General features: G+C 44.0%; 99 protein-coding genes and 5 pseudogenes (1 of these 104 running past the window's edge). 15 read left to right on the top strand and 89 right to left on the bottom strand.

Annotated elements, in window-relative coordinates; genetic code table 11:
* From ilvB to tgt, 8 genes are all read right to left on the bottom strand, one after another.
* Positions 1–1087, bottom strand: partial view of a biosynthetic-type acetolactate synthase large subunit gene (ilvB, locus tag HFM85_RS05790; protein ID WP_173737503.1) — the 5' portion only. 596 nt of this gene lie to the left of the window's left edge; the window shows 1087 of its 1683 coding nt (coding positions 1–1087); it begins with the start codon at positions 1085–1087; the stop codon falls past the left edge of the window.
* Between the two features lie 15 nt (positions 1088–1102).
* Positions 1103–2776: a dihydroxy-acid dehydratase gene (ilvD, locus tag HFM85_RS05785; RefSeq protein ID WP_173737502.1), complete on the bottom strand. Its 1674-nt coding sequence runs from the start codon at positions 2774–2776 to the stop codon at positions 1103–1105.
* A 67-nt stretch (positions 2777–2843) separates the two neighbouring features.
* Complete coding sequence (leuB, locus tag HFM85_RS05780; protein ID WP_173737501.1) at positions 2844–3929, bottom strand: 3-isopropylmalate dehydrogenase; 1086 nt, start codon at positions 3927–3929, stop codon at positions 2844–2846.
* A gap of 218 nt (positions 3930–4147) precedes the next feature.
* Positions 4148–4948, bottom strand: coding sequence for a TPM domain-containing protein (locus tag HFM85_RS05775; protein WP_173737500.1), 801 nt, complete (start codon positions 4946–4948; stop codon positions 4148–4150).
* 13 nt (positions 4949–4961) lie between these two features.
* Positions 4962–6047 carry a hypothetical protein gene (locus HFM85_RS05770; RefSeq protein WP_173737499.1) on the bottom strand — a complete coding sequence of 362 codons (1086 nt, stop codon included), beginning with the start codon at positions 6045–6047 and terminating at the stop codon, positions 4962–4964.
* 15 nt (positions 6048–6062) lie between these two features.
* A complete protein-coding gene (locus HFM85_RS05765; protein ID WP_173737498.1) occupies positions 6063–7403 on the bottom strand; it encodes an SPFH domain-containing protein in 1341 nt (446 codons plus the stop codon).
* A gap of 257 nt (positions 7404–7660) precedes the next feature.
* Positions 7661–7975: a preprotein translocase subunit YajC gene (gene yajC / locus HFM85_RS05760; protein ID WP_119239089.1), complete on the bottom strand. Its 315-nt coding sequence runs from the start codon at positions 7973–7975 to the stop codon at positions 7661–7663.
* 171 nt (positions 7976–8146) lie between these two features.
* Positions 8147–9298, bottom strand: coding sequence for a tRNA guanosine(34) transglycosylase Tgt (gene tgt / locus HFM85_RS05755; RefSeq protein WP_173737497.1), 1152 nt, complete (start codon positions 9296–9298; stop codon positions 8147–8149).
* A 337-nt stretch (positions 9299–9635) separates the two neighbouring features.
* Here tgt and HFM85_RS05750 point away from each other — a divergent pair, with 337 nt between their 5' ends.
* Positions 9636–13877, top strand: a complete 4242-nt coding sequence (locus HFM85_RS05750) for a 2-hydroxyacyl-CoA dehydratase (protein ID WP_173737496.1) — start codon at positions 9636–9638, stop codon at positions 13875–13877.
* A 97-nt stretch (positions 13878–13974) separates the two neighbouring features.
* Here the strand turns inward: HFM85_RS05750 and HFM85_RS05745 are convergent, their stop codons facing one another.
* Genes HFM85_RS05745 through HFM85_RS05735 form a run of 3 tightly spaced genes read right to left on the bottom strand, consistent with a single transcriptional unit; the run spans position 13975 to position 15110 of the window.
* Positions 13975–14598, bottom strand: a complete 624-nt coding sequence (locus HFM85_RS05745) for a manganese catalase family protein (protein WP_119239088.1) — start codon at positions 14596–14598, stop codon at positions 13975–13977.
* Between the two features lie 3 nt (positions 14599–14601).
* Entirely contained in the window at positions 14602–14886 is a 285-nt protein-coding gene (locus HFM85_RS05740) for a spore coat protein CotJB (protein WP_173737495.1), read from the bottom strand.
* Positions 14886–15110, bottom strand: a complete 225-nt coding sequence (locus tag HFM85_RS05735) for a spore coat associated protein CotJA (RefSeq protein WP_243097162.1) — start codon at positions 15108–15110, stop codon at positions 14886–14888. Before HFM85_RS05735 ends, HFM85_RS05740 begins: the two co-directional genes overlap by 1 nt.
* Before the next feature lie 396 nt (positions 15111–15506).
* Here HFM85_RS05735 and trkA point away from each other — a divergent pair, with 396 nt between their 5' ends.
* The gene (gene trkA / locus HFM85_RS05730; RefSeq protein WP_173737494.1) at positions 15507–16862 is read left to right on the top strand and encodes a Trk system potassium transporter TrkA; all 1356 of its coding nucleotides are present in this window, start codon (positions 15507–15509) and stop codon (positions 16860–16862) included.
* Positions 16863–16877: 15 nt separating this feature from the next.
* A complete protein-coding gene (locus HFM85_RS05725; protein ID WP_173737493.1) occupies positions 16878–18317 on the top strand; it encodes a TrkH family potassium uptake protein in 1440 nt (479 codons plus the stop codon).
* 238 nt (positions 18318–18555) lie between these two features.
* Here HFM85_RS05725 and HFM85_RS05720 read toward each other — a convergent pair whose 3' ends face one another.
* Positions 18556–19386 (bottom strand): radical SAM protein, encoded by an 831-nt coding sequence (locus HFM85_RS05720; RefSeq protein ID WP_330594748.1) that lies wholly within the window; start codon positions 19384–19386, stop codon positions 18556–18558.
* Positions 19387–19853: 467 nt separating this feature from the next.
* Here HFM85_RS05720 and HFM85_RS05715 point away from each other — a divergent pair, with 467 nt between their 5' ends.
* On the top strand, positions 19854–20555 hold the full coding sequence (locus HFM85_RS05715; protein WP_173737492.1) for a response regulator: 702 nt from the start codon (positions 19854–19856) through the stop codon (positions 20553–20555).
* Between the two features lie 43 nt (positions 20556–20598).
* Positions 20599–23292, top strand: a complete 2694-nt coding sequence (locus HFM85_RS05710; RefSeq protein WP_173737491.1) for a sensor histidine kinase — start codon at positions 20599–20601, stop codon at positions 23290–23292.
* Between the two features lie 176 nt (positions 23293–23468).
* On the opposite strand, the gene HFM85_RS05705 is transcribed toward HFM85_RS05710, so the two are convergent.
* The 10 genes from HFM85_RS05705 to HFM85_RS05655 form a co-directional block, all read right to left on the bottom strand.
* The gene (locus tag HFM85_RS05705; protein ID WP_173737490.1) at positions 23469–23963 is read right to left on the bottom strand and encodes a deoxycytidylate deaminase; all 495 of its coding nucleotides are present in this window, start codon (positions 23961–23963) and stop codon (positions 23469–23471) included.
* Positions 23964–23981: 18 nt separating this feature from the next.
* Complete coding sequence (gene rpiB / locus HFM85_RS05700) at positions 23982–24410, bottom strand: ribose 5-phosphate isomerase B (protein WP_119239081.1); 429 nt, start codon at positions 24408–24410, stop codon at positions 23982–23984.
* Positions 24391–25473, bottom strand: coding sequence for an L-threonylcarbamoyladenylate synthase (locus tag HFM85_RS05695; protein WP_173737489.1), 1083 nt, complete (start codon positions 25471–25473; stop codon positions 24391–24393). Before HFM85_RS05695 ends, rpiB begins: the two co-directional genes overlap by 20 nt.
* An 11-nt stretch (positions 25474–25484) precedes the next feature.
* Positions 25485–26066 carry an HD domain-containing protein gene (locus HFM85_RS05690; protein ID WP_173737488.1) on the bottom strand — a complete coding sequence of 194 codons (582 nt, stop codon included), beginning with the start codon at positions 26064–26066 and terminating at the stop codon, positions 25485–25487.
* A gap of 155 nt (positions 26067–26221) precedes the next feature.
* Positions 26222–28474: a DUF2298 domain-containing protein gene (locus HFM85_RS05685; RefSeq protein ID WP_173737487.1), complete on the bottom strand. Its 2253-nt coding sequence runs from the start codon at positions 28472–28474 to the stop codon at positions 26222–26224.
* 19 nt (positions 28475–28493) lie between these two features.
* Positions 28494–29204 carry a glycosyltransferase family 2 protein gene (locus HFM85_RS05680; protein WP_173737486.1) on the bottom strand — a complete coding sequence of 237 codons (711 nt, stop codon included), beginning with the start codon at positions 29202–29204 and terminating at the stop codon, positions 28494–28496.
* The gene (locus HFM85_RS05675; RefSeq protein WP_173737485.1) at positions 29191–31182 is read right to left on the bottom strand and encodes a hypothetical protein; all 1992 of its coding nucleotides are present in this window, start codon (positions 31180–31182) and stop codon (positions 29191–29193) included. Before HFM85_RS05675 ends, HFM85_RS05680 begins: the two co-directional genes overlap by 14 nt.
* A gap of 69 nt (positions 31183–31251) precedes the next feature.
* Positions 31252–31968 (bottom strand): N-acetylmuramoyl-L-alanine amidase, encoded by a 717-nt coding sequence (locus tag HFM85_RS05670; RefSeq protein ID WP_330594747.1) that lies wholly within the window; start codon positions 31966–31968, stop codon positions 31252–31254.
* A gap of 103 nt (positions 31969–32071) precedes the next feature.
* Positions 32072–33721 carry a glycosyl hydrolase family 18 protein gene (locus HFM85_RS05665; protein WP_173737483.1) on the bottom strand — a complete coding sequence of 550 codons (1650 nt, stop codon included), beginning with the start codon at positions 33719–33721 and terminating at the stop codon, positions 32072–32074.
* 211 nt (positions 33722–33932) lie between these two features.
* The gene (locus HFM85_RS05655; protein WP_179976559.1) at positions 33933–34208 is read right to left on the bottom strand and encodes a hypothetical protein; all 276 of its coding nucleotides are present in this window, start codon (positions 34206–34208) and stop codon (positions 33933–33935) included.
* 335 nt (positions 34209–34543) lie between these two features.
* On the opposite strand from HFM85_RS05655, the gene HFM85_RS05650 reads away from it, so the two are divergent.
* Positions 34544–35308, top strand: coding sequence for an adaptor protein MecA (locus HFM85_RS05650; protein WP_173737481.1), 765 nt, complete (start codon positions 34544–34546; stop codon positions 35306–35308).
* A 91-nt stretch (positions 35309–35399) separates the two neighbouring features.
* Here HFM85_RS05650 and HFM85_RS05645 read toward each other — a convergent pair whose 3' ends face one another.
* Entirely contained in the window at positions 35400–35600 is a 201-nt protein-coding gene (locus HFM85_RS05645; protein WP_015527179.1) for a DUF1858 domain-containing protein, read from the bottom strand.
* Between the two features lie 303 nt (positions 35601–35903).
* Here HFM85_RS05645 and HFM85_RS05640 point away from each other — a divergent pair, with 303 nt between their 5' ends.
* Entirely contained in the window at positions 35904–36074 is a 171-nt protein-coding gene (locus HFM85_RS05640) for a DUF362 domain-containing protein (RefSeq protein WP_015527180.1), read from the top strand.
* A 44-nt stretch (positions 36075–36118) separates the two neighbouring features.
* Here the strand turns inward: HFM85_RS05640 and HFM85_RS05635 are convergent, their stop codons facing one another.
* The 17 genes from HFM85_RS05635 to HFM85_RS05555 form a co-directional block, all read right to left on the bottom strand.
* Entirely contained in the window at positions 36119–36643 is a 525-nt protein-coding gene (locus tag HFM85_RS05635; protein ID WP_173737480.1) for a MerR family transcriptional regulator, read from the bottom strand.
* A 259-nt stretch (positions 36644–36902) separates the two neighbouring features.
* On the bottom strand, positions 36903–38231 hold the full coding sequence (gene dnaB, locus HFM85_RS05630) for a replicative DNA helicase (RefSeq protein ID WP_173737479.1): 1329 nt from the start codon (positions 38229–38231) through the stop codon (positions 36903–36905).
* A gap of 3 nt (positions 38232–38234) precedes the next feature.
* The gene (gene rplI / locus HFM85_RS05625) at positions 38235–38681 is read right to left on the bottom strand and encodes a 50S ribosomal protein L9 (protein WP_173737478.1); all 447 of its coding nucleotides are present in this window, start codon (positions 38679–38681) and stop codon (positions 38235–38237) included.
* Positions 38678–40732 (bottom strand): DHH family phosphoesterase, encoded by a 2055-nt coding sequence (locus HFM85_RS05620; protein WP_173737477.1) that lies wholly within the window; start codon positions 40730–40732, stop codon positions 38678–38680. The genes rplI and HFM85_RS05620 overlap by 4 nt, the downstream gene beginning before the upstream one ends.
* A gap of 206 nt (positions 40733–40938) precedes the next feature.
* Positions 40939–41202: a 30S ribosomal protein S18 gene (rpsR, locus tag HFM85_RS05615; RefSeq protein ID WP_021651398.1), complete on the bottom strand. Its 264-nt coding sequence runs from the start codon at positions 41200–41202 to the stop codon at positions 40939–40941.
* Positions 41203–41248: 46 nt separating this feature from the next.
* Positions 41249–41707, bottom strand: a complete 459-nt coding sequence (locus HFM85_RS05610; protein WP_119239069.1) for a single-stranded DNA-binding protein — start codon at positions 41705–41707, stop codon at positions 41249–41251.
* 73 nt (positions 41708–41780) lie between these two features.
* On the bottom strand, positions 41781–42068 hold the full coding sequence (gene rpsF / locus HFM85_RS05605; RefSeq protein WP_021977097.1) for a 30S ribosomal protein S6: 288 nt from the start codon (positions 42066–42068) through the stop codon (positions 41781–41783).
* A gap of 115 nt (positions 42069–42183) precedes the next feature.
* Complete coding sequence (locus HFM85_RS05600) at positions 42184–42378, bottom strand: DUF951 domain-containing protein (protein ID WP_173737476.1); 195 nt, start codon at positions 42376–42378, stop codon at positions 42184–42186.
* A 104-nt stretch (positions 42379–42482) separates the two neighbouring features.
* Complete coding sequence (locus HFM85_RS05595; RefSeq protein WP_173737532.1) at positions 42483–43205, bottom strand: NAD-dependent protein deacylase; 723 nt, start codon at positions 43203–43205, stop codon at positions 42483–42485.
* Positions 43206–43284: 79 nt separating this feature from the next.
* Positions 43285–44193 carry a class B sortase gene (gene srtB / locus HFM85_RS05590; protein ID WP_330594744.1) on the bottom strand — a complete coding sequence of 303 codons (909 nt, stop codon included), beginning with the start codon at positions 44191–44193 and terminating at the stop codon, positions 43285–43287.
* A gap of 86 nt (positions 44194–44279) precedes the next feature.
* Positions 44280–45152, bottom strand: coding sequence for a phosphoribosylaminoimidazolesuccinocarboxamide synthase (locus tag HFM85_RS05585; RefSeq protein ID WP_173737475.1), 873 nt, complete (start codon positions 45150–45152; stop codon positions 44280–44282).
* A gap of 125 nt (positions 45153–45277) precedes the next feature.
* A complete protein-coding gene (locus HFM85_RS05580; RefSeq protein ID WP_173737474.1) occupies positions 45278–46798 on the bottom strand; it encodes an ATP-binding protein in 1521 nt (506 codons plus the stop codon).
* The gene (locus HFM85_RS05575; protein ID WP_173737473.1) at positions 46795–48075 is read right to left on the bottom strand and encodes a vWA domain-containing protein; all 1281 of its coding nucleotides are present in this window, start codon (positions 48073–48075) and stop codon (positions 46795–46797) included. The genes HFM85_RS05580 and HFM85_RS05575 overlap by 4 nt, the downstream gene beginning before the upstream one ends.
* An 87-nt stretch (positions 48076–48162) precedes the next feature.
* Complete coding sequence (locus HFM85_RS05570; protein ID WP_173737472.1) at positions 48163–48594, bottom strand: hypothetical protein; 432 nt, start codon at positions 48592–48594, stop codon at positions 48163–48165.
* A gap of 99 nt (positions 48595–48693) precedes the next feature.
* Positions 48694–49353, bottom strand: a complete 660-nt coding sequence (locus tag HFM85_RS05565) for an SdpI family protein (RefSeq protein WP_330594743.1) — start codon at positions 49351–49353, stop codon at positions 48694–48696.
* Positions 49340–49618, bottom strand: coding sequence for an autorepressor SdpR family transcription factor (locus HFM85_RS05560; protein WP_173737471.1), 279 nt, complete (start codon positions 49616–49618; stop codon positions 49340–49342). The genes HFM85_RS05565 and HFM85_RS05560 overlap by 14 nt, the downstream gene beginning before the upstream one ends.
* A gap of 228 nt (positions 49619–49846) precedes the next feature.
* A complete protein-coding gene (locus HFM85_RS05555; protein ID WP_173737470.1) occupies positions 49847–50077 on the bottom strand; it encodes a hypothetical protein in 231 nt (76 codons plus the stop codon).
* A 156-nt stretch (positions 50078–50233) separates the two neighbouring features.
* Between HFM85_RS05555 and HFM85_RS05550 the strand changes: the two genes are divergently transcribed.
* Entirely contained in the window at positions 50234–51460 is a 1227-nt protein-coding gene (locus tag HFM85_RS05550) for a 6-phosphofructokinase (protein WP_173737469.1), read from the top strand.
* Between the two features lie 152 nt (positions 51461–51612).
* Here the strand turns inward: HFM85_RS05550 and HFM85_RS05545 are convergent, their stop codons facing one another.
* The 10 genes from HFM85_RS05545 to HFM85_RS05500 form a co-directional block, all read right to left on the bottom strand.
* Positions 51613–52701, bottom strand: coding sequence for a class II aldolase/adducin family protein (locus HFM85_RS05545; protein ID WP_173737468.1), 1089 nt, complete (start codon positions 52699–52701; stop codon positions 51613–51615).
* Between the two features lie 125 nt (positions 52702–52826).
* Entirely contained in the window at positions 52827–54578 is a 1752-nt protein-coding gene (locus tag HFM85_RS05540) for a S8 family peptidase (protein ID WP_173737467.1), read from the bottom strand.
* A 112-nt stretch (positions 54579–54690) separates the two neighbouring features.
* Positions 54691–55464: a prolipoprotein diacylglyceryl transferase gene (locus HFM85_RS05535; RefSeq protein WP_173737466.1), complete on the bottom strand. Its 774-nt coding sequence runs from the start codon at positions 55462–55464 to the stop codon at positions 54691–54693.
* The gene (locus HFM85_RS05530; RefSeq protein WP_173737465.1) at positions 55461–56381 is read right to left on the bottom strand and encodes an arginase family protein; all 921 of its coding nucleotides are present in this window, start codon (positions 56379–56381) and stop codon (positions 55461–55463) included. Before HFM85_RS05530 ends, HFM85_RS05535 begins: the two co-directional genes overlap by 4 nt.
* Positions 56382–56424: 43 nt before the next feature.
* Complete coding sequence (locus tag HFM85_RS05525) at positions 56425–57492, bottom strand: HdeD family acid-resistance protein (protein ID WP_173737464.1); 1068 nt, start codon at positions 57490–57492, stop codon at positions 56425–56427.
* Positions 57493–57694: 202 nt separating this feature from the next.
* Positions 57695–57883, bottom strand: coding sequence for a small, acid-soluble spore protein, alpha/beta type (locus HFM85_RS05520; protein ID WP_119239056.1), 189 nt, complete (start codon positions 57881–57883; stop codon positions 57695–57697).
* 77 nt (positions 57884–57960) lie between these two features.
* Positions 57961–58149 (bottom strand): PspC domain-containing protein, encoded by a 189-nt coding sequence (locus HFM85_RS05515; RefSeq protein ID WP_119239055.1) that lies wholly within the window; start codon positions 58147–58149, stop codon positions 57961–57963.
* 87 nt (positions 58150–58236) lie between these two features.
* Positions 58237–59139: a DUF4097 family beta strand repeat-containing protein gene (locus tag HFM85_RS05510; protein ID WP_173737463.1), complete on the bottom strand. Its 903-nt coding sequence runs from the start codon at positions 59137–59139 to the stop codon at positions 58237–58239.
* Positions 59136–59912, bottom strand: a complete 777-nt coding sequence (locus HFM85_RS05505; RefSeq protein ID WP_173737462.1) for a DUF1700 domain-containing protein — start codon at positions 59910–59912, stop codon at positions 59136–59138. Before HFM85_RS05505 ends, HFM85_RS05510 begins: the two co-directional genes overlap by 4 nt.
* Positions 59913–59914: 2 nt before the next feature.
* Entirely contained in the window at positions 59915–60232 is a 318-nt protein-coding gene (locus tag HFM85_RS05500) for a PadR family transcriptional regulator (RefSeq protein ID WP_119239052.1), read from the bottom strand.
* Between the two features lie 488 nt (positions 60233–60720).
* Between HFM85_RS05500 and HFM85_RS05495 the strand changes: the two genes are divergently transcribed.
* Positions 60721–62157, top strand: coding sequence for an RsmF rRNA methyltransferase first C-terminal domain-containing protein (locus HFM85_RS05495; protein ID WP_173737461.1), 1437 nt, complete (start codon positions 60721–60723; stop codon positions 62155–62157).
* A gap of 144 nt (positions 62158–62301) precedes the next feature.
* Here HFM85_RS05495 and addA read toward each other — a convergent pair whose 3' ends face one another.
* Positions 62302–66018 carry a helicase-exonuclease AddAB subunit AddA gene (gene addA / locus HFM85_RS05490; RefSeq protein WP_173737460.1) on the bottom strand — a complete coding sequence of 1239 codons (3717 nt, stop codon included), beginning with the start codon at positions 66016–66018 and terminating at the stop codon, positions 62302–62304.
* Complete coding sequence (gene addB / locus HFM85_RS05485) at positions 66019–69348, bottom strand: helicase-exonuclease AddAB subunit AddB (protein WP_173737459.1); 3330 nt, start codon at positions 69346–69348, stop codon at positions 66019–66021. It lies immediately after the preceding gene.
* A gap of 220 nt (positions 69349–69568) precedes the next feature.
* Here addB and HFM85_RS05480 point away from each other — a divergent pair, with 220 nt between their 5' ends.
* The gene (locus HFM85_RS05480) at positions 69569–70006 is read left to right on the top strand and encodes an FMN-binding protein (RefSeq protein WP_173737458.1); all 438 of its coding nucleotides are present in this window, start codon (positions 69569–69571) and stop codon (positions 70004–70006) included.
* Between the two features lie 83 nt (positions 70007–70089).
* Here the strand turns inward: HFM85_RS05480 and HFM85_RS05475 are convergent, their stop codons facing one another.
* The 4 genes from HFM85_RS05475 to HFM85_RS05460 form a co-directional block, all read right to left on the bottom strand.
* Positions 70090–72039 carry an NAD(+) synthase gene (locus HFM85_RS05475; RefSeq protein ID WP_173737457.1) on the bottom strand — a complete coding sequence of 650 codons (1950 nt, stop codon included), beginning with the start codon at positions 72037–72039 and terminating at the stop codon, positions 70090–70092.
* Between the two features lie 19 nt (positions 72040–72058).
* Positions 72059–72940, bottom strand: coding sequence for an Hsp33 family molecular chaperone HslO (gene hslO / locus HFM85_RS05470; protein WP_173737456.1), 882 nt, complete (start codon positions 72938–72940; stop codon positions 72059–72061).
* Positions 72941–72954: 14 nt separating this feature from the next.
* Entirely contained in the window at positions 72955–73728 is a 774-nt protein-coding gene (locus tag HFM85_RS05465; RefSeq protein ID WP_173737455.1) for a class I SAM-dependent DNA methyltransferase, read from the bottom strand.
* 154 nt (positions 73729–73882) lie between these two features.
* The gene (locus HFM85_RS05460; protein WP_173737454.1) at positions 73883–75007 is read right to left on the bottom strand and encodes a hypothetical protein; all 1125 of its coding nucleotides are present in this window, start codon (positions 75005–75007) and stop codon (positions 73883–73885) included.
* A gap of 388 nt (positions 75008–75395) precedes the next feature.
* Here HFM85_RS05460 and HFM85_RS05455 point away from each other — a divergent pair, with 388 nt between their 5' ends.
* Complete coding sequence (locus HFM85_RS05455; RefSeq protein WP_173737453.1) at positions 75396–75953, top strand: ECF transporter S component; 558 nt, start codon at positions 75396–75398, stop codon at positions 75951–75953.
* Positions 75954–75989: 36 nt separating this feature from the next.
* Complete coding sequence (locus HFM85_RS05450) at positions 75990–77120, top strand: pyridoxal-phosphate-dependent aminotransferase family protein (protein ID WP_173737452.1); 1131 nt, start codon at positions 75990–75992, stop codon at positions 77118–77120.
* 91 nt (positions 77121–77211) lie between these two features.
* Here HFM85_RS05450 and HFM85_RS05445 read toward each other — a convergent pair whose 3' ends face one another.
* The 3 genes from HFM85_RS05445 to HFM85_RS05435 all read right to left on the bottom strand — a co-directional run bounded on the left by HFM85_RS05445 (position 77212) and on the right by HFM85_RS05435 (position 80325).
* A complete protein-coding gene (locus tag HFM85_RS05445; RefSeq protein ID WP_092068387.1) occupies positions 77212–78033 on the bottom strand; it encodes a carbohydrate ABC transporter permease in 822 nt (273 codons plus the stop codon).
* Positions 78033–78914 (bottom strand): carbohydrate ABC transporter permease, encoded by an 882-nt coding sequence (locus HFM85_RS05440; RefSeq protein WP_226843038.1) that lies wholly within the window; start codon positions 78912–78914, stop codon positions 78033–78035. The genes HFM85_RS05445 and HFM85_RS05440 overlap by 1 nt, the downstream gene beginning before the upstream one ends.
* Positions 78915–78999: 85 nt before the next feature.
* Entirely contained in the window at positions 79000–80325 is a 1326-nt protein-coding gene (locus HFM85_RS05435; RefSeq protein ID WP_173737451.1) for an ABC transporter substrate-binding protein, read from the bottom strand.
* Between the two features lie 285 nt (positions 80326–80610).
* On the opposite strand from HFM85_RS05435, the gene HFM85_RS05430 reads away from it, so the two are divergent.
* Together HFM85_RS05430 and HFM85_RS05425 are read left to right on the top strand one after the other, a co-directional pair.
* Positions 80611–82413 carry a sensor histidine kinase gene (locus HFM85_RS05430; RefSeq protein WP_173737450.1) on the top strand — a complete coding sequence of 601 codons (1803 nt, stop codon included), beginning with the start codon at positions 80611–80613 and terminating at the stop codon, positions 82411–82413.
* Between the two features lie 4 nt (positions 82414–82417).
* Positions 82418–83185 (top strand): response regulator transcription factor, encoded by a 768-nt coding sequence (locus tag HFM85_RS05425; protein ID WP_173737449.1) that lies wholly within the window; start codon positions 82418–82420, stop codon positions 83183–83185.
* Between the two features lie 98 nt (positions 83186–83283).
* On the opposite strand, the gene HFM85_RS05420 is transcribed toward HFM85_RS05425, so the two are convergent.
* The 15 genes and pseudogenes from HFM85_RS05420 to HFM85_RS05355 form a co-directional block, all read right to left on the bottom strand.
* Positions 83284–85386, bottom strand: a complete 2103-nt coding sequence (locus tag HFM85_RS05420) for a HelD family protein (protein ID WP_173737448.1) — start codon at positions 85384–85386, stop codon at positions 83284–83286.
* 5 nt (positions 85387–85391) lie between these two features.
* Positions 85392–85712 (bottom strand): putative heavy metal-binding protein, encoded by a 321-nt coding sequence (locus HFM85_RS05415; protein ID WP_173737447.1) that lies wholly within the window; start codon positions 85710–85712, stop codon positions 85392–85394.
* 155 nt (positions 85713–85867) lie between these two features.
* Positions 85868–88237, bottom strand: a complete 2370-nt coding sequence (locus HFM85_RS05410; protein WP_173737446.1) for a glycoside hydrolase family 31 protein — start codon at positions 88235–88237, stop codon at positions 85868–85870.
* Positions 88238–88409: 172 nt separating this feature from the next.
* Positions 88410–89279 (bottom strand): AraC family transcriptional regulator, encoded by an 870-nt coding sequence (locus HFM85_RS05405; protein WP_173737445.1) that lies wholly within the window; start codon positions 89277–89279, stop codon positions 88410–88412.
* 104 nt (positions 89280–89383) lie between these two features.
* Positions 89384–89677 (bottom strand): hypothetical protein, encoded by a 294-nt coding sequence (locus HFM85_RS05400; RefSeq protein WP_173737444.1) that lies wholly within the window; start codon positions 89675–89677, stop codon positions 89384–89386.
* Between the two features lie 111 nt (positions 89678–89788).
* Positions 89789–90940 (bottom strand): aminotransferase class V-fold PLP-dependent enzyme, encoded by a 1152-nt coding sequence (locus HFM85_RS05395; protein ID WP_173737443.1) that lies wholly within the window; start codon positions 90938–90940, stop codon positions 89789–89791.
* 4 nt (positions 90941–90944) lie between these two features.
* Entirely contained in the window at positions 90945–92312 is a 1368-nt protein-coding gene (locus tag HFM85_RS05390; RefSeq protein WP_119239106.1) for a hypothetical protein, read from the bottom strand.
* A gap of 405 nt (positions 92313–92717) precedes the next feature.
* Complete coding sequence (locus HFM85_RS05385; RefSeq protein ID WP_173737442.1) at positions 92718–94550, bottom strand: ABC transporter ATP-binding protein; 1833 nt, start codon at positions 94548–94550, stop codon at positions 92718–92720.
* Positions 94547–96709, bottom strand: coding sequence for an ABC transporter ATP-binding protein (locus HFM85_RS05380; protein WP_173737441.1), 2163 nt, complete (start codon positions 96707–96709; stop codon positions 94547–94549). The genes HFM85_RS05385 and HFM85_RS05380 overlap by 4 nt, the downstream gene beginning before the upstream one ends.
* Positions 96702–97220, bottom strand: a complete 519-nt coding sequence (locus tag HFM85_RS05375) for a MarR family winged helix-turn-helix transcriptional regulator (RefSeq protein WP_330594739.1) — start codon at positions 97218–97220, stop codon at positions 96702–96704. The genes HFM85_RS05380 and HFM85_RS05375 overlap by 8 nt, the downstream gene beginning before the upstream one ends.
* A gap of 307 nt (positions 97221–97527) precedes the next feature.
* Entirely contained in the window at positions 97528–97701 is a 174-nt protein-coding gene (locus HFM85_RS05370; RefSeq protein ID WP_119239034.1) for a DUF4250 domain-containing protein, read from the bottom strand.
* A gap of 259 nt (positions 97702–97960) precedes the next feature.
* Positions 97961–100543, bottom strand: coding sequence for an ATP-dependent chaperone ClpB (gene clpB, locus HFM85_RS05365; protein ID WP_173737440.1), 2583 nt, complete (start codon positions 100541–100543; stop codon positions 97961–97963).
* Between the two features lie 268 nt (positions 100544–100811).
* Positions 100812–101153 (bottom strand): hypothetical protein, encoded by a 342-nt coding sequence (locus tag HFM85_RS05360; RefSeq protein WP_173737439.1) that lies wholly within the window; start codon positions 101151–101153, stop codon positions 100812–100814.
* 5 nt (positions 101154–101158) lie between these two features.
* Positions 101159–101281, bottom strand: a complete 123-nt coding sequence (locus tag HFM85_RS16415) for a hypothetical protein (RefSeq protein WP_274602631.1) — start codon at positions 101279–101281, stop codon at positions 101159–101161.
* A 409-nt stretch (positions 101282–101690) separates the two neighbouring features.
* Positions 101691–102062: pseudogene (locus HFM85_RS05355) on the bottom strand (tyrosine-type recombinase/integrase); the annotation flags it as partial.
* Between HFM85_RS05355 and HFM85_RS05350 the strand changes: the two are divergent.
* Positions 101994–102476, top strand: a complete 483-nt coding sequence (locus tag HFM85_RS05350; protein WP_173737438.1) for an MATE family efflux transporter — start codon at positions 101994–101996, stop codon at positions 102474–102476. The pseudogene HFM85_RS05355 and the gene HFM85_RS05350 overlap by 69 nt on opposite strands.
* A gap of 360 nt (positions 102477–102836) precedes the next feature.
* Here HFM85_RS05350 and HFM85_RS05345 read toward each other — a convergent pair whose 3' ends face one another.
* The 15 genes and pseudogenes from HFM85_RS05345 to HFM85_RS05275 all read right to left on the bottom strand — a co-directional run.
* Complete coding sequence (locus HFM85_RS05345) at positions 102837–103745, bottom strand: Abi family protein (RefSeq protein ID WP_173737437.1); 909 nt, start codon at positions 103743–103745, stop codon at positions 102837–102839.
* Positions 103746–104301: 556 nt separating this feature from the next.
* Entirely contained in the window at positions 104302–105333 is a 1032-nt protein-coding gene (locus HFM85_RS05340) for a helix-turn-helix domain-containing protein (protein WP_173737436.1), read from the bottom strand.
* A 9-nt stretch (positions 105334–105342) separates the two neighbouring features.
* Positions 105343–106143: an SDR family NAD(P)-dependent oxidoreductase gene (locus HFM85_RS05335; protein WP_173737435.1), complete on the bottom strand. Its 801-nt coding sequence runs from the start codon at positions 106141–106143 to the stop codon at positions 105343–105345.
* A gap of 161 nt (positions 106144–106304) precedes the next feature.
* The gene (locus HFM85_RS05330; RefSeq protein WP_173737434.1) at positions 106305–106481 is read right to left on the bottom strand and encodes a YccF domain-containing protein; all 177 of its coding nucleotides are present in this window, start codon (positions 106479–106481) and stop codon (positions 106305–106307) included.
* Positions 106482–106507: 26 nt separating this feature from the next.
* Complete coding sequence (locus HFM85_RS05325; RefSeq protein ID WP_173737433.1) at positions 106508–106726, bottom strand: aspartate dehydrogenase; 219 nt, start codon at positions 106724–106726, stop codon at positions 106508–106510.
* Positions 106727–106771: 45 nt separating this feature from the next.
* The gene (locus tag HFM85_RS05320; RefSeq protein ID WP_173737432.1) at positions 106772–107242 is read right to left on the bottom strand and encodes an LURP-one-related/scramblase family protein; all 471 of its coding nucleotides are present in this window, start codon (positions 107240–107242) and stop codon (positions 106772–106774) included.
* A 436-nt stretch (positions 107243–107678) separates the two neighbouring features.
* A complete protein-coding gene (locus tag HFM85_RS05315; protein ID WP_173737431.1) occupies positions 107679–108599 on the bottom strand; it encodes an AraC family transcriptional regulator in 921 nt (306 codons plus the stop codon).
* Between the two features lie 44 nt (positions 108600–108643).
* Positions 108644–109009 (bottom strand): annotated as a pseudogene (locus HFM85_RS05310) (transposase); the annotation flags it as partial.
* Between the two features lie 527 nt (positions 109010–109536).
* Positions 109537–110246, bottom strand: a pseudogene (locus HFM85_RS05305) (IS5 family transposase).
* Between the two features lie 138 nt (positions 110247–110384).
* Positions 110385–112073: a glycogen synthase gene (locus HFM85_RS05300; RefSeq protein ID WP_173737429.1), complete on the bottom strand. Its 1689-nt coding sequence runs from the start codon at positions 112071–112073 to the stop codon at positions 110385–110387.
* A gap of 265 nt (positions 112074–112338) precedes the next feature.
* Positions 112339–112995, bottom strand: a pseudogene (locus HFM85_RS05295) (alpha-amylase family glycosyl hydrolase); the annotation flags it as partial.
* On the bottom strand, positions 112947–113117 hold the full coding sequence (locus HFM85_RS05290) for a hypothetical protein (RefSeq protein WP_173737428.1): 171 nt from the start codon (positions 113115–113117) through the stop codon (positions 112947–112949). The pseudogene HFM85_RS05295 and the gene HFM85_RS05290, both read right to left, overlap by 49 nt.
* Positions 113118–113178: 61 nt before the next feature.
* Positions 113179–114630: a sensor domain-containing diguanylate cyclase gene (locus HFM85_RS05285; RefSeq protein ID WP_173737427.1), complete on the bottom strand. Its 1452-nt coding sequence runs from the start codon at positions 114628–114630 to the stop codon at positions 113179–113181.
* Between the two features lie 25 nt (positions 114631–114655).
* A complete protein-coding gene (locus HFM85_RS05280; RefSeq protein WP_173737426.1) occupies positions 114656–114940 on the bottom strand; it encodes a response regulator in 285 nt (94 codons plus the stop codon).
* A gap of 167 nt (positions 114941–115107) precedes the next feature.
* Positions 115108–115343: pseudogene (locus tag HFM85_RS05275) on the bottom strand (hypothetical protein); the annotation flags it as partial.

Genomic DNA, 115343 nt, shown 5'->3' with positions numbered 1-115343 from the left:
ATGGTCCAGTAAGCTGTGTGTGATCATAATTCAGCGGATATTTTGCTTTCAGGTTCTGGATATGAGCAACCCAATCCGGATGTTCTTTCTCCTGAATTTCCTCAAGAAGACGTTTCAGAACTTCTTTCACATCTCCGATCACGCTTGCATCCACTGTGATATTTTTGTTGATCTCAGCTGCATCCACATCAATCTGAAGGATCTTTGCATTATGTGCAAAAGTCTTCGTATTTCCTGTTACACGGTCACTGAATCGTGCTCCGAGAACGATCAGAAGGTCACATTCTGTTACACCAAGGTCGGAAGCTTTTGTTCCGTGCATTCCTACCATACCTGTGTAGAGAGGATCTTCTCCCGGGAAAGTTCCCTTGCCCATCAAAGTATCACAAACCGGAGCCTGGATCCTATGTGCAAGTTCACGTACTTCTTTATCTGCGCCTGCGATCACACAGCCACCGCCTACGAAAATAAACGGTTTCTCTGCTTCTCTGATCATTTCCAGTGCCTGGTCCATATCTTCTTTACGGATATTCCTGACCTCACGGTTGACTGTTGCAGGACGAACTGGCTCGTATTCATATTTCATTCCTGTGATATCCTTCGGAACATCCACAAGAACAGGACCAGGTCTTCCGCTTTTTGCAATATAGAATGCTCTTCTCAACGTGTCTGCAAGATCTTCAATATTTTTTACAATGAAGCTGTATTTTGTCACAGGCATTACGATCCCTGCGATATCAACCTCCTGGAAAGAATCTCTTCCCAGGAGTGGCCTTCCTACATTTGCAGTAATGGCTACCATGGGTACGGAGTCCATGTATGCAGTAGCAATTCCTGTTACCAGGTTGGTGGCTCCGGGACCGGATGTTGCCAGGCAGACACCTACCTTTCCGGTAGCTCTCGCATAGCCGTCAGCAGCATGAGATGCCCCCTGCTCATGGGAAGTCAGTACATGCGTGATCTCATCTTTGTATTCATATAAGGCATCGTAAACATTCAGTATCGCGCCGCCCGGATATCCAAATACGGTGTCAACGCCCTGTTCTTTCAGACATTCTACGATGATCTCTGCACCTGTAAGCTGCATGTCTTTCGTTCCTCCTTATTTTGCTTTCGGTACTTCCAGGATTGCACCGCGGTTTCCGGATGTTACCATGGAAGCATATCTTGCCAGATAACCTGTTGTTACCTTCGGCTCTCTTGGCTGCCATTTCTCTCTTCTTGCCTGCATCTCCTCGTCAGAAACCTTAATCTCCAGTTTCAGCTCCGGAATGTTGATGCTGATGATATCGCCTTCCTCAACCAGTGCGATCGGGCCGCCTACTGCTGCCTCAGGTGATACGTGTCCGATAGCGGCTCCTCTGGATGCGCCGCTGAAACGTCCGTCTGTGATCAGGGCTACGGAAGAACCAAGTCCCATTCCTACGATGGCGGATGTCGGGTTCAGCATCTCTCTCATTCCAGGACCGCCTTTTGGTCCCTCATAACGGATAACGACTACATCACCCTCTACGATCTTGCCGCTCTTGATGGCCACAATTGCATCATCCTCGCTGTCAAATACTCGTGCAGGGCCTTCATGTACCAGCATCTCCGGTACAACTGCGGAACGTTTTACAACGCCGCCGTCCGGTGCAAGATTTCCCTTCAGTACTGCAAGTCCACCTGTCTTTGTATACGGATTGTCGATCGGGCGGATAACCTTCGGATTCAGGTTTACACAATTCTTAATGTTCTCTCCGACTGTCTTTCCTGTTACTGTCATACACTCTGTATGGAGAAGTCCGATCTTGTTCAGCTCGTTCATAACTGCATAGACACCTCCGGCCTCGTTAAGATCTTCCATGTAAGTCGGGCCTGCCGGTGCAAGATGGCAGAGATTCGGAGTCTTCTCACTGATCTCATTTGCAAAACTGATATCAAAATCCATTCCGATCTCGTGTGCAATAGCAGGAAGATGAAGCATGCTGTTTGTGGAACAGCCAAGTGCCATATCTACAGTGAGGGCATTCAAAACTGCCTCTTTTGTCATGATATCTCTTGGGCGGATGTTCCTTCTGTACATTTCCATTACCTGCATTCCTGCATGTTTTGCAAGACGGATACGCTCGGAATATACGGCCGGGATGGTACCGTTTCCTTTCAGGCCCATTCCAAGAACCTCTGTCAGGCAGTTCATGCTGTTTGCAGTGTACATACCGGAACATGATCCGCAGGTCGGACAGGTTTTGTTCTCGAATTCTGCCAGATCATCAGCTGTGATGGTTCCTGCTGCATAGGAGCCTACTGCCTCAAACATGCTGGAAAGACTTGTCTTATGTCCTTTTACATGGCCTGCAAGCATCGGGCCGCCGCTTACGAATACAGTCGGAACATTGATTCTTGCTGCTGCCATCAGAAGTCCAGGTACGTTTTTATCACAGTTTGGTACCATAACAAGGGCATCAAACTGATGAGCCAGTGCCATAGCCTCTGTGGAATCTGCGATCAGGTCACGTGTTACAAGTGAATATTTCATTCCAACATGTCCCATTGCAATTCCGTCACATACTGCGATAGCCGGGAATACTACCGGTGTACCGCCAGCCATTGCAACACCAAGTTTTACAGCGTTTACGATCTTGTCAAGGTTCATATGTCCCGGTACGATCTCGTTGTAAGAGCTTACGATTCCTACCAGCGGTTTATCCATTTCTTCGTTTGTCATTCCAAGGGCATTAAACAGGGAACGGTGAGGTGCCTGCTGTGTGCCTTTTCTTACGGTATCACTTCTCATTTATCAGGATTCTCCTTTTTTTATTCTTTACGATATGTTTCTGTATCGCTTATCTGTTCCGGTTTATTTATGCGATAGCATCTGCAATCAGGTCTCCCATCTCTTTTGTTCCGACAAGCTTGCATCCGTCTGACATGATATCGCCTGTTCTGAATCCGTCTGTCAGAACCTTCTGTACTGCTGCTTCTACTGCATCTGCTTCTTTGTCAAGATCCAGAGAATATCTCAGCATCATAGCTGCAGAAAGGATAGTTGCGATCGGATTTGCCTTGTTCTGGCCTGCGATATCCGGTGCGGAACCGTGGCTTGGCTCATAAAGACCAAGTTTTGTCTCATTTAAGCTTGCGGAAGAAAGCATTCCGATAGATCCTGTCACCATGCTTGCCTCATCAGAGAGAATATCTCCAAACATGTTCTCTGTAAGGATAACATCGAACTGTTTCGGGTCACGTACCAGCTGCATTGCACAGTTATCTACAAGCATATGCTCCAGTGTTACATCCGGATAATCTTTTGCAACATCTTCCACAACGCTTCTCCAGAGTCTGGAGGAATCAAGAACGTTTGCCTTATCTACGCTTGTTACTTTATTTCTTCTCTTACGTGCGATCTCAAATGCCTTGATAGCAATACGGCGGATTTCATTCTCATTATAAGAAAGAGTATCCACTGCTGTGCGGACTCCGTTCTCTTCGGTAGTCTTTCTTGCTCCGAAATAAAGTCCTCCTGTAAGCTCTCTTACGATGATCATGTCAAAACCATCTCCGATGATCTCATCACGAAGCGGGCATGCATCGCGAAGCTCATTGTAAAGATATGCAGGACGAAGATTTGCAAAAAGGTTCAGTGCTTTACGGATAGCAAGAAGTCCTGCCTCCGGACGTCTGGACGGCTCCAGTTTATACCATGGGGATGTCTTGGCATCTCCTCCAATGGAACCCATCAGTACTGCATCAGAAGCTTTTGCCTGGGCAATGGCTTCCTCTGTAAGAGGTACTCCGTGAGCATCAATGGATGCACCTCCTAAAAGAACCTCTGTGTATGAAAATTTATGACTGTATTTCTCGCATACTTTGTCTAAAACTTTTCTGGCCTCGGCTACAATTTCCGGGCCGATTCCATCTCCTGGAATCAGGGCAATTTTGTACTCCATTTTTTATTCACTCCTCCGATTTCCCCTGTGCTGTAAAATTTTAACGCACTGGTGTGGATAATTGTTATTATCATAACGCACTTTTCGACGGATTTCAACCTATTAAATAGATAAAGTTTTGTCATCCCCTCAAAAAAGGGCCGCCATACCTTTTTTCGGTATGGCAGCCCTGGCTGTTTTTCTTCTGTTTGTCTTCGATTTATGCCTGTCAAAACTTCTCAGAACTTTCCGCTGGAACCCCCGAAGGTATCTCCTGATGAAGAAGTATGAGTGGTGGAACCGCCGCTGTGTTCCTCTTCTTTCGGCTTGGCAGTTCTTGACACTGTCCTGTAGAGATAAAAATCGTTGCTCTTTGTTACATCCATGCTGCCTTTCCGCACATAGGAAGCTGCCTGCTCCTGCTTCTGCACAGTTTTCAGCTTTCTTCTCATATTTCCGGTTACGAGAAGACCTGCCACAATACCGACTCCTATTGCGATCAGAAGATTCGCACCTACATCAAACGGCTCTTTGGGCAGATTATCTACATCATACGGTTTTCCTGATTCTGCCTGCATGATAAAATCGTCGCACTGCAGGGCAAAAGTCTGAAATGCTTCACTGTAATCCCCGTCACTTAAATACGGCTTCACCTGATCCATTATGTAGGACTGACCTGCATCCGTAAACGCATCGATGGCATATCCATGTGTGGCAATGGCCCAGTTTCGGTCTCCCATATCTACCAGAAACAGGATTCCATCTCTGTCCTCACCCTGACCATAACCATAGTCAGTAAAATAATCGTCCGCATATTCCTGGGCTGTTTTTCCCCCGAGGCTGTCTGTGGTAACGATTACAACGTCTACTTCTCCCCGTTCACTGATGTCATCCAGCGAAGCACTTAAAGCATCCTGCTCATCTGCACTTAAAAGCACGGCCTGGTCTGCCAGACGGTTTTCTGTCCCTGCCCATACAGGAAAAGCGCATGCCAGACATAAAAGGATTGCTGTGAGAAATAGGGATATTCTTTTTTTCATAGCACTTACCTCCTTACAATGCCCAGATAAGATACAGGATGATGTATGCAATCACAGTTACGATTCCCGTAGTTCCTGCAAACCATCTGGCAAAAGCACTTTTGTCAGTAGGCAGATTGCCGACAAATTTACCTGTCTGTCCGTTCATGGCAAATATGTAGTTCTCACCCTTCCACCTGGTCTGAAGGACCCAGACAGGATACAGGGCATATTTCGTAGTTGCGTTCTTCAGCCGAATATTGGTATTCTCGGGGACCACACTTGAGTATCCTTTTACGGTATCCCTGAAAGCATCCTCTGTGCTGCGCCGGATACGCTCATTGGCGCGCTCTATACACTCTTCTGCCGTTACATCGTACTTATCTGCAAAATATCCGGCCAGATAAGCTGTCTGAAAATCCACCGCCTCCCTGAAATCAAAGGGCTCTATGGATTCCATCAGATCATTCTCCATGCTTTTGGAACCATCCACAGGCACATGGTCGAAACCGATCGAACCTTTTCTGTGTATAGAATAATAGCTGGTTTCTGTATAATCATAGTCCTTATCGCTCCAGAAGCGGGTCTTTGTTCCCTTATAGCGGATATCTGCATTGGCATCTGTATCATAAAGCCAGAAAGGAACGTAGATTCCCTTTACTTCACTGATATGATTCTCACTCTTAAAAGCCTTGGGCAGAAGCCGCTTTCCTGTAAAATGCTGCTTCAGCTTCTCTTTGGCTGCCTTTTTATCCAATTTAAACGGAATCACATAATCCGGTTTCAGTGCCCCGGACAGATTGCCCGTCATAACTACAGGACTTCCACAGAACGGACAGGCAGTAGCTGCAGTGTTGGCATCACTCACGATCTCACCGCCGCATGACTCGCACACATAGGTACGTAAACCTTCGCTTTCTCCTTCCTGCCATTCGCCACCAGCCTCATCCGACCAGCTCATATTCTCCGGCTCTTCCTCTTCCACAGACTGTGCATATTCTGACAATGTCTTAACATCAAATTCCGTGTCGCAATATGGGCACTTCATCTTCTGCACGGAACTGTCAAATTCTATGGAACCGCCACAGCACGGACACTTAAATTCCTGCATTTTCGCCATATTTCCACCTCCTGCTTACACAGCATCCTCCGTTCCAAAAGGATCCCCGCACTCCGGGCAGAATTTCGGCGGATTCTCCGGGTCAGCCGGTTCCCATCCGCACTTGCTGCAACGATATCTCATCTTCTTCTCCGGTTTCCTGGTTCCGCAGTTCATACAGAATTTACCTTTGTTCACAGTACCACAGGAACAGGTCCAGCTCTCATCTGCAGGTCTTGGTGCGCCACATTCCGGACAGAACTTGCCTGTGGAAACTGCACCGCAGCTACATGTCCAGGAATCTCCGTCTGCTGCTGGCTGGATCTTTTGCTGAGGCTGTGTGTTCTGTGCTGCCGCCTGTGCCTGCTGCTTCTGTCCCATCTCAAAAAGCTGCTGCGCATTCAGTCCGCCTGCATTGGATGCCATTCCCATTCCCATAAAGCCGGTCATGGCACCTGCTGAATTAGACGCTGCTGCTTTCATGGCATCTGCCTGCGCACCGGTCAGTGTGGCTGCTGCCATGGAAGGATCACGCATCATTGCAGTGCGCTGTGCCTGTTTGATCATCTCTGCATCCTCATCCGGAAGTGTGACAGACCCAAGTGCAACGCTTACAACCTTCAGACCGCGAAGCTGCTCCCATTTGGCAGAAAGAACCTCATTCATTGCATTCTCAAGCTCTGTATTATGGGTTACGATCTGATTGGGACGGAGCTCCAGCTCGGAAAGCCGTCCAAAAGCCGGCTGCAGTGCGCTGACAAACTCTGTTTTCAGCTGACTGTCAAGTTCCTCTCTTGTGTACTCCTGCTCTACATTTCCACACACATTTGTATAAAAAAGAAGAGGATCTGCAATCCTGTAGGAATATACGCCATGACAACGCACAGACACATCAATATCCAGTCCGATCCTGGAATCCACAACACGGAACGGGATCGGTGTCGGAGTTCCAAATTTATTATCTACCAGCTCCTTGGTATTAAAATAATAAACCCTCTGATCCTTACCTGTATCTCCACCGTATGCAAAACGCTTGCCGATGGTCTGGAAGGTACTGCGGATACCTTCCCCAAGGCTTCCTGCAAAAATACTTGGTTCTGTGGATGCGTCGTAAGTATACTCTCCCGGATCTGCGCAGATATCCACAACCTTCCCCTGCTCTACGATCATCATGCACTGACCGTCTGCTACTGCGATCCCGCTTCCGCTGGTAATGATATTGTCACTGCCTCTCTTATTGGAAGATCTGGATGATGTACGCTTCGTTCCTTTTACTACCATCACTTCTTTATCCATTGCCTCACAGTAAAAAAATTCTTTCCACTGATCTGCCATTGTACTTCCTGCTGCACCTGCCGCTGCTCTTATAAGCCCCATAAAACCGACCCCTTTCTGAATTCTTGTTTCTGTTTATTATTTTATTATATTATAAAAAGAAACGCACTCTCATTTCTGATAGTAATATCATTATTACATGATTTTCTTAAAAAATCCACTCTTTTCCATGCAATATTTCACATATCCTGTTATTTCGGCATATATCGTCAAAAATAAAATTTCCCGTCCTCAGTAGCCAAAAAAAGACACCGCGCATCAAACGCAGTGCCTCTCTTCACTCTCATATTCCAGGTGCATTAAGCAGATGCCTGATCTGCCTTTTCAACCTCGGCGATTGCCTGTTTTCTCATTGGGATACGGCAGTTCTTGTTGTTACCAAACTCAACGATAACATCTTCCTCTGTCATATCAATAACAACTCCGTAAAAACCGCTGGTAGTAACAACACTGTCACCAACCTCCATGCTGTTTAACATTGTCTGGGTTCTCTTCTGCTCCTTCTTCTGCGGACGGATCATCATGAAATACATAATTGCAAAAAGCACTATGATCCAGACGATACCAAGACCTGCGCTAAGTCCGCCAGCTGCTGCTGTAGATGATGCGATCATTCCAATTCCTCCTGATAAAATCAATTCTTATGCGGTTTCCCGCCGTTTCTGACCTATAGCGGTAAATTGCTATAAAAAGTGTCACTTCGTACTATCATACACAAAAATCCCTGATTCTTCAAGGTTTTTCTTGTAATTTCCAACAGTTATTTCTCTTACGGAATACCTTTATTACCGGTTGCCGTTGATCTTGCCTTCCTCAAATCCTTCCAGACGCATCTTCTTATATGCTGCAAAATTGCCGGCATCCAGTGCGTCACGGATTTCTTCCATCATATGATTATAGAAATACAGGTTATGAAGCACGCAAAGTCTCATTCCCAGCATCTCCTTTGCTTTAAGAAGATGGCGGATATATGCCCTGCTGTAGTGACGGCAGGCCGGGCACTTGCATTCCTCGTCGATCGGCCTGGAATCCAGCTCATACTTGGCATTGAAAAGATTCATTTTTCCATGGTTGGTGTACACGTGACCATGACGGCCGTTACGACTTGGATATACACAGTCAAAGAAATCAATACCACGTTCAACACCTTCCAGAATGTTAGCCGGAGTACCAACGCCCATAAGATAAGTAGGTTTATTCTGCGGAAGATGCGGTACTACCTCATCCAGAATACGGTACATCTCCTCATGGCTCTCGCCAACAGCAAGTCCGCCTACTGCGTATCCGTCCAGATCCAGCTCTGCGATTGCCTGTGCATGCTCAATACGGATATCTTCATAAACAGCGCCCTGGTTGATACCAAAAAGAAGCTGATTCTTATTAATGGTATCCGGCAGGCTGTTCAGACGTGCCATCTCATCCTTGCATCGCTTCAGCCAGCGTGTGGTACGTGCCACGGACTTCTGTACATAGTCCCTGTCTGCTACACTGCTCGGACACTCATCAAAAGCCATTGCAATAGTAGAACCCAGATTGGACTGAATCTGCATACTTTCCTCAGGGCCCATAAATATCTTATGACCATCAATATGAGAGTTGAAATAAACACCCTCTTCCTTAATCTTGCGGAGTTTCGCAAGAGAGAACACCTGGAATCCGCCGGAATCGGTAAGGATCGGTCTGTCCCAGTTCATAAAACGGTGAAGTCCTCCAAGCTGTTTCACGATCTTGTCGCCAGGACGCACATGAAGATGATACGTGTTGGACAGCTGTACCTGCGTACCGATCTCATGAAGATCTACCGTGGACACAGCTCCCTTAATTGCAGCAATTGTTCCTACATTCATGAAAACAGGAGTCTGAATCGTTCCATGAACAGTCTTAAATTCTCCTCTTTTCGCTCTTCCTTCTGTTGTAATCAGTTTATATTCTGCCATTTCATTTCCCTTCTGAAAATCAGTCTGGCGGATATTTCCGATCCGCACTGCTGTTTCTTCATTCTCTCACTCACAGTCCGCTTTACAGGACTATGCCCTGATACGAGTCTGCTCCGTCAATATTTTGCCAGAGCTTTTGGACAATATCATAACACATTTTTCTCTTTCCTGCTACTGATTGTTAAACTTTTACATTGCCATTTTTTAAACGATATCGTATAATATAGAGTATTCGCTTAAAAATCCTTTTTAATAAGAAGAAATAACTCCCGCCCGGCAAATATGTCAGAAGCGGGCAACCCCTTTATAGATACAGCAAGGAGGAAATCAATTTTTTATGAAGAAACACACACTTGGAATTGACATTGGTTCCACCACTGTCAAGATTGCCATCTTAGACGAAAATGATAACCTTGTTTTCTCTGATTATAAGAGACATTTTGCAAATATCCAGGAAACACTTGCAGATCTTCTTCAAAAAGCCGAGAACCAGCTTGGCGAGCTTACGCTCTGCCCGGTGATCACAGGTTCCGGTGGACTGACACTTGCCAACCATCTGGAAATTCCTTTTGTCCAGGAGGTTATTGCTGTTTCCACTTCCCTTCAGAAGCTTGCACCTAAAACCGATGTAGCCATCGAGCTGGGCGGCGAGGATGCCAAGATCATCTATTTTGAAAACGGAAACGTTGAGCAGCGTATGAACGGTATCTGCGCCGGAGGTACAGGCTCCTTCATCGACCAGATGGCTTCCCTTCTCCAGACAGATGCACCAGGACTTAATGAGTATGCCAAGCATTACAAGGCGCTCTATCCGATTGCAGCCCGTTGCGGTGTTTTTGCCAAGACAGATATCCAGCCTCTTATCAATGACGGTGCTACCAAGGAAGACCTTTCCGCTTCTATTTTCCAGGCAGTTGTCAACCAGACCATTTCAGGTCTTGCCTGCGGTAAACCAATCCGCGGACATGTAGCATTCCTGGGCGGACCGCTTCACTTCCTCTCAGAGCTTAAGGCTGCTTTTATCCGTACTCTGAAGCTGGATGACGAACACATTATTGCACCGGATAACTCTCATCTGTTCGCAGCTATCGGTTCTGCACTGAATGCAAAACAGGATGTGAATGTATCCCTGATCGAGCTGAAAGAACGCATGCGTACTACTATCAAGCTTGACTTCGAAGTAGAACGTATGGAGCCGCTTTTTGCAACAGAAGAAGATTATCAGGCTTTCCATGACCGCCAGAGTGCCTACAAGGTAAAAACCGGCGACCTTTCTACATATAAGGGCAAATGCTTCCTGGGAATCGATGCAGGTTCCACAACTACCAAAACTGCACTGGTCGGTGAGGACGGAACCCTTCTCTATTCTTTTTACAGCAACAATAACGGTAATCCACTGAAAACCACTATCAGCTCCATTCAGGAAATCTACGAGCTGCTTCCTGATGATGCAGAAATTGCTTTTTCCTGCTCTACCGGATACGGAGAGGCACTGATCAAGGCCGCTCTTCTTCTTGATGAGGGCGAGGTTGAAACTGTTTCCCATTATTATGCAGCCGCTTTCTTTGACCCGGAAGTTGACTGTATCCTTGACATCGGCGGTCAGGATATGAAGTGCATCAAGATCCGCAACCAGACTGTTGACAGCGTACAGCTGAATGAGGCATGTTCCTCAGGCTGCGGTTCCTTTATCGAAACTTTCGCCAAATCCCTGAACTATACAGTACAGGACTTCGCGAAAGCTGCACTTTTTGCAAAGCATCCGATTGATCTCGGAACACGTTGTACTGTATTTATGAATTCCAAAGTTAAACAGGCACAGAAAGAAGGCGCAGAGGTTTCTGATATCTCAGCTGGTCTTGCCTACTCCGTTATCAAGAATGCCCTTTACAAAGTTATCAAGGTTTCCGATGCTTCCGAACTTGGCAAGCACATTGTTGTACAGGGTGGTACTTTCTACAATGATGCGGTTCTTCGAAGCTTCGAGAAAATCGCCAACTGCCAGGCTATCCGCCCGGATATCGCAGGAATCATGGGAGCCTTCGGTGCAGCTCTGATCGCAAGAGAGCGTTATCAGGAAGGAGAAAAAACTTCCATGCTTTCCATCGATCAGATCAACAGCCTGCAGTATACCACTTCCATGGCTAACTGCCGCGGATGTACCAACAACTGCCGTCTGACCATCAACAAATTCTCCGGCGGACGTAAATACATCAGCGGAAACCGCTGCGAGCGCGGCCTTGGAAAAGAGAAAAACAAGGATCATATCCCGAACCTTTTTGACTATAAATATAAGAGGATCTTTTCCTATGAACCGCTTTCTACAGATAAGGCAACCCGCGGACAGGTTGGTATCCCACGTGTGCTGAACATGTTTGAGAACTATCCGTTCTGGTATACATTCTTTACTGAACTGAAATATCAGGTGGTTCTCTCTCCGACTTCCACACGTAAGATCTATGAGCTGGGTATTGAGTCCATCCCAAGTGAGTCCGAGTGCTACCCTGCAAAACTTGCTCACGGACATGTGACATGGCTGATCCGCAATGGCGTGAAATTTATCTTCTACCCATGTATCCCGTATGAGCGAAATGAGTTCCCGGATGCAGTCAACCACTACAATTGCCCGATCGTTACTTCCTATGCGGAAAATATCAAGAATAACGTGGACGAGCTTAACGATCCATCCATCACTTTCCGCAATCCGTTCATGGCCTTTACCTCCGAGGAAATCCTGACCAACCGGCTTGTGGAAGAATTCCCTGACATTCCTGCCGCCGAGGTAAAAGCAGCTGCACATAAAGCATGGGATGAGCTGTCCGCTGTACACCGCGATGTGCAGAAAAAAGGCGAGGAAACTCTCCGGTACCTGAAAGAAACAGGACGCCGCGGAATCGTTCTTGCAGGCCGTCCGTATCATATCGATCCTGAGATCCACCATGGAATCCCGGATATGATCAACAGCTACGGAATCGCTGTATTTACTGAAGATTCTGTTGCTCACCTTGGCCATGTGGAGCGTCCAATCCGTGTTAATGACCAGTGGATGTACCATTCCCGTCTCTACTCTGCTGCAAACTTTGTAAAGACAAGAGATGATCTGGATCTGATCCAGCTGAACTCTTTCGGCTGCGGACTTGATGCAGTTACTACAGATGAGGTTTATGAAATCCTGGACGGAAGTGACAAGATCTACACCTGCCTGAAGATCGATGAGGTCAACAACCTCGGTGCTGCAAGGATCCGTATCCGTTCCCTGATTGCTGCCATCCGCGCAAAACAGGCGCAGAATAAAAAGAGAAACATCAAGCCGGCTTCCATTGAGAAAGTATCCTTTACCAAGCAGATGCGTAAGGAATACACCATCCTCTGCCCGCAGATGTCTCCTTTCCACTTCGGAATCTTTGAGGCTGCCTTTAACGCATCCGGCTATAACCTGGAAGTCCTCCCAAATGACAACAAGCACGCTGTTGATGTGGGCCTTAAATATGTAAACAATGATGCCTGCTATCCGTCCCTGATGGTGGTAGGACAGATCATGGATGCCCTTCTTTCCGGCAAATATGACCTGAACAAAACAGCAGTTATCATGTCCCAGACAGGTGGTGGCTGCCGCGCCTCCAACTACATTGCATTTATCCGCCGTGCCCTGAAAAAAGCCGGCATGGAACAGGTTCCGGTTATCTCCCTGAACTTAAGCGGCCTTGAGAGCAACCCTGGATTCAAACTGACACTGCCTCTGATCAAGCGTATTGTTTACGGTGCCGTATTCGGTGATATCCTGATGAAATGTGTATACCGCATGCGGCCATATGAGCTTGAGGAAGGTATCGTAAACCGCAAGCACAAGATCTGGGAGCAGCGCGTCATTGCCTTCGTAACAGGCAGCAGCGTAAGCCATGGTACCTTTAAGAAAATGTGCCGTGAAATGGTTCATGATTTTGATACGATCCCGATTTCCGATGATAAAAAACCTCGTGTTGGTATTGTAGGTGAGATCCTTGTCAAGTTCCTTCCGGCAGCAAACAACCACCTTGCAGACCTGCTGGAGGCAGAGGGTGCAGAACCGGTTGTTCCGGATCTGATCGACTTTATCTGCTACTGCTTCTACAACCAGAACTTCAAGGTTGAGAAGCTTGGCTTCAAAAAATCCAAGGCTACCATTGCCAACTTAGGTCTTAAGGCTATTGACTGGCTGCGCAAAACTGCTAACGAAGCTCTTGAGCAGAGTCGTCACTTTACACCTGCAGCTGATATCCGTGACCTTGCAAAAATGGCTTCTCCGATCGTTTCTGCCGGAAACCAGACAGGTGAGGGCTGGTTCCTGACAGGTGAGATGATGGAGCTGATCCACGGCGGTGTTCCAAACATCGTCTGCATCCAGCCATTTGGCTGCCTGCCAAATCACATCGTAGGTAAAGGTGTTATCAAGGAAGTTCGTCGCGAGCATCCGGAAGCAAACATCGTTGCCATTGATTATGATCCGGGTGCAAGTGAAGTAAACCAGCTGAACCGAATCAAGCTGATGCTCTCCACTGCACAGAAAAATCTGCATAAGGATGATAAAAAGAAATCGTAATAATACGCAGCAGACATAAACTGTAAATTTTAAATATTTAAGCTGCACGGCTGTTTTCAGGCATAACAGAAACAGCTGTGCAGCTTTTCTTATTTCATCAATCTTCGCAGGACGCTTTACACGGATTATCAAAGCTAGGATTAAAAGCATAGAAATTTTTTGCATCCAGCTGTTCCTGAACAGAACGAAGTGCCTCACCAAAACGCTGGAAATGCACAACTTCTCTTGCCCGAAGGAAACGGATCGGGTCAGCAACCTCCGGAATATTTCTTACCACACGGAGGATATTATCATAAGTGGAGCGTGCTTTCTGCTCTGCAGCCAGGTCTTCAAACAGATCCGTGATCGGATCACCCTTGCTCTGGAATTCGCAGGCATTAAACGGCACTCCTCCTGCCGCCTGCGGCCATACTCCCACTGTATGGTCAATATAATACGGTCCAAGTCCGCTGTTCTCGATCTCTTCCATGGAAAGATTCCTGGTCAGCTGATGGACAATGGTGGATACCATTTCCAGATGTGCCAGTTCTTCTGTCGCAACATCATTAAGAACTGCTGCTGCCATCCGGTTCGGCGCAGTAAAACGCTGGGAAAGATAGCGCATGGAAGCTCCGATTTCGCCATCCGGCCCACCGTACTGGCTCATGATAAACTGGGCCAGCTTTGCGTTCGGAGTTTTAATGTTTACAGGATACTGAAGTCTTTTTTCATAATTCCACATAACTTATCTGCATCCTCCTTCCTGTTCCCAGGGAAACGGCTGTTCCATCCACTGCCAGAATCTGAGGCAGCTGTCGTTTGCTGTATCAACAGTCAGCGGCCCGTGGAGTTCTGCGTATTTTTTCAGAAGCTCATTTCTTCTGGCACTGAGTTCACTGAAATATTCCAGTGCCCGCTTTTCATGCGGATGAGTATCCAGGAAAAGAAGAAGGTCATTAATAGCAAAGCTTACCTGATTGATGGACTGCAGAAGTTCTTTTTTTGAAGCACAATTCCCATTTCCAGTCATTATCTACGTCCTCCTCTCCTGCCACAAAACGGCTTGCAAAGTTCCGGAAAGATCGTTCCGACCTGAAGAGCCTTTTGAAGTTCAAAGGTAGGTGCAAACTCCTGGCATGGTACATAAGCCATGGCCGGAACCAGATGCTTCAGATGAGAATACATTTCCTGAGACGGCTTGATTCCCGGCATTTTGCAGCTGCAGCCTTCTTTCTGATCTTTCTGATTATTCATGCAGCTGCTGTTCTGTCTGCTGCAGTTTTGCATATCTGAAGATGAACGATCATTGCGGGGAAAAGACGTATTATTCATTCCACATGTATAATTATACGGTCTGCACCCCGAACGATTCATCTGAAATCGATCCATAAGCGAATTCCTTTCATTCATGATCACGATATATTTTATGATATTTTTTCCAATATGTGAAAATCCCCTTCCTCTTCTTTTTCAAAAAACATTCTTTCCTTCATAAATCTCTATGTTTCTATCATTTTTTTCAATAAATAGAAGAAAATATTACTGTTTAAAAATCCTGGTTACAGTGCTATAATATCCTTGCCTATTTTTACACTGATAGGCATTTTTACTTATGATTGTAGCCCTAGCCGGCTATTGAAGGAGGAAATTATGCAGGTAATTATTGTAGGCTGCGGCAAAGTTGGCAGAAACCTTGCAGAGCAGCTTCAGGCAGAGGATATTGATATTACTCTGGTCGACATTGTCGCCGATAAGATCAATGATCTCTGTGAAAATATCGACGCTATGGGAATCGTCGGTAATGGTGCCAGCATCAATACTTTAATGGAGGCAGGCGTTGACACTGCGGATATCCTGATCGCAGTAACTGCATCTGACGAACTGAACCTTCTCTGCTGCCTGATCGCACAGAAGGCCAACCACTGTCAGACTATCGCCCGTGTCCGAAACCCAATTTATGGAAAAGAAATCGGCTTCATCAAAGAACGTCTTGGTGTTACCATGATCATTAACCCGGAGCTTGCCGCTGCACAGGAAATCTCACGACTTCTCCGTTTTCCATCAGCAATCAAGATCGACACCTTTGCACGTGGCCGTGTAGAGCTTCTTAAATTCAAGGTTCTTCCGGAATTTAAGCTTGACGGAATGAGTGTATCTCAGGTTTCCGACACTTTCCGCAGCGATATCCTTGTCTGCGCTATCGAGAGTCCTGACAATGTATCCATTCCCGGCGGTGATCACATCATCCACAACGGTGATATGGTTTCCATCCTGGCTTCCCCGCTGAATGCAGCAAGCTTTTTCCGCAAGATCGGCCTCAAGACCAATCAGGTCAAGAACTGCATCATCGTAGGTGGTGGAACCATTTCCTATTATCTTACCCTTGCACTTCTTGATATGAAAATCGATGTCAAGATCATCGAGCAGAACAAAGAACGCTGTGAGCATTTAAGCGAGCTGCTTCCTGAAGCAACCATTATCAACGGTGACGGAACAAACCGTTCTCTCCTTCTTGAAGAAGGACTTACAGAATCCGAATCCTTTGTCACCCTTACCAATCTGGATGAGGAGAATGTTTTCCTTGCCCTTTTTGCCAAAAGTATCTCCGATGCCAAGCTGATTGCCAAGGTCAACCGTCTGGAATTCGATGATGTCATTGATACGCTTGATATCGGAAGCATTATTTATCCCAAGAACATCACTGCTGATTATATCCTGCAGTATGTTCGTGCCACACAAAATAGTATCGGAAGCAATGTGGAAACTCTTTATCATATACTGGACGGCAACGCAGAAGCCCTGGAATTCGCCATTCGTGAAGAATCCCAGGTGACAGATATTCCTCTTGCAGACCTGAATCTCCGCAAAAATCTTCTGGTCGGCTGTCTTAACCGTAACGGTCGTATCCGCATCCCCCGTGGTCAGGATACCATTCAGGTCGGTGACACTGTTATCATTGTTACTACACACAAAGGCCTCCGTGACATCACAGATATTCTTGCGTAGAAAAGGTACCGAAAAATGAATTATTCGATTATTGTTTATATACTGGGATGGATCATGAACGTAGAAGCTGTATGTATGCTGGTTCCCGGAATCACAGCTCTGATCTACCGCGAAAAAGCCGGCATCGCTTTTCTGATCACAATACTGGCATGCCTGGCTGTCGGCGTTCCGCTGGTCAGCCGCAAACCCACAAAAAAAGCTTTTTATGCACGTGAGGGTCTTGTGACAACAGCACTCAGCTGGATCGTCCTCAGTATTGTAGGTGCTGTGCCCTTTGTGCTCAGCAAAGCTATACCCAACCCTATTGATGCTTTTTTTGAGATTGTTTCCGGATTTACCACGACCGGTTCCAGTATTCTCTCCGATCCTTCACAGATGCCTTACTGTATTAATATCTGGAGGTGTTTTTCCCACTGGATCGGTGGTATGGGAGTTCTTGTATTTATCCTGACACTACTGCCGCTGGCAGGCGGTTATCACATGAACCTTATGAAAGCAGAGAGCCCTGGTCCTTCTGTAGGCAAATTGCTGCCGAAAGTTCAGGCAACTGCAAAAATTCTCTATAAGATTTACATTGCCCTGACTGTTGTTCTGATCATACTTCTGCTTCTTGGTGGCATGCCTCTTTATGACAGTCTCTGTGCAGCCTTTGGTACTGCCGGAACCGGCGGCTTTGGCATCAAGGCAGACAGTATGGGAAGCTACAGCTTATATATACAGATTGTGATCACAGTATTTATGATCCTGTTCGGTGTCAACTTCAATGTCTACTTTCTGCTCCTTACAAAAAAGTTTTCACAGGCACTGAAGTCCGAAGAGGTTCGCTGTTATTTTATTGTTATCATTGCTTCCGCACTGATGATCACCTTCAATGTGCGTCATCTGTTCAACAATGTATGGGAAGCACTTCAACAGAGCTTTTTCCAGGTGGGTTCCATTATCACAACTACCGGTTATGCTACCACGGATTATAACCAGTGGCCCGCGGTATCCAGGACGATTCTGGTGCTGCTCACATTCTGCGGAGCATGTGCAGGCAGTACAGGCGGAGGAATCAAAATCTCCCGTCTTCTGCTCCTTGCAAAATCTGTTCGTAAAGAACTGCATCTTTATCTGCACCCCAATGCAGTAAAGAAGATTAAAATGGATGGAAAAGCAGTATCCCATGAGGTCATGCGTGCCACAAACATCTATATGATCGTGTATCTGATGCTTATGGCTGCATCCATTTTTATCATCAGTTTCGATGAATTTGACCTTGTGACAAACTTTACAGCAGTTGCCACTACTTTAAATAATGTAGGTCCTGGTCTTTCTCTGATTGGTCCTACGGGAAATTTCGGAATCTTTTCTCCGTTATCCAAGCTTGTACTTTCTTTTGATATGCTTGCAGGACGACTGGAGCTGTTCCCCATTTTAATCCTTTTCCTTCGGGAGACATGGAAGAAATTCTGATGTTGAAAAGCCATGTAAAGCAGTGTTTAAATTCTCTGTTTTACATGGCTTTTATCTTTCAGCGTCATATTCTGCTTGTTTTGCGTCACAAATCACATTTTTTCACATTTTTTTCAAATGGTATTCACATTTTTTTCACATTTATCCTGTATATTATTACCCATAGAAGGCGATGAGCTTTCTATAAATATTTTTCTTTTTCATACGCGCCGGTACGAAAGTACCGGCCTCCTTCCATTTATGGGATATTTTTTTCTACTCCCTCGTAATCGAAATCAGGAATAAAGCTTTCTGAGGCTGTTTCCCCTTCCTGTATGAATCCGTTTTTTATTCCCATATCTACTGCAGCATCCAGAACTTTTTCGTATTCTCTTTTTGTTATTTTTCTGTTTAATTCCTTACAGGAATCGAATGTACGGACTGGTGTGTACTGGTTCATGATGCTGATATAAATATTGTCACCATAAGTTTCGTGAAGATATTTCAGTACTTTTACGGAATTTCTTGTATGTCCCGGCAGAATCAGATGGCGGACTATGGTTCCCTTTCGGATATAGCCATCCTCACCGAATTCACATTTACCAGTCTGACGCACCATTTCTCCAATAGCTGCTTTCGCTGTTTCCGGGTAATCGGCCGCATGGGAGAACTTTTGTGCAAGCTCTGATTCCATATATTTCATGTCCGGAAGATATACATCCACATACCCTTCCAGAAATTTTAATGTCTCAAGCTTTTCATATCCGCTGGAATTATATACTACCGGCAGATCCATTCCTTTCTCTCCGGCCATGTCAAGAGCCTGCACGATCTGCGGTACGTAGTGGGCTCCTGTTACAAGATTGATATTGGCAGCACCTTTTTCCTGCAGCTCCAGAAATATCTCACTGAGGCGTTCCACTGTTATCGGAAGCCCTCTGCTTCCAATGGCAATATCATGATTCTGGCAGAAGCAGCACCGAAGCCCACATCCTGAGAAGAAAACCGCACCGGAACCTTTTTTTCCTGAAATGCAGGGTTCTTCCCACATATGAAGGGCTGCTCTTGCAAGATAGATTGTACTGTCCACACCACAGAAACCTGTTTTCCTGCTGTTTCTGTCTGCTTTACAGTTTCTTGGACAAAGGGTGCAGGAAGACAAGCTCGCTGCTGAAGTTTTTATGGACGTTGTTTTTATTTTATTTGTTAATTCTTTTGTTATTATTCTGTTATCCAAAGTCAATTTAATATCTCCTGTTTACTATATCAACACAATTTTTTTTATAGTTTATCACACTGCTTCCGGTATTCTCAAGTGATCAAAATCCATTTCATTACTGTTCCCCACATGGTCAACAGCATACCTCACGATCATCTCCAAAATGCCCCGCAAAATATGGTCAGTGAACAGTATCCCCTTATTTACACTCCATCCCCATTATAGTACAATAACAGTATTCACGGAAATTATCGGAATTTCATGAAATCTTAAGATTTTTACCCCTTTCGTCTTAATTTGGCGCTGCTATTCTAACATCATCAGGGAGGTACAAAAAAGTGGCTAATATACTTGTTTGCGATGACGATAAAGCCATCGTGGAAGCAATCGAAATCTATCTCACACAGGAAGGCTATCATATTCTGAAAGCCTATGACGGGCAGGAAGCACTGGATATCCTGAATACCCAGGCCATTGATCTTCTTATTATCGACATCATGATGCCCCGGCTTGACGGCATCCGGGCAACTGTAAAAATCCGTGAGAGCAATCCGCTTCCGATCATCATCCTGTCTGCCAAATCCGAAGATACCGACAAAATCCTCGGACTAAACATCGGTGCAGACGACTATATCACAAAACCATTCAATCCTCTGGAGCTCATCGCCAGAGTGAAATCCCAGCTGCGGCGCTACACACAGCTTGGTGCTGCAGCACCGACTCCATCGGAGCACATCTACACAACAGGAGGTCTCACAGTAAACGACGACAAAAAAGAGATCCTGGTAGACGGCGAACCGGTACGCCTGACACCTATTGAATACAACATTCTCCTTCTCCTCATGAAAAACCAGGGACGCGTTTTTTCCACCACTCAGATCTATGAGAGCATCTGGAATGAAGACGCCCTGGCTGCAGACAACACCGTTGCCGTCCATGTCCGACACATTCGTGAAAAGATCGAGATCAATCCCAGGGAACCACGTTATCTGAAAGTTGTCTGGGGCTTAGGCTACAAAATTGAAAAACTTAGCCGGTAGGTTCGCCGGCACATGAAGGCTTTATACTTCAGAAAGGGGTATTATGAACACACCTGAACATACAAAGCACAGCAGCTCTTTTTCGCGCGTTCTCGCTCTTATTCTTGGACTTTTCCTACCACTGGTCATAGTCTTTTCAGGTATACTGGCGATTCAGGCAGGAATCCACATGGGCTCCCTCAATGATCTGAAAACAAAGGATTATTTCCAGTCTTCAACGTTTTATGATGATTTTTATTCAAAAGTTTCCAATATTTTATGTGGTATCTCTGCACAGGAAATCCTGAACACTACAAATGAAAACGCCTGTATCGACCTCGGCGAACTTTATAACGGAGATACGCTCACCTTTAAAAACACCTCCGGTCTTGCCTATTCTTTCAAAGAGCTCAGGGAGTGGAGCTTACAGGATATTCATTACAGTGATGACTGGATCGTTCTGAGTCTTACCACACCGGAAAAAGAGACCAAATATATGTACTACTCCGATTTTGTAAAAGCCCTGAATACCGGCTCTCTGCAATTAAATGCCGCTTCCGGGGCTCTGAAAGCTGAGGAAATCTCCCAGGACGAGTGGACAGACCGAATTCTTTCCTCCCTGAAATCAGAATACGCTGATTACGGCATTGCATCACAGGAGCCTCTGAAAAATATCACAGATAAAAACGGAAATATAGTCTACACAGATGTTGCAAATGCACTTACTCCGGTTTTTGAGATTCACTGTGCCCCTGAAGGCTATGACAGCCTCCTTGACTATATGAATTCAACCTCAGCAAAAACCCGGAATTTTAAAGGTACTCTCACCGATGCTTTGGAACAGCTGGATAATGTGCGGGAGCTTTTTTCCGACTGGACATCATCTTCCCAGACATTAGATTCGTACAGCAGCAATAAATCCAACATTCGTTATGCCTATACCAATAACACCACCAAAGAAATTTATACAAATACAGATGCAGCATATTCGTCCGACCTGACCGGAATTTCCGGTTTTTCCAACAAGAAACCATATGTTCAGCTCAATGTCAATGACACTGCTGCAAACGAAAAAGATGCACAGAACGGTCTTACAAATCTGAATATTTCCGATAATGCAAGTCATTCTGTTGCCGAATGGATAAGCCTTCTCAGAACCTCCACATATGATGATAATTGCAGTTTTCTGGCCTGGATCGACGATACCAGCCTTCCTGTAGATGATTCCATCCGGACTGCACAGCAAAATTTCCGGTATTGCCGGACAGCTTTTATCCCGGCAGCTGTAGTTTGTATATTTAGTGTCCTGCTCTTTCTCATAGATTTCATCTGGCTTACTGTCCATACCGGCAGAAAAGGTTCTGCTGACGGCAGTTCAGAAACACACCTGAACGCTTTTGACAAAATCTATACGGAAATAGCAGCAGGACTTGTATGTATTCCGGCTCTTGGTGTATTCATCACAGGAATGAATCTCCTGTACAGCACATATAACGAAATTGTCTCCGCCATCATTGCAGGCCTGATTGTTTTCCTGATCTCCTGCCTGTTCTGGATCGGTTACTTAAGTCTGGTACGGCGTATCAAGGCCCGCACTCTCTGGAAAAACAGTCTCTTACGAAAATGCCTGCATTTTCTTGGACTGGGCTTTCATAAAACCGGTGATCTGATCCTGTTTTTTTCCAGAAATACGATCAGCAGGATCCGCATGGTACTGGGGCTTGGAGTATTTCTTTTTCTTGAATTTTTCCTCAGTGTCATGATTCCTGCATCTGATGGATGGTTTCTGATATTTTTTCTGCTTTTCGCACTGGATCTGGGAGCTTTCTTCTGGATGTACAAAGTTGCACTTGGACGGGAACTTCTCCTTGACGGACTGAAACGGATCACGGACGGCGAACTTTCCTACAAGATTCCGGAAGAAAATCTTCGCGGTGATCAGAAAGAAATGGCCCGATATATCAATCGTATCGGCAAAGGTCTCGATGCAGCCGTGGAAAAAAGCCTCAAAGATGAGCGTATGAAAACAGAGCTGATCACCAATGTTTCCCACGACCTGAAAACACCGCTGACTTCCATCATCAATTATGTGGATCTTCTGAAAAGAAAAAATTTCACTGATCCGGAAGTTCTCAATTATCTTGAAATTCTGGATTCCAAGGCACATCGCCTGAAAAGTCTGACTGAGGATGTTGTAGAAGCTTCCAAAGCAAGCACCGGCAACCTTTCCCTGGAAATGGCTGATCTGGATTTTATAGAAATGCTTTATCAGGTAATGGGCGAATTCGAAGAACGTTTTTCAGAACATCATCTGATGCTGATGACCCATTTCCCGGACTCTCCTGCCATAATTTATGCAGACGGACGGAGAATGTGGCGCATCCTTGAAAATCTTTTTGGTAATATTCTGAAATATGCCATGGAAAACACCCGTGTCTATGCGGAGGTACTTCTTCAAAACAATATGGTTATCTTCACGCTGAAAAATATTTCTGCACAGCCATTAAACATTCCTGCTGAAGAACTGACCGAACGTTTCATCCGCGGCGATGTTGCCAGAAATACCGAAGGAAGCGGACTCGGCCTTTCCATTGCCCAGAGCCTTACTGAGCTTCAGGGAGGAAAATTTGAGCTTTATCTGGACGGAGACCTTTTTAAAGTATGCCTGAAATTCCCCATGAAAAAGAAATCAGAGCCAACATCATCTGATATGCTTATCAAATCAGAACAGCCTGAAAAACAGGACCTGAACATATGACGGAAATTCCTGTACAGCACTCTGCGAATCCAGATAAAAATAATTTGAACTCAAATATCTGAAAATTGCAAAACAGCAGCTGGGGATCATATCCCAGCTGCTATCTTTATACTTCGCTGCTGATCCCTCGGGTCAGCAACCATGTCTCCTGCTTATATTCTTATCTCATGATGTTTTCAAACCTTGATCATGATCTCTCTGTCTGTACTGTTATACTTATAATATCGCACTCCTGCTGCATCCAACATCTTCTTGGAGGCGATCACAGACGGAGTATCTGCATATTTATCACAGTCATACACGATCGTCTTGATCCCTGCCTGAATAATCGCCTTGGCACATTCATTGCAGGGGAACAATGATACATAAAGCTTGGCACCTTCCAGGCTTCCGCCCCTGTAATTCAGGATAGCATTCAGCTCACTATGTGTCACATAGAGATATTTGGTATCCAACGGATCTCCCTCTCTTCCCCAGGGAAACTCATCATCTGAACATCCCTTGGGAAATCCATTGTACCCCATAGACAAAATTTTGTTATCCTCACTTACGATACAGGCACCAACCTGCGAATGCGGATCCTTGGAACGCATACCGGAAAGCATGGCAACTCCCATAAAATACTCATCCCAGGAAAGATACCCCTGCCGCTTCTGTCCCTTTTTCTCCATACGGCAATCCTCTTTTCTTTAATCCTCGATCATATTAATTCTTCTGATATGACGCTCATCATTGGAAAATGGCGTATCCAGGAAAGTATCTACAATCTTCAGTGCAAGTCCAGGACCTACCACGCGTCCCCCCATAGCCAGAATATTGGCATTATTATGAAGTCTTGTAGCCTCTGCTGTAAAGCAGTCTGTGCAAAGTGCTGCGCGGATTCCTTTGAATTTATTGGCTGTGATGGAAATTCCGATTCCTGTTCCGCAGATCAGGATTCCATTCTCGCATTCTCCGCTCTGAACAGCCTGTGCAACTTTTTTTCCGTATACCGGATAATCTACGGATTCCGGTCCGTTGCATCCGAAATCCCTGTACTCAAGGCCTCTCTCTTCCAGATGTTTCTTAACCTCCTGCATCAGCTCATATCCGCCGTGATCACATCCCAGTGCTATCATTCTCTTTTTCCTCCTGTACATTAATAATTTTATGACCAGCCGCTTTCAGTAAGCGGTTCATGATCGCCTGTCCCATTCTTGGTGTAAAAAATGCCTCTGAGTAAATGGCACTTACATTACAGCTGTCAAAATCACGCAGCACCTCATAGAGATGGTGCGCAATGGTTTCCTCCTGTTCGCGGCTTCCGATGCTCTTGATAATACCGTGGGAATATCTGCCTTTCGTCTCATCCGTTGCAATGATTCCCACTTTCTGTCCCTTCTCCTCCGCTTCTTTCGCCCTCTTTTCTATCTCAGAGATTACCTGCTCTGTCGAACCTTCTACAATGGCAAGGTCTGCTTTTGGAGCATAATGACGGTACTTCATTCCCGGTGCCTTGGGATGAACCTTGCTGTCCGGTTTGATCAGCCCCTTATCCATCCGTACATCACCCAATGTTTCCTGCAGCATTTCCAGGGAAATATAACCAGGTCTCAGAACAACCGGAATATCCTCTGTGAAATCCACGATCGTAGATTCCAGTCCGATATTTACCTGTCCGCCGTCAATGATCATATCAATGGCCTCTCCCAGATCTTCTGCAACATGCTGTGCAGTGGTAGGACTTGGTCTACCGGACGTATTGGCACTTGGTGCTGCCACATAGCCCCCTGCCGATCGGATCAGCTCCTGGGCGATCCGGTCGCTTGGGAAGCGTACAGCAACGCTGTCAAGCCCGCCCGTTGTCTCCTTCGGCACAATATCCGACTTCGGAAGAATCATAGTCAGCGGACCCGGCCAGTATTTATCAGCTAATATTCTTGCCTTCTCAGGCACTTCCGTAACGATCCTGTCAAGATCACGGATATCTGCAATATGTACGATCAACGGATTATCAGAAGGTCTTCCCTTGGCTGCATAGATCTTCATAGAAGCCTTCGGATCAAGCGCATTGCCGCCAAGACCATATACCGTCTCTGTGGGAAATGCTACCAGACCGCCATTTTTCAGGATTTCACCGCCTCTTCTGATCGCATCTTCATCTATATTTTCCGCTGTCATTACTGCTATTTCTGCTTTCATCTTACGCTCCATTACTGTCTGATGTAAATACCCTGCTCTTCAATAAAATCCTCCAGATCCTGCAGCGCATCCTGCGCCCATGTCTCCGACTTCTGAAAAGTCTCCGGGAAAAACATCTCTTTTACAATCTTTTTACCTGTTTCTGTCTTAAAAATCTTTTCTGCACTTTTCCTGATATATTCCTTATCAAGATCATCCTCAAAATAATTTACAAGAAAATCAGCCTCAACCAGAACCTGATAGTCCGGACCGTCAATATCCTTGTATGTATGATGATGTCCAACAAGATACTCCACTCTGCTTATCACATTCTCACGGAAGCCAAGTCTGGTCATCATCTCACGCGCAGCTGCCGGTCCTTCCTGTTCCTGAATCTTACCATCAGACCGGCCGTATTTCTCCATTCCGATCTTGATTCCAATATCATGGACAAGAGCTGCCGCCTCGAGTATATACATCTGTTCTTCATCCAGTCCCTCCGCCTGACCTATCAGTCTGGAAAAACTGTGCACTTTCACAAAATGCTGAATATGCCTGGGATCCCCCTGATAAAACCGGATCATTTCCATGTAGAGTCTGTCAATTCTGTTCATAATATATTCCTCCTCTCAGCAGCCATGTCGTAGCCTTTACTGTACAGCACATGCTGTATTTCTGTAATAGCTCTATTATAGCGTTGTTACGGAAAAATTGTCAATCCTGCTCCACTTTGTATAATTCATATGATATTGCCAGCACTCACAATACCTCAGTTTACTTTTACAATATAAGTTCCTGTCATATCATCTGCGTAAACAATGCTTCCAAGACTCTGAAGCAAACTGTCATTAAGTGCCGTACCGTATTTCTCCTGTTCCTGTCCGCCTACAAATATATAGGAAATGTCATATCTCCTGATCAGTTCTTTCACTGTTTCTTCATCTGCGGAAGTGTAAATCGTCTCTATATCCGCACTCTTCTCATTCAGATCCGGCACATCATTTCTCCACAGCCACTCATGCACATACCAGCCCAGAACAGTCGGAAGTCCTGTTGATGCGGAAACTCTCTCATAACCAGTGTAACTGTCCCCATTAGCCTCCAGAACAACCGGGGCTCCTTCAATATTTTCTTTCAGCCAGCGGATAGCTGCTGCATCCTGCGGAAAATCACTCTCAAGGAAAGTCGTTGCATCCAGACCCTGGTACTGAGACGGATTCCACACTTCTCCGAACCAGGAATGAACTGCATTTCCGAAATATCCCACTGTCCAGATCAGTACCACAAGGCCTGCTCCTGAAAGGATCCTGAAGATTTTCTGCTTTGATACTGCTATCAGTCTGTAGATTCCATATCCCATTGTCATTCCAAATAGAATATACGCCTGATATGTAAGTTTGAACATGGTGTTTGCCCTGGCATTTCCATTTTCATAAATATCTCTTACATACACAAGCTCCGGAATCACGATCAATCCAATTGCACACAGCCCCATGATAATCGCAAACAGATCAGGAATGGAAACAGCCTCCATCAATCTGTACAGGCTCTTTTTCTTCATTCCTTTCAGCTTCTCCATAAGAATGGATATGATCAGCAGCACAGTAAGGATCACCGGAAGTCCCCAGAGGATCACAAGCTGATACCACAGAGAATGGTGCTGTGCAAGTGCCACACCCTGTACCATAGTGTCAAATTTCAGAGTAAACGGCAGTATCACAAGATAAGAAACTGCAATGATCTCCACTGCCTGCACAGCTGTCACTGCCAGGATGCGGACCGTTTTTCCTTCAAAACGGATGATATTTACAAACAACAACACACCGCCTGTCACCACAAAATAGATCACAAAATCCCAGTAGTTAGTCCACTGGAACATTCCCAGAAGTACAGCGGCCAGAATAATATGGGGCATCAGAAGCTGTCTGAGCCAGAAATCTCTCGGATCCTGTTTTTCCGGCTCCGGCCCTCTCTTTCGGATCATCTTCATCCAGGCGTAGAGAAGTCCCACCAGAAAGGTCACAAACATCACATTAACCACATGTGCATGAAGATCTCCAAGTACAAAGGAATAACACGGAAATTCATGGATTGTCTTATCACTGTCATTTACCGGGTTGTATCCAATATAACGGGTAGCATCCGGGAACCAGTAACTTTCTGTCTCTTCTGCTCCTTTCAGTTTCTGAATCAGAGGAATCACGCAACGATATACGATATAATGCACATTTCCTGCAATAGAAACCGCAGCACCTGCTGTTACACCTGCCACAGACGGAAGATATTTCTTTCTTCCTTCCATATGTCCGTACAGTCTGTCCTTCATCATCTGACGAACCAGAGAAAACGGAAACACAAAGGCAAATGCTGCCACAAAAGTACGCATCAGATTATAGGTAACTTCCACTCTGCTGCCTGTAAGTTTCGTAAGAAATACTGCAAAATACTGTCCACCGTAATAATAGTTGATCGTTCCTTCAGAATACCAGAGATCACGGGCAGGAAGTGTTGTGCTGCGCATCATGGCTTCCATAAATCCGTAATCCATAAACTTCTCCGTTCCATATGCCTGCGGACGAAATCCTGCCAGATATGTCCACATAAGAAAGATCCCGAAAAACAGCAGTTCTTCACGGATAATAAGTTTTGTTTTCCCCGTCGGATAACACTCGATATCTTTTTTTAACTGGATATGGAAAATTACCGCACAGAACACCGCGCATACAACAGAAACGCCGATGCACACAGCTGATGTAAAAGGAAGAATCTCTACAGCAACCAGAAACCATGTGAGAAATCCGGTCACAGCAATAGCCAGCACTTTTGAAAAAAGCCAGCCTTTATCTTCAAATCCTTCAAATAATCTTCCAGTCAAAGGCATGGCCACCATCCCCATAAATAATGCCAGAAGCCACCATGTCCAGAATGTCCACACATCTCCCTGCAGAAGATATGCAGAAAGCACAGCCAGAATTACCGCCGCTACACTCTCCGGAAGTATTTCCCTGATTTTTGTTTTCATCGGTTCATTCCTCCCTGTATCAGATCCTGTGGCGCAGACGGATAAAATCTCCAAATGCCTGTCTGCCTATGACTGCGATCCGCTTCATATTAATAGAATTCTTTCCTGCCTGACGAGGACGGAAAGTAATCGGAATATACTCTACATGCAGATGATGTTTCTCATAGATCACTGTCATCAGCACATTGGAGAGAAAGAATCCGTCAGGGATCCTTTTGAGAACTTTCTCCAGCTGTTTTCCACGCATCAGACGATATGGAGTATTAGCATCTTTTACCCATGTTCCAAAGATCAGAAACAGTACAAGACGCAGAACTTTCGTCACAAAAAGTCTGGATAGACCATCTTCTCGTTTTTTACGGTAGCCAATCAGAAGCCCGCATTTTTTTCGTTTTTCCCAGAACTGCCAGAACTCCTCGGGCAAAGTCTGTCCGTCTGAATCCGTCTGGAATATATAATCTGCACCTGCATCAACAGCGTAATGATAACCTTTCAGAATTGTTCCGCCGTGTCCCTCGTTTGGCTTGTCAATCCCTGTCAGTCGATCATATTTCTCCTGATACTTCTGAATTTTCTTGTAAGTTCCGTCTTTACTTCCATCATTAAGAATCACCAGCCGACTGTCTCCGCCGATCTTCTCCACTACCGGATACCACTGCTCGATCACAGAGCCGATATTTTTTTCTTCGTTGTATGCTGGCATAATAATATATAAACTATCTTGTTTCATAGATTCTGATTCTCCCATCCTCCGAGGTATAAACTAACGGATACGTCTCTCTGATAATGTCTTCACGACACTCCTGGCTTTCAAATGACATTCCATCTTCAAACAGAATATAGGTGATCTTCTCCTGCTCCACTGTCTCTCTTAAAATATCCTGATCATCTGTTGTATAAACAGTCACAGCCTGGTCTGCCCGGTAATAAGTATCATACCCTGCTGACCACGCATAATAAGGCCATCCGCAATAAAGCATCACACCAGACATAGTTACTTCATTCATGGTATACTCCGGCGTCAGGAGCAGATCATCTTTATGAAGATTCTCAGAAAGCCAGTCTGTGAGGTCACTGTTCATGTTTACAGTCATCCTGTGTCCGGAATCATTATCTCTCAGAATGATCACATAATCATAAATTCCTGTCAAAGTAAGACAGAGACAAAGAATCGCGCAGACACTTCTGCCTGCCCATTTCTTCCAGCCTGTTTTTCCCATAAGAAAACTCTCTCTCATAAACCAACCCCAGAAAATGGCTGTAAACGCATAGGAGATCATCACATACTTATGGTTTACATTGATGTCCGGTGTCAGTGATACCAGAAATGCAAATGCCAGCGGAAGCAGAAATCCAAACAGAATAGCCCTCTCTTTTCTTTTCAGGAATACAACTGTTACGGCCAGTCCCACAAAGAAAAATCCGCTGATTTCAGCCAGATATCCTATCACACCGATAAGACTTTTATTCCCGGCCAGAAATCCCCAGTAAAAAGAAGGACTCATCACACTTCCGGATACAAAGATCTTTGACTGAAGCTCTGAGAAAAATACTGCCAGTGCCGCACAGATGGCATAATCCAGCTTGCCATCTGAAAACACTGCCATTCCCGCCAGGATCAGAAGTCCTCCGATCAGGGCCGCACCATTCCAGAATGCAGTCAGCCCCAGAAATACTCCAAGTAAAACCGCAGCCTCAACATTCCTGCAAACCCACGCCTCTTTAGAAAAGATCCTTTTTCCAATCCACTCTATGCCTTTTTCACTGTGCCTGCATCCTGCTTCCAGCCATTCCATAAAAATCCACACAGCTGCCGCAACTATCAAAAGCCCGAATGCCAGATGTCTCTGATTCAGATACACGTTAAAATTCCAGAGTCCCCAGTTTTCATTGGTTGTATAGCCGATAAAAGAGGTATTCTCTCTCAACGTCTCCGCCAGATTTCCTGCACGGAAATGTTCCCACAGATACTGCCAGAACGCAGTACCGCTGCGGAAAAAGAAAAACACGATTGCCGCGGCTCCTGCCCAGAAGCTTCGGAACATCCGGTAACTGATCGCATAAAGGATCATAAGAAATCCCACCAGCGAGAAAATACTTACCAGATTATATCCAATATCAATTCTCATTCCCAGATATTCCAGATTTCCCACAAGAAACTGGAACATAAAATGATATTTCACGTCCTGCCCGCCATAATGCGGATACTGGGTAGGAAAATTATTCTCCCTGGAAAAAGATCTCATCATTGCTGTATGCGGTGCATAATCCCCAAATACAGAAAAACCGGAATACAAAATTCCATCTTTCATATGAAAAACATAAAACATCATCCATGTAACAAATACAGTTACCATTGTAAACAGAATGATCTCTTTTCTGAGAATCCACTTTCTGGTGAGCATTCCCTCTGCCACCGAAAAAATAATCTTCTTTTTTTTCTTAAAAAGAACTGCCAGTACCAGTGTTGCCACAGTCATAACGATCAGATTTCCATAAAAAAGAGGATGTTCTGCCCCCGCACATACACTAAACATCCAGGAAATGATATAAACGGCCCATGTAAACATCAGAACTCCGGTTCCAAAAGCTGCGGGCAGTATTACCCATATCCGATTTCCATTTTCAGCTATCCTGTGCGGAAACAGACACCCCACTGCTTCCATTCCTGTTAATATACATAATATAAGATAAATGATTCCAAACATAGGATTCTCCTTAATTCACGTAAAGTATAGCAGAATAACCATCCTATGAAAAGGCTATTCACATTTTTTTCAATTTTTTTCGTTCTTCTCTGATGCCAGATATTCATCGATCCCGTCAGCTATGGCTAAAGCCACTTTCTGCTGGTAATCATCTTTCTGCAGAAGTCCGGCTTCATCCGGATTTGTAAGAAAGCCGCATTCTACAATATTGATCACACCCTCGCTTCTCTTCAACAGATAGTACGTCCTGTTCCCTTTTGCTGCTCGGGGACGCTGGATTTCCAGCTGCTGGTTCATTTTTTCCTGGATAACAAGCGCTAGTCTCTTCCCCTTCTCAGAATCTTCGTAAAAAAAGACCTGGGGACCTTTTACAGCCGGATCACTGTAACTGTTCTGATGGATGCTGACAGCAAGCAGCGGCTTGTATTCTTTTATCATAGCAATACGGTTCTGAAGATCCTGGGCTTTCATATTCTTTGTATTTTCCTCATAAAGTCCTTTATCTTCTTCTCTTGTCATAAGGATTGTGTATCCTCTTTTTTCCAGTACTTTTTTCAATTTGACAGATATCTCAAGATTGATGCCTTTTTCCTTCAGGCCATCCACACCTATCATTCCGGAATCTGCACCACCGTGACCGGCATCCACCAGGATCACTTTTTCCTCCTTGATATTTCCGGACACATTTACAAGTTTTCCTGCTGTCTCAGCCGCCTCTCTTGACAATATGTAAAAGCAAAGCAGCATAAGAACTGCCATTCCCGTTTCAATCAGATGTTTTTTCACGCAAAACACCCCCGGCATATTTAGTTAAATATATGCTGTCGGGAGTGTTTTTATCATTGCCCTGCTGCAATGTTTCATCTTTGGTTTAAGTAATTTATAACTGTCAGGAAAGATTCTCTGTGATGGTCTGCCATATCCCACTGTTTTCAAATCCCAGTTTCCACTCAGCCACACCTGCAAGTTTATATTTTGAGATCAGCTTAACTTTCTCTGCAATGGACTTGGAATCCTCCAGCCAGATCTGGTATGTAGCTCCATCCCCTTCATAGGTTCCGTAATTCTGGCTTGTTGTCTTATCCCAGTAAGTCTCTGCTCCATTGTCTGCAATCACCTTCTGTGCCTGATCCATTCCGATTGCTTCACTTGTCAGGGCCCCTCCATCTGTTGTCTTCCAGAGCCTGGTATAAAACGGAACTGCAAGTATCGTCCTCTCTGCCGGAACCTCTGTAAGTGTATCTTTCACACCCTGCTCTACCCACGGAAGCGATGCCACGGAACCTGCCTCAGATCCCACATAATGTTCATCATACCCCATAATGATCACATAATCGGTAACTTTTCCCTGCTCAGCTCTGTCATAATGACTGGTAAAGTTCTCCGGAACCGGGTTATCCACAGAAAGTACCAGATTGTTCTCATGACACTGAATGGAAAGTTCCCGAAGGAACTGCAGGAAATGGATTCCAACATCCTCGCTTAATGACTCAAAATCTATATTGATTCCGTCAAGTCCCACCTTCAATGCACTTGTGATCAGCTGATTCTCCAGATTCTGTCTCGCGCCGGTGCTTGAAAGAACTGTCATCGTGCTGATATTCTCACTGAAATTATCTACAAGCCCCCACACCTTCAATCCTTTCGCATGAGCCTGCATCACATAATCCCCAGATGCAATATTGGTTATATTTCCGGAATTATCCGCAACAGAAAACCAGGTAGGTGAGATCACATTCACACCAGTCATGTTCTGTGCTGCATCTGCGAAATAACTGTTGGCCTCCGTGCTTGTTGTCTGATGCCATACCAGATTCACCGGTTCATCCATAGTCAGATAGGTATATGTCTCTGACTGGAAATCCCTCTCATAAGTGGTCGTATCTGCCGCACTTACTCTCTTCTTCTGTATGTAGCCAATATATCCATCCTCCGTAGCAACCTGATTCCAGTCCTCTCCTTCATTGATCAGACGCAGAACTGTATTCTTCGGTATTTCTGTCAGAATTTCAGATTTAATTCCTCCCCGATATCGTATCACTGTATCCTTTTTCGTTGTAACAGTCTGCACATTCTTAAATTTATTCTGTATCGCGATTCTGTCAGGATCTTTATATATATATGCATCGATATCTGTATACTTTTTGACATAATCAAGCTTAAGATAAACACTATCATCTTTCAGCCATACCATTCCGCCTGCACTGTCTGAAGCTGCTTCTTCAGTAAGACTGGACGGAGTCGCATACAGGATCTTCTTATCTTCACTATCCCAATAATATCTCTGATTAAGATATCCATCTACCACATCAATAGGAAGATACACATCATCACCGGAAATCAGTGCTTTCTGCTCAAGCTTCTCAGTTCCCAGTATCAGAGCTGCCTCTCCCTCTTCATTCTGTCCATAATAATCAGACAGATTCATCTGTTTCCTGGTCGGAATAAGTTTATTGATTCCATAAGCAGCTCCTCCTATAAGAGCTACCAGAACGATCAACAGACCTACCACCAGGACAGGCATGTGTTTTTTTGTCATTTCTTCTTCCTTTCGGTATTAAATACTATAACAGCTTCTTCATTATATCATACTTTATCTGTGTTTCGTTACAAAAATCGACATTTTATATTTTGTTTAGATTTCCATTGATGCAGGCTGCAGACATTTTCTCACTGTGTAATGTATGAGCTCAGGGGAAACTTATCAGATTTACTTATAATAACAAAAATATCCACAGCCTGACTTTCATTTACGTGTTTCGTATAAAATCAAAGCTTACACAGGCGATATGGCCTTCCTCATCTTCTGTATAATCCCGCATATACACCCCATCTTCCGCAATCTGACAGGCTTTTGCGATTTTCTTCGGAGTACTGGGTGCTCCGTTCAGATAAAGTTCTATTCCTTTATCCCGGTAGCTTTCCAGTTCCCTTCGGAGAGGCTTTACGGATTTCTTTTTTACCTGTGATATATTTGACGTATCCTGACCTCCTTTCCTGGTTAGATTTTCAGAAAACACCAACATAGGTTCTCAGAAAAGCTGCACTGGCCCTGTTTATATTACTTAAAAAGGGGGAATTTTACTGATCTGTGCCCGGCAGAAACACCGATGATCTCAGCACAGAATTCTTGTCTTTAGAAAAAGCTTGAATTTAAGTTATCTTTACTGTCGTCCTGTTTGTTTAGGTCTGGCAGCTTTCCTGTTTTTCATTATACATTTTTTCTGATGAGATGCAAGCCTTTTATCTTATTTAAAAAAATTTCTTTTTTCCGGTGATTCAACATCTTTACATCTTGTATGCAGCTGTTATATAATACATTATGTAAAAGATTAATTTATCAACCATAGGATGTGATTATATGAAAATAGAAAAAATCAACGACAATCAGATCCGCTGTACATTGACGAAAGAGGATCTGGACAGTCATCAGATTCGTATCAGCGAGCTTGCATACGGTACTGAGAAGGCCAAACGTCTCTTCCGTGATATGATGCAGCAGGCTCAGATACAGTTCGGTTTTGAGGCAGATAACATTCCGCTGATGATCGAAGCAATCCCCATAAATGCAGAGAGCATCATTCTCATCATCACCAAGGTAGAAGATCCGGAGGAACTGGACACCCGTTTTTCCAAATTTGCTCCATTTAAAGGCGGCAAGCCTTCAGATACCGTAGAGATCGATGGTGCAGATAATATCATTGATATTTTTCAGAAACTCTGCGAATCCAAGCTGAAGAATCTTCCACAGAAACCCGAAGAAAAGGAAACGTCCGCAGCTAATGCACAGCCTGCAGAAAATCAGGATAATTCCCATATTTCCGAGAATTCAGTAAGACTTATCCGTCTGTATACATTCCCCGGACTGGATGATGTGATCGCTGCTGCTCATGGTATGAACGGGTTCTTTGACGGTGATAACATTCTCTACCGTGAGGGAGAAGATGACGTTTATCAGCTGGTTCTTCATCAGTCCGACTGCACACCGGAAGAATTCAACAAGGTCTGCAATATTCTTTCTGAATATGGAGTTGGCCGTGCATTCACTCCAGCAGGTGAGGCCTATCTCCGGGAACACGGAACTCTGATCGCACAGAATGCCCTTCAGAAACTCCTTGCACTCTAATACATGTATAATAAAACCGCTGCCGGAACTGCGATCTTTCTGATCTGCATTTTCCAACAGCGGCTTTTTTGTTTCAGCAAAAAATTTCTGCTTACTCACCAAGAAAATCATTGATCTGTGCTACGAGAACGTCCGCATCCAGTCCATGAACCATAGCTGCCTCTTCCAGTGATTCCATCTGGGAAGACGGGCATCCAAGACAATGCATTCCTGCTCTCATAAGAATCGGTGCAATGTTCGGATCTACAGTGAGAAGTTCGCCGATCAGCATGCTCTTTGTAACCTTTGCCATGATTGTATTCTCCTTTGCTCATTTATCGAAATATTTTCATTTCGTGTCTGCTATTATAATACGAAATCTCCATATAATCAACGGGTTGCTGCGCATTCCGCAGTATGTCTCGGGTTTTCTGTAACCTTCGCTCACAAAAAACACCTCTCGGGATATTATCAGTAACAGTAACACAGACCGCTCTCTTTTTTAGGTCTTGTTTCTAAATTTATACTTGTATTCTTGGTACAGATATATTAGAATGGGAATAGAATCCCCGGTGGGGATACATACAACATATCATTGTAAAGGAGGATATCAATTATGGCATATGTAATTTCTGACGAGTGCGTTAGCTGTGGAACATGCGAGGGTGAGTGCCCGAACGAGGCTATTTCTCAGGGAGATGAGCATTATGTAATCGACGCAGATGCTTGCGTTGACTGCGGAACATGCGCTGAGGCCTGTCCAGTTGGTGCTATCTCTGCTGAGTAATGCACCATCAGCTATAAGCTGCTATAATAAAAGAGGCTGTCGGTTTACCGGCAGCCTTTTTTGTTTCTTTTGTTCTTTTTTCCTTCTGTGGCAGCTGCTGCCTCTCTTCTGGCCTGCTGCTGTCTCCGTATAGCCTCGTCCAGCGAACGACACCTGTATTCGCCTTCTTTTTTCCGCTGCATTTCTTCTTGGATCAGTCGTTCCAGGATTTCCTGAAATTCCACAATTTTATCATTATCTACAGATTCCTGCGACTTCATTTCTGCTTCAGGCAAAATATCTTCGATCTCCACTGCCTCTCCATCCTGTACACTGACAATCGCTTTATCGGAATCAGGTACATTTCGCGCCATCTGTGGAATAAGAGCCCGTATGGCCTTCAGCTGAAGCCCCCTGCTTTTCAATTCATTTATCTTAAGAAAAAGCTGGATATCATAGGGTGTATAATAGCGATGTCCCAGTTCATTTCGCCCGATATGAAGGTCAAGCTCCTCCTCCCAGTAGCGCATAACATAGGATTTCACGCCAGTCATCGTCACGGCCTGTCTTACTGTATATCTTTTTTCCATCGTGACAGCCCCCTTATGGTTGGATAGATGAATAAATGTGTAGCTGTATCGTATGTTCCAGATAATGGAAACATAGTTATAGTATATCGCATCGGAAGTAAAATTGGCAAGGAATTTCGGTTGACATAAATCGACCATATTAAAAAATAACACAAATACTGTCACACTACTGCTTCATCCTATAGACGAAGAACAAACGGGCTTCAGGATAAATACGAATGTTTATCCCAAAACCCGTTTATTTTCCGTCTGCACGGCTCTACTTTTTCATATTTACAAACTGTGTATATCTTGGAAGCCATACCAGCTCCACAGTTCCGATAGGGCCGTTTCTCTGCTTGGCTATGATAATCTCCGCAATATCCTTTTTCTCAGTATCCTTATGATAATAATCATCACGATATATGAACATTACCACATCAGCATCCTGCTCAATGGCTCCGGATTCTCGGAGGTCTGAAAGCATTGGTCTGTGGTCTGGTCTCTGCTCTACAGCTCGGCTGAGCTGTGAAAGAGCGATCACCGGCACATCGATTTCTCTTGCAAGCGCCTTGAGGGATCTTGATATATCAGAGATCTCCTGCTGACGGGAATCGGATTTACCGCTTCCGCTCATCAGCTGCAGGTAGTCGATCATAATGATTCCAAGATTATGTTCCAGTTTATACTTTCGGCATTTGGACCGGAGTTCCGCAATGGAAATTCCCGGTGTATCATCGATGATCAAATTAGAACCACCGATAATATCTGCTCCTTCTACCAGTTTCGTCCAGTCCTCATCCTTCAGATTTCCGGTACGCAGATTCTGGGAATCTACATGGGATTCCATGGCAAGAAGTCGGTTTACCAGCTGTTCTTTTGACATCTCCAGACTGAAGATGGCTACTGTTACATCTTTACGAAACGCCATGTACTGGGCAATATTCAGTACAAAAGCCGTTTTTCCCATAGAAGGACGCGCTGCTATCAGCACAAGATCGGAAGGATGCATACCCGATGTCTTATAATCCAGATCAACAAATCCGGTAGGAATTCCAGTAACAGAACCTTTCAGCTTAGAAGCCTTCTCAATATTGCTAACTGCATTTAAGACAACCTGCTGGATTGGAACATAATCGCTTCCATTGGTTCGCTGAAGAATGTTGAATAATTTTTTTTCTGATTCTTCAAGAATGGTCTCTGTGCTGTCCTTCTCCAGATAACAGGCATTGGCAACTTCCTCCGTGGTCCGTATCAGACGACGGAGAACAGCCTTCTCACTTACAATATTTGCATAATATTTCACATTGGCAGAAGTAGGAACTGCTGCAATAAGATCACGGACATATTCCATGCTGCTGATATCCGGTGGCAGCTCTTTCTCCTTCAGACGATTCTGCAGGGTGATCATATCTACCGGTTTTCCCTCATTGCAAAGTTCCACCATGGCATCAAAAATAATGCCATACTGTTTCTGATAAAAATCATCACTGGTCAGAATCTCGGAAGCTACCAGAATCGCATCACGATCCAGGATCATTGAACCGATCACTGACTGCTCTGCTTCAATACTATGAGGTAGAATCCTCTTGATCAATGCCTCTTCCATTTATTATGCCTCTTTTACCCAGACCTTAAGGCTTCCGGTTACTTTCGGATGAAGACGTACCGGAACATTGGTAACTCCAAGATTACGAATCGGGCTCTCCAGCTGAAGCTTCTTTTTGTCAATATCAAGGTTCAGCTGTTTCTTCGCCGCCTCAGAAATTTCCTTGGAGGACACGGAACCAAATGTTCTTCCACCCTCTCCTACTTTCAGAGTGAGGATGACTTCTTTTGTGGAAAGTTCCTCTGCAAAAGCCCTGGCTGCATCAAGATTCTCCTGTGCAACCTTCTCCTCATTCGCCTTACGGAGCTTAAGGTCATTGAGGTTCCTGGAAGTAGCCTCAACACCAAGTTTCTTAGGCAGGATCATATTTCTTGCATATCCATCACTTACATTTACAATCTGTCCCTTTTTTCCCAGGGATTTAACATCTTCCAGAAGAATTACTTTCATTTCTCCCGTTCTCCTTCCTGATATAATTGGTCTATGATTTCTTTCAGCATTCTCTCGGTCTCATCCATTGTGTCTTTTACCTGGGCACCGGCGATATTTAAATGTCCGCCTCCTCCCATTCGCTCCATCATGACCTGTACATTGACTTCATCGATGGCTCTGGCACTGATATAAACCTCGTTATTATAGCTGGTAAGAACAAAAGATGCTTTGACTCCTGCAATATTCAAAAGCTCATTGGCAGCCTGCGCGCCTACAACAGTAGGACTCTCCAGGCCTTCACTTGGGCATCTGGCAATGGCAAAATAATCTCTGTAGATCTCCGCTGTACGGACAGCCTCAGCTCTTGCCTTATAGGAGTCAATATTATCACGGAGCATCTTGCGTACACGTGTCACGTCTGCTCCGCATCTGCGCAGGAATGCAGCGGCCTCAAAGGTCCTCACACCTGCCCTTGTTGTAAAGTTATTAGTATCGATCATAATACCTGCATAAATACAGTCTGCCTCGATACTCCGAAGCTTCAGTCCGTCTGCAAAATACTGCAGGATCTCAGCGATCATCTCACAGCTTGAAGAAGCATACGGTTCCACATAGGAGAGCACTGCGTTCTGGATCACCTCACTGCCCCGGCGGTGATGATCCAGCACCACGATAGTCTTGGTCATATAAAGAAGATCCTGACACTCTGTATAGCTTGGCTTATTGGTATCAACTACGATCACTACCGTATTATTATCCACCAGTTCTTTTGCCTGATTGCTGTCCACAAACATAGATGGCTCATAATCCGGATTTTCCATAAATCCGCTCATCAGCGGACGGATGGATGTAGTCGGATCATTGATCACAATGTGTACCGGCTTACCAAGAGTCTTACCTGCCCGGTAAATACCGATTCCGGCTCCCAGTGCATCTACATCTGTGATCTTATGCCCCATAACGACCACACGATCTTTTGTGCTCATAAACTCTTTAAGGGCCTGAGCCTTAACACGTGCTTTAACGCGGGTAGACTTTTCCATCTGCTGAGCCTTGCCGCCAATATAGGTAATATTATTACCATTCTTGATCACGACCTGATCACCGCCGCGTCCCAGTGCCATCTCAATGGCAATCCGGGAATACTCATAATTCTGGATATAAGTTGATGCATTTAAACCCACACCAATACTTAAAGTCACAGCCATCTCATTACCGATATTAACAGTCTTGACTTCATCCAGAATATGGAATCTCTGCTCCTTCAGTGTCTCAAGAGAGCTCTGACGCATGATCAGAAGATATTTATCCTTCTCAAGTTTCTTTACAAGGCCATCGAAATTGGAAAAATATTTCGTGATCTTTCGATCGATCAGAGCAATCAGCAGAGATCTTCGCACATCTTCCACACTCTCAAGTGCTTCCTCATAATTATCCAGATAGGCCAGAGCCACAACCAGCTTGTTGTCCTCATTCTTCTGAATGTATTCCTTAAGCTCTGTCTCATCATAGAGATACATGGCGATCAGACTGACATTCTGAGACATGTTCTCAAGAATATCCGCATGGCTCACTACCTCGCCCATTGTGACTCTCTGCATGGAAACCCGGTAGATACGTTCTCCGAAATGAGTGCTCATCTCGGAAATTTCCTGTTCCTCTGCCACCGGAAGCTTATCCGGCGTGATATCCGGAAAAACTGTGCTGATATTTTTTTTATAAAACTGATCCCTTCCCGTGATCTCCGAAAAAATACGGTTGGACCAGATCATGCGGCCTTCCATATCCATAATGGCATATGGCAGTGCCAGTTCCTCCAGCATCCTCTTCTCCACCACATCATACTGATTGGCAAACGCGATCATATCATTGATGATCAGCGGTTTGTGATATCGAAAAAGCTTTACTGCAATAAAAATATAGATCACAGTACCTACAGACACCAGAATTCCGGCCTTCACACTTACAATAAACACCAGCAGATCCAGCAGCATCACCAGAGCTGAAAGATACAGTGGCCAGCGCATAAAGTGTTTCATAGGCCCTTTAAATTTGACATTGTTGTTCATCGCTTTTTCCTGTTCTCAACATAATTTAAACCATAAGTTATCTGTTATTATACCAGATTTCTTATTACAATTCCATAGTTATGATGAAATCTGTTGTATCTGACAAACCTTCAATCCTCTTATGATATTACAGAAAACAAAAGCAGGGCCGCTGCTGCCCAGATGACTGCTCACCTGTTTCACAACGACCCTGCGGATGATCTGAATTAGTCCTGAACGTATGGCATCAGGGACATATGACGTGCTCTCTTAACAGCAACTGTCAGTGCTCTCTGATGTTTCGCGCAGTTACCTGTAATTCTTCTCGGGAGAATTTTACCTCTCTCGGAAACATACTTTCTTAACTTTGCTACATCCTTGTAATCGATCTCGTTATTCTCTTTACCGCAGAATACACAAACTTTTTTTCTTCTGCGTCCGCCTCTTCTCTTCATCGGAGAATCTGGTCTCTCGCCTCTATTGTAAGCCATGATTGTTTCCTCCTATCTTATTCATACCATCTGTGTTTCAGATGTTCTAGTTGAACGGCAGCTCCTCGTCAATTCCGTCCGGAATGTTCATGAAGCCGTCGGCGCTTGCTGCGCTCGGACTTGGCATAGACGGTGCAGATGCTGCACTGGTCTGAGGATGGCTTGCTGCATAACTGTCACTGGATGACTTGCTCTCAGCAAATTCCTGTTCCTCGACAACAACCTCTGTCGTATAAACCTTCTGTCCCTCGCGGTTCGTATAGCTTCCTGTTTGGATACGTCCCGTAACTGCAATTTTCAGTCCCTGTCTGAAATACTTCTCCGCAAACTCTGCTGTACGTCCGAAAGAAACACAGCTGATAAAATCAGCACTTGCCTCTCCGTCACGGCGGAACCTGCGGTCAACTGCCAGCGTATATCTGGCGATTGCCAGGGCATTTTCTCCTGCGGAATATCTTACCTCAGGATCTCTTGTCAAGCGTCCCATTAATATTACTTTGTTCATCGTTCTACCTCTCTTATGATTTCACTTAACTGAACAGGTTCTTAATGGTGTTTTCGAAAATCCGCTGCAAAAATTATGCCTCTTTCTTGACAACCAGGTATCTTAATACATTGTCCATGATGCGGACATGTCTCTCGATCTCTGCCGGGCACTGAGAATCTGCTTCAAACTGAATAAAATAGTAGAAGCCTTCATGCATTTTCTGAATTTCGTAAGCTAATTTCTTCTTACCCCATTCTTCAACTTCTGTGATCACGCCGTTGTAACGTGTAATATAGCTTTTAGCTTTCTCAACTACAGCGTCACGTGCTTCGTCCTCAAGCTTAGCGCTCACAACTAATGCTAACTCGTACTTGTTCATGCTTGTCTTAACCTCCTTATGGTCTTTTGGCCCTTTGCCTGTCAAAGAGCAAGGATATGAAATATATCACGATTGTTGATTCTAGCATAACTTTCCCGGGATGTAAAGCATAAATTTAATTTTTTTCGAATTTTTTCAAGTTTCTTGTATTTTTCTCCACAAGCTTACGTGCCACCATGATCTGATGACCGCAGCCCGCACATTTCAGGCGGAAATCCGCACCTACCCGCAGGATCTCCCACTCCTTGCTGCCACAGGGATGTGCTTTCTTCAGTGTCACCACATCTCCCACTTCATAATTTAATCCCATAATATTACTCCTCGATGATAGATTTATACTTTCCGCACAGCCCACGGCTGCCCTGTCAGCTTTCGTCCTGGCAGATATCCCGGCTTCCTGTGCAATGTAAGATTCTACACATGTATCCGGCTGAATACCATTCCGATCGGCTCTTTAATAAGAAGATCCGCATACTTATCCCTTGGTGTCGGTGCCTTGTTGATCACAACCAGATGATCTCCTCTGAAATAGTCGATCAGTCCTGCTGCCGGATACACAGCCAGAGATGTACCGCCGATGATCAGCACCTGTGCCTCTGAGATAGCCCTCACGGATTCCTGGATTGTATAATCATCAAGACCTTCCTCATAGAGAACCACATCCGGCTTGATAATACCGCCACAGGTACATTTCGGAACGCCCTTCGCAGCTTTCATATACCTGAAGTCATATGATTTTCCGCATTTCATACAGTAATTCCGGTAAACACTTCCATGAAGTTCAAGAACATTTTTACTCCCTGCCATCTGATGCAGGTTGTCAATATTCTGGGTGATCACTGCCTTAAGCTTTCCGGCTGCTTCCATCTGTGCAAGCTTCAGATGCGCTGCATTTGGCTTTGCTGTATCACAGAGCATCTTATCCTGATAAAACTTAAAAAACTCCTCAGGCCTGCGCATAAAGAATGTATGGCTTAAAATCGTCTCCGGCGGATAATCATACTTCTGATTATAGAGTCCGTCCTGGCTTCGGAAATCCGGGATTCCACTCTCTGTGGAAACTCCTGCGCCTCCGAAAAATACAATATTGTCACTCTCGTCTATGATCCTCTGTAATTTTTCAATCTCATTTTCCATATCTTTTCTTCCTCCCATTGTTCCGCCAGGCCCTGCCGGCTTCTCCATCCACACCGGATTTTCCTGCACAGCATCAGCCTTACTGCGGATCCACTGCATTCACCTGTTTTCCCTGCACTACAAAACGGGTTGCCTGATTTCCTGTACAGGTAGACAAGGTAACGATCTTGTCTTTCTTGTCAGCATCTTCCTCAGCAGCATCTGTCTTGATCTCGGAATTTTTGAACATTTTTTTCTCATATTCCAGAAATTCCTTTCCTGGACCTTTAAACAACGTATAGGTATCGCTGTCCACTGAGGTTGTGTACGCTGAAATAATCTCATAACGGTAATCTTTCTCCGGTGTAAGGATCCAGAAATACTTGCTGGTATTATAAAGTGTTTCATCTTCTCTGTATTTCTTCAGCATTCCAAACATGGAACCGTTCTTCATATTGTGCCCGTACACAAGCGTATTACAGTCGCTGAAATCTCTTTTGTTCTCATAATCAATAAAGATCGTTCCTGCGAAATTGTAGTTTTTCTCATATGTCTGGTGGAGATAAGTGCTGTTATCTTTTCCCTGTACTACCGGATAGCTAATCTGCGGCAAAGCTTCCATATAGATCCAGCCAATCACATCGTCATTGATACTCTTCAGTGAAGAAAAATCAATACTTATCGGTGCTGTCGGCTGCTCATCCGGCTGTCCCAGCTCCTCCACCTCATCGGGATCGCGTTCTGTCACTGCCATTTCTGAAATACTGTTATACTCATCCGTTCCCTTCTTATATTCCGTATAAATATGATATAGATTAAACGCTGCATAACAGAATACGCAGATCGCCGCGATCAGTACCAGAGTCAGGATGTAATCTCCTGCTGTTTTTTTCTTTTTTGTATTGTCTTTCCTGCTCATAACCACGCTCCTTTGATCTGTCAGGATTTTCCGGTTTCTGTATTCATTATAAATATCCCTCTGTTTTCTTGCAACTGTTTTGTTTTTCACTATCTTTACATCCAAAAGAAACAGCCCCGGAATAGGCGTCCGGAGCTGTCTGTCAGGTATGTTTATTTTTTAGAGCTATGCTCTTCTCAGGCCAGTTCTTTGCCTGTGAGCATCTTATATGCCTGGAGATATTTCTCAATGGTCTTGTCAACAATCTCCTGCGGCAGTGTCCAGTCATTATCCGGGTTGGCTTTCAGCCAGTCACGAGCAAACTGTTTGTCAAAAGATGGCTGGCCATGTCCTGGTTCATAGCCTTCTGCCGGCCAGAAGCGGGAGCTGTCCGGTGTCAGCATCTCATCACCGATCACCATGTTGCCGTCCTCATCAAGGCCAAACTCAAATTTCGTATCTGCAATGATGATACCCTTGCTAAGTGCATACTCTGCACATTTTTTATAAAGAGCGATGGTGTTGTCACGAAGCTTCTCTGCATACTCGCGGCCCTTTCCAGGGAAGTATTTCTCAAGATGATCAATGCTCTGTTCAAAAGAGATGTTCTCATCATGATCACCGATCTCAGCTTTGGTAGATGGTGTGTAGATCGGCTCAGGCAGCTTGTCGGATTCCCTGAGGCCTTCCGGAAGCTTGATGCCGCATACAGTACCATTCTCTTTATAGCTTGCCCAGCCACTTCCTGTGATGTATCCACGAACGATACACTCGATTGGCAGCATGTTCAGCTTACGGCACATCATGGATTTTCCCTCGAATTTCTCCTGCTGGAAAAACTCCGGCATATCCTTTGTATCTACAGAAATCATGTGGTTAGGAAGGATGTCCTCTGTCATGTCAAACCAGAATTTAGACATCTGGGTCAGTACTGCACCTTTCTTTGTGACTTCGTTATTTAAGATCACGTCAAAGCAGCTGATACGGTCTGTTGCAACCATGATCAGGCTGTCGCCGTTATCATAGATCTCACGTACTTTACCTTCTTTGATTGGTTTTAATTCCTGCATTTTTTTACACCTCATCATTCGGTTTTTTGGTTTATTGCTTTCAGCACAATTACCGTATCATTTTGGAAGCCCTTCTGTCAAGACGCCAGGCCCTTTTCAGTCATAAGTATTCGTTAATGGATCATTCATTTTTTTAATAGTGCCTCACATTCTTCCTGAAGCTTCTTCTCCTGTTTCCTGTAAAGAAGCTTCTCACTGCAGACAAAATAAGGATTGCAGCCATATTCCCTGATAAAAGCTGCCGCATGACTGTTCCTGGTCAGCCCTGTAACAAAAAGAATCATCTCCTGTCCATCCCCGAAGCAATCCGTCATAAACGAAAAAGCCCGTTCCAGTTCCTGGCTGATCCGTCCTGCACAGTCTTTACGCTTCTCTGCCATTTCTGCAAACAGCTCTTTGATCCGGTCAAAACCAGCCTCCACATCTGTCATATGTTCTTTTCGCAAAATAAGGCTGAATTTTTCCAGTGTACGGATCACAAACGCTTCCTGGCTTTCCTGTTCTTCTGAAAGAAGTTCCGCCTCCAGACGTACTGCAAGGCTTTTTTTCTTCACATCTATGAATTCATCTAATGCAGATATATCCCTACTGTCACTGAGAAATGTTTTCAGATGCAGAAGCTCCTGATACACCATCTCAGTCTCTCTGTCAGTTTTTTCATAGATAAGAAGATTTCCGTTCAGCCCGTCAAGAAGAAGTCCTGTTACAAGAAAACGCTCCTCAAAGGAAGCTTCCTGAGCCATTTTTTCCCGCTGTATCCTCTCATCCTCCTGCATTGTCCCGGAAAGCATCCGATCCAGTCCATAGTCCGTTCCGTACTTACGATACAGCTGATAACCGGCAAAAAAGCTCCTCGCAATCTCATCTCTGCAAAGATATTCACTGATCAGATTCTCCGTGATCTCAACGCCCAGTTCCTCATAAGCTTTCAAAATCTCCGAAAGATCCTCCCAGCCTCGTGCTGTCACAAAAAACTTCCCGTCTGCTGTATTCTCCACTGAATAAAAATGCTCTTTTTTCATGCTGAGATAAGAAAGGATCGCACCATGTATCCCTTTTTTCCAGGCATATTCCATCCACACATCAAGATCAGCCTCTATATCCATCCTGCGAACACGGTCCAGTGTCACAATATCAAATTCCCGGACTGATTTATTATATTCCGGCGGATTTCCGGCTGCTGCGATCAGCCATCCTTCCGGTACGCTGTGACTTCCAAATGTCTTATTCTGAAGAAACTGCAGCATCGTAGGTGCAAGAGTCTCTGATACACAGTTGATCTCATCAATAAACAGAATTCCTTCTTTTTTTCCTGTGCGCTCCATACAGTCGTATACAGAAGCAATGATCTCACTCAAAGTATATTCCGTAATCCCTGTTTCTTTTCCGTTATAGCAGCGGGTCACGATTCTTGGAAGTCCTACTGCACTCTGCCTTGTATGGTGGGTGATAGTGTAAGCCACAAGACCCACATTACATTCCTCTGCCACCTGCTCCATAATTGCTGTTTTTCCGATTCCAGGAGGCCCCATAAGCAGAACAGGACGCTGTCTCAGTTTTGGAAATGTATAATGTCCGCGGGAATCTTTTTTGTTGTATGCAAGTAAGGTGTGTTTGATCTCTTCTTTTGCTTCTTTTATATTCATGGTCTGTGGCGCACTCCTTCCTGCTCTGCCACAAGGCGGATCGCCCATGGCGGAACAAGTTCCATTTTTTCTGTTTTATGCAAAAATACAAAAGCAGTCTCATAATCGGGCTTGCTGCCCGGATAGATTCCATCTCCGTCAGTGAAATAAATCAGTGCCTTGAGACGCCGGATTTCTTTTTTCTCCTGCTGCTCCTTCACATATCTAAACACAGGCCGAAAATCAGTTCCTCCACGCCCCTGGATCGTGATATCCCGGCTGTATTCCTTCCATTCATCCTCAGAGTGGATGACTTTTACGTCCTGGATGCAGCAGTCGCACTGAATGAGATACACTTTCATCTTATGGAAAAAATTCTCTTTTTCACTGAGGATGGAATAGGTTTCTCCAAGGAATCTCCGCACGGTTTCCCCGTCACAGGAACCAGATGTATCAATGGCGATCACCAGCTCCTCAAGCCGGTTCACTTCCTTATATTCCAGTGGTTCGATCAGGGGAAGGTTCCCATAATGTTCCATTCCGTAATTGTAAAAAATATAATCAAAGCTCTCTGTGTCCAGTTCCACTTCCTCCCGCAGTACGGAAAACTGCCGGAGAAATTTTTTATAATCATATTTTCCTGCTTTTACAGAGCCTGCCGCCTCCTGCCGGTTCCCCTGCCGGGTTCCTCTTCGTTTCCTGTGATCCTGCCTGTTTGCAGCCGTGTAAGAAAGCAGCCTGTTCCATTTCTCTCTGGTCTTTTTCCCCTGTTCTCCTGTACAATGGTCCCATAGAGTATGATCGTCAAAATGAAAGGCTTCTTCCATTTCTTCTAACCGGAATGAAAAAGCTTCTTCTTTCAGTTTCCTGCAGATCTTCTCTGCTGAATCTGCCTGTCCGCCCAGTCTCTGAAGAACCTTTCTCCTCACTTCATTCTCCGGAATTTTTAATGAATGGATCTTCTCCCTGGTGATAATCTGCTCTACTGCGATATCACAGGCCAGATTCCACATCCTTTTATCCTCCTGGTTTTCCCTGAAAATATGAAGATACAGACAGTGGAGCAGCATATGCAGGTATCCTCTTCGCACTGCTTCCGGATTTTTCACATAAAGCTCCAGAAGATATTCCGGCGAAAAAAGAAAGTCTTCTCCATTTGTACCGATAGTTCTCGTCTGGTCAGAAGCTTTCCCCGAAATGCAGGCAAAAGCCCCATCCAGATACGGAAAATGGTAGTACAGTTCGTTCCTGGTATTTTCCAGGATATGTATTCCTAATTCTTCCTGCTTCCGCTCCAAAGACGCCCCTTCCTTTCATTCCGATATCCGCATTTGCTAAGTAGTAACTCCACGCCGGATAACAGTTTCGCAGTTTACTTTTTTCTCTTACAATTCAAATTTCTTCTCTTTAAATCCGTATTTTTCTTTCTTCAAATGCAGCAATCCCATCAACGCTGCAGGTCGCCGCCATTCCTCCGCCAGTTGCAGAAACACTTCCAGTTCCCGTTCTCCGAACCATTCATTCTCATAAAGCTTCTCTATCTTTTCCCAGTCATCTTCCAGGATCAGGCGTTCCACAGCCGGACGTATCCGTTTCTTCAGATAGGCACCATATTCTTCACGTTCCTCATCTGTTACTTCTTCTGCCAAAAAATATCCCCGTAAAGCAACTGCCAGCCGTAGCGGCTCCTGTTTGGTGCTTCCGAACTTCCGGTAAAGATGAAATGCCTCTGTGACGGCATCCTCATTCTCTGCCCGCATCTCAAGAGCATTCGCAGCGACTTCCACATCTTTCTGAAAACGGCTGAGTTCTGTCATAGTAATCCCTCCTGTCCGATGTCTGTTTATACCATTCCGAAAAATATTTTTGTATGACATTATCATATCACGGACAGACTTGTTTGAAAATTATTTTTTTCAGATTCCCTTCTTATAAAGAATAAATGAATAGATCATCGGCATAAAAACTGCCATCAGGACCACCACCAGGACAACTTCTGTTTTCAGGAGCATCGAATTGATAAGAAAAAGTACGCCCGACACGATCAGTACCCATCCTGCCATGCGGTGGGTGCGGTTCCAGTTTTCCTCACTGTGTAAAGTCCAGGGAAGCTTTATTCCCACTGTATAATTCTGCTTTACCTTATGAGTATAATTTCCAAGTACGATAAACATAATGCCTACCATAATGTTCACGACCATCCCTATGTCAATATCCATTCCCAGAGCCAGTGCATAGATCGACATGCAGGTGATCACGGAAACCATCGGGACCAGCCACAGGATCATGTTGAAAATACGTCTGTTGATATTTTTTCTCTTGGGATCATTTGCTGTAGCAATCACACAAAGCAGATGCACCAGCAAAAGCAGAAACGGAATTCCAAAGACCGCCTCCGGCTTGCTGCTCCAGCCGTTTGCCAGGTTATGCTGGTCAAAATGCGTCGCGATCTTCTCAGGCAGCTGGTTCCACAGAACGATTCCGGCCAGAGACGGCGATATTGTGAGGATACTGCCTGCGATCAGAGACATTTTATACTCTTTCATAAATTCTCTTTTTTCTTCACCCTTCATCATTATTTTCTCCTTTCAGATCACTGAGCCACAGAAGCAGTTCCTCCACAACTGTAGTATTCAGTTCATAATACACAAAATTCTTCACCTTCGTCTCCCATACCAGATCAGCCTTCTTCAATATCTTTAAATGATAAGATATTGTCGCTCCTGTCATATCAAAATACCCGCCGATCTCCCCGGCCGACATTTTCCCCTTCTTCAAAAGCTGCAGGATCTCTCTCCGTACAGGGTCAGAAAGTGCCTTGAAGGTATCAGCAAACGCCATATGCTTTCCTCCTTCTTTATTGATATTTAGAAATATTTCTAAATAGAATATAGCATTCTTATATTTTATCGTCAATAGTTATTTAGATTTTTTTCTAAATAGTTGTATTTGTCATAACACTGAATTTCCCCTGCCGAAAAAAATGAGGATACCGACCATCGCCCCTGCGACTTTACGATATCCTCATTCATGATTGAGCAACCATATTCTGTTTTCCCCTCTGTAAAACTACCTCATACAAAAATCAAGACTGGATGTGATCTCCGGTGCAAGCTCCGGCACATGTGCACAGAAGTCCATTTCTCTTCCAAGGCCAATAGATGCAACTCCAAGAATCGATTTTCCGTTTACTGTTCTGTATCCTCTTTTCAGATCCACTGCAAACGGAAAATGCTCCGTCACATCGAGAAAACGGTTCACTTCATCCATGGTCTCAAACTGTACTTTTCTTACTGTCATTGGTTTTTCACCCCTTTTCTCTATCTTTACTACTATTTTACTATGAAATCTCCGCTTGTATAGAGTAAATTTTTAAGAAAAAAGGTGTAAATTTTAGATGTTATCTTCTCCCATTTCTGTTACAATATAAAAAAACAACACCCAGGAGGTATCAAAATGTCAAAAAAGAACCTTATCGCAGGACAATCCGGCGGACCAACCGCAGCGATCAACAGCAGTCTTTACGGTGTGGTATCTGAAGCACTTAAACATACAGAAGAAATCGACCACGTTTACGGCATGGTCAACGGCATCGAGGGATTTTTAAACGGTACTGTCCTTGATTTCCAGGAAGCACTTCCAGGAGAAAAGCTTCAGGCACTTACCTGGACACCAGGTGCATACCTTGGTTCCTGCCGCTACAAACTTCCGGAATCTCTGGAGGATCCGGTTTATCCTGAACTCTTCCGTAAATTCGAGGAGATGAATATTGGCTGGTTCTTTTATATCGGAGGCAATGATTCCATGGATACTGTCAGCAAGCTTTCCCGCTATGCCCAAAAGATCGGCAGCGACATCCGTATCCTTGGTGAGCCTAAGACCATTGACAATGACCTTGTAAACACAGATCACACCCCAGGTTTTGGAAGTGCTGCCCGCTACGTAGCCTCCACAGTAAGAGAAATCACCCTGGATGCCTGTGTCTATGAGAAAAAATCTGTCACCATCATCGAAATTATGGGACGTCACGCTGGCTGGCTCACCGGTGCAGCAGCTCTGGCCCGGAAATATACAGGCGACAACCCTCTCCTTATTTACCTTCCGGAAACTGATTTCGATGTAGAAGAATTTCTCCGGAAAGTCATTGCTTCTTTCGAAAAAAACTGCAATGTTGTTGTCTGTGTATCCGAGGGAATCCACGATAAAGACGGTACTTTCATCTGCGAATACGACAATGCGGCAGGTACTGATGCTTTCGGCCACAAAATGCTTGCAGGCTGCGGCAAATACCTGGAGAATCTTGTCCGCAGCCGTCTTGGCGTCAAAGCCCGCTCTGTAGAGCTTAATGTAAGCCAGCGCTGCTCCGCATCCATGCTCTCCGAAACCGACCAGCAGGAAGCGATCCTCGCCGGTGAATTCGGCGTACAGGCCGCACTTAACGGCGAAACAGGCAAAATGATCGCCTTCAAACGCCAGAGCAACGTGCCGTACTCCATGAAATGTACCCTTGAAGATGTAAATGCCATCTGCAACGAAGAAAAAACAGTCCCTGTAGAATGGATCACAGCCGATGGCTCCGATGTCACAGAAGATTTCATCCGTTATGCCCGTCCGCTGCTCCGGGGAACTGTGGAAATACCGGTTGGTGAAGATGGACTGCCGGCGTTTGTGTACCGGAAATAATTTTTACAGTTTTCTCAATTATACATTAAAAATACATCGGGAATCTCTCAGTAATTCCCGATGTATTTTCTTAATTGCCATATATTTTAATTGTACTTCTCAGCTATATACAAATTCTATTGCTGTTTTCTCAGTGACCAGGTTCTTTCTTTTTATTTTTTACTGCGGTATGCTTCTGCTTCCCAGTGTGTGATAAAATATGTGATCTCATCTGTCATCTGCAGCGGGCCGCCAAAACTTTCCGCATATACAGCAAGCTTAATCGCATCTTTTACCAGAAGTTGAGCTTTCTCTGCCTTTCCCTTATCATCTTCCATGATAAATGCGCCAACACCCTGTACCAGGATCAGTCTTGGCTCTTTATCATTCTCTGCCATAAATGCATCCAGAGCATTTTTTGCCTCATCAATATTTTCCACAAATAACGGATACGGTCCGCAATATACGATATGATCCGGTGTGAATGGTTTCAGAAGCGGTGCTGCCGCTGTTTTATCTTTTACAAAATTGTCAGCTTCTGCTGCCGGTACAACTTCTACAGTATGTCCAAGCAGCCGGGAAAGCTTCTGTGCTGCCTGCTCTTTCTCAGATGTAACCGCATCACTTACATCCGCAGTTCTCTTTACCTGCTTTTCCAGCTTACTGATAACATCGTTAAATAACACACCGATTTCTTCTACTGTATTCGCAGCAACAAAAATTCCGTGATTCTGGAGCAGGAGAACCTGAACATCTTTTCCAGATTCTTCTTTATAAGCATTCATTTTTTCAAAACAGATCCGGGCAAGTGTATATCCAGGCTTGCAGATATCGATCCAGAGCACCTCTTTTCCAAGAAGCTCTTGGCAAAGTGCCTGCGCTCCCTTTCCGCATGTCAGTCCGTTAATAAGTGTCGGATGAACATGCAGTACATAAGTATATGCAAATAAATTGTGCAGCAGAGCTTCCACGCTGGGACGTTTTGTTTTATCATCATCTGTCACTGCTGCCATTACATCTGCGAGATACAAAGATTCACGCTCCACATCATTGTCCGGATATTCTGTCTTCATGATCTCATTCAGACGTGCTCTGTCCATCTTAACAAATTCTTCTGCCCTGATGGTTGCGAGCTGTGTACCGGAACCTTTTACATACAGTGTGGTATCATCTTTTACAGAAGTATTTCCTCCGCCCGCCAGCACATACGCTGGATTACTTCCATAAGTATTTGACATTTTTACCAAAGTTGAAAGATCCATAAGTAAAATTCCTCCCTGTTGTATGATCATATAGTTTTTCTATATGTTTATAGTACACGATAAAAGGTAATTTATCTATATGAATATTTTTTCCAAAATTAGTACATTAGTATCCTTTTGTTATCTCATGTCAGCAGTTCAAACGTATGATACAGATCCACCCTTCCATACCCCCACTCCGGGTTTGGATACTGCATGTTTTCCTCTCTTCTTGCCCCTCTCTGCAGATAATATTTCACGCTGCTTCCTGTAAAAAACGGCTGGTTATTCCGTATGATGGCCCATTCAAACAGCAAAGCCGCAATACCGGCAGTCTGGGCGGCAGAGATGCTGGTTCCGGAGCGGATTCCGAAGCCACCTCGCACCAGAGGGACTTTCACGTTTACGCCCGGAGCAGCCAGGTGCGGCGTTACCATTCCGTTTGGTGTATATCCCCTCCCTGCTGCTATATAGATGCTCCCGTCCCTGTGCTGATATGCAGTAGCTGTAATGCTGTTTCTGGCATCGCCCGGTGCAGTTACTGTTGTATAAGGGGACGGTTCCAGGAAATAGGTATCCTGTGAGATCAGCCCCTCCACCGGAAGCCACATATGGAACTGTACGTTCTGTTTGTTTTTTCCCTGGGTAAAAATCTTCCAGATTCCGGAGGCCGGATGAAAAAAACGGATATACACCAGCGAATATCCGGTCTGACGCTCGATCAAAATATAATTTACATATACCTTTGTCTCCACAAAAACAAAAGACAGTTCCTGGGTTCTGGAACCGATGGAACTGCTTACTTCCAGTATCTCTCCGGTAGGTGACTGAATGGAAAGTTCGTAGATTTCCGGCGGCTCGCCCCAGAATTCCATGGTAAATCCCTGCTCACGCTCTGCAACCCGTAATTCTGTCACAATCTTTTCCCTTTCCTGCGAAAAAATCCCTGTGCTGTGGTTTCTGGTATTCCCTTCATTTCCTGCTGCCACAGACACTGAAACCTGAGAAAAGTTTGCCACATAATCCACATACTGGCTTAACGCATTAGTTCCCAGATGAGCACCCTGGCTGCTGCCGATACCTACGCAGATCGAAAGAGGCACTCCCAGTTCTTTTGCCAGGCGGATAGCAAATGCAATGGCCATCATTACATCATCTTCCTGAAAAACTTCCGCCTCCGGAGGATAAAGATAAAAGTTTCGCAGATATTGTTTGGCTGGTTTTACTTTTATAATGATAAGGGTTGCCTCTGGCGCTGCTCCTGTGAAATTTTCTCCCTGAACCATATTTCCGGCAGCAATGCCTGCCAGCGCCGTACCGTGGCCGTTGGTATCCCGGGACGGCACGATGGAAAACGGATTCTCGGAATCCAGTGCCAGATCAATATCCCTTTTTCGGAACAACCTGCCATATGGAACTTTTGCAGCTCCCATATCAGATTCTTCTTCCAGCGACTGATCCCATAAATAAGCGATCCTGGAACCGCCCGCATTTCGAAACACTTCATTCTGATAATCAATCCCCGAATCGATCACAGCCACAGCAGTTCCTTTTCCTCTCAGCTTAAGATAAGGATGGTCATGCAGTCTGGTGATTCCCGATGCACCGGCCGCCTCCATATCCATATATGTATAGCATTTCGGAATGGAATTGTAGGATGTCCCGGTTATTTCCAGTTCGCCTGTATTTTCCAGCGGTACATAAAGAATTCCGAAAATCTCATTAATCGCCTGAAAAGTCGTTCCCGGAAAAAGCTCCATGGTATTTTCCACATTTTGCATATATTTCACGATAAAATCCCCAAAGTGCTCACTCTGTGCCGGATTTTCCGGCTGCACTCCGGGGATCTCATTCTCCTCAGTTTCCATATCAAATTCGAAATCTTCTCTTCCAAACATGGTAGTCCTGCTTTCGCCTTTTTCATAGAGTATGCAAAAACAGGCTGTCCATATTCCTGACCTGAGTGTTTTTCCTTCAACCCCCTCAAAACTACCCTCGTATATTGTCCAGCTACACTCTTGCTTCGTTTCCTGCTGTTCTTCTGCTCACCAGTATCATCATCACAACACCCGCAATCCCGGTAAAAATACTGATAAACTGGGAAGTTGATAAAACTCCGACACTTCCCCTGATAATATCGCCCCTGAAAAATTCAATGATAAAACGTCCCACACTGTAAAATATCAGATAACAGGCAGTCACCTGACCGTCTGATTTTTTGTTCCGGGCGATCATCACAAGCAGAAAAAAATGCAGAAAATCCAGCCCACTGGAATAAAGCTGTGCAGGAATCAGAGCCACATGATTCGGAGCATAAGCTGACTCCTGAAAAGTAACAGACCAAATACTCTCTGTTTCTTTTCCATAACAGCATCCGGCCAGAAAACAGCCGATACGTCCAAATCCCTGTGCCAGTGCTACAGACGGCAAAATCACATCTGCATACTTAAAAAAGGTCAGTTTTTTGATCCGGCAATACAACCATCCGGTAAAAATCCCTCCAATAATACCTCCAAATACCACAAATCCTGAACTCAATGTCTCCATCATAAATCCCGGATCTTCTGCAATTGATTTCCACTCGGTGATCCAGAACAGGATTTTTGCTGCAAAAAAGCCTCCAAGCAGGCACCACAGAATCATTGGAAAAATCTGGTCACTGTCAAGGCTCTGTTTCCTGGCTCTGTACTCAGCTGTCAGACAACCTGCAACAATTCCGATAGCGATCATCAGACCATATCCATACACTGTAAATGGTCCGATGGTAAGAAGTTCATTTTTCATCTGTCTCCTCCTGAAGTCTCATTTTCAGCTGCATGCCGAAAAAATTCCCACAATCGTGCATTCGCATAATCATTTAATGCACTGTTTCCGGTCCCGGCAGCATCACACTCTCCGCAGATATCCACACCCAGAATTCCCGGAAATAAACACAAATCTGCCACCGTCAAATCACTGCACGCAGCTCCATCTTTCTGCGTATCCTCACGCACAGCATCCAGTTGCCCAATATCTGCATTTTCCGATCCCGTACTCAATATATCCCCTGCTTTACATCTGGAAACAGCACACTCCAGACACCGTACCATAGTCTCCAGCCGCATATCCCCCTGACTCCAGTTGGTGTCCGCATCTTCCGGACAGAGCACATCCTTATCAATGGAAATATAAAGAGATTTTTTTCCAGTCTGTTCTTTTACAAAATCCAGAATTTCCATAAGTTCCATCCCACGAAGTTTTTCCCTGCTTAAAAACTCCACTTTTTTCTGGATTTCCGGTTCCACTCTGGAAAAAGCTTCCTCATCCGGCCCTATCAAAATTACTTTCTGAAGCAGCGGAAGTTCCATAACGGAATCATAGATCCATCCACCGCAGGAAAGCAGACCGCCAAAAGCAGGTGGCTGCATATCCGTGTGATTGTCAAAAACCAGCAGATCAAATGGCTCCGAGATCTTTTCCAGCCAGATCCTTGTCATATAATGATAATTGCCGGAATCAATAAAATGGATCTCTCCGTAAGAATAGGGTGCAATACGGCTGCGTATCTCATTCATCGCCTCCTCATCACAGTAACAGTTGGTTCCGGGAATGTCCCGGGCCTCCACCCAGGATGCTTCTTTTCCCTTCCAGAACTGCTGCTCCTCATATATTCCGGAAAAATCCATAATCAATGTCTTTAAATATTTATCTGTTTTTTTCATGTGCACATCTTACCACGGAATATAAGATCATGCAAGCGAAGGATCAATCCTTCCACTCCTCCAGTTCTTCCTCATCTGAATTATCCAGAAACTCTTTCAGGCTGCCTGTTTCCACCTGATCCTTACCGACATCCCAGAGTTTCATCTCTGCACTCTGCGGTTCATTTTCCCATCGGGTGTTCTGAAATTTACCTGATGTTTCTGATGAACCAATTCCATCTGTTACTGCATCTTTCGAAGTCAGGGGCTCATCATCATATATATTTTCAGACTCATCTTCACTTTGTTCCTGAGAATCTGCTTTCTCAGCTGACACAACTGCTGCATTTTCTGCCACTTCGTCGCTCACATCATCTGCAGCATCCTTCTTTTTCCTTCCCCAAAACTTACGTCCGGATTTCTTTGTTTTCTCCGATCCGGCCGGTGTTTCCGCCCATTCAGCTATAGTCTCCTCATGAGTCTCCGCAGCATCCTGCGGTTCATTCTCCTTCCGGGAAAAAGTTTCTCCCGGTGCTGTACTGTCACCACTCTCCCCCTCAGGATCACCATTCTCCGCTGTGGCCTTCTTCGCAATTTTCCGAAGACCCAACTTCATAACAATAAACAATATAATATCCACAACTCCGTCACAGACCAGCACCCATCCGGAAAAGATCAGTAAAGTCATGATCTTCGGAAATCTTCCGAACAGGATCACGATTCCAAGTGCAATAAAGATCAGGCTTCCGATCAGCAGCGCACTCCAGGATTTCTGTCCGCCTTTTTTCAGAAGAAATGCTCCCTTGAATTTCCATAGACTGTCCACAAGTACAAAAGCTCCCAGCATCCATGGAAGCAGTTTGATCACGATCGATGGTGTCATAAAAAGGAATACACCGAGTACAAAAACAACCACGCCACTTAAAAGATCCATGATCGTGGCAGAAACCTTTCCCCGTATGTAAATATAGATATGATAAATACCAACCCCGATAAGGATCAGTCCGAATACAACCTTGCAGATCACATCTACAGTCTGCGTTGGGATCAGTATCAGGCAAAGTCCCAGCAGCACATAGAATACTGAGGAGATGATCTCGCCTTTCAGAATATTGTTGATTTTTTCTCCCATTTTTAAACCTCCTCGTCCGTTATTCAAACAGTATAGCTCTTTTCCATCGGTCAGTCCACCCTAAAAGTCTGAAAATATCATTTTTCTGATAAAGTTTTCCTTCACCTGCTGTACAGAAAACATTGCGAAACAATTTTCCATGATATAAAAAGCAGCCCGGAGATTTCTACTCTGAAACAGCATTTCTCCGGGCTTGACTTTATTACTTATGTTTTTTCTTTTTGGTCATCAAACCGCCAATACGTCCGGTTTCTTTTGCCGAAAGACTTTTCCATCCATCTTTCAGCACCTTATCCAGTACGCCCATCTCATCGGCGATCTCATACTTCAGTTTCTCCGCCTTGGAAAGCGTTCCTTCCAGAAAAGCTTTCACTTCTTTCTCCTTGTTCATATCCACACTCCTCATCTTTTTTATGGAGTATGGACAGATTTCAGAAAAATTATGCAGTCATTAAAAAATCCTCATTATTATCTGCCATCCGGAATAATGATCGCAGCAATAATATAGGCCAGGATTCCTGCTCCGCCCATAAAAGTGATGATCACCCACACCAGACGCACCAGTGTCGGATCGATATCAAAATACTCTGCAATTCCGCCACAGACACCACATAACATACGGTTCACTGATGATTTGTAAAGTCTCTTATTGCTCATAATAAAATCCTCCTTTATAAAACTCATTTCCAATAGATCATTCACATTATGCTCTGCTGTCTATTCATGAACACAATTGTTTCCCGATCATTCATCTTCAAAATCAACGTTCACGTCACCCATTCCACACTCCAGTTTCACACTCTTTTCGGCACCTGGGTTGGAGATCGTCCTGCTGCCGGAAGTCAGTGCTGTTTCCTGCTCACCATCTACTTCCAGGTTTCCAAGTCCACATTTCAGCTCATAATTATAATCTGTATCTTTGCCAGTCAGCGAGATATCCATGTTTCCCATGCCGCAGTTACCATTTAACTTCTCCGTAGTAAGTTCCTCAATTTCCGCATTTCCCACACCAACGGAAATATCTGTCTGTTTCACCTCAAGACTTCTGTCATTGGAAAAAGTACCTGCCCCGATATCAACACTCAGCTGCTCTGTCTTAAAATCTCCATTGATCTCAACAGTTCCTGCACCTATTTTTAAAGTCACACTCTGAAATTCTTTTTTCGCCGGCAAAGAAATCTCAATGGAACTGCTTTTCAGCCTTCTGCTGCTCTCAATTTTCAGGCAGCCGTTATCATTACTGATCTGGACATGTTTCTGATCGCTTCCAGGCGCATCTACCTGTATCGTATCTTTACTCCAGGTTTTCACCACGATTTCCTCATACTTCAGATTACAGGAAAGATCTGTCACAGCAGAAGCTTCGTATGTTTTAACACAACCGGAACTGTCAAGATCATCCGATACCACGCCCTTCTCATTTACCGCATTTTCGGCCGCTGTAAGCATCGCTTCGTCATTGTCCCATGTATTATCATCTGTCACTGAATGATCCTGAAAAATCCCCAGGATCCGCTTCAGTCCGTTATCCAGGATACCGACATCTCCCATTGTCGCTCCCATGGCAGCACCGCCGGCCGTAAGTCCCAGTCCAAGCACACCAAAAACCACAGCCATAATAAGGATTACTTTCAGAAAACGCTTCATGCCTTTCCCTCCTTCCTTCCATTTATGATATTGCTGCAAAATCCTGTAAATTTCCTCAGGATAGCCGGAAGCATCTTACCTCCAAACCATACAGTCAGTGCCAGAAACAGAAGTCCCAGTGCCATCATCAGGCAGCCCACACCAATGGTAAGGATTCCTGCCGGCGGCATGGATACTGTAAGCGGAATTCCAATGATGACACACATAACAGCCGCGATCACAAGTACCACTGATCCTGCGCCTACAAAAAATGTCAGAAGAAACGGAAGCAATGCCAGTGTCACGATCACACCAACTGCCCCGCCAAACACCCCTTTGATAAGAGGTGCCACAAAAACAAGAACGATCAGTGCCAGGATGATCCCCGGCTTGTTCTGTTTCTTCTCCGCATGATAACCACGTTCCGCGCGGTTCTCCCTTCTGCCTCTGTTATAGCCGGAATTATTATTTCCAGAATCGCTGTTCCCAGAAATTTTTCCCTGAACAGTGATCTCTGTGTATTTATCAGGCATATCGCCTTCTTCGGAAACTCTGGTATCCTGATATCCATTCTCAGTATATTCTCCGTAATCGCTGCCATTCTCCTGAAGATCAGCCTTGATGATCGCGGCAACTTTCCCCGGATTTCCCAGTTCGCGTATCACCTCTCCTTCATTCTCCGGCCCTGCATCATCAAAGTATCCTTCATAATATTCCAGTGCTTCCTGTCTCTCTGCCTCTGAAATATCGGAAAGCAGCCTCTCAAGCTGTTCCATAAACTGCTTCCTGTCCATAATCAAACTCCCTCCTCAAACATCCTGGTAATCTTGGACGAATAAATCTCCCATTCGGTTCTGTAAAGATTCAACTGCGCTGCTCCCTTGTCTGTCAGCTTATAATACTTCCGGTTCCTGCCTGCATATTCCATATTGTAGGCTTCCAGACATTCATCCTTCTGAAGTCTCCGAAGAACCGGATACAGCGTGGATTCTGAAACCTCCAGAACACTCCGCACATCCTGGGTGATCTTATACCCGTAAGTACCGTCCTTCTCTCTGGAAATAACGGCCAGGACAATTGCATCCAGAAGTGCTGCTCCTGTATTAAATACCATTTGCTCACCTCTCTATAACCACTAAAACGGACATTCACATTCCGCTCTATTACATGCCGATAAACGCGATCACCTTACAATTCTGCATTCACATAATGAGTCATGTAATATTGTTTTATGAATAATACTATATATCATATAATATAGTTTTGTCAATAGTATTTAGAAAAATCCCATCATCCTTTATAATATTTGTTACTGATCACTCAGTTCTCAGCAACACGCTTCGCGATGCACAGAATTTATGCTTGCCGCATAAATTCGCGCGACATGTCTCGGGTTTTCTGTGACCTTCGTTCACAAAAAACACCTCGCGGGATATTACCAGTGAACAGTAACTAATATTTTCAATTGCCTGATCACTTTTACACTCAAAAAATGTTCGTACATTTGATCAGATCAGTTAAGTCTACTTTCGGATTACCCCCAATTATGATTCGCATAAGACTTACTTACATCAGCTTGATATTGATATTATGGAGGAAAATATGACAGATTCAGATAAAATAAAGACATTACCGCTCCCATTTCTGGAGCGTATGAAAGAAATGCTTGGAGATGACTACAACACTTTTCTGGAAAGCTACGGAAATCCCCGTACCTATGGTCTCCGGGTAAATACAGCGAAACTTTCCTGCCAGGATTTCGAAGAACTCTCCCCCTTTGAGATCCGACCGATCCCGTGGATCTCCAACGGATATTTCTATGATGAGGAAAGCCGTCCTGCACGCTGCGCCTACTATCAGGCCGGACTTTATTATCTCCAGGAACCAAGTGCCATGACCCCTGCATCCAGACTTCCCGTTGAACCGGGAGATTTCGTCCTGGATCTCTGTGCAGCTCCCGGAGGAAAAGCCACTGCACTTGGCGCAGCTTTAAATGATACAGGCTTTCTGCTTGCCAATGATATCAGCACTTCCAGAGCAAGAGCCCTGCTTAGAAATCTGGAGCTCTTTGGCATCAAAAACATGCTTGTTACTGATGAAAAGCCTGCCAGGCTTGCACAGCGTTTTCCAGCCTTCTTTAATAAAATTCTTCTGGACGCCCCATGCTCCGGTGAAGGCATGTTTCGAAAAGAAGAAGCCCTTGCCCGTGACTGGACTCCTGAGAAATCTGCTGAACTTTCCGATATACAGAAAGACCTGATCCTGAAAGCTGCTGATATGCTCCGCCCAGGCGGAATGATGCTGTACTCCACCTGTACCTTCTCTCCGTGTGAGGATGAGGAAGTGGTCGCTCATCTTCTTCAGGAAAGACCAGATATGGAGCTAATGGAAATGCCCGGATATGAAGGATTCTCCGAAGGACGGCCGGAACTTATCAGCACACCGATTTCCCCTGAAGCTTTCGACCCGTCCTCCCTTCGAAAATGCGTCCGCATCTTTCCACACAAGATGGACGGTGAAGGTCATTTCCTTGCCCTTTTCCACAAAAAAGGCGACTCCCTTTCTCCAGTTTTCCGCCCTGCCGGAAAAGGTCCTGACAAAAACACCCGGAAATGGCTGGAGGAATTTTTTGCAGAAATCGGTCTTCATACTCTTGGAGGACAGGAATTTGACTGGAACCGCGTGGAAATCCGCAAGGACAAGGTTTACTATCAGCTTCCATTCCCACTGGATCTCCGGGGTATCTCTTTTCTCAGAAACGGCCTCTACCTGGGCGATCTGAAAAAGAACCGTTTTGAGCCATCACAGCCCCTGGCACTGGCACTTCACAAAGAAGATATTGAGGCTACGATCTCCCTGTCTGTTTCTGATGAGCGCATCACCCGCTATCTCAAAGGTGAGACCCTTAACATCGAACCAGAAGAAGCAGCCCACAAAAAAGGCTGGCATCTTCTCTGCGCAGACGGCTATCCGATCGGTTTCGGCAAACTTGTAAACGGAATCCTGAAAAACAAATATCCTGCGGGCTGGAGAGTATAAGTGCTCCGCCGCAGGATATCTGCTCATATCAATATAGAATTTCATTTTCAGGTCAGAAGCTGAACATTTCCGTAAAGTCTCTGACCTTTTTTCCTGTAGCTGGATACTCTCAATTCGCAATCACTGTTCATCACTGCATAATTCTCAGCATAAGATTTCTTTTCCCAAAGCAAATGAATAAATATATCTTTCCTTCACCTTCCGTCCGGTCATCCTCTCAAGTGCCTCAGCATAGTCTTCCAGCTGCACATGATACCGTTCGATCAGCTTCTGTTCTTCACCACGGCGCACAAAGTCCGTTTTATAGTCCACCAGAACAATCTCCTCATCTTCAATGAAATATGCGTCAATAATTCCCTGTACCAGAACACTTTCCCCACACTGCCATTCCGGTTCCAGCTCTGAGGCTTTCCTTGCAATCACAAAAGGCTGTTCCCTGAAAAGCTGCCGGTTCAAAGCAGCCGCTTTCGTCCGCTGTCCCAAAGCCGTCTCCAGAAAATGCCAGATATCACGTATCCGTACAGATTCCGCTTCTTTCTCTTCCATCTTTTTCAGATCAAACCATTCTTTCAGCTGTTCCCGGATCATGTCCTGGTTCTCTGTCCTTCGATAATCCAGACATTCCATTACACGGTGATAAGCAGTTCCACGCAGCGCACCTGTATAAGCTTCCTCTTTTTTCTCCTCGATAAACCTTGGAACAAGCGGCGTGATTTCCTCTTCCTGCTCATAATCCACTGTCTCTTCCAGATCCTGTTCGCTGTGGTAGCTTCTCTTTTTCAGTTCAGACACACTGATCTTCACAGGCAGATCTTTCAGATAGTCATACTCATACTGAAAAGAAAAACGTCTCTCAATCTCCTCCCGAATCTCACTGTCATAGACAATTCCCGGATTCCAGTTCTCAAGAGCAGCTTTTTTCATCTCTTTTTCTGCCTGCTCCACAACCTCATCCTCTACAAGATCTGCTGCTGTGATCTTCTCCACAACAAACTCCGATTCATCTCCATAAAGAGGATTCATTCGGTTCATAAACAGTCCGTACTCCTGAAACAGACCGGACATGCAGCGGTGTCTTGCAAGTGCAGGAAGCACATAATTCCAGTAAGTTTTTCCGCGCATACGCATGCCAAGAGAAAGCAGTTCTTCTTTATTATCCCTTAAAACGGACAGTGATGTAATCTCATTTTCAAGATCACCGATGGTTCCACAGAGGATCAGCTTCTCCTTTGCTCTTGTCAATGCCACATAAAGCACCCGGAGTTCCTCCCCAAGGCTCTCCTTCAGAAGCTCCCTGCGGATGATTTGCTTGCAAAGTGAGGACGCAATGATCCTCTTATCCGGCAGAATGGCATCTGCACCAATTCCCAGATCCGGATGGATCAGAATACTTGCATTCATATCACGGAAATTAAATCTCTTGCCCATTCCTGCTGCAAACACTACCGGAAATTCCAGTCCTTTACTCTTATGGATTGTCATGATCTGCACTGCACTTTCCCCTGCGCCGGAAAGATTCACCTCACCATAATCCACCTGATACTGCTGCAGCTTCTCAATATATCTGACAAAATTGAAAAGTCCACGGTAGCTTGTCTTCTCATACTCCATTGCCTTTTCCACCAGCATGTTCAGGTTCGCGCTTCTCTGTACACCATCCGGCATAGCTTTTGCATAATTGCCATATCCGGTACGCTCAAGAGCTTCCAGAATCAGCTGATGCACCGGCGTATAAGCGGACATATCACGAAGCGCATTCATATTTTCCATAAAACGGGACAGTTTTTCTCCCAGGATTTTTTTCTTTTCTCCAACAATCTTATGCTCCCGGTAATCCTCCACAAAAGACTTTACACATTCATAGATCATTCCCTCCGGACAGGCAATGCGGATCTCCGCCAGCTCTTCCGTAGTGCATCCTGCCATCGGTGAACGAAGCACACCGGTAAACGGGATATCCTGCAGCGGATTATCCAGGATACGAAGATAATTCAGAAGCGTCACCACCTCAGTAGTGGAAAAATATCCTGTCCTGGATGCCGTGTAAGAAGGAATCCCCCTTGAAGACAGCACCTCCCCAAAAGTTTCAGCCCAGCCTGTGGCCGAACGAAGCAGTATCACAATATCTCCATACCGCAAAGGCCGGTACTCCCCTGTTTCCTTATCCAGCACCTTCTCTGCTCCCACCATGGAACGTATTTTCCCTGCAATTGCCAGAGCTTCCAGCTCCCGTTCATTCTCCGGACCTTCCTCATCTTCCAGTACCGGACTGTCCTTCTCCACAAGAAGCACCTCTGTCTTCACAAAGTCAGGATTCTGTCCTTCCGGAAAAGAAGCCCCCGGATAAAGAGCTGCCGCTTCATCGTAATCGATTCCTCCCAGATCCGATCCCATGATCTGCCGGAAAATAAAGTTTACACCGGAAAGTACTTCCGTACGGCTTCGGAAATTTTTATGAAGGTCGATCCTCTGCTCCCGGCTGTCTGCAAGAGAATAATTTTTATATTTCTCCATAAAAAGCTCCGGCCGTGCCAGGCGGAAGCGGTAAATACTCTGCTTCACATCTCCTACCATAAAGATATTTTTTCTCTCATTGACCCAGCCGGAAACATTCTGCATCAGGATTTCCTGGACAAGGTTGCTGTCCTGATATTCATCCAGCAATACCTCATCATATTTCTCCGACAATTCCCTTGCAGCCTGGCTTGGCGTATAGGTATCTCCTTCTTTTTTCAAAAGGATCTCAAGGGCAAAATGCTCCATATCTGAAAAATCCAGGACATTTTTTTCCCGCTTCTTCTCACTGAACCGCCCTGCAAAATCCTTCGTCAGCTGAACCAGCATCTCAAGAGGCTCTGCTGAGGCAAGTGTCAGCTCTGTCAGTTCGTCAAGTGTACACTGAAAATACCTGTCGCCCAGATCCTTCAAAATATCCTTTTCGTCCTCCCTGATATCCTTCACAAGACTTTTCAGCTGATCTGAAACTCCTTCCATCTTCTTCGTGGAAAGCCTGGCAAACTTAAGATTCTGAAGATACTGTGCCATTTCATCATAGTCCCGTTTAACGGACAGTTCCCGGAGCTGCCGGATCAGGATAAGATCATTTTTCAGTGCATCCAGATACAGTTCCGGACCTTCTGTTTCCCCGCAGATCTCCATGGCACTCTCCGTAAGCTCCTCTGCTTCTTTCAATGCGTTGTCCACGATCTCCCACAGATAATGAAACCATGGTGTCCCTGCAATTCCCTTCTCCGGATCCAGATGATAATTCTCCACGCAGCCATCCAGCCATTCTTCAGGCCATGGATTACTCATGGAAGCATTGTAAAGATCCAGTACATGCTCCTTCAGCCCTTCGTCGGATTTCCCGGAAGCGTAACATTCCACAAAAGCTGTGAATTTCTCATCACCCTCTGCATAATAATCCTCAAAAAGTTCCTTCAGCACATCCTCCTGAAGAAGCTTCAGCTCTCCTTCATCTGCAGTCCGATATCCCGGATCCAGGCCGATGAGATGAAAATAATTGCGGATCACATAAGAACAGAACCCATCAATAGTAGTGATCTGCGCCGTGTGGATCAGCATCATCTGCCTTTGCAGATGTTCATTATCCGGATCTTCTGCCAGTGCCGTGTCCAGAGCCCTCTCAATACGCTCCCTCATCTCTCCTGCAGCAGCCCTTGTAAAAGTCATGATCAGAAGCCTGTCAATATCTACCGGCCTTAAAGGATCCATGATCTTACTTAAGATCCTCTGCACCAGAACTGCAGTCTTACCGGAACCGGCTGCTGCACTGACCAGAATGTTCCTGTCGCGAAGCGTGATGACCTTCTGCTGTTCTTCTGTCCATTTCATTGCCATTTATTCATCCTCCTTCACGATCTTTTTCCACAGGTCACTCTCTGAGAAAGACGGCAGTCTGTGGAACTCATATCCGGGTATCTTTCTGTCAAATCCGCATACTGTACTGTACGGACAGTAGGTGCAGGCATTCTTTTTTCCAAGTTCATAAGGTTCCACTGCCGCATTTCCATCCAGGATCGATTCCCGGATATCACAGATTTTCTGACGAACATATGCACCCAGCGCATCAAACTGCTTCCTGGATGCAACAGAAGAACGCCTGCTGAAGCTTCCATCCTTATTAACGGACACCGGAATTGATGACAATGTATTATCAATACGGAAACTTACATCATCATCTGCCTGCACCAGACCATTCATCTTCAGCTTTTTCAGCATCTGATCACTGACACTTTCCACATCTGCATGGATCTTTTCCTGGATCATAGGATCTTTCACATTGTAGTAAAAGACACCGGCCGGAACGATCTCCTTATCCGGATATTTCTTCTGTTCCACCTGCAAGGCTCCGTCCAGATAGATCATCAGCTGTAGCTGAAGGCCATGATACAAAGCCAAAAGATCAAAGGATGTGTTTCCCGTCTTATAGTCGATTACCTTCACATATACACGGTTCTTTTCTGCCTCTTCCATGATATCCACACGGTCGATCCTTCCTCCGCCGAAGATCACCTCAAATCCCTCCGGCCGGAAATCCCCGTGTTTCAGCTGTTCCTGCAAAGCCCACACAGTTCGCCGCAGTATTCGCCTTGTCCGCTCGATCATATATTCATTTCTTGCACTGCTTTTGAGAACTGTATTCCCATAATCTGCAGACACCTGATCCAGGCAGCTGTCAATCAGCTGATTACGTTCTTCTTCTGTAAGCTCTGCCCAGTCCAGTCCCTCTTTTCGTACTTCAACTGCAAACCGTTCCAGAGCCATGTGCATGACATTTCCCATATCCATAGCCCTGAATTCATACTCAGCACGCTCTGTCACCTTCAGTCCATACTGAAGAAAATGTGCAAAAGCACAGGCAGCATACCGCTCCAGCCGTGTGGCACTGTACGGTGAGATCTCCCCGTACAGAATCCCTGCTACAGCTTTTCCGATCTGGTCAGAAGGTTTCTGTGTAAATGCGGCTTTTACAAGCTTCTTCACTACTGTCCGATATTGAGGACTCTCAATGTACCAGCTGTAAAGTTCCTGGAACACAGGATTCTCTCTGTAATCCTCACCTGCAAGTCCTCTTAACAAATAATCCAGACTGATTCCCGGAAGCTCCAGAAGCTCCATCGCCTCCTGTTCTTCGGAACACTGCTCCACTTCCATCTCAGGAAACATATCCCGTATATTGTTGATCAGAAAAGCCGGCCCCAGTGCTTTTCCCTGACTGTCAGACTGACAGAAGGACAGGCAGAGAAGTTCCCTGGGCTTGGTCATATTCAGATACAGATAAAAGCGCTGCATGTTCATCAGTTCTTTCGGCCCCGGTGCCAGCTGGATCCCCTGATCCTGAAAAAATTCCCTGTCAAGCTCTGTAAGTATTCCTCCACCTGCTGTATTCTTTGGAATATTTCCTTCATTTACCCCTACAAAAAACAAAGCCCGTATATCCTTCAGTCGTGTTCGCTCCATATCACCAACAAGAACCTGATCCATACTTGGCGGGATCAGAGCTACTTTTGCCTGGGTAAGACCTGTTTCCAGCAGCTGTCGGAAATCCTGCCTGCTTACCACCTCTTCCCCAAGAATCTCCACCATACTGTCCAGAAGCTCCATGACAATACCGTAGATCTGAGCATATTCCTTCTCCATGGCCTTATCTCCCTGGTCACGGAATTTCTTCTCCCTGGCTTTCAGCTTCTGCTGTACCTTACTTTTTACGGCAAACTCATAAAGGATCGTACAGTACTCCCTCACAGTCTTTCTGCCACCTTTGAAATTTAAGGCAAGCTCTCTTGTCTCCTCTGCAAACCGCTCCCGGATCTCATTCAGTTCCTGGATACTCTCTGCAGGCATTCCCCTGTAAATTCGCACCCATTTTTCATCCCATCTCTTAAATCCCCGGATACCAAGTGCCAGCACATAATTCTCCAGAAGATCAGCCTCTTCTCTTGTGACACAGGACATACCACATCTGAGATACCGGAACACACTCTCATAGGAAAAATCCTGGACAGCCATCTCAAGAGCCGCACGAAAATATTCCACAAAAGGATTCATCAGTACTGTATGTTTCTCATCTATGAAATACGGAATTCCCGCCTCTCTGAACACCTGTCCGGCAAGGCTTCCGTACTCCTCCAGGTTTCCGGTGATCACTGCGATCTCACCATAGCGGCAGCCCTTTTCCCGGACAAGCCTTGCGATCCTCCTTGCAGTCTCCTTCATCTCCGCAAGTGGACTCACTGCGGAAAATATGCAGATCTCATCCTGCTTCTGCTTATATACATTCTTTCTGTAACGGAAGATATTTTTTTCCAGAAATTTAAGGGCTGGAGCCTGGGCAAAACGCGATCTTTTTACGTTATTCAGCAGAACCGGATCCTCAATATCCCTGGTAAGCTCTGAGAGCCCGTGGATCATCTGCCGGCTCATATAAAAAAGCTGGTACGGCTTTCCCCTCAGGGCAAGATTCTCTGCTGCGTCCATGGTGACTGTCACCATCACTTTCTCACAGACAGAGAGCAGTTCTCCCACTACCCGCATCTGGATCGGCGTAAAACCGGTATAGCCATCCAGAAGCAGCACACTGTTCTTCATTTTCTCAGAAAAAGGCAGGGCCTTCTCAAGGGCATCCATCACCTCTTCCCCTGTCATATAATGATCCTTCAGATATCCGGTAAAAGCCTGATAAAGAACAGATACATCCTTAAGCTTCATCTGCAGCAATGTCCGGTCAGCAGAATCCTCTATCATCTCCTCAATGTCACTGTCCTTAATATCGTACTGCATAAACTCGGACAGAATGGATTTCACCTCATCCAGATATCCTGCCTTGCGCATCTGTCCGCCAAGATAAGAGAGATCTTTGCCATGCTGCTGGACCATTTTCTGAAGCACCATGCTCTTGCCTGTCTCTTCCAGCAGTACACGGCTGTCGCCTCCAACCTCCTCCAGAACACGGTATGCCAGACGCTCAAAACTTAAAATATCAATATTCAGGATTCCTTTCCCCGGACTCATCTCCACCAGCGTCTTCTGAGTCTGCATGGTAAACTGCTCCGGTACGATCACATAATAAAGCCTGTCCGGATGCAGTCCGGCCTGTTCTATAATGTTCTGATATGCATAACAGGATTTTCCACTTCCTGAACTTCCTATAATAAACTGTAATGACATGTATCTCCTCCTGTTAAAGATTCCATTGTTGTCCCGACACTCTCTGATAAGTACTACTATACCACAAACCCGGTTCCTATAGAACGGGTCTTCTCCATCCTTCTGACACTTTTCCACTGCCATAAATATTACTGCCCACTCCATGACCGGCAGCACTCTTCACGCATAAATCTCTTCTCCCTCTAATAAACTATATAAAAAGCTTCGGGAGGCGTGCGCCATGAGTTCCAAAACCAGGATCATTGTCCTACATATGAAAGAAATCATTTACACAGCCGTTTTTCTGGCACTGGCTGTAATTCTGGCAGTTATCATCTTTTTTATGTTCGGTCCGGGAAAAACAGCCGACAATACTGCTGCCGAAAAATCCCGCTACAAGCCAGGTGTATACACTTCTTCCATTTCCCTGAACAACAACACCTTTGATGTGGAAGTCACCGTAAATGCCGACAGGATCAAATCCATCCGGCTGTTAAACTTAAGCGAATCCACCAAAGCCTCCTATCCTCTGATGGAGCCGGTTCTTGATTCCCTTGCAAGCCAGATCTACTCTACCCAGTCTCTGGATGATATTCAATATGCAGGGGACAGGAAATATACCTCGCAGGTGCTTCTGGCAGCCATCACAGATGCCGTAAAAAAAGCGGAGAACCCTTAAGCTCTCCGCCTTTTTTGCATCTAATGCTGCACCTGCTCCCTGTGCACTGCCAGCATCTTTCGTATCCTGTCAAAGCTCTATTCTCAGATTTCTATCTTCTCCAGCACATCCTGCCAGATCCTTGCACTTGCATCACTTGGCATCCTTAAATCTCCTCTCGGGGAAAGTGCCACGCTTCCTACCTTCGGGCCATCCGGCAGACAGGAACGCTTGAACTGCTGGGCGAAAAATCTCCGGTAGAAAGTTTTCAGCCATTTCAGGATTGTCTCTTTATCATAGATTCCCTCAAATGTGAGGCATGCAAGCCTGTAGATCTTATCCGGTGTAAATCCTGCACGAAGCATATAATACAGATAAAAATCATGCAATTCATAGGGTCCCACCAGATCTTCTGTTTTCTGCGCGATCTTACCGTCCTTAGGTGGCAGAAGCTCCGGGCTTACCGGTGTATCCAGAATATCCATAAGAACCTCCTGAAGCTCCGCATCACCACATGTATCTGCATAATAGCGCACCAGATGGCGCACCAGGGTCTTCGGTACAGATGCATTCACACCATACATGGACATATGATCGCCATTATAGGTTGCCCATCCAAGAGCCAGCTCTGAAAGATCGCCGGTTCCAACAAGAACGCCGCCTTCTTTGTTTGCAGTATCCATCAGAATCTGGGTACGCTCACGTGCCTGGCTGTTCTCATAAGTAACATCATGAATTTCCGGATCATGTCCGATATCACGGAAATGAATATTTACCGCTTCTTTAATATTCACCTCTGTAAGCTTTGCACCAAGACAACTGCTCAGTTTGCAGGCATTCTGATATGTTCTGTCTGTGGTTCCGAAACATGGCATGGTAACGCAGTGGATCTGCTCTCTTTGCATTCCCATTCGGTCAAAAGCCCGTGCCATAACAAGCAGTGCCAGTGTGGAATCCAGGCCTCCGGAAAGTCCTACAACCGCACTTTTGCTGTGGATATGCTCCATACGTTTTTTAAGACCCATGGCCTGGATATTCAGGATCTCCTCGCAGCGTTCATCACGTTCTTCCTTCACAGACGGGACGAATGGATACTGTGGATATTTTCTGGTAAGAACAGTCTCCTCTTCTTTCACGGAAAAATTAATTCTTGTATGGCTGCATGTGGAAACTGCCGGATAAGTAGACATTCTTCTTCTCTCATCAGCCAGTCTCTGAACATCGATCTCGCTGTAAATAATACCGTTCTCAAAGCGTTTGCTCTCAGCAAGGACATTTCCGTTCTCAGCGATCATATTCTGGCCGCCAAAAACAAGATCCTGTGTGGACTCGCCCTCACCGGCACTTGCATAGATATATCCGCAGATCAGTCTTGCAGACTGTCCGCTTACAAGAGTTCTTCTGTAGGAATCCTTTCCAACCATCTCATCACTTGCAGACAGATTGACAATAATATGCGCTCCGTTTACTGCATGGCGGATGCTAGGCGGTGCCGGAACCCAGAGATCTTCGCAGAGCTCTGCTGCTACTGTAAATTCCGGATCTTCCTCACACTCAAAGATCATGTCTGTTCCAAACGGAATCTCATCCCAGAACTCATCCTCATCGTTTTTGTCATTTTTGAGGAAATCCACAAACTCCACGTCCTCTTCCTCTGCACCTGCAAACTGTCTCTGCTCATAAAACTCATTATAGTTGGGGATATGTGTTTTCGGAACAAATCCGACGATACGGCCATGATTCAGAGCTGCAGCCACATTATAGAGCTTTCCTCTGTGACGAAGGGGCATTCCCACAAAGATCAGTGCATCTGTCTCCTTTGTCTCCTCAGCGATATGAAGAAGCTCCTCCCACGCACTGTCCAGAAGACATCTCTGGAGAAAAAGATCATGACAGGTGTATCCCGTAATACTGAATTCAGGAAATACCATCAGCTTTACATGCTCTTTTTCCATTTCGCGGATGGCCCGCAGGATCTCCTCTCCGTTTGCCTTGCAGTCTGCAACTGTGACTCTTGGTGTTGCTGCCGCCACCTTGATAAAACCATGCTTCATTTTTTCTTCCTCCTGCTGCTTATCGCTTGCATTCCCTTATGATTCTCTTCATATCTTCCACTGTGAAATTGTAATTCTTGTTGCAGAAATGGCAGTTCATCTCAATATCTTTGCCTTCCTGGATCATCTCATTAAGTTCTTTTCTGCCGATGCTGATGAGAGCTTTTTCTACTCTTTCTCTGCAGCAATTGCAGTGGAACTGTGTTGGCATGGTGACATTGATCTCTACGTCAAAGCCCTCCAGAACTTTCTCAAGAAGGCTCTCCGGTGTATGTCCCTGCTCCAGAAGATTTGTAACGGAATCAATCTTTGATACGTTCTCCTCCAGCTTCGAGATCACTTCTTCCTCCGCAAAAGGCATCAGCTGTACAATAAACCCACCTGCCTGACGAACTGTGTTATCCTTGTTCATCAGCACTCCAAGACCTACTGCTGACGGAACCTGCTCGCTGGTTGCAAAATAATAGGTAAGGTCTTCTGCGATCTCACTTGTCTGAAGGGCGACCTGTCCAACATACGGCTCCTTTAAGCCCATATCCTTGATCACATCCATGAAACCAACACCTACTGCACCTGCAACATCCAGCTTGCCTTTGCTGTTGGCCGGAATACATACGTCAGGATTTCCCACATAACCTTTTACATTTCCTTTGGAATCTGCTGTAACAGTGATCCCCTGGAGCGGGCCGCCTGCATGGATACGGAGTGTCAGGAGATCCTTTTCCCCTTTCATCATAGCTCCCATCATAGCTCCTCCTGTGAGAAGACGCCCCAGCGCAGCTGTTGCCACAGGGCTTGTATTATGGTCCTGTCTCGCTGTCTCCACCACATCAGTTGTCACAGCCGCAAATGCACGGATCTGGCTGTTGGCAGCTGTCGCTCTTACAATATAATCACTCATAAAAAAATCCTCCTTTATTTCTCATCCAGGGAAATTCCCTTTCCATGTTCTCTGGCAATAAATGTCAGTCTTCCGCTGTCCGGCTTCGGCGCATCCTTGGTATAAGCATCGTAAACAGCCAACGGGATCAGTCCTGCTTTCTTCATAAGTTCCTGGATTTTCTCCGGTTCATAGGCTTTCTGATAATGAACCTCCTCATCCTTCTCATAAAGCCCGTCTTCTCTTGGAAGAAACAGGGTAAGATCATAAACATTGATCCCGGTTTCCTCGTCGAATTCATTTTCCCAGATAAAGCTTCCTTCTTCCCGGTTCTCTGCTATGGTAGTATTTCCCAGCATCTCCCGGTATTTATACGGTGTATTCATATCAAAGATAAAAATGCCGTCCGGATCCAGATAATTGTTCACAAGTTTGAATACAGTAAGCAGATCATCTTCTTCTGTGATGTAATTCATGCAGTCACAGACGCTGACAACAGCACGTACTGTTCCGTAAAGTTCGAACTCTCTCATATCCTGTTCCAGATAAAGGATCTCATATCCGGACTCTGCTCTCTTTTCCATGGCCTCGCCCAGCATTTCCTCAGAATTATCCACACCGATCATATCATAACCGGACTCTGCCAGAAGCTCCGTCATCACTCCGGTTCCACATCCAAGTTCCAGCACAATACCATCTTCGATCCCATATTCCCTGAGTCTTCCGATCAGATATTCTGCCCATTTTTCATATTCAACATTATCCATGAAAATATCATAAACTCTGGCAAAATCACTGTATGCCTCCATAAAAACCTCCTTCAATTAAAGCCTGCGAACTATCTCTCCGCAGCGTTCACATTATAACATGTCTTTCTTTATAAGTATATGCCTCCAATGCAAAAAATCCGGAACCACAACCGTGATCCCGGATCTCTCAGATTTTCTTATCTGTACTTCTGGCTTACTGTACAGGCATATAATATACATCTGCACTTTCACCATGCCAGTAGAAGCTTGTTCCATCCTCTTCGTATACATCGCAGTCATACTCGGAAGAAAATGTAAATCTGTTTCCTTCGTTGTCCATCCATTTACCGTTACCATCCGGAACGATAACTCGCGGTTTACCGTCGGAATTTCTGTAAATAGTTCTTGTCTCATCTGTATTGCTGAGCTGCTCATCTGTAAATCCACCATTTACGATCGCACCTGAAGATGTACTTCCATCTGTAGATGTTCCGTCAGATGTTGTTCCATCGGAAGATGTGCTTCCGTCAGAAGATGTACTTCCGCCGGATGCTGTACTTCCATCGGATGCTGTACTTCCATCTGCAGATGTTCCGCCAGATGTTGTTCCTGCTGCGCTGCTGTCTCCGGAAGCTGTGCTGTCCTTGGATGCAGAATCAGATTTACCTGCACTCTTGGCTGCAGAACCTGTTGCTGCGCTCTTCAGTGTGGAATCTCCCAGAATTGCAAAGCTGTCAACTGACTCCTGAACCTTCTTCAGCGCGTCCTCTGTCTTAACAGAAGCTACAATGCTGTAATACTCACTGTCATTTACAAAATATTTATTGATGGCATATACGTAACCGTCACTCTTAGTTGTATCCTTATACTTAACTGTATAGGAATAGATATTGATGCCTCCATCTTTCTGCTCTGTCTTATAATCCTGGATCTCAAAATCTGTTCCGTTTACCATGTTCTCTGCCTGAGTCATGGAAACTGCCATATCCTGGGAATTCGGAATTACTGCGGATTCCAGATCTGCGCCTGATCCGTGAAGAATCAGGATCTTGCCCTGATCCGGAGACTCGAAGCTTAACATATCTGTCTCATCAGACTTGTTTGCCCATGTTGCATCCGGAAGCTTAATCGCTACGGATTTATCCTTGGATGTATAGGTTGTATTCTGTGCATCTGCTGCGACAGTCGGTGTAACCTTAGCTTTCTTCGCCGGTGCCGGAGTAGGAGTAGACTCCACAACCACGCTGTCCTTCTTATCTCCTCCGAAACCACATGCAGTCATGACACCAGAGAGAGCAACAGTCATAGCTAAAAGTGCGATAAATTTCTTATTCTTCATAGTATCCTCCTCATAATCATCATCAGTCATAAAGTGTGTCCGGAGCATTCTCTCCTGAACACACTCTTTGGTACATTTTACGATTATATTACAGCTTTGTCAATTGATTTCTCCCTATACTTTATTAACTTCCTGTAAACAAAAAAGTAATTTTAAAACCGGTTCGCACAATTCTTTTCTTATATTAATCTTTCCGCATTTCCATTTTGTATTCCACATTTTACATATCCATCTTCTGTTATTTGCTTTTAAATCTGTCCCTCTTTTTTTTCAAAAAATTGTGTCTTTATTCATGCACACTTCTGTTGTAAAGTATACCCAACCAAAATCATATGAAAAGAGGACATCTTTTATTCCGGAGATGTTTTCGGGAAAGGAAGTATTACCTATGGAAAAAGCAGTACAGACAGAAGCAAGAGAGGTTCAGGATCTTTCATCCGTACAGTTTCTCACCATCACAGCAGCGTTTGTTGCACTGACCTACATCTTCACAGCATTTATCAATGTGAAGCTCCCGATCGCAGCCAACGGCGGTCTGATCCACCTTGGAAACGTTCCGTTGTTTATCGGAGCTATTTTGTTTGGAAAGAAAACCGGAGCTATTGCCGGTGGTATTGGAATGGGACTCTTTGATCTTCTCTCCGGCTGGACTTTATGGGCACCGTTCACACTTGTTATCGTGGGAATCATGGGATTCACAGTTGGTAAACTCACAGAAGACCACAGGCATCAGAACATGAAATGGTACGTGATCGCCATTGCAGCAGCCTGCGTAATCAAGGTTGTCGGCTACTACATCGCAGAGGTTATCATCTACGGAAACCCGGTCGCTCCTGTCTCATCCATTCCTGGAAACCTGGTACAGATCGGTGTTGCTGCAGTGATCGTACTCATCGTCATCACACCATTAAATCTTGCTGCAAGAAAAACAGGATTAAAGAGATAATAAAAAACACAACAATATAATTAAGAGGTAAGGATTATGTATAAGATCATGACACCAGGACCTACACAGGTCGCTGAAAATGTCCGTCTGGCAAGAAGTCTTGAATGCACCAACCCGGATCTGGACGAAGAATTCGTCGAATTTTACAAAGAAACCTGCGAGAAGATCAGTTCTCTGCTCCATACCTCCAATGAAACCCTCATCTTAAGTGGTGAGGGTATTCTTGGTCTGGAAGCAGCTATCGCATCCATGACTGAGCCCGGAGATAAGGTTCTTGTTCTCGATAACGGAATTTACGGAAAAGGGTTCGCTGATTTTGTTACCATGTATGGCGGACGGCCGGAACTCTATTCCAGAGATTATCAGGAAACTTTTGATGTAAAAGAGCTGGAAGAATTCCTGAAAAACAGCCACGACTACAAATATGCAACCGTTGTTCACGGCGATACCCCAAGTGGTATGCTCAATGATATCTCCGCTATCTGCCCGCTCCTGAAAAAATACGGCATCCTTACAGTCGTAGACTCTGTTTCCGCCTCTTTTGGCGAACCTGTGAACATTGATGACTGGAAAGTTGATATCATGTGCGGCGGATCCCAGAAAGTAGTATCCGCGCCTCCAGGACTGACCTTCGTTGTAGTAAGCGAAGATGCAAAGAAATCTATGGCAGATCGTAAGACACCAATTGCTTCTTTCTATGCCAACCTTACAGCTTTTGCACATTATTACGAAGAAAAATGGTTTCCATATACAATGCCGATCAGTGATATCTACGGACTCCGCGCTGCCATTGACAACATCGCGGCAGATCCTGCCATCCTCTCCCGCCACGCCAAGATCGCCAGTGCCTCCAGAAAGGCCATCACAGACGCAGGCCTGAACCTTTACCTGCACAGCGGATATTCCAGTACAGTTACTGTTTTCGAAGTACCGGAGGGCACAACAGCCGAAGCGATCCTTGAGGGAGTAAAAAAAGACTACAACATTATGCTGGCAGGTTCCTTCGATGTCCTGGCCGGCAAAGTGATCCGCATCGGACATATGGGAAACAACGCTACATTCTATAATGTAAGAGAAGTATTTGCAGCCCTGGACGGAACTTTACGCAGGCTTGGCGTTCCGCTTAAGGCTTCCATGGAGGATATCTTCTGCAAAAACATGCAGTAATTTCTGAGATTTCAATAGTAAAAAGCACTGTAAGATGAATCCAACTTTTCATCTCGCAGTGCTTTTTTTATAATTCTTATAATATTTTTCTTTATTCTTTTACCGCACCGGATGTCATACCACCTACGATGTATTTCTGGCCGATCATGTAAACAATGATAACCGGGATACAGGTAAGTACGATATCAGCAAAAATATAGTTCCAGTAACTCTTGTTCTTTCCGAAGAACTGATATACAGCCATTGTCATCGGGAAGAGACGGCTCTTGCTTGACAGATACAAAGGTGTGAGGAAATCACTCCATACTGTCATGAACTGAAGGATAAAACATGTTACCATAGTTGGTTTCAGAAGCGGCATGATGATCTTGAAGAACAGGCTTAACGGGCCTGCGCCGTCGATAACAGCAGCCTCGTCCAGCTCAACCGGGACAGAGATTACGAAGTTACGGATGGTAAATACACAGAACGGAATCATTGCACTGGTAAATACCATGATAATGCCAACTCTTGTATCGTTCAGGTGCAGTGTACTGAGTACACGTACCAATGTTACATAGTTGACCGGGAAGAACAGTCCGCAAAGTACAAAGTAATACAGGAATACATTCAATTTTGTTCTCTTACGGCACATAACAAATGCAGCCATGGAGCAAAGTACAACACCAAGTGTTGTAGCGATCAGCGCATATGCAAAACTGTTCAGGAATCCCTGGATCAGGCTTCCTTTTTCAATAACCTCAGAGTAGTTGGAAAATACCCACTCTGTAGGAAGTGCCAGACTCATTCTGGCTGCCTCTGCTTTTGTCTTAAAAGAGTTGATCAATACCATATAAAATGGAAGCACGACACATAAGCAAAGCAGGATACATACAACATGTTTTAATAAATTCTGAATTCTTTTTTTTGCCATTACTGCTGTACCTCCTGTTTACTTAATGTCTTAACAATAAATACACCTATGATCGCTGTAATTACAAGAAGAACAGTATTCAATGCAGAAGACATTCCATACTGGCCTCTCGAATAGAGCTGGAATGCATAAGTTGTAAGAACCTCTGTTGCATGTCCAGGACCGCCGTTTGTAAGTACATAAACAATATCGAATACTTTCAGACCATATGTAATACCAAATACAAGGTTGATCATGATAGCACCACTCAGCATCGGAAGTGTTACATACCGAAGTCTCTGCCAGAAGTTTGCACCATCGATCTGCGCAGCCTCATAATAAGATTTCGGAATCGTATTCAGACCTGCAAGGAAGATAGTCATGACATAACCAATGCCTCTCCACGCATCTACACCATAGATGGATTTCCATACAATAGCCAGATCAGACAGCCATTTCTGTTTGAAGATTCCAAGATGGAATGCATCAAGAAGTGTGTTTAAAAGTCCGTTATTATAATTCAGGATGGATTTAAATACAAGACCAATGATTACAAAAGGCAGAATAGACGGCAGGTAGAGCAATGTTCTGTAAAGCCCTTTGCCTTTAAGTCCCTCCTGAAGCATAATCGCGATCAGAAGAGCCGGAATCAGCTTAACGATGTTGGAAATGATAGTAAACTTCAATGTATTGCCAATACCGCTCAGATAAGACTTATCTGATGTAAAAATCTCAGCAAAATTCTGCAGTCCCACAAAATGAGTACCATTAAGAACACTTCTGGAGTTCCAGTCTGTAAAGGAGTAACCAACACCCATTACACTGGGAAGCAGGAAAAAAATGATATATAATGCCAACGGCAGTATCAGAAACCACTGTGGATAGATTCTCTTCTTATTCACAGAAAGCACCTCCTGTTTTTAAGTTAAAACAGAGCCGGCAAATACCGGCTCTGCCTTCAAGTCAACTAGTTTTAAGTTCTGTTATTTATTTCCAGTTCTCGTCGCCTACAGTTTTTGCTGCCTCAGCACGGTTGGTATCCATGTTCTTGAGAACATCGTTTGCTTCCATCTCGCCCTGGCAGAATGCAACCATATCCTGACCAAACTGTGTCCAGTAATCGTTTGTATATTTTGTACCTGTCTGAAGTGTTACAACAGACTTCTTGTCATCCGGAACTGTCTTAAGGAACTCCTGCTCCTCCGGCAGCCAGTGCTGCTCAAGCTTGTCATCGTTTACATCAAGGTTTGTGTATGCCGGAGAGTTGTCAAGGATTTCCTGAAGGCTCTCTGTTGTTGTAACGAAGTTGAAGAATTCTTTTACAAGATCCTCATGCTCTGTTCCCTTGTAACCGAACATTGTCGGGCCTGAGTTGCTGCTTGGATACCAGGTATTGTCGCCAAGTGGCTCAAGGAACATTCCAAACTCATCAGATGTGCCTGTATCTTCCTGGATCTGTTTAATGAAACTGGAATTTGCAAGTGCCATTGCACAGTTTCTGTCACCAAATTCGTTGGACATGTTTGTACTGTCTGTTCCGATCCAGTCTTCTCCGAAGTATCCTGCATCAGAGAGTTCTTTGAACTCATTCAGAACTTCAAGCATCTTCTCGTTATCTGCAAATGTTGCTTTGTTTTCATTTAATGCGTCATAAAGACCAGGTGTTGCTTCTTCATAAACGCCGCCAATCTGGAAAAATGCCAGCTGATGCTGCCATCCATCTGCACCAGGCATGAACCAAGGTGTGATTCCTGCATCCTGGATCTTACCGCAGAGTTCTTTCAGCTCATCATATGTTGTCGGTACTTCCCAGCCGTTCTCTTCGAACAGTGTCTTGTTGTAAACCATTACATACTCCGGAGATGCGTTCCAGATCTGAAGTCCGTACAGTTTGTCATTGTATACGCAGGACTCTTTTCTTGTCTCCGGCATAACATTCTCCCAGGAAGCTCCTGTAAAGTCGATGCAGTATTTCTCAGGATCAACGATGGTAGATTCAATTGCAAACGGGTTGGACTGGATCCAGAAGATATCTGCACAGGAATCTGTAGCAAGCTTGGACTGAAGAAGATCTGAATACTGATCAGCCGGAATTGTCTGAAGGTCTACGGTAACATCGTAGGTATCCTCAAAACGTTTAATTGTCTCATCGTAACGATTGTCCATCCATCCTGCTGAAACCAGGATGCTGAGCTCCTCGCCTGCGAAATCGCTCTTCTCATCCGCTGCAGATACGTTCACTGCAAGTCCTGTCGTCATGGAAGCGATCATTGCTGCTGCACAGGCTACTGCCAGAAATCTCTTTCTTTTCATTAATGTTTCCTCCTTTTTTTGAACTGATTTTTCGTTCTCTCTTGATGATATTAGTTTATCATCTGGTCATTTTAAAAGCCATGGATATTCCTGCCCTGTATTTGTACTTTTTTCACAATTTATTATACTTTTTTCATATTTTCCGTAACTATACACAAGTTTCTATTGACATTTTCAAGCACTATTTCAGAATTACATTTTTACGGTTTGTACTTTTTTTACAAATGTGCTATACTTTTAGCCAATGTTTTGCACGACCATTTCACACACAGGGGGCTTACCAATATGAAAACACGCAGTCTGCAGTCCAAACTTTTTATTGCCTATCTTGGCATGGCCTGCCTGATTCTTTTTTCTTTTGCCATATTCTTTTATGTTTTTGCATCCGGGCAGCTGAAGAAAAGCCAGATCAGTGCCATGAGCACCTTAAATTCCACATTTCAATCCCAGGTAGACTCTGCAATCCAGAATCTTGACACTGTATCTGTAAACATCAATTACAGCAACATGTCGAAATCCGTTCTCGACCAGAAATTTGACCTTAATATTTCCGATGAAATGCTTTCTGCCATGTCCGATCTTTTTATCTCCTTAAGCGGCACCGAATTGAAAGCTGATCAGGTAAATCTTTATGATTTCTCCGGATATGTGCTCCAGGCCGGTCTTTCCACCATGGTCAAAAAAAGCGACGACTCTCATAATAAATGGATTCAAAAAGCCCGTGAAGCCAACGGAAAAAAAGTCCTGACAGCTCCTTACAGCACTTACGTCTATTCCAAATCTGCCCGCTATCCCCAGTGGTTCATTTCCCTGTACCGCTCCTTCACCAACCAGTACGGCCGTGGTGTCGGCGTGATCGAAACCGCCAAACAGTGTAAATCCATCTTTAAGAGCATCATTTCCTATGAGAAAAAAAATCACGGAAACGCTGCCAGTGTCTATGTTTTCAATGAGTCCGGCGATCTTATCTATCCTTATGATGTCACAGCTGGCGATGCCAATGATATTTCAAAATATTACAAACTTACTGATTCTGACAAGGATACCCTTACCATACAGAGTCCCATCACAGATCAGAAAGAATACGTTTCCAGACTGAATTCCGCATATACAGGCTACACTTACCTGACTATCCAGCCGGAATCTGTGATTCTTGCCCCTGTATACAAAATGCTGAAGATTCTTCTGGCTGTTGTTGCTGCTTTTCTTGCCGCAGCAGTAATCGTTTCCTACAGGCTTTCCCGTTCTGTAGTAAAACCAGTGAAACACCTGAAGCACATTATCCAGCGTATGGAACTGGACACTCTCGGCCAGGAAAAAGTCACTTCCTATCCTGTTTCCGTCAATGAACTGGAAGAACTGTATCAGGCATTCCAGCTGATGAGCGATAACCTGAAAGATTCCATGACTCAGCTTAACGAAGCCAAGGAGCAGGAAATGAAAGCACGCAGCATGGCTTTGCAGAGTCAGATTAATCCTCATTTTTATTACAACTCTCTTTCCAGCATTATGGTGCTTGCAGAGAACGGAGATACGGATACCGTGGAAAAAATGTGCCGCAATCTTTCCAGGATTATGCGTTATATTACCAATACTGCTGAAACAACTGTAACTCTCCGCGAAGAGCTTGATTATGTCCAGAAATATCTCTACTGCATGAAGGTCCGCTACCAGTCCAGTCTGAATTATTCCATTGATGTGGATGAATCCCTTCTGGATCAGCCGGTTCCGAAACTGATCATCCAGCCTATTGTGGAAAACGCTATCAAATATGGTTCTGACTGCGAACCACCATGGACTATCACCATCAGCAGTACAATAAACCAAAACAGCTGGCAGATCGATGTCACAGACACCGGACCGGGATTTACTGAAAAAGCCAAGAAAAAAATAAATTCAGATATCATGAATGCCATTCGAAATCCCGGCATGCCTGCTTTGAAGATCAACGGTCTTGGCACTGTCAATGTATTTCTCCGCTGGAAACTCTTCTGCAAAGATGATATAATTTTCAGGTATGGAAATACAGCGGACGGCCACGGAATTGTTTCTATTGGACGGTATTTTCAGACAGATGCGGAGGAATAATACTATGAACTATACTGTTATTGTGGCAGAAGATGAAGAACTTCTTCTGAATAATCTGGTACATAAGATTGAAAAAGCAGATCCTGATTTTCAGGTGATCGGCACAGCCCAGACAGGTGCCCAGGCTCTCTCGCTGGTGGAACAGATGAGTCCGGATGTGATATTTACGGATATCAAAATGCCTGTCATGGACGGGATCACCCTGCTCACCAGGATCCGGGATCAGTTTCCTTTTACGAAATTTGTGATCACCAGCGGATTTTCTGATTTTGAATACGCAAAAAAAGCCATCACGCTGAAGGTATCTGATTACCTTCTGAAGCCTGTAGATCCGGACGAACTCAGGAATGTTCTCCTTAAGATCAAACAGGAGCTTCAGATCAAACGTGATGACTACGAAACCGTATTCGCCCCAGGTGCTTCTTGCATGTCACCGGGACAGATTGCAGAGCTTCTCAAGAACTTCATGGTACAGAATTATGCAGAGGATATCAACCTGAACCTGATTGCAGGAACCATGAACTACAGTCCCAGCTACCTGACCAAGATCTTCTGTCAGGTCTATGACTGCACCCCTACCAAATATCTGATCAATCTCCGGATGAGCCATGCACAGAAGCTGCTGATCCATGAGCCTTCCCTTTCTGTAAAACAGATCGGTGAAATGTGCGGCTATCACGATCAGGGATATTTCAGCAGGATCTTTAAGAAACATACAGGAAAAAGCCCTCTGGAATATAAAGATGAGGGAGAGATCCAGCAGATCAGTTAATAAATTTTTCAGGTATATATAAACAAAAAAGTCATTTCATGACGTCCGGTTATGCTCTGTTCCCAAAGCATCCTGCTTCTGAAATGACTTTTTATTTTTTATTTCACAACTTCATACATATACAATTCATGAAGAGCTCTCGTCGCCGCAATATATCTCGCCCGCTCCACAATCGGACTTCGGTCTTCCCCAGGAAATACAGAAAATACCTGATCAAACTCCAGACCCTTTGCCATGTAGAATGTTGTGACAGTCAGGCCTTTTTTGAAGTTTGTGCTGTCTCTGTAAAGAAGAGACAGACGCTCCTTGGTATCAAAACCTTCTGCTTCCAGCCTCTCTTTCAGAATGTAGTAAGCTTCTCTGGCTTCATCGGCAGTTCTTACAATCACAGCTGCTGTTTCATATGAAATAATATCTTCAACACCCTCATCTGCATTCCCAGCTAAGACTGCCTGCTTCTCAAGCCGCAGCTCTCTCACTACGCTCTCCAGTGCCTCCTCAAGCCCCGGAAATTCTTTTTCCACAACAGGTTTTCCATGACGTTCAAAAAGCTCCACTTCCGTAATTCCCGCCAGTTTATTGGCATAAGACGCAATCTCAACAGTATTACGGTAGCTCTTATTCATCACGATCCTGCGTATATCTTTTCCAAAGATCCTAGGCAGAAATGTCAGCACATCCTGCTGCTCGCCGTCCATAGTCTGTTCTCTGTCCCCAAGAATAGTCATCCTGCATTTAAAGAGTCTCTGAATGATCAGATACTGGATCATGGAATAATCCTGCATCTCATCCACGATCAGATGGCGCACACCAGAATCCTCCTGCTGAGTTTCCAGCCGATATTTCAGATACAAAACCGGATACACATCCTCATAGCGCAGCTTTCTTTTTTCATACCGAACCTGTGGAAGAGAAGGAAAACCTTCCTGTCTCAGGAAACGGTTGTACAGCACATAGAGATCTCTTGTCTCATACATCCTGTAGAAACGGCTCTTCACAGCCTCCCTCTCCTCATCCGGAAGATCGAATCCCTTAAGAGTCTCCACCTCATCAATGAAATATTCTGCTACTGCATCCATTCTGGAAAGCAGCGGGATATCCATGAATTTAAAGTAAAAAAGCTCTATGATCTCCTGCTCTTTTTTGACCACGCCTCTGTGTTCCACATCACGGAAGTTCATAAGGCTGTCCTCAAGCTCCACCAGATATCCTTCCATACGATCCAGAAAATCCCGTGACAGTTTCTCTTTCAGAAGCTTTTCATCGCATAATCCTGCAATCTGACGCTCGATCAGATCATATCTGTCTTCACAGTCAGAAACAACATTTTTCAGTCTCTTGTATGCAAAAAGGTCAAAGCTCATCTCCCGGATATTCTCCTCGCCAAGCTCCGGCAGGATATGGGAAATATAGTCCGAGAACACCCCATTCGGTGAAAGCACCAGCACAGAAGAGGATTTCAGATTTTTCCTGTCATGATACAGGAGATAAGCGATCCTGTGCAGGGCAATGGAAGTCTTTCCGCTTCCTGCTGCTCCCTGGATCACCATGATACGATCCGAAGTGTTTCGGATGATCGCATTCTGCTCCTTCTGGATCGTGCGGATAATATTCTTCAGCTGTACATCACCGTTACTTCCAAGTTCTGCCTTCAGGATCTCATCGTCGATCTTCACATCACTCTCAAACTCATAGATCATTTTTCCACCGCGGATCTTGTACTGCCACTTGGCAGCAATATCCCCGTGGATCTCACCAAGCGGAGCCTGGTAGGAAGCCGGTCCCTTGTCAAAATCATAGAACAGTCCGGACACAGGTGCTCTCCAGTCATAGATCAGCGGAAGTCCGCCGTTCTCCTCAGCCAGGTTCGCAATTCCGATATAAAATATCTCCGGCTCATCTTCTCCTTCATAGCAGAAATCCACCCTTCCGAAAAACGGTGAATCCATCATCTTCCTGAATCTCCGACGCAGTTCGATTTTCTCATTGCTGGCATTGATCTCATGGAGAAGTGCCTGCTGGTTATCAAAATTCTCATATCCGTACTGGTCCATCTCTGTATAATTTTCCCAGTAGTATTCGTGCATACCTTCGATTTCTTTCTGCCCGGCCTCTATGGATTCATCCAGCTGTGCGATCCTGTGCTTCAATGTCTCTGTCACATGCGAAAGGTATTCACGTCCGTTTTTTACCGCTGCCATAAGCCTTAATCCACCACTACAGCAGTTCCGCTTGCTGTTACCATCAGCATTCCATTATCTGCACCAAGCACCTCGTAGTCAATATCCACACCGATCACTGCATTAGCTCCCATTGCACCTGCACGCTGCTCCAGCTCTGCCAGGGCTTCTTCTCTGGCTTTCTGAAGTTCTTCCTCATAACCGGCGCTTCTGCCGCCAAAGAAATTCCGAAGACCTGCGCCAAGATCTTTCATGAAATTTACTCCTGTGATCACTTCTCCGAATGCGATTCCTTTATATTCACGGATTGCTCTTCCCTCTACAGATGGCGTTGTTGTTATGATCATGGTAAAATCCTCCCGTTTCTGTCGTTTTTTCTCAGGCATAAAATGCCTTATTACAGAATTATACCCGAAAGCCGTCACGATGTATAGAGTAAAAAAAGGCTGCCCAAAGAGATGCCAGGCACCTTTTCAGACAGTCTTTCCTTATTATCGCTTATTTATTTTACAACTTCAGTCACATAGGAAACTTCTTCCATTCCCGGATAACTTCCCTGACGCCCGCCAACAGTCAGAGTTCCTGTTTTATCATCCCAGATAAGCTCTGTTGTTGCATAAGCACCGTTTTCAAAATTGTAGTTATTTCCCTCATCCTCATAAATAGTGAACTTGCAGTCTTCACCTGGATATACCACAAGTTTCACCGGCTCCTCCGGTTTCTGGGATGCATATACAAGTCCCTCTGCAACAGGAAGGATACTTCCTGCTTTTACAAAAATCGGCATCTGGTCGATCGGAGCATCTACGGTTACGTACTGGCCGCCTTCATACTCCTTGTTTGTCCAGTAATCGTACCATTTCGTACCTGCCGGGAGATAGCATTTCCATATTTTCTCTCTATGGAGCTCAGTACTCTCCGATCCATAATACATCGGCTCTGTAACAGCACAGATCAAAAGGGACGGTCCGAACATAAACTCATTCTCAACCTTGCGTGCTTCTTTATCCTCCGGGAAGTCAAAAAGAAGGCTTCTCATAATCGTATAATCATTAAAATGTACAGCACCTGCCAGGGAATAAATATACGGCATCAGATGATAACGGAGCTTGATAAACTTCTCGATGGCATCATAGAACATGGTTCCTTTTTCACCGAAGTTCCAGATTTCTCTTGGTGTATCAGTTCCATGGGAACGGAACATCGGAAGGAAGGTTCCCATCTCCAGCCATCTTGTATACAGCTCACAGTATCCTTTATCCTTCACACCTTCGTTATATTTGCCCTGCCAGAACCATTTCGGCTCCGGATCTGTGTTGCAGCCGCATCCACGGTTCTGCCACTTATCAGCAACTGTAAAGAAAGCACCGATATCCAGTGTCCAGTATGGATATCCGCTGAGTCCCATATTCAGCCCTTCCACGATCTGTGTCTTAAGATTATCCCAAGATGCACAGGTGTCGCCTGACCACAGCATTGCAGAATATTTCTGGCCGGAAGCATAGCCGGAACGTGTCAGGTTAAGAACTCGTTTCTCTTCTGTAGTTTTTCTCTGATTCTCATAAATTCCCTTTGCATGCATCAGTGCAAAAGCATTGGCAACAGCAGGATCCAGATATTTCTTGTGCTCACCGCCGACAAGCTCATATCTTTCCCATGGCTCTCTCTTTACTGCACCACCCCAGTCAGGACCAGAAAACGGTTCTGTGGAATCGCACCACCAGGAATCAAAGCCCTGCTCAAAAAGTCCTTCCTGTGCCTGTTTCCAGTACATTTCTCTCGCTTCTTCATTAAAAGCATCATAAGTCGCATAATCATAAAGAAGATGACCAGTCTTAAAAAACTCTGTATGGTTCTTGCCGCCTGCATTCATATTCGGCCATACGGAAACCATGGTATGGGCATTCAGTTTGTGGATTTCCTCCGCACATTCTTTCATATCTCCGTAACGCTTCTGATCCAGGAGCTTCTCGCCCCAGTTTCCAGGATCCCAGGTATTCCAGTCCTGTACCACACAGTCAAGCGGAACCCCGATCTCACGGTAGTGGCGAACGATTTCAAGAAGCTCTTTTGCCGTGTAATACTGCTCTTTGGACTGTACATAGCCATAAGCCCATTTCGGCAGCATCTGCGCCTTGCCTGTAAGATAACGGTAATCATGGATGATCTCATCCATAGTATGACCGCCCATAAAATAATAATCGATCTGATCTACAGTATCCAGAAACAGATAGGAATCTTTCAGATCATCATTAAAAGTCATAAGTGAACAGCAGTCAACAAGAATTCCATATCCTTCTGTGGAAACCAAAACCGGCATCGGGATACGCATGTTATGCTGATATAAGTACTGGCAGTGACCTCTGTAATTGTAAATACCTTCCTCTGCCTGGCCAAGCCCATGGATTTCCTCATCCTCTTTCCATGTGAAGAACAGTTTTCCACGATATGCTGTTCTTACTTTCTCAGCTTTCAGATTCTGGATAAAATTTCTCTCACCGTCAACTGTCTTTACACGGTTGATGATCGGCTCCTCATCGCCTGTATTATAGTGGATCACATCTGTTTCAGTCAGTTCCGGTTTTTTCTGGGAAAGCCACTTGCTTCCGTCTGCATGCTTCCAGATGATATCACCGGATGCAGTGTTGATCTCTGCACAGACTTTCGCAGTTTTCACAACGATACTTCCTGCATTTTCCTCTGCTGAAAAATCAACCTCAGGATATTCTTTTTTCTCAATGATCAGGGAGTCCTGTGCCTCTTTGATCTCTTTTCCGGAAACGATCACGCGGATGATCTCCTCTGTCACCGGAACCACCCGGTATGTCAGCTTTCCTGCTTCAAACTGTACATATCTATCTGTTTTAACCATAATTTCCCTTCTCCTTATCTGTCCGGTAAATCAGACATTAATATTCCGTTTCTGATATCGGAGCCTTTCTAATAAAAAAGCTCCGATATCAGGACAAAATTTCTTACTTTTATCCTAACATCGAAGCCTGATCTCCGTCTATGACTTATCTGCTCATGAATTTTAACTATTTTTACTGTTTCTTCTGCTTCTCATCTTTCGGCGGTTTCCCCACATGTTTTTTGTAAAGTCTGTAAAAATTGGAAATATTGTTAAATCCGCATTCCATGGCGATTTCCGTAACGTTTTTATCTGTTTCCCGAAGAAGCTCACGTGCATGGTTGATCCTCATCCTTGTGACATAATCGCTGAAACTGATATTTGTCACCTTACGGAAATAAGAAGAAAAATAGTTGGAACTCATATATACGGAAGAAGCAACTTCTTCCAGAGTGATCTTCTCACAGTAATGATCATCTATATAATTAAAAGCCTGCTCAAGACGCTTCATTGCATTTTTCTTCTCACGGAGCATTTCCCCTGACTTGCTCTCATCCTGATAAGCCCGGATCAGCATGGTAAGGATGCGAAGTACATTCGCCTTGATCATCAGCGGATAGCCTTCTTTTTTCTGCTGCCATTCGTGATAGATCTCCCAGATACTGGAACGGATCTCTCCGCTTACCTCTTCTTCCCTGCCGATACGGTTCTTGAAATTACTTCCTCTCTCAACAAACGGCTTCAGATATTCCGTATCAAAAATACTCAGCTTTTCGGCTACGAATTCCGGTGAAAAAATCATCACAAGAAGCTTCATGTCTCCACCGATCAGCTTCCATCCATGAGGCTCCACATTATTGAAGATGATAATATCATCTTCTTCCATTGTATATTCCTGCCCGTTTACAAAATAATTTCCCTTGCCCTCCAATACACAGGTAATCTCGAAATAGCTGTGCCAGTGATAACTTCCAGGCCGGCTGTTCTCCGGTGTCAGTTCCACCTCTGAGATCTGAAAAGGAAATTCTTTGTCAAGGGGTATGTTGTCTCTCTCTAATCGCAAATTCTGCCTCCTGTAAACGCAGACACTGTCACCGCATCAGCTGTTTTCGGCAGAACCGGCAGCCTTTCCAGTGTCTTCTTACGCTCACAATATTATAGCAGATATTATTTTTCCATGCAATCTATGATAGTTCGTTCTAACTCTTCCAGCTGGTCTTCGTGCTTCCCATGGACGGCAATGCGGAAATAATCATTACCCTGAATTCCTTTTATCATATAGTAATCGCTGTCAATCTTAAAAAATGGCTGTTTCAGCATATCAAGATATGTGAATCCGCCCAATGGTCTCAGCTTCAGGATGAATTCCCGCTCTACCGGTTCATCCAGAAGATAATCCCAGGCAAACCAGCCGGATTCTGCACATTTTTCCCTGGAAGGCTGTTTTCCTATTATTTTCATAATCGTGTATTCCCCTTTCCTTTACAGGCAGATTTCCCGTGGATCTGCTGTCTGCCCTATATGACTGATGCCTGTGATCGTTTTTCGTATACATCCGTATAAATTTGCTCTCTAAATATTCCGTGCCACAGATGCCGCTATTTCCTTCGCAGCTCCTAAAAATTTCTTTATATCCTTCTCCTCCGTAAACCACGAAACACTTACTCTCACAGTTCCGCCCTCTTCTGTTCCCATTGCCTTATGGATCAGTGGCGAACAGTGAAGCCCTGAACGGACAATGATACCATATCCGCTTTCCAGAATATACGCGGCATCCGAAGCTTTCAGTCCCTGAAAATTCAGGCTCATCACAGGTCCTCTGCATACGTCATGGTTTCCGTAGATCCTTACACCCTCTATCTGTTCCAGCCCACTATAAAGCATTTCCATCAGACGAGCTTCTTTTTCCATAATGGCGGAAAGCCCCGTCTGTTCAATAAATTCCACACCCGCCAGAAGTCCTGTGATTCCCGGCATGTTCTGAGTTCCTACCTCATACTCATAATCTTTGTTCTCGTAGGTAAGCTGTGCGCTGTTTCTTCCGGTTCCCCCATATTTCAGAGGCTTCAGCTCAATTCCGCTCCTGACATAAAATCCGCCGGTTCCCTGAATTCCCATCAGGCTTTTGTGGCCTGTAAAAATAAGCGCATCTGCTTCCCATTTATCTGCATCAACAGGGATACAGCCAGCACTCTGCGACACATCCACGATCAGGATCAGTCCATGTCTCTTTGCAAATTCCCGGATCATCTCCATATCCTGCACACAGCCTGTCACGTTGGAACAGTGGTTCACGATCAGCACACGGCTATCCGGTCGTACTGCTATTTCCAGGGATTCTTCCGTCACTATCCCGTTTATCGTACACTTCACTACCAGCACCGGATGTTCTCTCAGCTGTTCCAGATTATATACCGGACGTAGCACACTGTTATGCTCTGTCTGCGTTACCAGGATGCTACTGCCTTTTTCACCGTAGTCCAGCCCCCCAAGGACTGTATTCATGCTTTCTGTTGCCCCTGATGTAAAAAATATTCTCTCTGTTTCCCTGATTCCAAGGAGCTGTCCCAGTTTTTCCCGGCAAAGTACTTCCACATCTTTTTTCATGATCGAGCTGCCACCCCGAAACTGCGAAGCAGGCGTGCCGCTAAGACACGCCTGCACAGCTTCCGAAACAGCAGGGGGCTTCGGCCAGGAAGTTGCCCCGTTGTTCAGATATATCATCCAATCATCCTTCCAGAATATTGAAGTTCATAATTTTTGCAATCTTCTTGATCATCTTTGTGTAATCACCGAAAATCAGCACCTGATGATGTCCGAATCCTGCAAGATTGTGCATGAATTCTCTTGCATCGTCCATCTGGATGTAGTAGAACGGACTGCAGTATGTATCTGCATATTCAGAACGGATAACCTTGCCTTTCTTGATGCACATGGTATCGCCTGCCGGATTGAAACGTCCAAGTGTGATATAATCATCATCGTTCTCTGTGAAGTCAACCTGCAGTTTTCCACCGAATCCCTGGCCTGTGAATGCCCAGAGTTTGTATGCCAGCGGTTTTGTTCCATAACCGTTCATCTGAAGAGCCGGTACTGCATGGTGGATGCGGAGAAGCTCGTCTGTCTCGTGGTTCGGGTTACCCATGAATGCCGGACGTTTTCCGGCATACTGCATGATCAGCATGGCCATCAGTGCATTAAGATCTTCCTCACATCCGCTTGGAATTCCCTCGTCTTTCATGATGGAATGGCACATACATGGTGTGAATTTACGGTTCTGCGGGATTTCTGTTGTACAGAGCTCATGACATGCGGTTGAGAAAGCGTTGCAGTCATAAATATCCATCATCTTTTTGGCAGCCAGATAATATTTCACGTCATTGATAAACCAGTCTGTGTTTACCTGTGTATCGGTAGATCCTGCAATGATCTTATCTGCAATCGGTTTTGCTTCCTCATCTGTAATCTCATCCATATATTTGAAGATGGATGTAAATGGAAGCTTCACCACTTCAACTCCGTAACGCTGACGAAGGATCTCCGGATCACGGATCAGACTCTGGATTCCGAATGTAGGCTGAGATCCTGCTGTCAGTACAAGCGCCCTTGTATTGCGAACTGCTTTTCTTACCCAGAGAATATGCATGATCTCATTCACATCCTGAAGATCCATACATACATATGCCTCTACTCCGATGGAACGGCAGTATGCTGCAAAATCAATTCCTTCGTTTCCGTTCTGCCAGATAACGACCGGCTTTCCGAAACGCTCAAGCTTAGGAATTCTCCATCCCATGCAGAGGAAGCAATCGATCTCATCAACATCCTCTCCGATTTTTGCAAAAAGGTCTTTATCTACAACAAAAGACTCATTATAGCGGACATCCACAGGCTCCGTGAATTCTACCTCATCAATAACCCCTTTTAATCCCTTAACTGAATTTTTGAATGCCTCATCAGCTGCTTTTGTCTCAGCTTCAACAGTCATATCCTCTTTATGTCCGGCACGACATGGTCCCTCCCAGAAATGTGTATGTGTCAGACATCCAACCAGCGGTTTTACTACAAGTTTCATATCCATTGCTTTCTGTTTCATAATAAAAATACCTCTCTTCTCTTTAACATTCCGCATTTTCCGCATTATATAGTTTGTAGTTTTTCCGCACACTCGATATATCCTATTATACTGTATGAATCATGGAATTCCTCTTTATTCTTCCGAACAGACTGTACTTTCTTACGATTTTTGTGCTATTTTTATATAATTTATATTATTATTCCTATCATTTTTATATGAATCGTACAATATTTATTCACCACATTAACCTGAGAAAAATCCGCAAAAAAGCACCGGAAACGTGTCCGATCCGTTTTTCGGATGGAAGTACATTTCCGGTGCTGTAATCCAGCTTAATGCTCAGGTTATCTTATGCCTGAGCCTCTTTCAGCAAAGCAGACATTCGGAATCCGCTTCGCTACTTCCTCATGAACAAAAACAGGATTATGCCTGTTTTTGTTCAAACTGACTGTTATACAGATCCGCATAAAATCCCTTACGTGCCAGGAGCTCTTCATGATTTCCCTGCTCAATGATATCTCCATCCTTCATTACCAGGATCAGATCTGCATCCTTAATAGTTGACAATCTGTGGGCGATAACAAAACTTGTTCTGCCCTTCATCAGGTTATCCATGGCTTTCTGGATCTGCATCTCGGTTCTGGTATCAACGGAAGATGTAGCCTCATCAAGGATCAGGATTTTGTTATCTGCCAGGATGGCTCTTGCAATGGTAAGAAGCTGCTTCTGGCCCTGGGAAACATTGCTGGTCTCCTCGTCAAGTACCATCTGATAACCGCCAGGCTGCTGCATGATGAAATTATGGATATGAGCCGCTTTTGCTGCTGCGATCACCTCTTCATCCGTTGCGTCCAGTCTTCCGTAGCGGATATTTTCCATGATGGTTCCGGAAAACAGCCAGGTGTCCTGCAGCACCATTCCGAACATCTCACGGAGATTGCTGCGATTGAAGTTCCGGATATCATGTCCGTCAACCTTGATGCTTCCGCCGTTTACATCATAAAAACGCATCAGCAGCTTTACGATCGTCGTTTTTCCTGCACCCGTAGGTCCTACAATGGCGATCTTCTGACCGTCATGCACATCTGCGGAAAAATCATTTACAATGATCTTATCCGGGTTATAACCGAATTTCACGTGCTCAAACTGTACATTTCCTTCCAGTCCCTCAATGGAATCCGGGTTCTCCGGCTGAAGCTCTTCCTCCGGCTCCTCCAGAAATTCAAATACTCTTTCAGAAGCTGCCGCAGAGGACTGCAGAAGGTTTGTAACCTGGGCGATCTGCTGGATCGGCTGTGTAAAGTTACGGATATACTGGAAGAAGGACTGGATATCTCCAACCTCGATAGTTCCCTTGATGGCAAAAATTCCTCCGAGAAGTGCCACCATCACATATCCTAAGTTGCCTACAAACTGCATGATCGGCATCATCATCCCGGAAAAGAACTGAGATTTCCATGCTGACTCGTAGAGTTTCTGATTGTCGTGCTCAAATTCTTTCAGCACATCCTGTTCTTTATTGAATACTCTTACTACATCATGGCCGCCGAAATTTTCCTCAACCTGACCATTTACTTTTCCCAGATACTCCTGCTGTGCCTGGAAATATTTCTGGGAGTGTTTCATTACTTTATTAATGATAAGCATGGAAACCGGCAGAATCAGTACTGCTGCCAGTGTCATCCACACATTGATGGAAAGCATCATAATAAATACACCGATCAGTGTTGTTACGGATGTGATCAGCTGTGTCATGCTCTGGTTGATACTCATCTGCAGGGTATCCACATCATTTGTCACCCTGGAAAGGATCTCACCGTTTGTTCTGCTCTCAAAATAATTCATTGGCAGACGGTTGATCTTCTTTGAAATATCCTTTCGGAGATTGTATGTGACATCATTGGAAATCCCCGTCATGACAAAGCCCTGTATCAGGGAAAAGCACGCACTTGCCACATACAATCCCAAAGTCCACAGAAGGATCATTCCGATCTTACTGAAATCAATACCGCCTGTACCGTTTACCTTGGCAACCAGACCATTGAACAGCTCTGTGGTAGCTTTTCCAAGGATCTTCGGGCCTGCAATATTAAACGCTGTACCTGCCACTGCAAAGATAAACATCAGGATAAAACGGAATTTATATCTGCCCATATAGCCAAAGAGCTTTTTCATGGAGCCTTTGAAGTCCTTGGCCTTCTCTGTTGGCTGCATTCCGTGTCCGCCCATCGGGCCTCTTCTTCTCTGCTGACTCATGCCAATTCCTCCTCTGATAACTGACTCATGGCAATCTGGCGATATACCTCGCAGGACTTCATCAGCTCCTTATGGCTTCCGATCCCTGCCATATGTCCATCGTCCAGTACAAGGATCTTATCTGCATTTAAGATCGTACTGATACGCTGTGCCACGATAATGGTTGTTGCTTCTTTTGTATGTTCTTTCAGAGCTTTTCGAAGTGTACTGTCTGTTTTGAAATCCAGTGCGGAAAAGCTGTCATCAAAGATAAAGATCTCCGGATCTTTTGCGATAGCTCTGGCAATGGAAAGCCTCTGCTTCTGTCCACCGGAAACATTGCTTCCTCCCTGTGCGATCGGAGTCTTATATCGCTCCGGCTTGGTGTCGATAAACTCCGTAGCCTGTGCAACCTCTGCTGCTTTTTTCACTGCATCTTCCGAAATCTCTGTCTTTCCGTAACGGATATTGGAATCAATGGTTCCTGAGAAAAGTACACCCTTCTGCGGAACGTAACCGATCCTGTCACGGACATCCTTCTGTGTCATTTCCCGGACATCCACGCCATCCACTTTCACAGATCCTTCTGTTGCATCGTAGAAACGCGGGATCAGATTGATCAGTGTACTCTTACCGCTTCCTGTACTTCCGATGATCGCTACTGTCTCACCTTTTTCTGCCTTGAAAGAAATGTCTGTGATAACATTCTCTCCTGCCTCCGGATATGCGAAGCTTACATGATCAAATTCTACAGTACCCTTCACATCCCGAGAAGGCTGTACCGGCTCCTCCGGATCCCGGACACTGACTTCTGTCTCAAGTACCTCGTTGATACGGCGTGCAGATACATTTGCTCTCGGCAGCATGATAGACATTGCTGTAATCATCAAAAATGACATAATGATCTGCATTGCATACTGGATAAACGCCATAACATCACCAACCTGCATGCTTCCGCTGTCTACCGCATAAGAACCGCTGTAGATGGTCAATACAGAAACTGCGTTCATGATCAGCATCATCACCGGCATCATAAATGTCATACAACGGTTTACAAAAAGGTTTGTCTTCGTCAGAGTGATATTTGCATCCTCAAAACGCTCCTCCTCGTGTTTCTCCCGGCTGAATGCACGGATAACCGGAATACCGGTAAGGATTTCTCTTGTTACCAGGTTAAGCTTATCTACCATGGTCTGCAAAGCTGTAAATTTCGGCATTGCGATCCTGAACAGCAGTCCCATAAATGCCATGATCAGTACAATAGCCACCCCAAGGATCCATGTCATGGAGGAATCTCTCTGAAGCACGCGGATCACACCACCGATTCCAAGGATCGGCGCGTAAAGCACGATACGGAACATCATAGCCATTACCTGCTGGATCTGCTGGATATCGTTCGTGCATCGTGTGATCAGGGATGCTGTTGAAAACTTATGGTACTCTCTGCTGGAAAAACCTATGACTTTGTTATAAACCAGTCCACGGAGATCATGCCCCATAGATGCCGCAACTCTGGATGAAAAAAATACCACACATACTGCAGCCATCATAGTGACCAGTGCCATAAGCACCATGCGGATACCTGTTGACTTCATGTAATCCATCTGTATGGCATCCACATCTTCACCCATAGCTTCATATTCTGCACGGACGTAGGAAACGCCTGCCTGTGTGATTATGGATTCCTGCATCTTGTCGATCTTTTCTCCGACCTGGTCCTTCATAGCAGCCAAAGCCTCTGCCGGCATCTGAGAAAGAGCCGCCAGTGGATCAGTCCCTTCCGGTATTCCCATTTTTGCAAGAGCTGCCTTTGATTCCTCACTGTCGGACATCAGAGTAGAAACGATCACCATCGGTTTACCGAAGATATCATTGAGCTCTTCTCTGTCTTCTTTGGAGATTTTATCCTTTAATACCAGATCATCTCCCTCTTCCTCATAAAATCCATCCACAGTTTTCGCATCATCCTCTTCCATAAACAGCTTCAGACTGTCCATGGATGTCTTTCTGATCTTCTCAGGAACACTGTCTTCGATACCGTTCTGCTGAATTCCCACATTGATGATATTGGATGTGTAATTCGGCAGAGACAGATCACAATATGCCTGAAGAAAAAGAAGCGCAATGATGATCACGATGTAACCTGCAGATCGTTTCAAATATTTCATCAGTTTAATCACGTTTCTGTTCCTTCCTTTCTGTTATTTCATCCGGCTGAAGCTTTTCTATGACTTCCTCCGGCTGTATCTTTTCAATATTTACCAGGATCTGCTCCAGAAATCTCCGAAGCAGACATTGTTCCGCCTCACTGAAGCCTTCCATCATTACAGCCTCATTTTTATGGATCCGTTCCAGTGCTTTTGCCTTGATTTCCTTTCCCTTTTCTGTCATGTAGATCCTGGTCACACGCTGGTCCTTTTCATCCGGTTTCTTATAAAGAAAGCCTGCTTTCTCCAGTCTCTGTATAGATACATTTACCGTAGGCGGCTTGATATGCAGAATCTTTGCAATTTCCCGCTGACTCAGTCCATCCCTTCCGGACACAAGCCCCAGAACCGGGATCTGTCCCGGATAAATTCCAAGCTCCTGCATCTGACCAAAGCATTTCGTCATAAAATGACGGTCTACCTTCATAAACAGAGATAAAACACTGCTCTGCTTCTCTTTCTCATCGTCCTCCTCACAAAACACGCTGTCACTCCCTTCCTCCGTCAGAACTTCTGCTTTTTATTTCTTATCTTCCAGGCAGAAGTATCTTTCATCTTTAATTAGTCGGCTAACTATATATAATATACATCTGCACAAAAAATGCAACTGTTTTTTGTGTATTTTACACTTTTTTAAGATTTACAGTTTCTTTTATCTCCAATTAAAATCTGTTAATTAATTTGCCAAGCTAATTTATTTTCTGCTGTTTTCCAATTTTTTGCATAAATAAAAATACCCGCTCCGGAATTTTTCTATCCGAAACGGGTACTTCTTTCTGTTCCTGATTTTCTTATACAAACTGATTCACAGCCGGATCATAAGCATAATCAATCATGTCAAGCTTATCCTCCAGGTCTTTCCTGTTAAGTCCTCTGTCCTCACAGAAAGCATCCAGGGATCTGTAAAAATCCCGCAGCTGTGTATTTACGTAACTTAAAAGCATTACCGGGTCCTTTGGTATCATAATCTGTTTCCATCCTTTTGTCTGATATTTATAAGCTGCTTCCGGACAACCTGATGACTGTCACTTGCAAAACATTAAATTTACTATCTTACCATTATCCTTTTTTGTCAAGTGTCCAATTAAAGTTTTTTCCATATTTGAAAGAACTGCCAAATTCTGATTTTCATTCCAAAATAGGTTTTCATTCTAAAACGGATTTCTATCAGAACCGACAGTTCTTTTCACAGTCAATCTATCTATAATTTTATGGAGTTATTTTTTATTTCGTGCTGACGGTAAACTCTCCGTCCTTCACATCCAGCACAATAGTATCTCCGGCATGTACATCACCGGAAAGGATTTTCTTGGCTGTCAGTGTTTCCACATAATTCTGGAGATAACGCTTCAGAGGACGTGCGCCGTAAACCGGATCATAGCCGTTATCCACTACCATCTGTTTGGCAGCATCTGTAAGCTCCAAAGAAAGCTCCTGGTCAGCCAGACGGTCACTGAGTTCTCTTACCATCAGATCAACAATCTTGCCAATGTTATTCTTAGTCAGTGGCTTGAACATGATAATCTCATCCAGACGGTTCAGAAACTCCGGACGGAAGTGTCCACGGAGATCTCCCATAACCTGCTCCTGTGCCTCCGGCTTGATATCTCCCTTCTCGTCGATACCATCAAGAAGATACGGAGAACCAATGTTGGAGGTCATGATCAGGATCGTATTCTTGAAATCAACGGTACGTCCCTGAGAATCTGTGATACGTCCATCATCCAGTACCTGCAGAAGTACATTGAATACATCTGGATGAGCCTTCTCGATCTCATCGAAAAGAACAACACTGTACGGTTTTCTTCGGACGGCCTCTGTCAGCTGTCCTCCTTCCTCATATCCGACATATCCTGGAGGCGCTCCGATGAGACGGGAAACGGAATATTTCTCCATGTATTCACTCATATCAATACGCACCATATTCTGCTCATCGTCAAACAATGTGGCAGCCAGAGTCTTGGCAAGCTCTGTTTTACCAACACCGGTTGGTCCAAGGAACAGGAATGAACCGATCGGTTTTGTGGGATCTTTGATTCCTGCTTTGGAACGAAGGATCGCATCTGTTACAAGACGAACACCCTCATCCTGTCCTACTACACGTTTATGAAGCTCCTCCTCAAGGCCGAGAAGTTTCGTTCTCTCACCCTCAGTCAGTTTCGTCACCGGAATACCGGTCCATCTGGAAATGATACGGGCAATTTCATCATCTGTGACAGCCTCATGTACCAGGCTTCTGTCACTTTCTTTGACCTGCTTCTCCTCAACCTCCAGCTGCTGCTGAAGCTTCGGCAGTTCGCCGTACTGCAGCTCTGCTGCTTTCTCCAGATCGTAGTTCTGTTTCGCCTTCTGGATCTGTTTATTGATATCCTCGATCTGCTCACGTAATTTCTGAAGCTTCTCTACGGAATGTTTTTCATTGTCCCACTGTGCTTTCTGGGTGTTAAAAGCATCTCTCATTTCTGCCAGTTCCTTCTGCAGTTCTGCCAGACGCTCTTTACTTAAGTTATCTGTCTCTTTTTTCAGGGCAGATTCCTCGATCTCCAGCTGCATGATTTTACGTCTCTGCTCATCCAGCTCTGTCGGCATGGAATCCAGTTCCGTCTTGATCAGCGCACAGGCCTCATCTACAAGGTCAATGGCCTTATCCGGAAGGAAACGGTCTGTAATATAACGATGTGAAAGTGTGGCAGCTGCAACCAGGGCACTGTCTGTGATCTTTACACCGTGGAATACCTCATATCTCTCCTTCAGTCCACGAAGGATGGAAATGGTATCTTCTACAGTCGGCTCATCTACCATAACCGGCTGAAAACGACGGGCAAGTGCCGCATCTTTTTCAATGTACTGGCGGTACTCATCCAGAGTTGTTGCACCGATACAGTGCAGCTCACCTCTGGCGAGCATAGGCTTCAGCATGTTTCCTGCATCCATGGCACCGTCTGTCTTGCCGGCACCAACGATCAGATGAAGCTCATCGATAAACAGGATGATCTCACCCTCACTCTTCTTCACTTCCTCAAGAACTGCTTTCAGACGTTCCTCAAACTCACCACGATACTTGGCGCCTGCAACCAGAGCACCCATATCCAGAGCAAAAATCTTCTTATTCTTAAGACCTTCCGGTACATCTCCGGCTACAATACGCTGTGCCAGTCCCTCAATGGCTGCTGTTTTACCAACGCCAGGCTCACCGATGAGAACCGGATTGTTTTTGGTCTTACGGGAGAGGATACGGATAATATTCCGGATCTCCGCATCACGGCCGATCACCGGATCAAGCTTCTGATTCTTCGCCTTCTCCACAAGATCCTCACCATATTTATTCAGAGTATCATAGGTTGCCTCAGGGTTATCACTGACAACTCTCTGGTTTCCTCTGACTGTAGACAGTGCCTGAAGAAAACGCTCTCTGGTGATTCCAAACTCATTGAATATTTTCTTCATGCTCGGGCTTGGATTCTTCAGCATGGAAAGAAAGAGATGCTCAACCGATACATACTCATCTCCCATAGCCTTCGCTTCATCCTCTGCACTGACCAGTGCCTTGTTCAGATACTGACCAAATCGAAGCTCTCCACCGGAAACCTTAACTCTGGCATCCAATGCCCTCTTAACTGTGTCAATAAAATATTCCTTCTGGATTTCCATCTTCTCGATCAGCTTGAGGATCAGGCTGTCCTCCTGTGTCAGCAAGGCATACAGAAGGTGTTCCTCCTCGATCTCCTGATTGCCATATTCATAAGCAATCTTCTCAAGATCCTGGACAGCCTGTACGGATTTCTGTGTAAATTTACTGATATTCATAGGCTTTCCTCCTATTCTATGAAAAGCATTTCCAATATTCGCATACTGGAAATGCCGTGCTTTTTTCTTGTTCTAGGAGAACTATAACACCTTTTGTTAGCACTGTCAATAGGTGAGTGCTAATTATTTTGTGAACTCTCTGTGAAATTTTCTGCAAGCCCAGTAAAATCAATGGTTTGCGGCATTTATGAGTTTTGTTATTTCTGATTTATTTTCTGCTTTTTAATGGTTTGACACCAATTTGACACCAATTTTTATTTTTTTGGTGTCAGCCATTCATTACCAATCCGTCCAGTCTGGCAATCTCTTTTTCTATCCTGTCCATTCCTGCCAAGTGATTATATACTTCCATCGTTATCACAGCCTCACCACTACAAAGAATAATTGCAACAACCATATAAATATTAGCTGTACCTATACTGGTTCCGGAGTTTGTCTGCACTATACTCTTTAATGTAACTCCTCCAATATGTATCGCATCCACCCCTGCTGCAAGAAATGCAATTCCTACAACACTTCCTATAATTCCTATCACGCAAAAAACAAAAACAATACTGCAAAGTATTTTTCCAAGTTTTGAAAGTTTCTGTATTTTGTCCAAAGAACTCATATAATTCACCGCCTTTCATCCTTTTCTAGGCTTCTTTTATCAAGGATTACGACATATCCCGCATTAACAGCTTTTACATCACCGAAGTTCTTGGTTAGATGACTTATTTTTATGATATCTGATCCCATTTTGTTCTCCTTTTTTCTCAACCTGCTCTACAATTTTTAACAACAGAAGCAACAACATTGATATAGATTTTATGTATCTGATTTTGTTTTATCGTATATTTATCTATATGTCTATATGAGCATTACCAAAATGCATAATATATGAACCAAGATGCAAGAAAACGCAAAAAAGGGCGCAGGATATTCATAAATGCATAGTTGTCGCCCGGTGAACCATCCCGGATCTGATAAATTCCAAATGTCCGTCTTGTTCCTAATAACAGATTTGCTTCTTTCAATGACTGAATCTGTGGATACTTCTGCATTTCCCATTCCAGGTTACGTAATTACAATAATTCTGTTATTTTTACTCTTGTGTTACCCAAACCCATTTCCAGTCTGGGTCTGTAATAACTCATATTCTGAAATGACGGTGCTGCCAGTGCATTGCCACAAGGGGCATTCCATTGTCATCGTAAAACAGGAATCCACTGTAGCCATCAATGGATTTTTCCACTTTGAGAGCATTTCTGTCCTCGCTGATTGCCTGAAACATCTGTGCCACATCCTCTGTGATTGGCAATACTCTTGTTCCTGCATCCGTCTTCGTAGTTTCTATGATATATCGCATATCTGACGTTCTCTGCAACTGGTGGGCAATATTCACAGTTCTGTTCTCAAGATCAATATCCTTCAGCGTCAGTCCACAAAATTCTGATATTCGCATTCCCGTATGAAAGAGTATGTACACCACTTCATAATATTTACAGCACACCGCATTGTCATACACAAACGTCAGGAACAGAAGAAACGCCTTGAAAATGCTGTTTATGTCGGCGGTTTGTTTGATGTTCTGATTGGTGTATTTTTTACTGCTGCATTCATTATGTTCAGACGCGCATTGGTATCATTTTTCCTAGAAGAAGACCAACTGATTGTTCAGGCTGCATCCTTCCTTTGGGTAATTGGCTTATCCGCTCCTATGCTTGGGATTACAAATATTGTAACATCTTATTTTCAAGTTTTGGGAAAGGCATTCAATTCCATGATCATCACTATGCTACGAAATGTTATACTCTTTATTCCAGGAGTAATAGTAATGAATCTATTTTGGAAGTTACCCGGTGTAATTGCTACTCAGCCAGTGGTTGAGACGATTGTCGCAGCAATGAGTATCATTCTGTATGTTATCAATAAACGAAAAGTAATTGAATAATATGCATAAACTAAGCTGCGGGCATCCAATTAGTCCTGCGGCTTTTGCTTTACGATTTGAGGTCATAGATTAAAATTCGGTATATCACATCATCGGCAAAAACGCCATTCTTTTTGCTCACCGCACTATTTTTTAGCCGATATAACAATTATATCATCTAATAAATTTTACTTTCATTTTCTCACATGATCATGAGACTTTTTTCGTTCAAATTGTGCAATCATATGTAAAAGGAGGATGTTCCTTATCAAAATAAAAATGGCGAAGTGCTTATCGTAACACTCCGCCGAAAGCCTAACCGATTTGAGCAAAAAGTGCTTGATTAGGTCTGCTTTATTATTTTATGCAATTCCACTGCATTTATACACTTAAATGTTCTTTCCAATCCGCAGGAAGATTCATTGCTGCGAGACTGACCGCACCATTATTATTTTGAATCAGCTTATCGAAAGCATTTACAAATACTGTCCACTCCTCATCAGATGAACGCAGGTACTTCATCGCCAGTAAGATTTGATACAAGCCATTATGCGCTGGTGGTGGCGTAATTTTATCTACATCCAGAATCTCCGGTGTCGTATGAATTGTACGATTATAAATTCTGGAATTATGAGCACACATATTACGCAATACTGAAGCACCCTGTATCCATGAAGCAAGCATTTTCTGTGATGGTTTTACCAAATTTCCTTTTTTCGATTTATACTGATAATTTGACGCCAAGATAGAATATGATCTTCCGGTACCTGTTTTCAAATTCTTAATTATCTTCGACAATGTACCGAACGAAAGGACTTCAACGGCCGCCCATACAGGTACTTCTCCATCATGATTGTCAAAATTATGTTTGATAAACACATCATTAGAGCGAGCAATTTCTGACGCTACAGTAGCCATATTCTGCCAATACCGTTTTTTCTCTTTAAAAATCGATGAATCTTGCAAAACAAGTGGTTCTCCGTGTATAAGCAATGCTTCCACCAATCGCACTCTCAAAGCAACCTCAATCTTAGAAATCATTGAAAAAACCAAAGCAGATAATTCTTGATCAAATTGATACAATTTTATAACATCTTCAAACTTTGTTCCCAGAACATACTTCTTTGCAGCATTATCATATAATTGAAACGAGTAGCCTCTCAAACGATAAAATCCAATTGACTTTAATGCCTTCTCTACATCTTCTTGAGATGTAATCTTCATTCCTGCATCTATATAAGATTGCACCTGCTGTTCTATTGTTAATATTTGTTTTGGATATTGATACATAAAACACCCCATAAATAAGAAAGTCCCACCGGGTTGCGCATGAAAAATCAGAGGCGTGGTGGGTTCTGTTAATGTTATTATACAGCTTTCAATGTCACTGTCAAGATTGTTTTTGTAAAAAAATCAGCAATTTATTTATAAAATTCTTTTGAGCATTTATGCGCGTTTATGCTCAGATCTCAGATCTACAATTCATCTCACTACCTGCAGAGGTAGGAGAATTCTTGTTATATATTATGTTAAACACTATAATAGTGAATTCTCACAACTCCAAAAGTCTCGCCTGAAACTGACAGATGTGCTTAATTGAATTATACATTTCAATTTTCAAATTTTTAACAGGCAGGACATTAGCCCTGTATTTCTGATTACTTTCATTTTTTATTATCATAAATCTTTCCAAAGAAAAACTCCCCTGATAAACTGGGGAGCCTCCAGAAGCTATACCTTACGGTCCTACGGCTTCGTTTAAACATTTATAAAGTACCCACTGTATCTTGATTGCTCAAGTGTGGAACTTAATCATAGCATCTCTGTTCCTCTTTATTATATGCAACTACCTTCTCTTTTTAAATTTATAGAATGGTTTTGATGCTGTGTTCTGAACAAAACAATACTTCTTATACTCACTGACGCTTATTCCCGTCCAACTACTAAATGCTCTCAGGAATGAGTTCAGTTCCTGGTATCCAAGCAGAAATGAGATATCATCCGTGCTCATATCTGTATTTTTTATATAATGTTTCGCAAGCAACTCCCTTACACCGTTCAACTGCTTTTGAAAAGAAGTATCCTTTTCAGTCAGTTTCCTTTGAAGCGTCCGTTTGCTGATTCCCAGCTTTTCAGCCACACCGTCAGCTGTTCCACCACCACCTGGAAGAAGTTCCGTTAATGCACTTCTAACCTTCGCTGCAAAGGTATCATCCTTTTCCATTTCATACAGTCTTTTCTGAAGCTCCGGTTCAAAGAAATTCCACATTCCTTCATTAAAGCTTATGAAAGGCTTCTCCATATCTTCAGTTGTGAAAATCAGGACATTTTCGTTACTTTTCTTAACCGCACAGTCTGTGAAATTTTTAAATTCCTTATCAGTGACCGGCTGCTGCATCAGAACCTCTACAGGAGAAATGCGGCTCTTTGTTGCTTTTCTAATAATATTTATAATGAACACCATCTCTGTTTCCACAAGGAACTGCGGCATGGTCAGTTCTTCTTTGCCTGCCTCAATCACAAGCTTCACTTTTCCATCTGTTTTGTATAATTCATACCGCATAGGAGCAATGATCCGCTTATAAGCACTAAGTCTCTCCATGCATACGTTGCCATTCTTGCTACAGTATGCCGCAAAGATCGGCGGTGAAAAGCTCTCAATATTATCAGCAGAAGCAAGCAATATTGGCAGCTTCGGATCCGTAACCTGTCTTCCTACTGCACTTATAAAGGCATAGTAATCGACTTCATCCAGTACCGGCTTATTCCAGCTGAAAAGTTCCTCAGTCACACCGGCTTCTTTTAATGCTTCACCAACTTTTACACCAATCATTTCAAGATATTTTCCATATTGTCCATCTAAAATATATTTGTCCATTTGCTTTCCTTATTTTCTCTTTGCATTTCCTACACGCTGCTGATCGTATACAAAACTCAACATGGTCTTCTTCGGGAATAAAGGAGCCAGTTTCATCATAGGAGTCTGCCATCCCGGAAGCCCCGAGATCACATTAAGTTTTCCTTTCAACACATCATAACCAGCCTTAGCTACCCTGGCAGGATCTACGGCATTTGAAAACAGCTTTGTATCAGAAAGTCCACCTGCACTGATAAAACCAGTCTGCATTGCACCAGGCATCAAGGCCGTTACTGTAACACCAGTTTCCTGGAGTTCACGCCACAGAGCATTTGACCAGCTTGTAACATATGCCTTAGTCGCATAATATACTGCCTGCAAAGGTCCTGGCATTGTTGCAGCTGTTGATGATACATTCAGTACCCTGCCATTTCCCCTTTTTATGAAATCTGGAAGAAACAGTTTACAAAGCCTTGTGGGTGTTTCAATGTTTACAGCGATCATGGACATATCCTGTTCCATCGTCCTCTCTCTTGCAAAATCACCCTGACCGCCAAAACCTGCATTGTTAATCAGGTAATCCACCTGCCACCTTTTTTCCTTGCAAGTATCATAAATCAACTGAGCTGCATCAGGTGAAGATAGATCTGCCGCAATTGTGTGTACTCCCACATCATACAGTTTGCGTATGCTATCTGCCTGTTCATCAAGTTTTTTCTGATTTCTTCCCACCAGAATCAGATTTCCACCATCGCCTGCATGAATATTTACAAAACATGTGCCAAGACCGCCATAAGAACCTGTAATAAGTGCCGTTTTTTTATTTTCCATAGTATTGTCTCCTTTTTCTGTTGCTTATTTTTGATGATACAATTATATGAAAAAGTAACTCTCTATTGAACAACATTAAATGTCATTATCATATCAATTCACGCCAAATTTATCATCATAAAATACCACCATACAGCAAGGAGGATAAGACCTTACACATTCTACCCTATCACACTCGCACCAAATGGCATGAAAGAGAGTCTTGCCATTTTGAAGAACTGCTTTCCAAATGGAATTCCAACAATTGTAATACACCATATGCAACCTGCAAAAATCCATGCCAGTCCGCCCAATAATCCTCCAAATATAAACCAAAGGATATTACCTATAGTTCTCATGACAACATCTCCTCCTTATCCAATGTCTAATATTCTTTTGCAATTTCCTCTGTTATCTCATATATCTCTTTAAATTTTTCTAAGTCCTCTGGATATCTGATCAGTATGATTTCTTCGATTTTTCCGGTCCGTATGTCTTTGAATCCTGCTACTTCTTCTCCAGTACATATGCTTACACGAATAACTGGTTTCATATGTTCTCGGTCATATGTTTTTTTCACGATTTTCTTTTTGAATAATCCCATGCTACCTCCCCATCTCCGAATATCTTCGACAACAAGATCAACTTTTTAATTTCTGGAACATTTTTCTGCATCAATCGCAAGTACAAACATCAGAGCATCCAACGCATTTCCTGGATTCTGTACATCAATGACATATGTATCAGTCATATGAAACAGTTCTTTATTGACCCGTGCAATTAAATATCCGCTTTGATCAAGAATGCTATAGTCCCATTCCATAATGGTTCCATCAATATGCCATCCATTGTAATCAATATTATAACGCGGCGTCAGGAATGAGAATTCTTTGCTCAGGCATCCTGTATAACTGCCGTTTTTATAAATCTCAAATTTAGGAAGAAAGGTAAGAACTTTCTGAACAACCATTCCTGCTTCATTTCCATAGGCATCATAAATTACAAGTTTATGTTCCCAGGACAACTGACCTTTTACTACATAAACAGTGTTGCCTGCTTCATCATAGATATCATAACTGTCAAACCATGAAAACAACCTTTGTTTAAACAATAGCTTCATAACTTTTCACCACTCTCTCCAACAGATATAATTGGTTCTTTATAAGTACCATAATACCATGTCAGAACACTTTAAAAAATATGTAAATCGAAGAATTAACCCATCTTATTGCACAGATTATGATAAAACATATATTTCTAGCTATAAATCTCTACTTGTTCCCAAAAAGATATAAAAAAAACCATCTACTGCTTGTTTACGGTAGATGATCTTTTCATTGCAATCTTCAATTAATATCATACTGAGCTGCTTGTCATCCCCAAAAACTTGAAGCTCTCAATTTCAAGTGGGGAGAAATAAGAGACACGGCCGTTGCTACCGAGCAGGCTGGAAGTTCATCTTTTGTCTTCATACTCTCTCGGATCAAAGTGATAATGTGGGAATGGGGACGATGCTTATGGTTTTTTTACTGTTCCTAGTGGCACCCTATTATATTTTACCACCCCTTAAACACTGATACTTGGTAAGTTGTTACATTTTCCGGATTCTCCAATGCTTTTCTCCGCCATGCATTTGGTGAAATTCCCGTTATTTTCTTAAAATTACGCATAAATGTAGATAACACTGGGTATCCTACAGAATTAGACACTTTTTCTATGGAACATTTTTCTTTTGCGAGCATTTCACAGGCTTTCTTAATCCGAACCAGATTTAGATATTCTGATGGTGTAATATTAGTAGACTCTATAAAGATCCTCCGCATATGTGTCTCACTCAGATTACATACCCTTGCAAAATCCTTTCCCCCGATGTCCTCCATATAATGTAATTCTATATAACTTATAATTTTACGTGTATAATCTAAAGTTTCCCTAGAATTATTCTGAAACTTTATGTTTTCATTATCTAAACGATCAAAAAACAGCACAAGATTAAACGCAAGCGCTGAAACAGTATATTTATAATTTGCTTGTCTCAGCTGTATTTCTTCTGTTATCATCTGCATAAGCGTCACAGTCTTCGTGCTTCCAGCATTCTCCAAAACACTTATTTTCTGCGATAGATTCTGTTCAATATAAATATATTTTTCTGGAGCATTTACAAAACCTCTTTTTAAAATTTCTTCCACATCCACAAATAAATATTCCCATTTTTGTTTTTTTCCACGTTCCTCCGGTGTAGGACATGTCCGATGTGGTGTGTTTTTAGGAATAAATGTTATCGTACCGGCATGATATGGCAGTTCTTTTTCTGCGACATATATGGTTCCATTTCCATAATGGCAATATCCTATCTCCAAACAATTATGAAAGTGCATATTATCTGTCCCATAAATAGTTTCCCATTTTTTACCACTTAATGCCATAACGGGAAGATCCTGAGAAATTTCATAATAACGGTATTCTGCCTTTCGCATTTTTCCTCACATCCTTGTATTCAAATTATCTCGTATCTGTATTTTTTATCCAGTATTTCAGAAGTCAGCTTTTTCCCTTTAAACTCATAAAAAGCGTCCCGTTTTGGTTTCTGCCCATGGGTCAGCCATATAAAAGCGAGATCTCTTTCACATACTTCTACAATACGGTCAACAGAACGTACTCCGCGCATGTTTGCGTAAGTAACTACAGCGTACATCATAATTGGGTTATACCCGGTTCTTCCCTTATCTGAACAATTGGCCAGCAGGCCAGAAAAATCTAAATCCTCCATCACTTTTTTCAGGGTATAGACTGGATCGTCATCGGGTAAACTCAATTCGAAAAAACTAAAGTTAATTTTCTGTTGCCCAAACTCAAAAAAGTCATTATAATAATTAGTTGTTAGCATAGTTACATTATAACATGTAACGGAGAGAAAGATGGTTGTCGTTAGCCATCTTTTTTTTCTTTTTTCAGATAAAATTTCAGGGAGGGTATGACTTGTTGTAAGTCATACCCTCCCTGCTTTGGAACTATCTATTTCCCGGACAGCCCCTGCTTTTATAAATCTATGTTATCCATTTTTGTATTATCACTCTTGCGGTAGATTTTCATACATAAAAGGACATGTAAAAACGGTTCCAAAAGAGTATAAGCTGCCTTAAGGAAAGCCCTGTCGTCTGGTATAAAAACAGCGGGGGGTTATGCTGTATGGCAGTAGGTATTTTCTTAAATTGAATTTGAATCCATTTTTTTGAGACAGGGTTGGTAAGGACATATTTATCAGGAAAAGCCGCTGCCTTTTTTATAATTTCAGAAAAAATCATTTTAAAGCTTCTGTTTCCAACCCGATTCTTTGGCTCTAAAATCCGATATATTCTTCCCTGTCCAAACTGTAAATGCTCTAGATCGTGTTTGAAAAACATTGTAAGTTGTTCATTTTAACCAAATTAATATTGAAGCGATACATATAAATCCCAAGAAAGTTGAAGCCAGCTTATCATAGCGGGTGGCAATTCGACGATATGCTTTCAATTTGAGAAAATAATTTTCTACCAAATGTCTCTCTTTGTAAAGCCACCAATCGCAATGGCGTTCAAATTTAGCACCTTTTCTAGAAGGAATCGTTGGTTCTCCTGTATGGGCATAGATATAATCAATTAGCTTGTTACAGTCGTATCCACGATCTGCCAATACATTACTTCCATTGGTATTGACATGATCCAGCAAAGGGATTGCGTAATTGATATCGTTACGTTGCCCTTCACTGATCATAAAATAAACCGGATAACCGTATGCATCTACAACTGCATGGATTTTTGTGCTGGCTCCACCACGGCTGTGTCCTATTTCGTTTGGTGGCCCCCTTTTTTTGCTCCAGCACTATGCTGATGCGCTTTGACAATAGAAGCGTCAATTGACAGTTCTGTTAATTCGGCTTCTAAGCTCAAAACACAAAAAATATTATCAAGGGTGCCGTCTTCAATCCATTTACGGAAACGGAAATAAACAGTTTGCCAGGAACCATAACGTTCTGGAAGGTCTCGCCATGGAGCTCCGCTACGAGCAATCCAAACAATTCCATTCAGAATTGTCCGGTTGAACTTTTGGGGGCGTCCCTGTTTTCCGGAATTTTCAGGCGGCAGTAATGGAGCTATACGGTTCCATCTTCATCGGTTAATTCGTATCGTCTCAACATAATTAACACCCCTTTTTCTTTATTCTAACATGAAAATGGGTATTAGGATATATGTTTTGTGCAACTTTTATTTTTCAAGCACGCTCTAATCTCTTGGTGTTAATCCTACATACATATCTTTGTACTGTTTTGCACTCTTTTCCCAGGAAACATCTTTATTCATATCGCGGATTACCATATCATCCCAGGATTTCCTGTTCTCGAAATAAAGAGTCTTTGCTCTGTTGATCGCGTCGTAAAGCAGCCCGCTTTCATATCTGTCAAATGTAAAACCGTTTCCTGTATTCTCAAACATATTATAAGGCTGAACCGTATCTTTAAGTCCTCCAGTCTCTCTTATAATCGGAACTGCACCATATCTCATGGCTATAAGCTGTGTAAGTCCACATGGTTCAAATCTTGATGGAACCAGAAGTGCATCACATCCTGCATAAATATTGTGAGCCACATTTTCATTGTAAGCAATATATGCACAGAAATTGCCCTTATATTTGTTTTCATAATAACGAAATGTATTCTCATACTGAGAATCACCAGTACCAAGAACAACCACCTGCGTATGTTCATCCATAATTCCCGGGATTACGTCATTTACAAGATCAAGACCTTTCTGGTTGGTGAGACGTGAAATAAGTCCGATTACCATCTTATGCTCATCTACATCCAGCCCCAGAGATTCCTGAAGAGCTTTTTTATTAATCTTTTTATTCTTTATTGCTGACTTCTCATCATAATCAGCAGCTAACAGCTTATCAGTTGCTGGATTCCAGATATCCGTATCAATACCATTCACAATTCCCAGAATCTTATTGTTGTGATATCTTAAATGGTCTGCAAGTCCCTCTCCATATTCCTCTGTCTGAATCTCCCAGGCATAGGTGTTACTTACGGTTGTAACTTTGTTACTGTAAGCGATACCACCCTTTAACATATTGGCATCCAGCCAGTTCTGAATCATGCAGTCCTTATTAAATACATAATCCGGAAGTCCTGACCAGTATTGAATCATTTTTCTGTCATAAATACCCTGGAACTTCAGATTATGTATTGTGAGTACTGAAATTGCACGTCCCACATCTGTATCCTGGAAACAGGTTCTCAGATAAAGTGGTACTAAAGCTGCCTGCCAGTCATGACAATGTACTACATCAGGAGTCCAATTCAGATAATTAAGGGCAGCAAGGGCAGCTTTTGCAAAATAACAGAATTTCGGAATGTCATCTATAAGATTCGTATATGGATTTCCCCAGGAAAAGAACTCATCATTATCTATAAAATCATAGACAACACCGTCCTCCTGATATTCCATAATTCCCACATAATACTGCTTTCCATCAGAGCAGAGATTCATATCAAAGGAACCCCTGTATTCCATCTTTTCCTGAAATTTCTGAGGAATACATTTATATCTTGGAAGAATGACCTTAACATCAATGTTTAATTTTGCCAGACTCTTTGGCAGGGCAGACATTACATCTCCCAATCCACCGGTCTTAACAAATGGATAACATTCTGATCCAATGAAAGCTACACTTCTTCGCGGTCCCAGATCAGGCTGTTTCGTTGGAATGTTCTGTTCATCCTGTTCAACAGATGGCTCCTGAATAATTGCGGTTTGCTTAACAGAAACATTCTCTACTGTTGGAGCAACAGTCTTAACAGCTTTTTGAGGGCTGTTTTTTGCACTGTTTTTTACGCTGTTTCTTGCATTGCTCTTTGTATTACTCTTCGCATTGCCTTTGGTACTGCTTTTTTGGACTGTTTTTTTCCTCATATCATTGATCTCCCTTTTGCATTTCACAAAGTCCGAAATTTATTACGCCTTAACTAAAATGTCCTCCGGTAAGTTCCTGATAAACATTCATTTTACAGATATTTATCATTTCCTGTTAATCTCAATTATAACACAAAATGCGCAAAGTAACTATTATTATGTGAAATGCTTCCATCACTTAATTCTTACCTGAGTGATACAAGCAAGTCCCCATCCACTGCTTATTACTCTTCGTAATCTCCGCAGGGGACTTACTTGATTCGGTTTAAATTCTGCGAATCAGCGTTCCATTTGCGCCAAGTATATCTCCATCAAACTCCCGGGCAAAAAGCACTTCCCCGCTTCCTTTTACCTTCTCATTCGATGCGTTTAGCAAAACTTCCATTGCAATCTCCGTTCCATAGTAAATACAGGGACTTCCCGGAAGAGTGAAGAGAATTGCAAGCTGCTGATAGAACTTATCCAGATCATGAAAACGGTTCATAAGACGTTCCGTATCGTGTGAATCCAGCAGGTTAAAAAGCACATCATTATTCTGCTGCATATACATGGTATAGCAACGGTTTACCATGTATTCGAATTCCTCTTTTTTCATCGTTTTATCAAGGAAAAAATCATGGATTCCGCTGAGCAGCGGATAATTCATAACTGAATCATATTCATCTCCCTGCAGCCACTGGCTTGCATCATGCCAGATTTCCCCCAGCAGATAAAGATCCGGTTTTACCGCTTTTAAATGTTCCCGTATCCGCTTTAAAAACCGATGAGACACTTCATTTCCCACGTCAAAACGGATTCCATCTATATCAAATTTCCGGATCCAGTCCTCACAGACCTTGCAGAAATATTCGATCACTTCTTCATTATTCGTATTCAGTTTCGGCATCGCATCTGTAAATGCAAAGGAGTAAAAACATCGATCTGAGTCCACATAAGCAGAAAACCAAGCAGGATCAGTATAACAATATACAGAATACATTTCTTTTTATCTGCCTCAATTCTTCGATAGGTTCTGGTGTAATCAATTACTTTCTTTTCTTTCATAGACTCCTCCTTTTATTCCGCTTCGCTACGCAGCTCATAACCGGGAATCTTCCAGAATTTTTTACATCCCCTCCCCATAAATTACAGCACTGCAGCCTTTCTGCTTTTTACTCTGATACATTGCCCTGTCAGCCTTTCTGTATAGCTGATCAAAAGAAACCTCTTCATATCCATCATAAAAACACGCACCAAGACTTATTTCTATGCTCTTTCCCTGCATCTCTATGACATCAATCTGTCGGATATTTTCAAAAAATCTCTCAAAAAATTTCTCTGCTGCCCCTTGTTCCAGCATTCCCGGCACAAACATGGCAAACTCATCACCACCGAGACGCAAAACCACATCACTGTCACGACATGTTTTCTGTAGCTTCTCCGCAACAGCTATGATCACCTTATCTCCTACAGAATGCCCGTAATTGTCATTGATGGATTTAAATTTGTCACAGTCGATCAGACAAAGCAATCCTCCTGTTTTTTCCTTTAAAAGTTCAGTAATCCTTTTTTCTCCGCTTCCACGATTACATAATCCTGTCATAAGATCTGTCCGCGCCAGATAAATCAGCCTGTTCTCACGCTTTTTTTCTTCTTCTATACACTGAATACAGAAAAGCACATGCAGAAGTCTTCCATTTTCATCGTAGTCTACAGGAATAAATCTGCTCCGGCACCAACCTGATGTTTTATCTATAAATTCATGTGTTATGCTGTTTTCTCCAAGAAGCCGTTCTTCCAGCGTACTGATATCTACAAACTCCAGTGATTCCTGAAGTTGTGATTCTATACACATTTTCTCAGCAATATTCTTGATATGTCCGCAAAAATCATCCCTGATTTCATATTCTCCCATTTTAAAATCTTTTCCCAGATATTCCGCAATCTGATCTGTCATTTTTATAATATGATATCTTTTTGTCTGCACATCAACCAAATGCATAGATATGTAGATCTTCGAGAGGGATGAATAACTGCTGAGCTTTGCCTCTTTATTTGACTTTATAAATGAATTACGCAATTTCAGAAATGAGATAAGAAGCGTTCCTATCATATCCAGAAAAGTAGTAAGCCCCCTGTAATCACTTTTGGGAGGATTATCCACACCGAAAAAAACGCTTATCTCATCTTTATAACGTAAAGGGCACACCACCACATTTCTCACATTTTGCTCTTTTAACATATCATACGATACGCGATGTTCTTCTTTTATATCTTCTATATCAGTGATAATGATACTTTCGCCCTTGGAAAACGTATCGTACCACCACTTTATTACGTCCATATCGACATTCTGCAATCTGTCTATCTCAGGAGTTACTCCCTGTGCACACCATTCATACGTATTGTCTGTGCCATGTCTTTCTTTACAATCCTCAAAAATATATATTCTGTCAGAACCGATATGTCTGCCGAAAAAGCGGATAAATTCATTAATCTGCTCGTCTGGTGTGTGGTAATTGAGTGCAGATCTAAGTGCTTCATTTATGACCAGTTCATACTTTATGATTGTCTTCATGTTGTTTTCCTCCTGAATGTCTTTCTCATCTTACTTTTTTACATTCAAGCCAGATTGAAAGTCCTTCTTTTATTTTCTGCTCTTCCACAGGTTTCATAAAAAAATATTCTATCCGCAGCCTGAACGCATGAAGCGAAAAATCAAGGTCACTGCACCAGATGATTCCACATTTCGGATACAGAGAACGAAGGTGTTCTGCTGCATTCAGGCCGGACACACCCGGTAATGCGAGAAACACCACTGTCGGTACTGTTTTCAATGTCTGTGCAAAAAATTGTTCCTGATCAGTCAATATGGCAATACAATACACGACATCCCTCCTCTTCCATTTGCTATACTCCCATTTGTTATCCTCATTATAAAAAAGTCAGAATTTTTTCAATAATTCTGTCACGAAACGACAGAAAATGACACGAATTGTAAATCCATGGTATTGTTTTGTGATATATTGTTACCGGATAAATACTCTCAAACTCCTCATACTTCATCCTCTGCCTCTTCATAATCCTCATAAGACTCAATCTCTGCATAAAGATGTGTGTCTCCTTTCACATCTTCCTCTGGCTCATGCAATTCTTTACATTCCTTATCTGTATACAAAACGTAATAAGAACTATCATCATGAAGCATGATCCATACGTGATTATCTGCAGGAACAGTGATTGCATAATCCTTTTCCTGCTCTGTACCAGGAGCTGCAGTAACTGTCACAT

The organism is Blautia schinkii, assembly GCF_013304825.1.
Classification (GTDB): Bacteria; Bacillota; Clostridia; order Lachnospirales; family Lachnospiraceae; genus Blautia_A; species Blautia_A schinkii_B.
The sequence above is the reverse complement of the archived record's forward strand: the minus strand, read 5'-3'. Positions and strand labels throughout refer to the sequence as shown.

Excerpts from the sequence above, each read along its gene's own strand:
- HFM85_RS05410 (WP_173737446.1), bottom strand. The coding sequence starts at position 88,237 with ATGGTTAAAACAGATAGATATGTACAGTTTGAAGCAGGAAAGCTGACA.
- HFM85_RS05685 (WP_173737487.1), bottom strand. The coding sequence starts at position 28,474 with ATGAAAACAAAAATCAGGGAAATACTTCCGGAGAGTGTAGCGGCGGTA.
- HFM85_RS05770 (WP_173737499.1), bottom strand. The coding sequence starts at position 6,047 with ATGGCGAAAATGCAGGAATTTAAGTGTCCGTGCTGTGGCGGTTCCATA.
- HFM85_RS05425 (WP_173737449.1), top strand. The coding sequence starts at position 82,418 with ATGAACTATACTGTTATTGTGGCAGAAGATGAAGAACTTCTTCTGAAT.
- HFM85_RS05645 (WP_015527179.1), bottom strand. The coding sequence starts at position 35,600 with ATGGCAAAGGTTACAAAGAGCATGCTGATCGGCGAACTTCTCACTGTA.
- HFM85_RS16415 (WP_274602631.1), bottom strand. The coding sequence starts at position 101,281 with ATGGGATCAGATATCATAAAAATAAGTCATCTAACCAAGAACTTCGGT.
- HFM85_RS05620 (WP_173737477.1), bottom strand. The coding sequence starts at position 40,732 with ATGAACAACAATGTCAAATTTAAAGGGCCTATGAAACACTTTATGCGC.
- HFM85_RS05395 (WP_173737443.1), bottom strand. The coding sequence starts at position 90,940 with ATGATATATCTGAACAACGGGGCAACTTCCTGGCCGAAGCCCCCTGCT.
- rpsF (WP_021977097.1), bottom strand. The coding sequence starts at position 42,068 with ATGAACAAGTACGAGTTAGCATTAGTTGTGAGCGCTAAGCTTGAGGAC.
- HFM85_RS05725 (WP_173737493.1), top strand. The coding sequence starts at position 16,878 with ATGAATTATTCGATTATTGTTTATATACTGGGATGGATCATGAACGTA.
- HFM85_RS05550 (WP_173737469.1), top strand. The coding sequence starts at position 50,234 with ATGTCAAAAAAGAACCTTATCGCAGGACAATCCGGCGGACCAACCGCA.
- HFM85_RS05320 (WP_173737432.1), bottom strand. The coding sequence starts at position 107,242 with ATGAAGCTATTGTTTAAACAAAGGTTGTTTTCATGGTTTGACAGTTAT.
- HFM85_RS05500 (WP_119239052.1), bottom strand. The coding sequence starts at position 60,232 with ATGGTATTTAATACAGGAGCAGCACTTCTGGATGCAATTGTCCTGGCC.
- HFM85_RS05545 (WP_173737468.1), bottom strand. The coding sequence starts at position 52,701 with ATGGATCTTTCAACTTTGGTAAAAATGTCAAATACTTATGGAAGTAAT.
- HFM85_RS05370 (WP_119239034.1), bottom strand. The coding sequence starts at position 97,701 with ATGATACCAAAGGACCCGGTAATGCTTTTAAGTTACGTAAATACACAG.
- rpsR (WP_021651398.1), bottom strand. The coding sequence starts at position 41,202 with ATGGCTTACAATAGAGGCGAGAGACCAGATTCTCCGATGAAGAGAAGA.
- HFM85_RS05360 (WP_173737439.1), bottom strand. The coding sequence starts at position 101,153 with ATGAGTTCTTTGGACAAAATACAGAAACTTTCAAAACTTGGAAAAATA.
- HFM85_RS05300 (WP_173737429.1), bottom strand. The coding sequence starts at position 112,073 with ATGAGGAAAAAAACAGTCCAAAAAAGCAGTACCAAAGGCAATGCGAAG.
- HFM85_RS05495 (WP_173737461.1), top strand. The coding sequence starts at position 60,721 with ATGACAGATTCAGATAAAATAAAGACATTACCGCTCCCATTTCTGGAG.
- HFM85_RS05390 (WP_119239106.1), bottom strand. The coding sequence starts at position 92,312 with ATGAAACAGAAAGCAATGGATATGAAACTTGTAGTAAAACCGCTGGTT.
- HFM85_RS05400 (WP_173737444.1), bottom strand. The coding sequence starts at position 89,677 with ATGAAAATAATAGGAAAACAGCCTTCCAGGGAAAAATGTGCAGAATCC.
- HFM85_RS05665 (WP_173737483.1), bottom strand. The coding sequence starts at position 33,721 with ATGACAAAAAAACACATGCCTGTCCTGGTGGTAGGTCTGTTGATCGTT.
- HFM85_RS05475 (WP_173737457.1), bottom strand. The coding sequence starts at position 72,039 with ATGAAGCATGGTTTTATCAAGGTGGCGGCAGCAACACCAAGAGTCACA.
- HFM85_RS05695 (WP_173737489.1), bottom strand. The coding sequence starts at position 25,473 with ATGAAAGCAGAAATAGCAGTAATGACAGCGGAAAATATAGATGAAGAT.
- HFM85_RS05350 (WP_173737438.1), top strand. The coding sequence starts at position 101,994 with ATGAAAGAGTATGTACACCACTTCATAATATTTACAGCACACCGCATT.
- addB (WP_173737459.1), bottom strand. The coding sequence starts at position 69,348 with ATGTCATTACAGTTTATTATAGGAAGTTCAGGAAGTGGAAAATCCTGT.
- HFM85_RS05505 (WP_173737462.1), bottom strand. The coding sequence starts at position 59,912 with ATGGACAGGAAGCAGTTTATGGAACAGCTTGAGAGGCTGCTTTCCGAT.
- HFM85_RS05595 (WP_173737532.1), bottom strand. The coding sequence starts at position 43,205 with ATGGAAAATGAGATTGAAAAATTACAGAGGATCATAGACGAGAGTGAC.
- HFM85_RS05290 (WP_173737428.1), bottom strand. The coding sequence starts at position 113,117 with ATGAAAGAAAAGAAAGTAATTGATTACACCAGAACCTATCGAAGAATT.
- HFM85_RS05450 (WP_173737452.1), top strand. The coding sequence starts at position 75,990 with ATGTATAAGATCATGACACCAGGACCTACACAGGTCGCTGAAAATGTC.
- HFM85_RS05735 (WP_243097162.1), bottom strand. The coding sequence starts at position 15,110 with ATGAATAATCAGAAAGATCAGAAAGAAGGCTGCAGCTGCAAAATGCCG.
- HFM85_RS05460 (WP_173737454.1), bottom strand. The coding sequence starts at position 75,007 with ATGAAGAATAAGAAATTTATCGCACTTTTAGCTATGACTGTTGCTCTC.
- HFM85_RS05580 (WP_173737474.1), bottom strand. The coding sequence starts at position 46,798 with ATGAATATAAAAGAAGCAAAAGAAGAGATCAAACACACCTTACTTGCA.
- HFM85_RS05570 (WP_173737472.1), bottom strand. The coding sequence starts at position 48,594 with ATGACAGAACTCAGCCGTTTTCAGAAAGATGTGGAAGTCGCTGCGAAT.
- HFM85_RS05340 (WP_173737436.1), bottom strand. The coding sequence starts at position 105,333 with ATGGACAAATATATTTTAGATGGACAATATGGAAAATATCTTGAAATG.
- HFM85_RS05315 (WP_173737431.1), bottom strand. The coding sequence starts at position 108,599 with ATGCGAAAGGCAGAATACCGTTATTATGAAATTTCTCAGGATCTTCCC.
- HFM85_RS05535 (WP_173737466.1), bottom strand. The coding sequence starts at position 55,464 with ATGAAAAATGAACTTCTTACCATCGGACCATTTACAGTGTATGGATAT.
- HFM85_RS05640 (WP_015527180.1), top strand. The coding sequence starts at position 35,904 with ATGGCATATGTAATTTCTGACGAGTGCGTTAGCTGTGGAACATGCGAG.
- rplI (WP_173737478.1), bottom strand. The coding sequence starts at position 38,681 with ATGAAAGTAATTCTTCTGGAAGATGTTAAATCCCTGGGAAAAAAGGGA.
- HFM85_RS05480 (WP_173737458.1), top strand. The coding sequence starts at position 69,569 with ATGAGTTCCAAAACCAGGATCATTGTCCTACATATGAAAGAAATCATT.
- HFM85_RS05455 (WP_173737453.1), top strand. The coding sequence starts at position 75,396 with ATGGAAAAAGCAGTACAGACAGAAGCAAGAGAGGTTCAGGATCTTTCA.
- HFM85_RS05540 (WP_173737467.1), bottom strand. The coding sequence starts at position 54,578 with ATGTTTGGAAGAGAAGATTTCGAATTTGATATGGAAACTGAGGAGAAT.
- HFM85_RS05675 (WP_173737485.1), bottom strand. The coding sequence starts at position 31,182 with ATGTTTGGAATCATTTATCTTATATTATGTATATTAACAGGAATGGAA.
- HFM85_RS05555 (WP_173737470.1), bottom strand. The coding sequence starts at position 50,077 with ATGACAGTAAGAAAAGTACAGTTTGAGACCATGGATGAAGTGAACCGT.
- HFM85_RS05515 (WP_119239055.1), bottom strand. The coding sequence starts at position 58,149 with ATGAGCAATAAGAGACTTTACAAATCATCAGTGAACCGTATGTTATGT.
- HFM85_RS05585 (WP_173737475.1), bottom strand. The coding sequence starts at position 45,152 with ATGCAGGAATTAAAACCAATCAAAGAAGGTAAAGTACGTGAGATCTAT.
- HFM85_RS05650 (WP_173737481.1), top strand. The coding sequence starts at position 34,544 with ATGAAAATAGAAAAAATCAACGACAATCAGATCCGCTGTACATTGACG.
- HFM85_RS05680 (WP_173737486.1), bottom strand. The coding sequence starts at position 29,204 with ATGAAACAAGATAGTTTATATATTATTATGCCAGCATACAACGAAGAA.
- HFM85_RS05750 (WP_173737496.1), top strand. The coding sequence starts at position 9,636 with ATGAAGAAACACACACTTGGAATTGACATTGGTTCCACCACTGTCAAG.
- leuB (WP_173737501.1), bottom strand. The coding sequence starts at position 3,929 with ATGGAGTACAAAATTGCCCTGATTCCAGGAGATGGAATCGGCCCGGAA.
- HFM85_RS05445 (WP_092068387.1), bottom strand. The coding sequence starts at position 78,033 with ATGGCAAAAAAAAGAATTCAGAATTTATTAAAACATGTTGTATGTATC.
- HFM85_RS05385 (WP_173737442.1), bottom strand. The coding sequence starts at position 94,550 with ATGAGTCAGCAGAGAAGAAGAGGCCCGATGGGCGGACACGGAATGCAG.
- yajC (WP_119239089.1), bottom strand. The coding sequence starts at position 7,975 with ATGATCGCATCATCTACAGCAGCAGCTGGCGGACTTAGCGCAGGTCTT.
- HFM85_RS05560 (WP_173737471.1), bottom strand. The coding sequence starts at position 49,618 with ATGGCGTTTGCTGATACCTTCAAGGCACTTTCTGACCCTGTACGGAGA.
- tgt (WP_173737497.1), bottom strand. The coding sequence starts at position 9,298 with ATGGCAGAATATAAACTGATTACAACAGAAGGAAGAGCGAAAAGAGGA.
- HFM85_RS05775 (WP_173737500.1), bottom strand. The coding sequence starts at position 4,948 with ATGAAAAAAAGAATATCCCTATTTCTCACAGCAATCCTTTTATGTCTG.
- HFM85_RS05420 (WP_173737448.1), bottom strand. The coding sequence starts at position 85,386 with ATGGCAGCGGTAAAAAACGGACGTGAATACCTTTCGCATGTGACAGAG.
- trkA (WP_173737494.1), top strand. The coding sequence starts at position 15,507 with ATGCAGGTAATTATTGTAGGCTGCGGCAAAGTTGGCAGAAACCTTGCA.
- hslO (WP_173737456.1), bottom strand. The coding sequence starts at position 72,940 with ATGAGTGATTATATTGTAAGAGCGACAGCTGCCAACAGCCAGATCCGT.
- HFM85_RS05415 (WP_173737447.1), bottom strand. The coding sequence starts at position 85,712 with ATGATCATAACAACAACGCCATCTGTAGAGGGAAGAGCAATCCGTGAA.
- HFM85_RS05600 (WP_173737476.1), bottom strand. The coding sequence starts at position 42,378 with ATGGGATTAAATTATGAAGTGGGAGATGTGGTGACACTGAAGAAAGCA.
- HFM85_RS05690 (WP_173737488.1), bottom strand. The coding sequence starts at position 26,066 with ATGAACAGAATTGACAGACTCTACATGGAAATGATCCGGTTTTATCAG.
- HFM85_RS05435 (WP_173737451.1), bottom strand. The coding sequence starts at position 80,325 with ATGAAAAGAAAGAGATTTCTGGCAGTAGCCTGTGCAGCAGCAATGATC.
- HFM85_RS05285 (WP_173737427.1), bottom strand. The coding sequence starts at position 114,630 with ATGAAGACAATCATAAAGTATGAACTGGTCATAAATGAAGCACTTAGA.
- HFM85_RS05705 (WP_173737490.1), bottom strand. The coding sequence starts at position 23,963 with ATGGAGAAAAAGGGACAGAAGCGGCAGGGGTATCTTTCCTGGGATGAG.
- HFM85_RS05530 (WP_173737465.1), bottom strand. The coding sequence starts at position 56,381 with ATGAAAAAAACAGATAAATATTTAAAGACATTGATTATGGATTTTTCC.
- HFM85_RS05335 (WP_173737435.1), bottom strand. The coding sequence starts at position 106,143 with ATGGAAAATAAAAAAACGGCACTTATTACAGGTTCTTATGGCGGTCTT.
- ilvD (WP_173737502.1), bottom strand. The coding sequence starts at position 2,776 with ATGAGAAGTGATACCGTAAGAAAAGGCACACAGCAGGCACCTCACCGT.
- addA (WP_173737460.1), bottom strand. The coding sequence starts at position 66,018 with ATGGCAATGAAATGGACAGAAGAACAGCAGAAGGTCATCACGCTTCGC.
- HFM85_RS05430 (WP_173737450.1), top strand. The coding sequence starts at position 80,611 with ATGAAAACACGCAGTCTGCAGTCCAAACTTTTTATTGCCTATCTTGGC.
- HFM85_RS05465 (WP_173737455.1), bottom strand. The coding sequence starts at position 73,728 with ATGGAGGCATACAGTGATTTTGCCAGAGTTTATGATATTTTCATGGAT.
- HFM85_RS05325 (WP_173737433.1), bottom strand. The coding sequence starts at position 106,726 with ATGGGATTATTCAAAAAGAAAATCGTGAAAAAAACATATGACCGAGAA.
- HFM85_RS05520 (WP_119239056.1), bottom strand. The coding sequence starts at position 57,883 with ATGAACAAGGAGAAAGAAGTGAAAGCTTTTCTGGAAGGAACGCTTTCC.
- HFM85_RS05610 (WP_119239069.1), bottom strand. The coding sequence starts at position 41,707 with ATGAACAAAGTAATATTAATGGGACGCTTGACAAGAGATCCTGAGGTA.
- HFM85_RS05745 (WP_119239088.1), bottom strand. The coding sequence starts at position 14,598 with ATGTGGAATTATGAAAAAAGACTTCAGTATCCTGTAAACATTAAAACT.
- HFM85_RS05510 (WP_173737463.1), bottom strand. The coding sequence starts at position 59,139 with ATGAAGCGTTTTCTGAAAGTAATCCTTATTATGGCTGTGGTTTTTGGT.
- HFM85_RS05635 (WP_173737480.1), bottom strand. The coding sequence starts at position 36,643 with ATGGAAAAAAGATATACAGTAAGACAGGCCGTGACGATGACTGGCGTG.
- HFM85_RS05525 (WP_173737464.1), bottom strand. The coding sequence starts at position 57,492 with ATGGGAGAAAAAATCAACAATATTCTGAAAGGCGAGATCATCTCCTCA.
- clpB (WP_173737440.1), bottom strand. The coding sequence starts at position 100,543 with ATGAATATCAGTAAATTTACACAGAAATCCGTACAGGCTGTCCAGGAT.
- HFM85_RS05655 (WP_179976559.1), bottom strand. The coding sequence starts at position 34,208 with ATGTTGGTGTTTTCTGAAAATCTAACCAGGAAAGGAGGTCAGGATACG.
- HFM85_RS05565 (WP_330594743.1), bottom strand. The coding sequence starts at position 49,353 with ATGATGAAGGGTGAAGAAAAAAGAGAATTTATGAAAGAGTATAAAATG.
- HFM85_RS05765 (WP_173737498.1), bottom strand. The coding sequence starts at position 7,403 with ATGGGGCTTATAAGAGCAGCGGCAGGTGCAGCAGGAAGTACAATGGCA.
- HFM85_RS05710 (WP_173737491.1), top strand. The coding sequence starts at position 20,599 with ATGAACACACCTGAACATACAAAGCACAGCAGCTCTTTTTCGCGCGTT.
- rpiB (WP_119239081.1), bottom strand. The coding sequence starts at position 24,410 with ATGATAGCACTGGGATGTGATCACGGCGGATATGAGCTGATGCAGGAG.
- HFM85_RS05740 (WP_173737495.1), bottom strand. The coding sequence starts at position 14,886 with ATGACTGGAAATGGGAATTGTGCTTCAAAAAAAGAACTTCTGCAGTCC.
- HFM85_RS05330 (WP_173737434.1), bottom strand. The coding sequence starts at position 106,481 with ATGAGAACTATAGGTAATATCCTTTGGTTTATATTTGGAGGATTATTG.
- dnaB (WP_173737479.1), bottom strand. The coding sequence starts at position 38,231 with ATGGAAGAGGCATTGATCAAGAGGATTCTACCTCATAGTATTGAAGCA.
- HFM85_RS05345 (WP_173737437.1), bottom strand. The coding sequence starts at position 103,745 with ATGTATCAATATCCAAAACAAATATTAACAATAGAACAGCAGGTGCAA.